122 protein-coding genes, 1 tRNA gene, 1 pseudogene and 1 CRISPR repeat array (2 of these 125 running past the window's edge) are annotated in these 108,798 nt (G+C 54.4%); of the genes and pseudogenes, 53 read left to right on the plus strand and 71 right to left on the minus strand.

From position 1 onward, the window contains the following. The 5 genes in view from E3E25_RS00310 to E3E25_RS00330 are tightly spaced (at most 50 nt apart) and all read left to right on the plus strand, a layout consistent with a single transcriptional unit that may run on beyond the window. A protein-coding gene (locus tag E3E25_RS00310; protein WP_206204595.1) for an endonuclease/exonuclease/phosphatase family protein crosses the window boundary here: on the plus strand, nucleotides 1-1,095 show its 3' portion. Its footprint begins 657 nt before the window's first position; only the last 1,095 of its 1,752 coding nucleotides appear in the window; its start codon lies off the left edge, out of view; its stop codon occupies nucleotides 1,093-1,095. A gap of 32 nt (nucleotides 1,096-1,127) precedes the next feature. Further along, nucleotides 1,128-1,667 (plus strand): RNA 2'-phosphotransferase, encoded by a 540-nt coding sequence (locus E3E25_RS00315; protein ID WP_167891379.1) that lies wholly within the window; start codon nucleotides 1,128-1,130, stop codon nucleotides 1,665-1,667. A gap of 50 nt (nucleotides 1,668-1,717) precedes the next feature. After that, the gene (locus tag E3E25_RS00320) at nucleotides 1,718-2,992 is read left to right on the plus strand and encodes a C69 family dipeptidase (protein ID WP_167891380.1); all 1,275 of its coding nucleotides are present in this window, start codon (nucleotides 1,718-1,720) and stop codon (nucleotides 2,990-2,992) included. Between the two features lie 2 nt (nucleotides 2,993-2,994). Next, entirely contained in the window at nucleotides 2,995-4,251 is a 1,257-nt protein-coding gene (locus tag E3E25_RS00325) for a glycoside hydrolase family 1 protein (RefSeq protein ID WP_167891381.1), read from the plus strand. Nucleotides 4,252-4,275: 24 nt separating this feature from the next. Then, on the plus strand, nucleotides 4,276-5,628 hold the full coding sequence (locus tag E3E25_RS00330; RefSeq protein WP_167891382.1) for an ATP-binding protein: 1,353 nt from the start codon (nucleotides 4,276-4,278) through the stop codon (nucleotides 5,626-5,628). Here the strand turns inward: E3E25_RS00330 and E3E25_RS00335 are convergent. From E3E25_RS00335 to E3E25_RS00380, 10 genes are all read right to left on the minus strand, one after another. Next, on the minus strand, nucleotides 5,615-6,922 hold the full coding sequence (locus tag E3E25_RS00335; protein ID WP_167891383.1) for a hypothetical protein: 1,308 nt from the start codon (nucleotides 6,920-6,922) through the stop codon (nucleotides 5,615-5,617). The genes E3E25_RS00330 and E3E25_RS00335 overlap by 14 nt on opposite strands. Continuing rightward, nucleotides 6,923-7,720, minus strand: coding sequence for a PIG-L deacetylase family protein (locus E3E25_RS00340; protein WP_167891384.1), 798 nt, complete (start codon nucleotides 7,718-7,720; stop codon nucleotides 6,923-6,925). It abuts the gene before it with no gap. Further along, nucleotides 7,717-9,051: an MFS transporter gene (locus E3E25_RS00345; RefSeq protein ID WP_167891385.1), complete on the minus strand. Its 1,335-nt coding sequence runs from the start codon at nucleotides 9,049-9,051 to the stop codon at nucleotides 7,717-7,719. Before E3E25_RS00345 ends, E3E25_RS00340 begins: the two co-directional genes overlap by 4 nt. Further along, the gene (locus tag E3E25_RS00350) at nucleotides 9,032-10,132 is read right to left on the minus strand and encodes a polysaccharide deacetylase family protein (RefSeq protein ID WP_167891386.1); all 1,101 of its coding nucleotides are present in this window, start codon (nucleotides 10,130-10,132) and stop codon (nucleotides 9,032-9,034) included. The genes E3E25_RS00345 and E3E25_RS00350 overlap by 20 nt, the downstream gene beginning before the upstream one ends. Nucleotide 10,133: 1 nt before the next feature. Continuing rightward, nucleotides 10,134-11,195 (minus strand): galactokinase, encoded by a 1,062-nt coding sequence (locus tag E3E25_RS00355; protein WP_167891387.1) that lies wholly within the window; start codon nucleotides 11,193-11,195, stop codon nucleotides 10,134-10,136. Between the two features lie 125 nt (nucleotides 11,196-11,320). Beyond that, on the minus strand, nucleotides 11,321-12,493 hold the full coding sequence (locus E3E25_RS00360; protein ID WP_240910734.1) for an ATP-binding protein: 1,173 nt from the start codon (nucleotides 12,491-12,493) through the stop codon (nucleotides 11,321-11,323). Nucleotides 12,494-12,678: 185 nt separating this feature from the next. Beyond that, on the minus strand, nucleotides 12,679-13,839 hold the full coding sequence (locus E3E25_RS00365) for an FAD-binding oxidoreductase (RefSeq protein ID WP_167891388.1): 1,161 nt from the start codon (nucleotides 13,837-13,839) through the stop codon (nucleotides 12,679-12,681). A gap of 1 nt (nucleotide 13,840) precedes the next feature. After that, nucleotides 13,841-15,331 (minus strand): FAD-dependent oxidoreductase, encoded by a 1,491-nt coding sequence (locus tag E3E25_RS00370; RefSeq protein WP_167891389.1) that lies wholly within the window; start codon nucleotides 15,329-15,331, stop codon nucleotides 13,841-13,843. A gap of 140 nt (nucleotides 15,332-15,471) precedes the next feature. After that, complete coding sequence (locus E3E25_RS00375) at nucleotides 15,472-17,088, minus strand: sodium/proline symporter (protein WP_167891390.1); 1,617 nt, start codon at nucleotides 17,086-17,088, stop codon at nucleotides 15,472-15,474. Beyond that, a complete protein-coding gene (locus tag E3E25_RS00380; RefSeq protein WP_167891391.1) occupies nucleotides 17,085-17,264 on the minus strand; it encodes a hypothetical protein in 180 nt (59 codons plus the stop codon). The genes E3E25_RS00375 and E3E25_RS00380 overlap by 4 nt, the downstream gene beginning before the upstream one ends. Nucleotides 17,265-17,444: 180 nt before the next feature. Between E3E25_RS00380 and E3E25_RS00385 the strand changes: the two genes are divergently transcribed. Beyond that, a complete protein-coding gene (locus E3E25_RS00385; RefSeq protein ID WP_167891392.1) occupies nucleotides 17,445-17,927 on the plus strand; it encodes a hypothetical protein in 483 nt (160 codons plus the stop codon). On the opposite strand, the gene E3E25_RS00390 is transcribed toward E3E25_RS00385, so the two are convergent. Continuing rightward, nucleotides 17,924-19,090 (minus strand): GTP-binding protein, encoded by a 1,167-nt coding sequence (locus E3E25_RS00390; protein ID WP_167891393.1) that lies wholly within the window; start codon nucleotides 19,088-19,090, stop codon nucleotides 17,924-17,926. The genes E3E25_RS00385 and E3E25_RS00390 overlap by 4 nt on opposite strands. 117 nt (nucleotides 19,091-19,207) lie before the next feature. Here E3E25_RS00390 and E3E25_RS00395 point away from each other — a divergent pair, with 117 nt between their 5' ends. The 8 genes from E3E25_RS00395 (at nucleotide 19,208) to E3E25_RS00430 (ending at nucleotide 24,550) form a co-directional block, all read left to right on the plus strand. Then, nucleotides 19,208-19,660 (plus strand): Lrp/AsnC family transcriptional regulator, encoded by a 453-nt coding sequence (locus E3E25_RS00395; protein ID WP_167892538.1) that lies wholly within the window; start codon nucleotides 19,208-19,210, stop codon nucleotides 19,658-19,660. Between the two features lie 73 nt (nucleotides 19,661-19,733). Continuing rightward, nucleotides 19,734-20,234, plus strand: coding sequence for a deglycase PfpI (gene pfpI, locus E3E25_RS00400; RefSeq protein ID WP_167891394.1), 501 nt, complete (start codon nucleotides 19,734-19,736; stop codon nucleotides 20,232-20,234). A 125-nt stretch (nucleotides 20,235-20,359) separates the two neighbouring features. Then, nucleotides 20,360-21,100: a hypothetical protein gene (locus E3E25_RS00405; protein ID WP_167891395.1), complete on the plus strand. Its 741-nt coding sequence runs from the start codon at nucleotides 20,360-20,362 to the stop codon at nucleotides 21,098-21,100. Between the two features lie 40 nt (nucleotides 21,101-21,140). After that, entirely contained in the window at nucleotides 21,141-21,572 is a 432-nt protein-coding gene (locus E3E25_RS00410) for a PspC domain-containing protein (RefSeq protein WP_206204624.1), read from the plus strand. A gap of 1 nt (nucleotide 21,573) precedes the next feature. Beyond that, a complete protein-coding gene (locus E3E25_RS00415; protein ID WP_167891397.1) occupies nucleotides 21,574-21,801 on the plus strand; it encodes a hypothetical protein in 228 nt (75 codons plus the stop codon). Beyond that, complete coding sequence (locus E3E25_RS00420; RefSeq protein WP_167891398.1) at nucleotides 21,802-22,725, plus strand: triphosphoribosyl-dephospho-CoA synthase; 924 nt, start codon at nucleotides 21,802-21,804, stop codon at nucleotides 22,723-22,725. 54 nt (nucleotides 22,726-22,779) lie between these two features. Further along, on the plus strand, nucleotides 22,780-23,388 hold the full coding sequence (locus E3E25_RS00425) for an IS607 family transposase (RefSeq protein WP_167892539.1): 609 nt from the start codon (nucleotides 22,780-22,782) through the stop codon (nucleotides 23,386-23,388). Then, nucleotides 23,369-24,550: an RNA-guided endonuclease TnpB family protein gene (locus E3E25_RS00430; protein WP_167891399.1), complete on the plus strand. Its 1,182-nt coding sequence runs from the start codon at nucleotides 23,369-23,371 to the stop codon at nucleotides 24,548-24,550. The genes E3E25_RS00425 and E3E25_RS00430 overlap by 20 nt, the downstream gene beginning before the upstream one ends. A 9-nt stretch (nucleotides 24,551-24,559) precedes the next feature. Here the strand turns inward: E3E25_RS00430 and E3E25_RS00435 are convergent, their stop codons facing one another. From E3E25_RS00435 to E3E25_RS00445, 3 genes are all read right to left on the minus strand, one after another. Continuing rightward, a complete protein-coding gene (locus E3E25_RS00435; protein WP_167892540.1) occupies nucleotides 24,560-24,841 on the minus strand; it encodes a family 4A encapsulin nanocompartment shell protein in 282 nt (93 codons plus the stop codon). A gap of 250 nt (nucleotides 24,842-25,091) precedes the next feature. After that, a complete protein-coding gene (snatA, locus tag E3E25_RS00440) occupies nucleotides 25,092-25,733 on the minus strand; it encodes a neutral amino acid NAAT transporter SnatA (RefSeq protein ID WP_167891400.1) in 642 nt (213 codons plus the stop codon). A 39-nt stretch (nucleotides 25,734-25,772) separates the two neighbouring features. After that, complete coding sequence (locus E3E25_RS00445; protein ID WP_167892542.1) at nucleotides 25,773-26,180, minus strand: OsmC family protein; 408 nt, start codon at nucleotides 26,178-26,180, stop codon at nucleotides 25,773-25,775. Between the two features lie 59 nt (nucleotides 26,181-26,239). On the opposite strand from E3E25_RS00445, the gene E3E25_RS00450 reads away from it, so the two are divergent. Beyond that, nucleotides 26,240-27,082, plus strand: a complete 843-nt coding sequence (locus E3E25_RS00450; protein ID WP_167891401.1) for a radical SAM protein — start codon at nucleotides 26,240-26,242, stop codon at nucleotides 27,080-27,082. Here E3E25_RS00450 and E3E25_RS00455 read toward each other — a convergent pair. Together E3E25_RS00455 and E3E25_RS00460 are read right to left on the minus strand one after the other, a co-directional pair. Next, complete coding sequence (locus E3E25_RS00455) at nucleotides 27,009-27,854, minus strand: gamma-glutamyl-gamma-aminobutyrate hydrolase family protein (RefSeq protein WP_167892541.1); 846 nt, start codon at nucleotides 27,852-27,854, stop codon at nucleotides 27,009-27,011. The two genes, E3E25_RS00450 and E3E25_RS00455, sit on opposite strands and share 74 nt — an antisense overlap. 68 nt (nucleotides 27,855-27,922) lie before the next feature. Next, a complete protein-coding gene (locus tag E3E25_RS00460) occupies nucleotides 27,923-29,179 on the minus strand; it encodes a PLP-dependent aminotransferase family protein (protein ID WP_167891402.1) in 1,257 nt (418 codons plus the stop codon). A 238-nt stretch (nucleotides 29,180-29,417) separates the two neighbouring features. Here E3E25_RS00460 and E3E25_RS00465 point away from each other — a divergent pair, with 238 nt between their 5' ends. Further along, complete coding sequence (locus tag E3E25_RS00465; protein WP_167892543.1) at nucleotides 29,418-30,386, plus strand: ribose 1,5-bisphosphate isomerase; 969 nt, start codon at nucleotides 29,418-29,420, stop codon at nucleotides 30,384-30,386. A gap of 57 nt (nucleotides 30,387-30,443) precedes the next feature. On the opposite strand, the gene E3E25_RS00470 is transcribed toward E3E25_RS00465, so the two are convergent. Next, nucleotides 30,444-31,142 carry a hypothetical protein gene (locus E3E25_RS00470; RefSeq protein WP_167891403.1) on the minus strand — a complete coding sequence of 233 codons (699 nt, stop codon included), beginning with the start codon at nucleotides 31,140-31,142 and terminating at the stop codon, nucleotides 30,444-30,446. 288 nt (nucleotides 31,143-31,430) lie between these two features. Between E3E25_RS00470 and E3E25_RS00475 the strand changes: the two genes are divergently transcribed. The 6 genes from E3E25_RS00475 (at nucleotide 31,431) to E3E25_RS00500 (ending at nucleotide 37,074) form a co-directional block, all read left to right on the plus strand. Then, entirely contained in the window at nucleotides 31,431-32,702 is a 1,272-nt protein-coding gene (locus E3E25_RS00475; protein WP_167892544.1) for a C/D box methylation guide ribonucleoprotein complex aNOP56 subunit, read from the plus strand. A gap of 5 nt (nucleotides 32,703-32,707) precedes the next feature. Further along, nucleotides 32,708-33,388: a fibrillarin-like rRNA/tRNA 2'-O-methyltransferase gene (locus E3E25_RS00480; protein WP_167891404.1), complete on the plus strand. Its 681-nt coding sequence runs from the start codon at nucleotides 32,708-32,710 to the stop codon at nucleotides 33,386-33,388. Between the two features lie 131 nt (nucleotides 33,389-33,519). Then, nucleotides 33,520-34,572 carry a hydroxymethylglutaryl-CoA synthase gene (locus E3E25_RS00485; RefSeq protein ID WP_167892545.1) on the plus strand — a complete coding sequence of 351 codons (1,053 nt, stop codon included), beginning with the start codon at nucleotides 33,520-33,522 and terminating at the stop codon, nucleotides 34,570-34,572. Between the two features lie 10 nt (nucleotides 34,573-34,582). Next, nucleotides 34,583-35,743, plus strand: coding sequence for a thiolase domain-containing protein (locus tag E3E25_RS00490; RefSeq protein ID WP_167891405.1), 1,161 nt, complete (start codon nucleotides 34,583-34,585; stop codon nucleotides 35,741-35,743). A gap of 1 nt (nucleotide 35,744) precedes the next feature. After that, nucleotides 35,745-36,149 carry a Zn-ribbon domain-containing OB-fold protein gene (locus tag E3E25_RS00495; protein ID WP_167891406.1) on the plus strand — a complete coding sequence of 135 codons (405 nt, stop codon included), beginning with the start codon at nucleotides 35,745-35,747 and terminating at the stop codon, nucleotides 36,147-36,149. 64 nt (nucleotides 36,150-36,213) lie between these two features. Beyond that, complete coding sequence (locus tag E3E25_RS00500; RefSeq protein ID WP_167891407.1) at nucleotides 36,214-37,074, plus strand: DMT family transporter; 861 nt, start codon at nucleotides 36,214-36,216, stop codon at nucleotides 37,072-37,074. Here E3E25_RS00500 and E3E25_RS00505 read toward each other — a convergent pair. Together E3E25_RS00505 and E3E25_RS00510 are read right to left on the minus strand one after the other, a co-directional pair. Continuing rightward, nucleotides 37,071-37,331, minus strand: coding sequence for a hypothetical protein (locus E3E25_RS00505; RefSeq protein WP_370456661.1), 261 nt, complete (start codon nucleotides 37,329-37,331; stop codon nucleotides 37,071-37,073). The genes E3E25_RS00500 and E3E25_RS00505 overlap by 4 nt on opposite strands. 43 nt (nucleotides 37,332-37,374) lie before the next feature. Beyond that, nucleotides 37,375-37,872: a GNAT family N-acetyltransferase gene (locus E3E25_RS00510; protein ID WP_167891409.1), complete on the minus strand. Its 498-nt coding sequence runs from the start codon at nucleotides 37,870-37,872 to the stop codon at nucleotides 37,375-37,377. Between the two features lie 70 nt (nucleotides 37,873-37,942). Between E3E25_RS00510 and E3E25_RS00515 the strand changes: the two genes are divergently transcribed. After that, nucleotides 37,943-38,485: a multiprotein bridging factor aMBF1 gene (locus tag E3E25_RS00515; protein ID WP_167891410.1), complete on the plus strand. Its 543-nt coding sequence runs from the start codon at nucleotides 37,943-37,945 to the stop codon at nucleotides 38,483-38,485. Between the two features lies 1 nt (nucleotide 38,486). Here E3E25_RS00515 and E3E25_RS00520 read toward each other — a convergent pair whose 3' ends face one another. After that, nucleotides 38,487-38,909 (minus strand): DUF356 domain-containing protein, encoded by a 423-nt coding sequence (locus tag E3E25_RS00520; RefSeq protein ID WP_167892546.1) that lies wholly within the window; start codon nucleotides 38,907-38,909, stop codon nucleotides 38,487-38,489. A gap of 143 nt (nucleotides 38,910-39,052) precedes the next feature. Here E3E25_RS00520 and E3E25_RS00525 point away from each other — a divergent pair, with 143 nt between their 5' ends. Together E3E25_RS00525 and E3E25_RS00530 are read left to right on the plus strand one after the other, a co-directional pair. Further along, complete coding sequence (locus tag E3E25_RS00525; RefSeq protein ID WP_048152114.1) at nucleotides 39,053-39,625, plus strand: TATA-box-binding protein; 573 nt, start codon at nucleotides 39,053-39,055, stop codon at nucleotides 39,623-39,625. Between the two features lie 7 nt (nucleotides 39,626-39,632). Further along, nucleotides 39,633-40,643: a histone deacetylase family protein gene (locus tag E3E25_RS00530; RefSeq protein ID WP_167891411.1), complete on the plus strand. Its 1,011-nt coding sequence runs from the start codon at nucleotides 39,633-39,635 to the stop codon at nucleotides 40,641-40,643. 164 nt (nucleotides 40,644-40,807) lie between these two features. Here the strand turns inward: E3E25_RS00530 and E3E25_RS00535 are convergent, their stop codons facing one another. The 4 genes from E3E25_RS00535 to E3E25_RS00550 all read right to left on the minus strand — a co-directional run bounded on the left by E3E25_RS00535 (nucleotide 40,808) and on the right by E3E25_RS00550 (nucleotide 46,345). Then, nucleotides 40,808-41,416, minus strand: coding sequence for an indolepyruvate oxidoreductase subunit beta (locus tag E3E25_RS00535; protein ID WP_167891412.1), 609 nt, complete (start codon nucleotides 41,414-41,416; stop codon nucleotides 40,808-40,810). Beyond that, nucleotides 41,413-43,353: an indolepyruvate ferredoxin oxidoreductase subunit alpha gene (iorA, locus tag E3E25_RS00540; protein ID WP_167891413.1), complete on the minus strand. Its 1,941-nt coding sequence runs from the start codon at nucleotides 43,351-43,353 to the stop codon at nucleotides 41,413-41,415. Before iorA ends, E3E25_RS00535 begins: the two co-directional genes overlap by 4 nt. An 11-nt stretch (nucleotides 43,354-43,364) precedes the next feature. Continuing rightward, the gene (locus E3E25_RS00545) at nucleotides 43,365-44,741 is read right to left on the minus strand and encodes a CoA-binding protein (RefSeq protein WP_167891414.1); all 1,377 of its coding nucleotides are present in this window, start codon (nucleotides 44,739-44,741) and stop codon (nucleotides 43,365-43,367) included. Nucleotides 44,742-44,878: 137 nt separating this feature from the next. After that, complete coding sequence (locus E3E25_RS00550) at nucleotides 44,879-46,345, minus strand: sodium/proline symporter (protein WP_167891415.1); 1,467 nt, start codon at nucleotides 46,343-46,345, stop codon at nucleotides 44,879-44,881. Nucleotides 46,346-46,599: 254 nt separating this feature from the next. On the opposite strand from E3E25_RS00550, the gene E3E25_RS00555 reads away from it, so the two are divergent. Both E3E25_RS00555 and E3E25_RS00560 read left to right on the plus strand, forming a co-directional pair. After that, entirely contained in the window at nucleotides 46,600-47,274 is a 675-nt protein-coding gene (locus E3E25_RS00555) for a metal-dependent hydrolase (RefSeq protein ID WP_167891416.1), read from the plus strand. 45 nt (nucleotides 47,275-47,319) lie between these two features. After that, the gene (locus E3E25_RS00560) at nucleotides 47,320-48,327 is read left to right on the plus strand and encodes a cell wall-binding repeat-containing protein (RefSeq protein ID WP_167891417.1); all 1,008 of its coding nucleotides are present in this window, start codon (nucleotides 47,320-47,322) and stop codon (nucleotides 48,325-48,327) included. Nucleotides 48,328-48,402: 75 nt separating this feature from the next. On the opposite strand, the gene E3E25_RS00565 is transcribed toward E3E25_RS00560, so the two are convergent. From E3E25_RS00565 to speE, 5 genes are all read right to left on the minus strand, one after another. Continuing rightward, on the minus strand, nucleotides 48,403-48,555 hold the full coding sequence (locus E3E25_RS00565) for a nucleotide-binding protein (RefSeq protein ID WP_370456628.1): 153 nt from the start codon (nucleotides 48,553-48,555) through the stop codon (nucleotides 48,403-48,405). 64 nt (nucleotides 48,556-48,619) lie between these two features. Further along, nucleotides 48,620-49,432 carry a hypothetical protein gene (locus E3E25_RS00570; protein ID WP_167892548.1) on the minus strand — a complete coding sequence of 271 codons (813 nt, stop codon included), beginning with the start codon at nucleotides 49,430-49,432 and terminating at the stop codon, nucleotides 48,620-48,622. Between the two features lie 40 nt (nucleotides 49,433-49,472). Next, on the minus strand, nucleotides 49,473-50,114 hold the full coding sequence (locus tag E3E25_RS00575) for a hypothetical protein (RefSeq protein ID WP_167891418.1): 642 nt from the start codon (nucleotides 50,112-50,114) through the stop codon (nucleotides 49,473-49,475). Beyond that, the gene (locus E3E25_RS00580) at nucleotides 50,114-50,830 is read right to left on the minus strand and encodes a creatininase family protein (RefSeq protein ID WP_167891419.1); all 717 of its coding nucleotides are present in this window, start codon (nucleotides 50,828-50,830) and stop codon (nucleotides 50,114-50,116) included. The genes E3E25_RS00575 and E3E25_RS00580 overlap by 1 nt, the downstream gene beginning before the upstream one ends. An 80-nt stretch (nucleotides 50,831-50,910) precedes the next feature. Next, nucleotides 50,911-51,759, minus strand: a complete 849-nt coding sequence (gene speE / locus E3E25_RS00585) for a polyamine aminopropyltransferase (RefSeq protein ID WP_167892549.1) — start codon at nucleotides 51,757-51,759, stop codon at nucleotides 50,911-50,913. A gap of 87 nt (nucleotides 51,760-51,846) precedes the next feature. Here speE and E3E25_RS00590 point away from each other — a divergent pair, with 87 nt between their 5' ends. Beyond that, nucleotides 51,847-52,353, plus strand: a complete 507-nt coding sequence (locus E3E25_RS00590) for a hypothetical protein (RefSeq protein ID WP_167891420.1) — start codon at nucleotides 51,847-51,849, stop codon at nucleotides 52,351-52,353. Here the strand turns inward: E3E25_RS00590 and E3E25_RS00595 are convergent. Then, nucleotides 52,347-52,820 (minus strand): pyruvoyl-dependent arginine decarboxylase, encoded by a 474-nt coding sequence (locus tag E3E25_RS00595; protein ID WP_167891421.1) that lies wholly within the window; start codon nucleotides 52,818-52,820, stop codon nucleotides 52,347-52,349. The genes E3E25_RS00590 and E3E25_RS00595 overlap by 7 nt on opposite strands. 167 nt (nucleotides 52,821-52,987) lie before the next feature. Beyond that, nucleotides 52,988-54,136 (minus strand): cation:proton antiporter, encoded by a 1,149-nt coding sequence (locus tag E3E25_RS00600; RefSeq protein ID WP_167891422.1) that lies wholly within the window; start codon nucleotides 54,134-54,136, stop codon nucleotides 52,988-52,990. A 61-nt stretch (nucleotides 54,137-54,197) separates the two neighbouring features. Here E3E25_RS00600 and E3E25_RS00605 point away from each other — a divergent pair, with 61 nt between their 5' ends. Then, nucleotides 54,198-54,602, plus strand: coding sequence for an ACT domain-containing protein (locus E3E25_RS00605; protein ID WP_167891423.1), 405 nt, complete (start codon nucleotides 54,198-54,200; stop codon nucleotides 54,600-54,602). Here the strand turns inward: E3E25_RS00605 and E3E25_RS00610 are convergent. The 8 genes from E3E25_RS00610 to E3E25_RS00645 are packed head-to-tail and all read right to left on the minus strand — an operon-like array spanning nucleotide 54,585 to nucleotide 58,372. Beyond that, nucleotides 54,585-56,084 (minus strand): proton-conducting transporter membrane subunit, encoded by a 1,500-nt coding sequence (locus tag E3E25_RS00610; RefSeq protein ID WP_167891424.1) that lies wholly within the window; start codon nucleotides 56,082-56,084, stop codon nucleotides 54,585-54,587. The two genes, E3E25_RS00605 and E3E25_RS00610, sit on opposite strands and share 18 nt — an antisense overlap. Beyond that, on the minus strand, nucleotides 56,081-56,371 hold the full coding sequence (locus E3E25_RS00615; protein ID WP_167891425.1) for a cation:proton antiporter subunit C: 291 nt from the start codon (nucleotides 56,369-56,371) through the stop codon (nucleotides 56,081-56,083). The genes E3E25_RS00610 and E3E25_RS00615 overlap by 4 nt, the downstream gene beginning before the upstream one ends. After that, complete coding sequence (locus E3E25_RS00620) at nucleotides 56,364-56,765, minus strand: Na(+)/H(+) antiporter subunit B (protein ID WP_055430176.1); 402 nt, start codon at nucleotides 56,763-56,765, stop codon at nucleotides 56,364-56,366. The genes E3E25_RS00615 and E3E25_RS00620 overlap by 8 nt, the downstream gene beginning before the upstream one ends. Continuing rightward, nucleotides 56,762-57,004 (minus strand): hypothetical protein, encoded by a 243-nt coding sequence (locus E3E25_RS00625; protein WP_167891426.1) that lies wholly within the window; start codon nucleotides 57,002-57,004, stop codon nucleotides 56,762-56,764. The genes E3E25_RS00620 and E3E25_RS00625 overlap by 4 nt, the downstream gene beginning before the upstream one ends. Next, on the minus strand, nucleotides 57,001-57,231 hold the full coding sequence (locus E3E25_RS00630; RefSeq protein WP_055430174.1) for a hydrogenase subunit MbhD domain-containing protein: 231 nt from the start codon (nucleotides 57,229-57,231) through the stop codon (nucleotides 57,001-57,003). The genes E3E25_RS00625 and E3E25_RS00630 overlap by 4 nt, the downstream gene beginning before the upstream one ends. Continuing rightward, a complete protein-coding gene (mnhG, locus tag E3E25_RS00635; RefSeq protein ID WP_167891427.1) occupies nucleotides 57,212-57,526 on the minus strand; it encodes a monovalent cation/H(+) antiporter subunit G in 315 nt (104 codons plus the stop codon). The genes E3E25_RS00630 and mnhG overlap by 20 nt, the downstream gene beginning before the upstream one ends. Continuing rightward, on the minus strand, nucleotides 57,519-57,791 hold the full coding sequence (locus E3E25_RS00640; RefSeq protein WP_167891428.1) for a monovalent cation/H+ antiporter complex subunit F: 273 nt from the start codon (nucleotides 57,789-57,791) through the stop codon (nucleotides 57,519-57,521). Before E3E25_RS00640 ends, mnhG begins: the two co-directional genes overlap by 8 nt. After that, a complete protein-coding gene (locus tag E3E25_RS00645; RefSeq protein WP_167891429.1) occupies nucleotides 57,767-58,372 on the minus strand; it encodes a monovalent cation/H+ antiporter subunit E in 606 nt (201 codons plus the stop codon). Before E3E25_RS00645 ends, E3E25_RS00640 begins: the two co-directional genes overlap by 25 nt. 192 nt (nucleotides 58,373-58,564) lie before the next feature. Here E3E25_RS00645 and gcvH point away from each other — a divergent pair, with 192 nt between their 5' ends. Further along, nucleotides 58,565-58,969, plus strand: coding sequence for a glycine cleavage system protein GcvH (gene gcvH, locus E3E25_RS00650; RefSeq protein WP_167892550.1), 405 nt, complete (start codon nucleotides 58,565-58,567; stop codon nucleotides 58,967-58,969). A 320-nt stretch (nucleotides 58,970-59,289) separates the two neighbouring features. Here gcvH and gltA read toward each other — a convergent pair whose 3' ends face one another. From gltA to E3E25_RS00670, 4 genes are all read right to left on the minus strand, one after another. Continuing rightward, nucleotides 59,290-60,735, minus strand: a complete 1,446-nt coding sequence (gene gltA / locus E3E25_RS00655) for an NADPH-dependent glutamate synthase (protein ID WP_167891430.1) — start codon at nucleotides 60,733-60,735, stop codon at nucleotides 59,290-59,292. Nucleotide 60,736: 1 nt separating this feature from the next. Then, nucleotides 60,737-61,612: a sulfide/dihydroorotate dehydrogenase-like FAD/NAD-binding protein gene (locus tag E3E25_RS00660; protein ID WP_167891431.1), complete on the minus strand. Its 876-nt coding sequence runs from the start codon at nucleotides 61,610-61,612 to the stop codon at nucleotides 60,737-60,739. A 170-nt stretch (nucleotides 61,613-61,782) separates the two neighbouring features. After that, on the minus strand, nucleotides 61,783-62,544 hold the full coding sequence (locus E3E25_RS00665) for a tRNA (adenine-N1)-methyltransferase (protein WP_167891432.1): 762 nt from the start codon (nucleotides 62,542-62,544) through the stop codon (nucleotides 61,783-61,785). Beyond that, nucleotides 62,525-63,163, minus strand: coding sequence for a DUF257 family protein (locus tag E3E25_RS00670; RefSeq protein WP_167892551.1), 639 nt, complete (start codon nucleotides 63,161-63,163; stop codon nucleotides 62,525-62,527). The genes E3E25_RS00665 and E3E25_RS00670 overlap by 20 nt, the downstream gene beginning before the upstream one ends. 58 nt (nucleotides 63,164-63,221) lie before the next feature. Between E3E25_RS00670 and E3E25_RS00675 the strand changes: the two genes are divergently transcribed. Continuing rightward, a complete protein-coding gene (locus E3E25_RS00675; RefSeq protein WP_167892552.1) occupies nucleotides 63,222-63,569 on the plus strand; it encodes a signal recognition particle protein Srp19 in 348 nt (115 codons plus the stop codon). On the opposite strand, the gene E3E25_RS00680 is transcribed toward E3E25_RS00675, so the two are convergent. Continuing rightward, complete coding sequence (locus E3E25_RS00680) at nucleotides 63,570-63,815, minus strand: Lrp/AsnC family transcriptional regulator (RefSeq protein ID WP_088865137.1); 246 nt, start codon at nucleotides 63,813-63,815, stop codon at nucleotides 63,570-63,572. A gap of 228 nt (nucleotides 63,816-64,043) precedes the next feature. Here E3E25_RS00680 and E3E25_RS00685 point away from each other — a divergent pair, with 228 nt between their 5' ends. The 5 genes from E3E25_RS00685 to E3E25_RS00705 all read left to right on the plus strand — a co-directional run bounded on the left by E3E25_RS00685 (nucleotide 64,044) and on the right by E3E25_RS00705 (nucleotide 70,446). Continuing rightward, a complete protein-coding gene (locus E3E25_RS00685; protein ID WP_167891433.1) occupies nucleotides 64,044-66,215 on the plus strand; it encodes an ABC transporter substrate-binding protein in 2,172 nt (723 codons plus the stop codon). A gap of 78 nt (nucleotides 66,216-66,293) precedes the next feature. Beyond that, nucleotides 66,294-67,295, plus strand: a complete 1,002-nt coding sequence (locus tag E3E25_RS00690; RefSeq protein WP_167891434.1) for an ABC transporter permease — start codon at nucleotides 66,294-66,296, stop codon at nucleotides 67,293-67,295. A 12-nt stretch (nucleotides 67,296-67,307) separates the two neighbouring features. Continuing rightward, on the plus strand, nucleotides 67,308-68,483 hold the full coding sequence (locus E3E25_RS00695) for an ABC transporter permease (protein WP_167891435.1): 1,176 nt from the start codon (nucleotides 67,308-67,310) through the stop codon (nucleotides 68,481-68,483). Then, entirely contained in the window at nucleotides 68,476-69,456 is a 981-nt protein-coding gene (locus tag E3E25_RS00700) for an ABC transporter ATP-binding protein (protein ID WP_167891436.1), read from the plus strand. The genes E3E25_RS00695 and E3E25_RS00700 overlap by 8 nt, the downstream gene beginning before the upstream one ends. Nucleotides 69,457-69,465: 9 nt before the next feature. Continuing rightward, nucleotides 69,466-70,446: an ABC transporter ATP-binding protein gene (locus tag E3E25_RS00705; RefSeq protein WP_167891437.1), complete on the plus strand. Its 981-nt coding sequence runs from the start codon at nucleotides 69,466-69,468 to the stop codon at nucleotides 70,444-70,446. On the opposite strand, the gene E3E25_RS00710 is transcribed toward E3E25_RS00705, so the two are convergent. Continuing rightward, complete coding sequence (locus E3E25_RS00710; protein WP_167891438.1) at nucleotides 70,431-71,015, minus strand: hypothetical protein; 585 nt, start codon at nucleotides 71,013-71,015, stop codon at nucleotides 70,431-70,433. The genes E3E25_RS00705 and E3E25_RS00710 overlap by 16 nt on opposite strands. A 71-nt stretch (nucleotides 71,016-71,086) precedes the next feature. Between E3E25_RS00710 and E3E25_RS00715 the strand changes: the two are divergent. Both E3E25_RS00715 and E3E25_RS00720 read left to right on the plus strand, forming a co-directional pair. Next, a pseudogene (locus E3E25_RS00715) lies at nucleotides 71,087-74,366 on the plus strand (DEAD/DEAH box helicase); the annotation flags it as partial. A gap of 155 nt (nucleotides 74,367-74,521) precedes the next feature. Beyond that, the gene (locus tag E3E25_RS00720; RefSeq protein WP_167891440.1) at nucleotides 74,522-75,079 is read left to right on the plus strand and encodes a dephospho-CoA kinase; all 558 of its coding nucleotides are present in this window, start codon (nucleotides 74,522-74,524) and stop codon (nucleotides 75,077-75,079) included. On the opposite strand, the gene E3E25_RS00725 is transcribed toward E3E25_RS00720, so the two are convergent. Continuing rightward, entirely contained in the window at nucleotides 75,065-75,874 is an 810-nt protein-coding gene (locus E3E25_RS00725) for a ZIP family metal transporter (protein ID WP_167891441.1), read from the minus strand. The two genes, E3E25_RS00720 and E3E25_RS00725, sit on opposite strands and share 15 nt — an antisense overlap. A gap of 71 nt (nucleotides 75,875-75,945) precedes the next feature. Between E3E25_RS00725 and E3E25_RS00730 the strand changes: the two genes are divergently transcribed. Beyond that, entirely contained in the window at nucleotides 75,946-76,359 is a 414-nt protein-coding gene (locus E3E25_RS00730) for an RNA-binding domain-containing protein (protein WP_167891442.1), read from the plus strand. A 466-nt stretch (nucleotides 76,360-76,825) separates the two neighbouring features. Next, nucleotides 76,826-77,538: direct repeats of the CRISPR family, unit length 30 nt; unit sequence GTTGCAATAAGACTCTAGGAGAATTGAAAG. Between the two features lie 89 nt (nucleotides 77,539-77,627). Here the strand turns inward: E3E25_RS00730 and E3E25_RS00735 are convergent. The 8 genes from E3E25_RS00735 to E3E25_RS00770 are packed head-to-tail and all read right to left on the minus strand — an operon-like array spanning nucleotide 77,628 to nucleotide 81,640. Next, the gene (locus E3E25_RS00735) at nucleotides 77,628-78,917 is read right to left on the minus strand and encodes an ABC transporter permease (RefSeq protein ID WP_167891443.1); all 1,290 of its coding nucleotides are present in this window, start codon (nucleotides 78,915-78,917) and stop codon (nucleotides 77,628-77,630) included. Further along, a complete protein-coding gene (locus E3E25_RS00740) occupies nucleotides 78,914-79,672 on the minus strand; it encodes an ABC transporter ATP-binding protein (protein WP_167891444.1) in 759 nt (252 codons plus the stop codon). Before E3E25_RS00740 ends, E3E25_RS00735 begins: the two co-directional genes overlap by 4 nt. Next, entirely contained in the window at nucleotides 79,659-80,021 is a 363-nt protein-coding gene (locus E3E25_RS00745) for a hypothetical protein (RefSeq protein WP_167891445.1), read from the minus strand. Before E3E25_RS00745 ends, E3E25_RS00740 begins: the two co-directional genes overlap by 14 nt. After that, entirely contained in the window at nucleotides 80,014-80,220 is a 207-nt protein-coding gene (locus E3E25_RS00750; RefSeq protein WP_167891446.1) for a helix-turn-helix transcriptional regulator, read from the minus strand. Before E3E25_RS00750 ends, E3E25_RS00745 begins: the two co-directional genes overlap by 8 nt. Before the next feature lie 4 nt (nucleotides 80,221-80,224). Continuing rightward, entirely contained in the window at nucleotides 80,225-80,521 is a 297-nt protein-coding gene (locus E3E25_RS00755; RefSeq protein ID WP_167891447.1) for a DUF2178 domain-containing protein, read from the minus strand. Then, nucleotides 80,522-80,890, minus strand: a complete 369-nt coding sequence (locus E3E25_RS00760) for a hypothetical protein (protein ID WP_167891448.1) — start codon at nucleotides 80,888-80,890, stop codon at nucleotides 80,522-80,524. Further along, nucleotides 80,891-81,259, minus strand: coding sequence for a DUF2178 domain-containing protein (locus tag E3E25_RS00765; protein WP_167891449.1), 369 nt, complete (start codon nucleotides 81,257-81,259; stop codon nucleotides 80,891-80,893). Continuing rightward, nucleotides 81,260-81,640: a DUF2178 domain-containing protein gene (locus E3E25_RS00770; RefSeq protein WP_167891450.1), complete on the minus strand. Its 381-nt coding sequence runs from the start codon at nucleotides 81,638-81,640 to the stop codon at nucleotides 81,260-81,262. It lies immediately after the preceding gene. Between the two features lie 100 nt (nucleotides 81,641-81,740). On the opposite strand from E3E25_RS00770, the gene E3E25_RS00775 reads away from it, so the two are divergent. Continuing rightward, nucleotides 81,741-81,828, plus strand: a tRNA-Leu gene (locus E3E25_RS00775). A gap of 981 nt (nucleotides 81,829-82,809) precedes the next feature. On the opposite strand, the gene E3E25_RS00780 is transcribed toward E3E25_RS00775, so the two are convergent. From E3E25_RS00780 to cgi121, 5 genes are all read right to left on the minus strand, one after another. After that, a complete protein-coding gene (locus tag E3E25_RS00780; RefSeq protein WP_240910736.1) occupies nucleotides 82,810-83,070 on the minus strand; it encodes a hypothetical protein in 261 nt (86 codons plus the stop codon). 57 nt (nucleotides 83,071-83,127) lie between these two features. Beyond that, nucleotides 83,128-84,333: an MFS transporter gene (locus E3E25_RS00785; RefSeq protein ID WP_167891451.1), complete on the minus strand. Its 1,206-nt coding sequence runs from the start codon at nucleotides 84,331-84,333 to the stop codon at nucleotides 83,128-83,130. A gap of 12 nt (nucleotides 84,334-84,345) precedes the next feature. Next, nucleotides 84,346-84,609 (minus strand): TMEM165/GDT1 family protein, encoded by a 264-nt coding sequence (locus E3E25_RS00790; protein ID WP_167891452.1) that lies wholly within the window; start codon nucleotides 84,607-84,609, stop codon nucleotides 84,346-84,348. Nucleotides 84,610-84,621: 12 nt separating this feature from the next. Continuing rightward, nucleotides 84,622-85,800: a pyridoxal phosphate-dependent aminotransferase gene (locus tag E3E25_RS00795; RefSeq protein ID WP_167892553.1), complete on the minus strand. Its 1,179-nt coding sequence runs from the start codon at nucleotides 85,798-85,800 to the stop codon at nucleotides 84,622-84,624. An 84-nt stretch (nucleotides 85,801-85,884) separates the two neighbouring features. Next, nucleotides 85,885-86,292 carry a KEOPS complex subunit Cgi121 gene (cgi121, locus tag E3E25_RS00800; RefSeq protein WP_167891453.1) on the minus strand — a complete coding sequence of 136 codons (408 nt, stop codon included), beginning with the start codon at nucleotides 86,290-86,292 and terminating at the stop codon, nucleotides 85,885-85,887. 209 nt (nucleotides 86,293-86,501) lie between these two features. On the opposite strand from cgi121, the gene E3E25_RS00805 reads away from it, so the two are divergent. The 4 genes from E3E25_RS00805 (at nucleotide 86,502) to E3E25_RS00820 (ending at nucleotide 89,122) form a co-directional block, all read left to right on the plus strand. Next, on the plus strand, nucleotides 86,502-86,693 hold the full coding sequence (locus tag E3E25_RS00805) for a ribbon-helix-helix domain-containing protein (protein ID WP_088180914.1): 192 nt from the start codon (nucleotides 86,502-86,504) through the stop codon (nucleotides 86,691-86,693). Nucleotides 86,694-86,758: 65 nt separating this feature from the next. Continuing rightward, a complete protein-coding gene (gene ftsZ / locus E3E25_RS00810) occupies nucleotides 86,759-88,003 on the plus strand; it encodes a cell division protein FtsZ (RefSeq protein ID WP_167891454.1) in 1,245 nt (414 codons plus the stop codon). A gap of 29 nt (nucleotides 88,004-88,032) precedes the next feature. Beyond that, on the plus strand, nucleotides 88,033-88,803 hold the full coding sequence (locus E3E25_RS00815) for a ParA family protein (protein WP_167891455.1): 771 nt from the start codon (nucleotides 88,033-88,035) through the stop codon (nucleotides 88,801-88,803). Next, on the plus strand, nucleotides 88,790-89,122 hold the full coding sequence (locus E3E25_RS00820) for a CopG family transcriptional regulator (protein WP_167891456.1): 333 nt from the start codon (nucleotides 88,790-88,792) through the stop codon (nucleotides 89,120-89,122). Before E3E25_RS00815 ends, E3E25_RS00820 begins: the two co-directional genes overlap by 14 nt. 107 nt (nucleotides 89,123-89,229) lie before the next feature. Here the strand turns inward: E3E25_RS00820 and E3E25_RS00825 are convergent, their stop codons facing one another. From E3E25_RS00825 to E3E25_RS00845, 5 genes are read right to left on the minus strand one after another with little or no spacing between them, the layout of a single operon-like run. Next, nucleotides 89,230-89,688 (minus strand): adenylyltransferase/cytidyltransferase family protein, encoded by a 459-nt coding sequence (locus E3E25_RS00825; RefSeq protein WP_167891457.1) that lies wholly within the window; start codon nucleotides 89,686-89,688, stop codon nucleotides 89,230-89,232. 1 nt (nucleotide 89,689) lies between these two features. Beyond that, nucleotides 89,690-90,208, minus strand: a complete 519-nt coding sequence (locus tag E3E25_RS00830; protein ID WP_167891458.1) for an RNA-binding protein — start codon at nucleotides 90,206-90,208, stop codon at nucleotides 89,690-89,692. 2 nt (nucleotides 90,209-90,210) lie between these two features. Then, complete coding sequence (gene pyrF, locus E3E25_RS00835) at nucleotides 90,211-90,843, minus strand: orotidine-5'-phosphate decarboxylase (RefSeq protein ID WP_167891459.1); 633 nt, start codon at nucleotides 90,841-90,843, stop codon at nucleotides 90,211-90,213. A gap of 4 nt (nucleotides 90,844-90,847) precedes the next feature. Further along, a complete protein-coding gene (locus E3E25_RS00840; protein WP_167891460.1) occupies nucleotides 90,848-91,450 on the minus strand; it encodes a DUF4443 domain-containing protein in 603 nt (200 codons plus the stop codon). Between the two features lie 51 nt (nucleotides 91,451-91,501). Further along, entirely contained in the window at nucleotides 91,502-92,650 is a 1,149-nt protein-coding gene (locus tag E3E25_RS00845) for an inositol-3-phosphate synthase (RefSeq protein WP_167891461.1), read from the minus strand. Nucleotides 92,651-92,897: 247 nt separating this feature from the next. On the opposite strand from E3E25_RS00845, the gene E3E25_RS00850 reads away from it, so the two are divergent. Genes E3E25_RS00850 through E3E25_RS00865 form a run of 4 tightly spaced genes read left to right on the plus strand, consistent with a single transcriptional unit; the run spans nucleotide 92,898 to nucleotide 97,445 of the window. Next, the gene (locus E3E25_RS00850) at nucleotides 92,898-94,532 is read left to right on the plus strand and encodes an extracellular solute-binding protein (RefSeq protein WP_167892554.1); all 1,635 of its coding nucleotides are present in this window, start codon (nucleotides 92,898-92,900) and stop codon (nucleotides 94,530-94,532) included. A gap of 9 nt (nucleotides 94,533-94,541) precedes the next feature. After that, nucleotides 94,542-95,480 (plus strand): carbohydrate ABC transporter permease, encoded by a 939-nt coding sequence (locus tag E3E25_RS00855; protein ID WP_167891462.1) that lies wholly within the window; start codon nucleotides 94,542-94,544, stop codon nucleotides 95,478-95,480. Next, complete coding sequence (locus E3E25_RS00860) at nucleotides 95,480-96,349, plus strand: carbohydrate ABC transporter permease (protein WP_167891463.1); 870 nt, start codon at nucleotides 95,480-95,482, stop codon at nucleotides 96,347-96,349. Before E3E25_RS00855 ends, E3E25_RS00860 begins: the two co-directional genes overlap by 1 nt. A gap of 10 nt (nucleotides 96,350-96,359) precedes the next feature. After that, nucleotides 96,360-97,445 carry an ABC transporter ATP-binding protein gene (locus E3E25_RS00865; RefSeq protein ID WP_167891464.1) on the plus strand — a complete coding sequence of 362 codons (1,086 nt, stop codon included), beginning with the start codon at nucleotides 96,360-96,362 and terminating at the stop codon, nucleotides 97,443-97,445. Nucleotides 97,446-97,447: 2 nt separating this feature from the next. Here the strand turns inward: E3E25_RS00865 and E3E25_RS00870 are convergent, their stop codons facing one another. After that, on the minus strand, nucleotides 97,448-98,731 hold the full coding sequence (locus E3E25_RS00870) for a bifunctional L-myo-inositol-1-phosphate cytidylyltransferase/CDP-L-myo-inositol myo-inositolphosphotransferase (protein ID WP_167891465.1): 1,284 nt from the start codon (nucleotides 98,729-98,731) through the stop codon (nucleotides 97,448-97,450). Nucleotides 98,732-98,816: 85 nt separating this feature from the next. Here E3E25_RS00870 and E3E25_RS00875 point away from each other — a divergent pair, with 85 nt between their 5' ends. Further along, nucleotides 98,817-99,491, plus strand: a complete 675-nt coding sequence (locus E3E25_RS00875) for a TIGR00289 family protein (protein WP_167891466.1) — start codon at nucleotides 98,817-98,819, stop codon at nucleotides 99,489-99,491. Between the two features lie 7 nt (nucleotides 99,492-99,498). Here E3E25_RS00875 and E3E25_RS00880 read toward each other — a convergent pair whose 3' ends face one another. Continuing rightward, on the minus strand, nucleotides 99,499-100,509 hold the full coding sequence (locus tag E3E25_RS00880; RefSeq protein ID WP_167891467.1) for a hypothetical protein: 1,011 nt from the start codon (nucleotides 100,507-100,509) through the stop codon (nucleotides 99,499-99,501). A 40-nt stretch (nucleotides 100,510-100,549) separates the two neighbouring features. Further along, on the minus strand, nucleotides 100,550-103,114 hold the full coding sequence (locus tag E3E25_RS00885; RefSeq protein ID WP_167891468.1) for a hypothetical protein: 2,565 nt from the start codon (nucleotides 103,112-103,114) through the stop codon (nucleotides 100,550-100,552). A gap of 177 nt (nucleotides 103,115-103,291) precedes the next feature. Between E3E25_RS00885 and E3E25_RS00890 the strand changes: the two genes are divergently transcribed. Further along, entirely contained in the window at nucleotides 103,292-104,053 is a 762-nt protein-coding gene (locus tag E3E25_RS00890) for an ABC transporter ATP-binding protein (RefSeq protein ID WP_167891469.1), read from the plus strand. A gap of 9 nt (nucleotides 104,054-104,062) precedes the next feature. Next, a complete protein-coding gene (locus E3E25_RS00895; protein ID WP_167891470.1) occupies nucleotides 104,063-105,526 on the plus strand; it encodes a hypothetical protein in 1,464 nt (487 codons plus the stop codon). Here the strand turns inward: E3E25_RS00895 and E3E25_RS00900 are convergent. From E3E25_RS00900 to E3E25_RS00915, 4 genes are all read right to left on the minus strand, one after another. Continuing rightward, complete coding sequence (locus tag E3E25_RS00900; RefSeq protein WP_167891471.1) at nucleotides 105,516-105,872, minus strand: Mth938-like domain-containing protein; 357 nt, start codon at nucleotides 105,870-105,872, stop codon at nucleotides 105,516-105,518. The genes E3E25_RS00895 and E3E25_RS00900 overlap by 11 nt on opposite strands. Next, a complete protein-coding gene (locus E3E25_RS00905) occupies nucleotides 105,862-106,545 on the minus strand; it encodes a nuclease-related domain-containing protein (protein WP_167891472.1) in 684 nt (227 codons plus the stop codon). The genes E3E25_RS00900 and E3E25_RS00905 overlap by 11 nt, the downstream gene beginning before the upstream one ends. Further along, entirely contained in the window at nucleotides 106,545-107,054 is a 510-nt protein-coding gene (locus E3E25_RS00910; protein WP_167891473.1) for an NUDIX hydrolase, read from the minus strand. The genes E3E25_RS00905 and E3E25_RS00910 overlap by 1 nt, the downstream gene beginning before the upstream one ends. A 75-nt stretch (nucleotides 107,055-107,129) precedes the next feature. After that, nucleotides 107,130-107,972 carry a carbohydrate kinase gene (locus E3E25_RS00915; protein ID WP_167891474.1) on the minus strand — a complete coding sequence of 281 codons (843 nt, stop codon included), beginning with the start codon at nucleotides 107,970-107,972 and terminating at the stop codon, nucleotides 107,130-107,132. Between the two features lie 123 nt (nucleotides 107,973-108,095). On the opposite strand from E3E25_RS00915, the gene E3E25_RS00920 reads away from it, so the two are divergent. Both E3E25_RS00920 and E3E25_RS00925 read left to right on the plus strand, forming a co-directional pair. Next, a complete protein-coding gene (locus E3E25_RS00920) occupies nucleotides 108,096-108,407 on the plus strand; it encodes a Gar1/Naf1 family protein (RefSeq protein WP_167891475.1) in 312 nt (103 codons plus the stop codon). Between the two features lie 6 nt (nucleotides 108,408-108,413). Beyond that, nucleotides 108,414-108,798, plus strand: partial view of a transcription initiation factor IIB gene (locus E3E25_RS00925; protein WP_088865095.1) — the start only. The gene runs 527 nt beyond the window's last position; 385 of the gene's 912 nt are visible here — the first part of the coding sequence; it begins with the start codon at nucleotides 108,414-108,416; its stop codon lies off the right edge, out of view.

The following is a 108,798-nucleotide window of genomic DNA, read 5'->3' on the forward strand; positions in this document are numbered from 1 at the left end:
ACAGCCGCGATGGCGCTCCTGATAATCGGCTCGGCGACTCTCTTCATCAAGCCTCTCTCGCTGGTGGGCCTGCCTATAGCCTTGGCCTCAGCCATCGCCCTCGTCGAGAGCGCGAAGGGAAGCCGGGGAGGCGTCGTCGGTGCATTTTACCTCTTCCTAACGGCAACACTCGCCCTCGGGGCCTACGTCGGCAGGGACATAGGTTTACCTTTCATGGAGGACAGGCTTGAGGCCCTTATCCTTGCTGCCTCGGTGGTTTATGCCCTCGGCGCCTACGGGAAGAGCGCCGAGGTGAGCCGTCCAAGCGTGAAGGAGATCATCGGCCCGCTCATTGGTCTCGTCCTGGCCTCGGTCATAGTACTGGCGCTCTTCCACGTCGGGCCAACCTACAGCGAGGGGAAAAGGGACGTCCTCCTCTGGACCTACAACGTCCACCAGGGGTTCGGGCCGTACGACGGAACGTTCAACGGCTACGAACTGGTGAACCTTCTCGCCGAGGGGAAGCCGGACGTATGGTTCGCCCAGGAGGTCGTTGGCGGAATGATAGGCAACGGCTACCAGGACGTCCCCCTCTTCATCTCCGCCCACCTCGGCTACGCCTACGAGTACAAGCCCGCCGTTGAGGGAACCTACGGAATAGCGGTCTTTTCCCACTGGCACATGAAGACAGAGGCCGAGCTGAACCTCCCGAGCGTGGGCCAGGCGAGACCGGCCCAGAAGGTCTCCATCGAGGAGCTGGGCATAACCGTGGTAAACGTCCACATGGGGCTCAGCGAGGAGGAGAGGGCGATGCAGGCGGGAGAACTGCTAAAGTTCGCTGAAGCTTCGCCAGTTGCCCAGATAATAGCCGGCGACACCAACGCCGAGCCGGACGAGAGGGCGATAGAGATACTCACCCGCGACTACCGCGACGCTTTCTCCGAGAGGCCGCCCTACACCTTCCTCTGGGAGCGCAACGGGGTGGTTGACAGGGAGAACATAGACTACATCCTGCTCAAAAAGGACTGGCCGGCTGAGGTGAAGGACTACGGCTGCCTCTGCGACGTCCTGGCGTCAGACCACAGGCCGGTGTGGGCGGTAATAGAACTGCCGTGAGGTTTTTTATTTTTCATTCCCAACTTTTCTCCATGCCGTCGAGGGTTAAGGTCAGCAAGCTAATGGCCTACATTCTGCGGCATTCTCCAGGGGAGTTCGGGCTGAAGCCGGACATGGAGGGCTTCGTCCCGCTTGACGATTTAGTCAGGGCGCTCCAGACGGTCTATCCAGGCGTTATGGAGGAGTTCGTAAGGGAGATTGTTGAGAATGATCCGAAGGGGCGCTACGAAATAAGGGGAGGCAAAATTCGCGCCCGCTACGGCCACAGCTTTGAGGTAACGCTCAACCACGAGGAGGACAGAGAAACAAAAATCCTCTATCACGGGACGCCGAGGAGGAACCTTGAGCGGATTCTGAGGGAAGGGCTCAAGCCTATGAAACGGCAGTTCGTCCATCTAACAACGAGCAAAATCGAGGCCCTGGAAACGGGCAGGAGGCACGGGAAGGATGTGGTTCTTCTGATAATTGACGCTGAGTGCCTGAGGAGAAAGGGTCTGAAAGTCTACAAGGCCGGGAGGAACGTTAGGATAGCCAAGCGCGTTCCGCCCGAGTGCATAATTCTTGGGGCGTGATGGAGGAAAGCCTATTATATCCAGCCGCCCAATGGTTTACGGGTGGAACCATGTGCGATATTCTCGTGGCCACTCCCGAGGCCACCAAGGAGGGAATAACTCTCTTCGCCAAGAACAGCGACCGCGAGCCGAACGAAGCTCAGATACTTGAGTTCATACCGAGGACCAAGCATAATGGGGAGAGTGTCCGGTTAACTTACGTTGACTTCCCGGGGGTCAAGGAAACTTATGCGGTAATCCTCTCCCGTCCCTGGTGGATGTGGGGGGCGGAGATGGGCGTGAACGAGTTCGAGCTGGCGATAGGCAACACCGCCGTCTTCACGAAGGTCAGGGTGCCTAAGAAGGGGATAACCGGGATGGACATGATACGCCTCGCCCTTGAGAGGACGAAGAACGCGAGGGAAGCTTTGGAGTTCATAACCGGCATCGTTGAGGATGGCTTACAGGGTGGGAACGGGAGCAAAAGCCACAGGCTCTACTACTTCAGCTCCTTCATAATAGCCGATCCCAAAGAGGCCTGGGTTCTTGAGACCGTCGGAAGGGACTGGGCGGCAAAGAAAATCGAGGGTGTTTACTCCATCTCCAACGCGCTGACGATTGAGAATGACTGGGACATGGCATCTGAGGGTGTTGAAAGGCTCGCGAGAAAGGGCTCCTTTAGCTTCGCGAAGCACTTCTCGGACCGCTTTTACACCCACTTCGCCAGGGGCAGGGAGCGGAGGGCCTTCACGCTGGCGAAACTAAAGGAGAGGGCGGGCAAGATAACGCTCGAGTACATGATGTCGGTTCTGCGCTTCCACTCCTTTGAACCTTACCGCCCGGAGAAGGGCTCGATGAGGGACATATGCATGCACTACGGTGGACTGACGAGGCCCTCTCAGACGGCTTCATCTCAAGTTTCCGAGCTTGGAAAGGGTATCCACTGGTTCACTGGCACCTCAAACCCCTGTCTGAGCATCTTCAAGCCGGTAAGCTTAGAGGGCGGCCTTCCGGACCTCGGAAAAACTCCGATAGACAAATACGACCCCGAGACCTACTGGTGGCGCTTCGAGGCCTTCCACAGGAAGTTTCTGACGAACTACCGGGGCTACATCGATGACTTCGCCCGCGAGAGGGATAGACTGCAGGCCGGGATAATAGAAAGGGCGCGGGAGATTGAGAAAACTCCCGAGGATATGAGAGCTCTGACGGAGTGGGCATTCCGAGAGGAGGCAAGGCTCCTCGAAAGGTGGGAGAAGCTGATAAAGCCCGGAAAGCTCCCCTTCCTCTTCGGGCGGAGCTGGAGAAAGGTTAACGAAGAGGCTGGACTTGGGCTGGAGGGTTGAAGATGCTCAGGTTCCCGGATGGATTTCTCTTCGGGACGGCAACTTCTTCCTACCAGATTGAGGGTGACAACGTCTGGAGCGACTGGTGGTACTGGGCCGAAAAGGGAAAGCTCCCGCCGGCAGGGAAGGCCTGCAACTCCTGGGAGCTTTACGAAAAGGACATCGGGCTGATGGCGGAGCTGGGCTATAAAGCCTATCGCTTTTCTATCGAATGGGGTCGCATTTTTCCAGAGGAGGGAAGGCCGAACGAGGAGGCGTTAATGCGCTACCAGGGGATAATCGACCTGCTCAGAGAGAACGGGATTACCCCGATGCTCACGCTCCACCACTTCACACTTCCAACTTGGTTCGCCCTCAGGGGAGGCTTTGAGAGGAAAGACAACCTTGAGCACTGGAGGAGCTACGTGGAGCTGATAGCCGACAACATAGAGGGCGTTGAGCTGGTGGCGACCTTCAACGAGCCGATGGTCTACGTCGTGGCCTCATACGTCGAGGGGATGTGGCCGCCCTTCAGAAAGAACCCTCTGAAGGCCGAGAAGGTCGCTGCAAACCTGATCAGGGCCCACGCCATCGCCTACGAGATTCTTCACGGCAAGTTCAGGGTCGGGATAGTGAAGAACCGCCCGCACTTCGTGCCGGCGAGCGATTCTGAGAGGGATAAAAAGGCGAGGGACGGGATAGACTACACCTTCAACCGTTCGCTCCTTGACGGAATCCTAACCGGGGGATTCAGGGGTTTCATGAGAACCTTCGACGTTCCGGCAAGCGGCCTCGACTGGCTCGGGATGAACTACTACAACATCATGAAAGTCAGGGCTTCGAGAAACCCGCTCAAACGCTTCGTCGTTGAAGACGCCAACGTGGGCAGGAAGACAGACATGGGCTGGAGCGTCTATCCGAAGGGCATCTACGAAGGATTAAAGGCCTTTTCAGAGTACGGCCTTCCGCTCTACGTCACCGAGAACGGAATAGCGACGCTCGACGACGAATGGCGCGTCGAGTTCATAGTCCAGCACCTCCAGTATGTCCACAAAGCCATTGAAGAGGGCATCGACGTGAGGGGCTACTTCTACTGGTCTTTGCTGGACAACTACGAGTGGGCCGAGGGCTTCAGGCCGCGGTTTGGACTCATAGAAGTCGACTACGATACCTTTGGGAGGAGGCCGAGGAAAAGCGCCCGCATCTACGGCGAAATCGCAAAGAACGGAGGAGTAAGCGACGGGCTGCTTGAGAAGTACGGCCTTTGGGAAAAACTTTAAATGCCTAATCGCAAATATATAACCATGATTATGCAAGAGTTCGTAAACCGCTCTGAGGAGTTGCGGAAGCTGGGGGAGTACCTGAAAAAACGCTCGCTCATCATAGTTTACGGTCGGAGAAGGGTAGGCAAGACGAGACTGATAATCGAGGCCCTGAAAGGCATTCCCCACGTGTACCACTTATGCAAAGAGGAAGAGCCCAGAGAAACGCTCGTCAGCCTCTCTAAAAAGCTCTACCGCGTTACGGGAGATATTAAATTCTTGGAGCACCCACCTTCTTCCTTCGATGAACTCTTTAATCTCCTGAGCGCTAGCGGAACAGTACTGGTTCTCGACGAGTTCCCGGTACTCGTAAAGAACTATCCCCGGATACTGGGTCTTCTTCAGGAGTACTGGGACTTCGGTGAGGGAGGGAGCATCATTCTGTGCGGTTCTAGTGTGTCAATGATGAAGAGACTCACGGACTACGGAAGTCCACTCCATGGCAGAAGAACCATGACAATTAAGGTTAAACCCCTGGAGTTCAGGCACATTGGAGGGTTCTTTCCGGGCTATTCTCCTGAGGAACTGGTTAGGGCATATGGCGTTCTTGACGGTATTCCTGAGTACCTGCTTCGCTTTGACCCCTCCTTATCGGTGGAGGAGAACGTGGTCCGGGAATTCTTCGGGAAGGGATACCTCTACGAAGAAGCTGAACTTCTCCTGCGCTATGAGCTCAGGGACCTGAGCACTTACAACACAATCCTTGAGGCGATAGCCTCTGGGTACACGTCCTTCAACGAGATCAGAACCAAAACTGGAATGGACGGCTCGAAACTTTCCCGTTATCTCTCTGTCCTTGGGGAGCTGGAGATAGTCAGGAAAGAATACCCGGTGCTTCCTGGGGTTTCCAGGAAGAGGAAGGGGGCGAGATACAGTCTATCGGACAACTACTTTGCCTTCTACTACTCCTTCGTCTATCCCTTCAAGGAGGAGATAGAGCTCGGCCTCCCCGATGTCCCTCTTGAGAACTTCAGGAAAAAGTTTAACCTATACCTGGGGAGGGTTTACGAGAAGGTGGCCCTTCAGCACATCATGCTCATCAACAGAAATGGAAAGCTCCCCTTCAGGTTCACCCGTATAGGGAGATGGTGGTGGAAGGGGGAAGAAGTCGACCTAGTAGCCTTGGACGAGAAAGAGAAAAAGGCCCTCCTTGTTGAGGTCAAGTGGAGGAAACTGAGCCCCCGAGAGGTCTGGGGAATAAGAAAAGACCTGGAGAGGAAAGCCGCCCTGATGGGACTTGACGGATGGGAGGTTCATACTGGCATAGTTGCCAGGGAGTTCGTGGAACGGCCGGCTCCCCTGCTCTGGGACATTCATGATATCACCGGTGAATAAATCCCTTTATCTCTTCCACATCACCCTCAGTGAACTGTGGCATCATGTCGAGGTGAGCCCTCATCAGCTCGGCCATGGCCCTCAGCCCAGCCTCGGCGTCGTGGACGACCGGGTCGAGGAGCACAGCTTTTATCACCTTCTCAACGTTTCCTTCTACCGCTGCCTCCGCCGATAACCGCTGTATCTCCGCCTGAACTCTGAGAGGGGCTAAAGCCTCCCGCGGGAGCTCGACGCGGAGCGGCTTCACTCCCTTCGGCGAGACCTCCGCCGGAACCTCTACTATCGTGCCTTCAGGCAGGTCAATATAACTCCTGTTGGGGACGTTTATGGCCTCCTGGAGCTTTTCTCTGCCCTCAAGTCCCTCAACGACGTTCATGGCAACGTCTGGGAACTTGACGAATCGGTTGAAGGCGAACCTGGGGACGAGACCGCGGAGGAACAGCCTCAAAAGTCTCCTTACCTCATCCCCCTCCTTCCTGGTTCTCTCTATCCATTTAAGCCCCTTTTTCTCCTCCGGAATTAACGGCCAGGCGAAGCTCAGGTACTCCCCTATGTGGTTGTCGTCCGGCGAGGGGAAGAGGCCGTACGTCCGGTAGAGAAGCTGGCTCAAAGGCTCGAAGTCCGGCCTTTTCTTTAAGGCTTCGTCAAGCTGTGGATATGCGTCCTCGCCGTTAATGCGGAGCTCCTTTATCCAGGTGAAGTGGTTCAGGCCGCCGGCGATGAGGCTTATCCCCCTCTCGTCGGCCTTCAGCAGGGGGGCCAGCATTTCCTTCCTCTCAAGGTAGCCCGTGCAGAGGCCGTAGACGTTTTTTAAGCTTGTATAGTTCAGAACCGCGTAGGTCACCCTTGGCTCCGGGTTGGAGTAAATGAAGACCCGTGCGTCTCTGTTAACGTCCTCTACCCTTCTCGCTATTTCCAGAACCAGCGGGACTACTCGTAGGGTATGGGCGAGTCCACCTAAACCACCGTTCTCCCCGAGAACCTGCCTGATGCCGTACCTATGGGGAATCTCGAAGTCCAGCCTCCAGCGTTCGTACCGCTCCTTCTCGACGGAGATGACCGCGTAGTCGACGCCGTAGTTTTCGAGTCCCTCGACGCTCTCAAGGGAAGTGACGGTGAAGCCTGCCTTGAAGGTCCTCTTTATCTTCTCCGCTAAGGCCGTTATTAACTTCCTCCGCTCGTCGTCAATCTCGATGAGGTATATCTCGGCGTTCTCCAGAACCTCGCTCGTGGCTATCGTGTAGAGGCCCAGAGGGGTGAATATGCTTCCGGCTCCGATGAAGGCTACCCTCATTCACAGCACCCCCGCAAGCGGGTTTGCGTGGAAGAGAACCGTGGGGAGAATCTTCAGCCCCTCGCCGTATTTGAAGCCCGCTATCTCCCCGTAGAACCTGGCTATGCTCTTCACGAAGACCTCCCACGAACTCCACTCGCTCCCGAACTGGCTCTTGTGGGCTTTCAAGGCCTTCAGCTTGAGCTTGAGGAAATCTCCTATGTCCTCAATGTAGTTTGGATTGTCCGTGTAGTAGAAGCCGAGTGACTTTACCTCCCAAGGCTCCCCCTCCCCGACGCTTGGAAGGGCGGAGAAGAAGGCCGCCTCCCCCGTTGAGAACCCCGCGTTCCTGTGGTCGGGATGGACATCGTAGGCCAGCCAGGGGTCGGGGGCGAGGACGAGGTGGGGCTTTTCCGAACGGATTATCCGCAGTATTTCATTCCTGAGGTTCTCGCTGTGGGGGAGCTTTGTATCAGGGTAATCGAGCCAGATGAGCTTTTTGACGCCTATTATCTCCGCCGCCTTCTCCTGCTCCTCTCTCCGGACTTCCTTCAGCTTCTCTGGCGGAATCTCCCTGCTTCCCGCCGAGCCGTCAGTCAGTGTGAGGTAGGTTATCTCCCTTCCCTCCCGCGAGAGCTTCGCCAGCGTTCCCCCAACGGCGAGCTCGCAGTCGTCAGGATGCGGCTGGACGCAGAGTATCCTTTCGACGCCCTCGAAGGGCCTTTCCACGTCGAAGCCCAGGGTTTCCTTCAAAAGCTCCCTGAACTCGCCGGGCGAAACCCCCCTGAGCTTAGCCCTGGCGAGGAGAAAAGGCTTCAAGCTACATCACCCCCCAAAAGTTCCCAGGTACGCTTCCTGAGTATCTCCCTGACCTCCTCCCGGTCCTTTGGATACTGATGCCTTATCCAGAACCACACGAGGGCGCAGAGCGTCCAGAAGAGCGAGCCTATTATGAGTGTGTACTCGTAGGCCTGGGCGTTGGTGTAGCCCGCTTTTCTGAGCGCCTCAATTAGGAACCCGCCGAAGAGCGGGCCGAGGGCCTTTCCGACGTTGTCTATGATGTTGAACACTCCAAAGACCGTCCCCCTGTCCTCGGGTAGGTTAACCTGGGAGATTATCGCCGTAACGTTCGGTCCCGCGAAGCTGACGAGCTGGAGGAAGAGTATCGAGTAGACCGTCAGTGCGAGCCAGCCCTTGAGGGAGAGTTCCGGTGGGAGCGGGTAGACTATGACCCCAATCGCCGCTATCATCCCGAGGAAGACTGCCATTCCCGTCACCAGCGCCCTGCCCCCGGGGCTTCTCCTCTCGAAGTAGTCTCCCACGTAGCCTCCGACGAGGGTTCCTACCACGGTTGCTATTCCGAGGATCAGCAGAACGAAGGTTGCGGTTTCCTTTGCCATCCCCCTCGTCACTATGAGGAACGAGACGAGCCAGTACATCAGGACGCCCCAGGGGACGGTCCCGGCCAGGCCCTGGAGGAATATGAGGAGGTTCGTCTTCGTCCTGAAGGACTTTCTAACGGCCTCCCAGCTCAGCCGGTAGGTGTACTCCACTCCCATCTCGATGAGCTTCCTGACCTCCTCCTCCCCGGCGCCCCTCTTGGGCTCCTCTGCTATAACGTAGAAGAGGGGCGCGAGAATGAAGTTTGGAACCGAGGCGAGGATGAAGGGGAGCCTCCAGCTCCCGATAAGGCCGGCCATTATCATGCCAAATAGGGTTCCGAAGCCGAAGGCGGTCTGTATGAAGGCGTAGCCCTTTCCGCGCTCCTCGCTTGGAAACATGTCCGCTATGAGGGAGTATCCTATCGGGATTATGGAGCCGACCCCAATCCCAGTGAAGAGCCTCATGAGGAGGAGCTCGTAGTAGCTGCTGACGAAGGCCGTCAGGAAGCAGGGTATCTCGCCGAGGAGAACGCCCACAACGAGGAGCTTCTTCCTCCCCTTGATGTCGGAGAGGAAACCCCAGACTATCGTTATTAGCGCGCTCGTTGCGACGAATATCGTCGAGACGAGCCCCATCTGGGTCTCGCTTATCCCGAACTCGGCCATTATCTGCTGGTAGTTTGGCGGTAAAAGGTTCTGGTCGGCCATCAGGAAGGCCGCCATCAGGACGAGAAGGAGTATGGAGAGCTTATTCCTTAGGTTTCCCATCTACACCCCTCCAGGCTTCATAGATTGCCCTAAACGCGTCGAGCCTCCTCTCGGGCAGGGGCTCCCATCCCCTTGCATCGCTGTTCTCTGCGAGGAATGCCTTTTCTCCCCTCAGATTCCGCGAAAGGAAGTTCAGCCTGGCGTTGCCGTCGTCGAGGCTCCATATTGCGAGGCTTTTGTCGGGAGTCCAGCTCGAAGTCCTCAGGTAGAGCCTCCTTCCGGAGTGGGGGAGCTCGCTCGGAAGCTTTACCTCCCTTCCCAGAGTATCAAAGACTTCGAGGAAAGAATCGGCGGTTATCAGGTAGTCCGCCAATGGACGGTAGCCGAGGAACTCTATGTCGGTGCCGTAGAGGATGATGTCGTCGAGGTTTTCCAGCCACTTCGCGGCCTTTCTAGGGTTCATCAGCGGGAACCTTCCGGCACCGAGCATGACAACGGTGTTCACGTTCACCCATACCGGTATCGCCTCGATCTCCTTAACCGCTTTGAGGGTCACCTTGCCCGGAAAGACTAGTTCCAGCGACTTTTTCAGCTCCCTCAGGCCGAGGAGGTAGTTGACGTACCTGTTGCCCTCGCCCCGCTGGGCTTTAATGAGGTGGGGATAGAGGGGCTTCACGGGCTTTATCGCCCTGTTGAGGTGGCTGGAGAGGATGAGGGCTTCTCCGTCAACGAAGACTTCGCTATAGCCGTTGTCCCGGAGTATAGCCGGCAGGATCGGGTCGTAGGCCAGCTCCGGCGGGAAGAAGAGCTTTGGAGAGACTTCGAGGAGGCTCTCCTTTACTTCCCTGTCCTTTACTACCTGGGCTTCAACCCTGTCGAGGCTCAAAAGCGGCAGTATCGCGTGGCTGTAGGCGGTCCCGGTTACCTCTACCAGCCCCGACTCGATTCCATCGCGTATGAGCATCAACACGTTCTTCGGAAGGAGTTCGAGCGTGAAACCTGTGATGTTGAGGGCGAAGGGGATCTCCCTTTTGAGGAGCGCCGAGAGGACCGGCACGTAGGCCTTCTCGATGACCTTTCCTATCTCCCCCTTCGGTATCTCAGCGTACTGCAGGTTGCCGTGGAGGAGGAGAGCGATCAACTCAGACCCTCCTCACGCTCACCCCGTCGCTCGGGCTGACGAGGTGGTAATCGGGCTCCCAGTTGAAGTGCCTGACGTACTCGTCGGTGACCCTCATGGCAATGTCCACCGCGAGCTCCTCGGGGACTATAGCCACAGCGGAGCCGCCGAAGCCGGCACCGGTCAGCTTGGCTCCATAGGCACCGAGTTCAGTTGCTTTTCTCACGAAGAAGTCCAGCTCCTCGCTTGAGACCTCGTAGTTCCTGGCCAAATCCCAGTGCGAGGCAGTCATCAGCTCGCCGAAGGTTCCAATATCGCCGTTCCGCAGTGCGTCCCTCGCCTCAAGGACGCGCCTGTTTTCCCTCACTATGTATCCAAAGAAGCGCCGGTAGAGCGAAGGAAGGCCCCTCAGGTCTTTCTCTTCGACTTCCTTGGATGTTCTCCTTCCCAAGAGCCTCAGCGTTTCCTCCGCGACTTTCCTTCTCTCGGCGTAGGCGGAGTCAGCCAGCTCCCTCTTAACTCCAGTGTAGAACACGAGAATCCCCACATCCTTTGGGAGCCTTATGTATTCGTGCCTTAGCGTGTCGGTGTCTAGGAATATGAGGTGGTCTCTTCTCCCGTGGACGACCGTGAACTGGTCGAGTATGCCGCAGGGGACGCCGACGAACTCGTTCTCCGCCTTCTGGGCGAGGAGGGCCATCTCTATTGGGGTGAGGTTTAGATTATAGGCCTCGTTGAGAAAGGCTAAAACGGCAATCTCAAGGCTCGCCGAGGAGCTCAGCCCGGAGCCTATTGGCAGGTCTCCGCCGAGGATTCCCTTCATCCCCCCGATGGCGTAGCCCTCTTCTCCCAGGGCCCAGAAGATTCCCCTGATGTAGTCCACCCAGTCGTTAGCTTTTCTGATTTCATCGAGGCTGAACTCCCTGACCTCTCGAAAAATTTGAGAGTACACCCTGACCCTCTCGTTCTTCTGGGCGTGCAGAACCGTGTAGAGGTCTATCGCCATCGGCATGACGTAGCCGAGCGCGTAGTCCGTGTGCTCGCCGATCAGGTTGACCCTTCCGGGAGAATCAACGCGGTACATGATTCCACCCAGAGGGGTTAGGCTTGAAAATATTTAAGGGTAGCGAGTCTCAGGCGTTCGTGTATTGTTTTAGCAGGTTGTAGATGTGCTGTGCCGCGTCGGTGTAGAATTTTTGGGTTTCGTCCCTAAAGCCCGTACAAAAACTCCGGCACGTTCCTTCCCTCAAGGACGAGGACGTCCCTCGGATAGCCTCTCCTGGACAGCCCTGACTTCACCTCAACCTTCATGCCGCCAGCAATGGCGTCTATCTCGTACCAGTCGGTTCTAAAGTAGAAGATCTCGCCGAATCTCCGGTAGAGGTGCTCCTGAACAACCCACTCGTAAAGAACCGCCCTACTTAGCTCCCTCCCGGTCCACTGGGCCACTGCCCTCGCCAGGAGGGGATCCCTGATTGCGAACTTCCTATCCTTTCTTGGGAGGATTCTTCCCCCAGCATCTATGAAGGGGATGGGGAGAAGGATGTGGAGTCCCTCGAAGAGCTCCAGGTATTCCCTAACGGTCGGGGCCGAGACGCCGGCTCTCTCCGCGAGCTTCCTGAGTGATACCGGATCTGGAGCCACATCCAGAATAGCGCCGATGACATCCCTCGCGGCGCTCGTGCTCTTTCCGAGTGCTCTAACATCTGCTTTTATAACCGACACGACCTCATTCGTTCTGAGCTTTCGATTGAGGTAGGCCAGGTAGCCACCGGTTTCAAGGTATCTCTCAAAGACTTCTTGGCCCTTCGAGGGAAAGAAATCCTCATGGAATAAGTTATAGTACCCTCGAAAGCTGAGCGGCATGACTTCAACGGTCTTCCCGTTGCCCTGCCTGCCCCCAAACGCCCCTATGTGCCTTTCTGCGGCTATGGTCACCGAGCCAGTAATCGTTATCACGTCCAATTTCAGCTTTCTCCTGTCAACCAGGTACTTAACGGCTCTCCACCAATCAGGCACGAGCGTAACCTCGTCCAGAAAGATGTAGGAGGTTTTTATCCCCTTGCGCTCCTTGATTTTGATGTATTCGTTCACAACCTCAACGATTTCCCTGTAGTTCTCCAAAACCCCGCAGTCGAAGTAGAATAGGGCATAGGGATTTTCTTCCCTCCTTAAGAGTTCTCTTATGAGAAGTTTCATCCCCATGGTTTTGCCGACCCTTCTCGGCCCAATGACGATGTTGAGGGAAAAAGGAACCAGAGATATTTTAGACGTCCACTTGGGCATAACCCTGTATTCAAGCTCTTCGAACTCTTCCCAGTCCGGGTCGGTCTCATGAAACCACCAGGGGTTTTGTTCCTCCATCATGCTCTCGGACATCATGTAAAATAGTACTTTACAAGTATTTATAAAGATTGCTAATCTAAAGTTTACATGTGCTCATAAACCATGGAAGGTCATTCTTGCATATGCCCCGAAAGCTATAGCTGGAAGAGCTCCATATAGGCCCCTCTAGAAGAAAAAAGAAGGGAGCTTTTCCTCTGGATGATGTGAGAAAAAGAAAAACTTCAGCCCATCTGAATCGCCGTCGTTCTCAGTTCTCCCCTTTCGAAGCGGTACGGGTCATACCACTCGACTGGGAGGTCCGTTCTTCCCTTCGTCACAAGGTCTGCCATCATTTCGGCAACCGCCGGGGCCATCATGAAGCCGTGCCCGCTGAAGCCGGCCGCTATGTAGTAGTCGTCCAGCTCCTCTATCCTTCCTATGGCGGCGTTGCTGTCCGGGGTTTTGGCGTAGTAGCCGGCCCAGGTTCTCAGTATGAGCAGCTCCCTCAGTGCCGGGATGATTTTGGTGAAGTAATAACTTACTTCGCGGAGGAACTCGTAGGTCGGGTTGAGGTCATAGGTTGGCCCCAGCTCGTAGCCGACGCCGCCAACGACACCGCCGTGGGCCGTCTGGGTGAGGTATGCGTGGCCGTACTTGAATGATATGACCATTGGGTTTATCGAGCCCTTCTTTATCGGTTGAGTGATGACAGCTTGGTGCTTGTAGGGCTCTATGGGTATCTGGGTCTTTATCCCGGCCATCGCGTTGATGAGCTTGGCCCATGCGTTGGTGGCGTTGATGACGGTGCCGGTCTTGATGATCCCCCTGTTCGTTTTCAGTCCCTTTATCTCGCCGTTCTCGATGATGAAGTCCTTGACCTCGGTGTACTCCACCAGTTTTGCCCCGAACTCCTCCGCGTGGAGGGCGAACTTCGCAGTCGAGTGGAACGGATCGGCTTTCCCGTCTGTCGGGTTCCAGGAGGCAGCTATGACCTCGCTGATGTCGAGGAGAGGGACTATCTCCTTCGCCTCCTCGGGTGTTATGAGCCTCGTCGGGACGCCGAAGCGGTTCTGTATCGCTATGTTGCGCTTGAACTCCTCGACCTCATCGTCGTCGTAGAGAAGGAAGAGGTAACCGGTCTGCTCGAAGGAGAAGCCGTATTCCTCGCTGTATTTCTTCCACAGCTCGACGGAGCGCTTCATAACCCTGACGTTCGCTTCATCGTTGAACTGCTGTCTTATGCCCGTTCCACAGCGGAAGGTGGAGCCGGAACCTATGAAGCGCTTCTCTATTACCGTGACCTCTTCCCCGCGTTTGGCTAATTCGTGAGCTATGGTGACTCCGATTATTCCTCCACCAATGATGACGATTTCACTCCTCTCGGGAAGTTCTTTGCTCGGCATTTCAATCCCTCCCCGCGGTGACCTTCATCTTAACGTTCTTAAGCGGAGGTCTCGCGACGGGTATGTCGAGCCTGTCCATCGGAGTTCCGGTTCTCTGGGAAACCACGACCGCGCCGTTGAAGAGACAGAATCTTCCCTGACAGAAGCCCATCGCGAGATGCGTTAAGCGCTTGATTATCTGCAGGTCCGTTATTCCGGCCCTGACCACGTCGTCCACCTTCCTCAGGGAGACGTCGCAGCCACATATCTGGACGTCCTCAAGGTTGAGGCTTCCGAAGTCTATGCTCTGAATCTGAACCGCTTCCGGTTCGTACTCATCCAGTTTCTCCGCGTAGATGCACGGCTCGGCGTCGAAGCCGAACTCCCGGAGGATGTATGCCCCGACGAGCCTGCCCTCAAGGTAGTTCGCGTAGTGGGGCTTTATGCTGACGGCGCTTCCTGCCACGTAGATTCCGTCGCGTATCCTGTGCTGTGAGTCGAGAACCGGGGTGTAGTAGCCGTGTTTGAAGATCAACTTTCCTCCTGCCTGGGTAGGCGGGTTGATGTCCGGTCTCCTTCCCTCGGCCATGATGACGGCATCAACCTCGTAGACGTTGCCGTTCGTGTCGATGAGCCTCTCGACCTTTTCGCCCCCTTCAACACGCTTGGGATTCGGGACGACGATGTATTCGATACCCCAGCGGTCGAGCTCTGCAGTTATCTCTCCCGGCTTGCTCCCGACGACGGCGACCTTCCTTCCCGGGGCAACCCCCCAGACGTTGAGAACCTCCAGGAGGTCGGAGCGCCTGAAGACGCCGGGCATGTCGTTGTTCTCGAAGAGGTGGATGTTGTCAACGGCCCCAACGGCCAGAACAACGCGCTTGGCCATTACCTCGATGAGCCGGTTTTCCCCGGTAACTATCGGCACGAGGAAGTACTCGCCCTTGTCGAATACACCCAGGGCTATGGTGCCCTTGAAAACTTTGACGTTCTCGTTGAACTTTCCTGTGAGCTCCCTAATGGCTTCCTGGGGGTTTTTCTGCCCAAACCCTTCCTGGGGAAGGCCCTTGAGCCACATGTCTCCCCCGAGCCAGCCCTTTTCCTCTATAAGCGCAACCGTAAGGTGCTCCTGAACCTCGAGAACGGTTCCGATTCCAGCCGGGCCGCCTCCGATGACGGCCACATCAACGACCAGCCTTTCAACGGGCTTGTCCTCGTCTATCTCCACGGTCTCCTGGAAGTCCCCGTAGTTCTGTCTCTCCAGCCTCATACCGTCCCTTACCTTCGTTTTGCGGGCGTTCACGTTCTTTACCCCATCAATTACCATCGGAACGGGGCCGAAGGTGAACGCTCCTCTCTTCCTTCCCTCGGTACTGCTGGTAAGCCAGTACACCCCATTGGCGAGGAGTGCGACGGTGATCTTTTCCCCCTCGTAGGCCTCGTAGGGCTTTCCTTCAAAATAGATCGTGACCTTCTTAGAACCGTCCTTCTCGGTCAGGTCGAGCGGTCTCATGCTCCCACCTCGAAAATTTTACAAAAGGCGTTCTTATCTATACACCGATGCTTATAAATGTTAGGTTGGCCAAAAACGGTTCAAAACCTTTGGTTTAAAGGCCGTGAGAACCGCTGACAAAAATAACAATAAAAAGGGGATCATGCGATTCCCTTGGCAAGGACGAACTCGGCGACGTTTTCGACCTGGCTCTTGGCCCTGGTCTCGGTGATGCTCTTCCTTCCAGTCTCAACGGGAACCTTCCTGAATATCTCCTCGTGGAGTCTGACAACGTCCTCGGGTGGCTTGGTGAGAAGGCTGACGATTATGATGACTATCAGTGTTACGAAGAAGTTGATGAAGAACACCGGTATGCCGTTGAACCAGCCGCCTATCGTTCCGAAGAAGCCCGGAGCGTCTGGGTTGAAAGCCCAGCCGTATATCTTTGCCTCGAAGATTACCTCGCTGATGAGACCGTAGGCCATTCCGACTATCGCTCCCTCTTTTGTTGCCCTCTTCCACCAGAGGCTGAGCACTAGTATCGGCCCAAAGCCGACGGCTAAGCCACCCCATGCTGTAGCAACCATCTGGTAGATGACCTTCGGGCCGCTTATGGCGAACCAGAGGCCAACGAGGGCGACACCGAAGACGACGAGCCTTGAGATGTTAACCATCTGCTTCTTGCCGACTTCCTTTCCGAGGACCTTGTGGTAGAAGTCCCTGGCTATGGCCGAGGAAGCAACCAAAAGCTGTGAGTCTGCTGTACTCATGACGGCTGAGATAATACCCGCTATGACGAAGCCCGCCAACCAGCCGGGCATCAGCTCAACGGCCATCGCTGGAATGACCTTCTCCGGGTCGCTGACGCTCAGAATTCCTGCCTGATACATGGCGAAGCCCAGGAATCCGACGAAGAACGCACCCCAGAGGACGAGTATCGTCCAGGTTCCGCTGATGAAGATACCCGGCCTTCTGAGCTTCCTCGGGTCCTCAACGCTCATGTAACGGGTGACGATGTGGGGCTGACCCAGGTAGCCGACTATCCATGAGGCGTAGCCTATGGCGAAGACTATCGCCGCTAAACCCGTTGCACCGCCGAAGGGATGCAGCTTCGCAGGGTCGGCGCTGGCTATTATCTGAGTGGCCTTCTCAAAACCGCCAACCCTTGAGAGGGCCAGGAAAGGAACTATCAGGAGGGTCAGCAGCATGAACATCGCCTGAACGACGTCGGTCCAGACGACGGCGAAGAATCCACCGGTGATAACGTAGGCCGTCAGGATGATGACGGTTATGAGGATTCCGGTGTTGTCGCTTATGCCGAAACCTTCGGCGAAGGTCTTTCCTCCGGCCGTGAACTGGGCTGCAACGTAGGCTGTCATGAAGATGACGATTATCAGTGCGCTCAGAATTCTTATCAGCTTGGTGTCGTCTTTCAGACGAGCCTCCAGGTAGTCGGGCACGGTTATGGCTCTGAATTTACCCGCGTAAATTCTCAGCCTCGGGCCAATGAGGACGTAATCGGCGAGGGTACCGAAGAGACAGCCGATTCCTGCCCAGAAGGCACCGAGACCGCTGGAAAAGGCCGCACCTGGATAACCGAGCATCAGCCATCCGGAGAAGTCGCTCGCCTTGTCGGAGAGGGTCGCAGCTAAAACGTGAACCCTCCTTCCGCCAACGAAGTACTGGTCCTCTGTTTTGGTGTACCTGTTGGCCCACCAGCCTATGTACGCCAGCAGTGCGAGATACACCAGAAAACCAAACAGTATCCCGCTGTTCATAGCTTACCCTCCTCCTTGAGAGTTGTCATGAGGTCTTCGTCGTATGCCAGAATCTCATCGTCCACGTAGTACTCCTTGCCGGTTATTCTGTCCCAGAAGCCGTACAGCAGCATTGTCAAAATACCCAAAAGTGTCGGTACCAAGAGCGTTGCCCAGGCTGAACCACTAAAGCCCATCTTGCTTCACCCCAATACACCGGTGCAAACTAAAGGACATCAGACCACATTATGGGCGTTTGAAAATATAAACATATTGGTTTAACAGTTCCCCATTGAGAACGGGATGTTGAGCCACTGTGACAAACAAAGAGTAACAGTTAATAGGCCATGGGGGCATGTAGATTCGGGGGCTGGAATATGAGGGTCAACGTCATGAGACCTATATTCAAACCCGAGGTGCCGGATACCGACTTCGTTCTGTATCCCTACCACATATTTCACTTGAGGCTCTTCTACAAGCGTCTAGGGAGAAGCGACAGGGTCTTTGACTACTTCGCCTACGTCGACCTGTACCGTCTCGGGGCGGAGAGGGGTGACGGCTTCATAGACCTCTACGAGTGGGACGTCGAGGAGAAGAAGGTTATGGAACCGCTCGTGGACTACGAGGAGGCAAAGATGAAGGCCTTCGAGAGCGCGATAATCTGGGGCAACTCAAGGGTTGTCTCGTGGTGGCTCCCGAGGATAGAGATAATCCGCGATGCCCGGGCATACAAGGTCTTCTGGATTTTTGATAGGAACGGAGAAAAGCTCATCATGGACAGCTTGGATGGCAAGGAGTTCAGCCTTGAGACAATCGTCGGGACGGACGGAAGGAAGTGCAGGGGGCCGTTCTGCCGCTAACGAGCGTGAATCTCCACTATATCCCCGTCCTCAAGCACGTGGTCGGCACCAACGCGCTGGCCCGGGAACTTGACGCTCCTGCCCCAGACTCTGGCATAGCGGAAGTTCTTGGCGAAGTCCTTGTGGATCCTCTCCGCCAGATCCATAACCGTTGAACCCTTCTTCAGCGGCACCGGTGGGTAGGCCGGCTCCTCCCCGGGGCTCTTAGTGAAGACGCGAATAATCCCTGCCAGCTCATAGAGCTCGTCCTTGAGCTTGTCCAGCTGTATCTTCCTCTTCGCCGAGACGGGGATTATCTTGAACCTGTCCCCGTAGGCTTCAACGAGCTTCTCGTAGTTCTCCCTGCTCCCGGGGGCGTCGCCCTTGTTGGCTATGATTATCGCCCTCCTCCAGACGAGGCTTTCATCCAAAGCGTCTGCGAAGTCCTCCAGCGTTACGGGCTCCTTAACCGTTATCTCCGCTGAGTGAATTCTTTCTTCCCTGAGCATCTTCATGACTTCGCTGATGTCCCCCTTGATGTTCTCCTGACCGTTGATGACGATTCCGCCCATTGCTGTCCTCTTTATCTCAACCCTCGGGCGGCGCTTGTTCAGCTTTATTCCAGCCCTCTCGAACTCCTTGAGAAGGGTTTCCATCTGCTTCACAGGGTCTTGGGAGAGGTCGACCACGATGGCTATCGCATCAGCGTTTCTTACGACGCTGAGGAGCTGGGGTCCCATTCCCTTTCCAAGGGCCGCCCCTTCAACGAGGCCCGGAACCTCAACGAGCTGTATCTGGACATCCTTGTGGTGCATCATGCCCGGTATCGGTTCAACCGTAGTGAATGCGTAGTCCGCCACGTCTATATCCACGTTGGTTAAAGCCTTCATGAGTGAGCTCTTTCCGACGTTGGGCAGGCCGGCAAGGACTATCTGTGCCGCGCCTTCCTTCCTCACCGACATCGACGGCCCGCCGCCGCCTTTTTTCATCTGACGCTGCTTCTCCAGCTCCTTCCTTAACTCAGCGAGCTTTCGCTTTATCTGGAGTCTGAGCTTTTCCGTCCCCTTGTGCTTTGGCACAGTGGCGTACATCTTTTCGAGGGCCCGAATCTTCTCTGGAATAGTCTTGGCGTTTCTGTACTCCTCCTCCGCCGCTAGGTATTCCGCTGTTACGTTGGTTGGCATCCCTGACCCTCCCAGAAGCTCTGAAGTAAGAGGCGAGCGGCGTTTTATAAACGCTGTGGTTCTGAAATCGGCAAGTTTATAAAATCTTCCGAAAATTTTTTACAGGCGGTGATGCTCATGCGAACGGGTTTGGACGACATAGACAGAAAGATCCTCGCCATCCTCCAAAAGAACAGCAGAACGCCCCTGAGGGAGATCTCCAAAGAGGTTAATCTCGCCGAGTCGACCGTTTACGAGAGGATTAAAAAACTTAAGGAGCGGGGCATAATAAAGAAGTTTACCGTCATACTGGATCCCGAGTCCCTCGGCTTCAAGATTCTGGCGTTTATACTGATAAAAGCGAAAGCGGGGGAGTACTCCCACGTGGCGAGTGAGCTCAAAAAGTATCCGGAGATCGTCGAGATTTTCGAGACCACTGGGGACCACGACATGCTCGTCAAAATAAGAACCAGGGGTAGCGAGGAGCTCAACGAGTTCCTCGATACGATAGGTGAAATCGAAGGCGTGGTTGCAACCCATACTATGGTCGTCCTGAAGGTTCACAAGGAAACTACGGAGCTTCCCCTCTGAACATTTTTGTCCAAAAAGTCTTATAAGTGTCCTTTTCTATTTTCCTCTAAGCGTTTGGACGGAGGTGTTTGAGATGAAGGTGCTGTTTCTTAGTGCCGATGGTTTTGAAGACTTAGAGCTTATCTACCCCCTTCACAGGCTCAAGGAGGAAAACCACGAGGTCTACGTGGCGAGCTTCCAGAGGGGCAAGATAACCGGCAAGCACGGCTACTCCGTCGAGGTTCAGCTGGCATTTGAGGAGGTTGACCCGGACGACTTCGACGCTCTCGTCCTCCCCGGTGGAAAGGCTCCGGAAATAGTCAGGCTCAACGAGAAGGCAGTTGAGATAACCAGGAGAATGTTTGAAGCTGGGAAGCCGGTGGCGAGCATCTGCCACGGGCCGCAGATACTCATCTCAGCCGGCGTGCTGAGGGGCAGGAAGGGAACGAGCACCGTAACCATCAGGGACGACGTAAGGAACGCGGGAGCAGAGTGGATAGACAAGGAGGTCGTCGTTGACGGCAACTGGGTAAGCTCAAGGCACCCCGGCGACCTCTACGCCTGGATGAGGGAGTTCGTCAAGCTTTTGAAGTGAGATGCTTCGTCATTTTTCCTTGTTTTCTCTCCTCTAACTCTCCTCGTACTTTCGGGCGTTACTGTCCCTGGGCATAACCCCTCGGGGGCGTAAAGTTTATACGGTGAATGATGAAATTTTCATCGGTGAGTATGATGCGCAGAATGGCGGGGCTTTTGGGTGCGGTCGTGGGTGTTGTCATGGTTCTGCTCCTCGTTGGTGTAGTTGTAACTGCCCTGGCCCTTCACGGCGACATCCATATCGAGGGGATAACTCCGAGAAAAGACGCCGGCCCTCTAAGGGAGCTCGGCCGCTTTGACGCCGGAGCTGTAATTGTTAAGAACGTGGTCGGGGAGGTTCGGCTGATTTCCTCTGACGTTAGCGGGGTTGTGGTTAAAAGCAACCTCCCTGTAAATGCAACCTACCAGAACGGCCTTCTGACCGTTTACTGCCTCGTTGAAAAGAAGAGAAGCGGGTTTGGGATTAGTACTCACAACCTCTGCGAGGATTACAAAAACGGAAGGATTATCATAGAGGTTGGGAATGGATTGAGCGACGTCTGGGTTCAGAACACAGTTGGGGACGTTTTTATAGGGGCAAATACCACGAGGATATTCATCGAGGACATCGTTGGGGACGTTGTGAGCAGCGCTCCAGCGGAATACATGGTTGACGATGTGGTCGGGGATGTCAGTATCCATGCCGGGGGAGATGTCACCATAAACGACGTCGTGGGCGACATCGGGATAAGGGTGCCCCCCAACTACACCGTCAGCCTCTCCCTGGACGACGTTCTTGGAAAGGTCGAGAAGGCTCACTCCGGCGAGGGAAGACCAATCATAATCAGAATTTCCAACGTTGTGGGCGACGTCTCCGTAGGGCAATGATTTTTAAAGCCCCCCAATCTTTTCTAACCCGGTGAGAGACATGGCTGAGAAGCTCGTGAGGTCAAAAACGGAGCGGATTTTTTTGGGCGTGCTCGGGGGCATAGCCCGGCATCTCAACGTTGACCCAACCCTTGTAAGGCTTATCTTTGTGGTTCTTCTGGTGTTCAACCCGGTTGCCATGACGCTGCTCTACTTCCTTGCGGCGCTCATAATACCCGAGGAGGGCGGAGAAACTGAGGAACCCCTCTCGGACAGGCTCGAAAACCTGGTAGATGAGACCGGGGAAAGGCTGGGGGAGGTCTTTTCCGGAAACGAAAACTCGAAGGCAATCGCCCTCCTGCTGATAGTACTGGGTGCAATACTGCTGGCCGGCCCCTTCATGCCGTTCCTCGTCCCTGCCGTGGACTTCAGGACGCTGCTGGCGGTGACCTTCCTCGTAATCGGCATAATCCTCCTCCTGAGGGGTGATTGAGATGCGAACCTTCGGCTGGATTCTGGTTTTTCTCGGCCTTCTCCTCCTTATGAGGGAGTTCCAGCCATCTTTCCTGGACTGGCTCAGGCCGTACGCGCCGTATATAAGGGACGCTTTCTGGGGCGTTACGCTCATAGCCTTTGGCCTCTACATGCTGACGAGAAGAGCCCTTAGAAGGGCCGTGTTAATTCTCTACCTCATATACCTGCTCCTGTACCTGGTGGTCTGAATGGAGCGGTGGAGAATAGTCCGAGCCTTCACCCTCGGTCCCCTCATCGAGGCGGCCGTTCCGAAGCCGGGCAACGTGAATCGCTTTAGGGACTTCGACGACCTCACCTTCTACCACTTCCTCTTCGCCGACACGGCCGTTACGGGGGTTTACTACGAGGCCGTGAAGACGGCGGAACTTCTGAGAAAGGGCATACTGGAACCAAAGGAAGCCGGTCTGGGCGAGCTGATAAAGCGTGCCGTTGGGGCATCGCGCGAGGCCCAGGACGCCAACCCCAACTTTGGCATCATCGCCCTATCGCTTCCCCTCATCATGGGGCTGGCAATGGGCCGCAACATGCTCGATGCGAGGAAAAAAGCGAAACTGCTGATAGAGGAATCAACCGTCAGGGACACGATGGAGCTCTACCGGGCGATAAGGATAGCCAACCCCAAGGGAATCCCGAGCGGGGTAAAGTACGATGTTTACAGTGACGATTCCTTCAGGGAGCTTTTCCAGGACGGGATAAACTTGGCTAGACTCGCCGAGATGAGCTGTGAAAGGGAACTCATCTTCTGCGAGTGGCTCGACGGATACGAGCTGAGTTACTCCACCTTCGGAAGGCTCTACGAGCTGATAAAGGAGCTCCCGCTGGAGGACGCCGTCGTGATGGCCTTCATCGAACTTTTGGCCAGGAACATCGACACGCTGATAGCCAGAAAGGCCGGCCTTGAGGAGGCGAAGCTCGTTCGGGAGAAGGCAAAAGCCCTTCTCGCAGGGGAGCTGAGCCTTGAGGAGTTCGATGCCTTCCTGCGCGAAAGGGGCGACCTGAGAAACCCTGGAAGCCTGGCGGACGTTATGGCCGTCTCTCTCAGCCTGCTCGTTCTCAGGGGATTAAGGATAGAATTGAGAAACGGGAGGGTCTGGGGGCTGTTTCATAAATGATAACAAGCGAAACTTTTAAATATTTTTGGCACTAATTTCTTTTGGGCGAGAAGGCTGAAGCTTTATCGTACTGGTGAAGTCGCCAAGAAACTTGGAGTTTCAAAGATGACGGTTCTGAGATGGATTAAATCAGGCAAGCTGAAAGCTCACAGAATTGGAAAAGAATACCGAGTTCCAGAGAGTGAAATTCTGAGAATTCTCGAAGGAAAACTTCCCGATAAAGTTGTCATTTACGCCAGAGTTTCAAGCAGAGACCAAAAAGAGGACTTGGAGAGACAGGTCGAATACCTCAAAAACTACTGTTCTTCAAAAGGATACCAAGTTGTGAAAATTCTCACTGACATTTCCTCCGGCCTGAACGAGAACAGAAAAGGCTTAAAACAACTCTTCAAATTGGTTGAGAGCGGAGAAGTTACCAGAGTCATCATAACTTACCGGGACAGGCTCACGAGATTCGGCTTCAAATACCTCGAACAATACTTCAACTCACACGGCGTGGAAATTGAAGTAATCTTCGATGACGATGAGAAGACGCCGGAAAAAGAACTCGTTGAGGACTTGCTGGCAATCGTAACTTCCTTCGCTGGAAAGCTTTATGGAATGCGTTCTCACAAGAAAAAACGCCTCGTCGAGGCGGTAAAGAATGCCCTCAGAAACGATTAAGCTAACAGCAAAATTCAAGCTGAAGGAAACTCCTGAAGGATTAGATGAGCTTTTCCAAACTTATCGTGAGATTGTGAACCTTCTCATAACTTACGCTTTTGAGAACAACGTTACCAGCTTTTACCGGCTGAAGAAGGAAACTTACAAGGGATTACGCAAAGAATACCACGAACTCCCAAGCCATTACCTTTACACGGCTTGCCAGATGGCCACTGCAATATTCAAGAGCTTTAGGAAGCGGAGAAAGAAGGGGAAAGCTGAGGGGAAGCCTATTTTTAAGAAGGAGGTCATAATGCTCGACGACCACTTATTCAAACTCGATTTAGAAAACAAAACCGTAAAACTCTCTACTCCAAACGGGAGAATTCAGCTGGAGTTTTATCCTGCCAAATACCACGAGAGGTTTAAGGATTGGGAGGTTGGGCAGGCTTGGCTTGTTAGAACGCCGAAAGGTGTTTTCCTCAACGCTGTCTTCTCAAAGGAAGTCGAGGTTGAAGAACCTAAAGCCTTTGTTGGAGTGGACTTGAACGAGAACAACGTAACCCTCTCCCTCCCAAACGGGAAATTCGTTCAAATTATCACTCATGAAAGGGAAATTAGGACGGGCTACTTTGTAAAGAGGCGGAAAATCCAGCAGAAAATTCGGAGTGGAAGAAAGAGGAAGGAACTCCTTGAAAAGTATGGGCGGAGGGAGAGGAACAGGCTTAACGACTTGTATCATAAACTTGCGAATAAAATCGTCGAGTTGGCGAAAAAATACGGTGGGATTGTCTTGGAGGATTTAACGGAAATCAGGGAGTCAATCAGGTATTCTGCTGAGATGAATGGTCGTTTGCACCGCTGGAGTTTTAGGAAGCTTCAGAGCATTATCGAATACAAGGCTAAATTGAAGGGCGTTAGGGTTGTTTTTGTGAATCCTGCTCACACTTCCTCCCTGTGCCCGATATGTGGGGAGAAATTAAGCCCGAATGGGCACAGGGTTTTGAAGTGCTCAAAGTGTGGGTTTGAAGCCGACCGTGATGTGGTCGGGAGTTGGAATATTCGCTTGAGGGCCCTGAAGATGTGGGGAGTCTCCGTTCCCCCCGAAAGCCCTCCAATGAAGACGGGAGGAGGGAAGGTTATCCGCTACGATTGGTTCGCACGTTCCAAAAGTAGCGGATAACCAGAACGGTTATAGGACGACCTTGAAGCGCTTTGCGCCTCCCAGGCCCAGACCGATGGCCTTGCTGTCAATGACGACGGCGTCACCATCGAGCTCTTCGACCACACGTATCTTGAGCCCGGAGAGCTCGAAAACCTCCTCATCTCCTCCGAACTCCTCGTTTATCTGCGCCATTATGAACTCGTAGGCCTCCTTTCCAAGAAGGACCACGTCGGGCTCGTATCCGTCGAGCTTGAGCTCGTTTGCCTTCTCCTCTGCGGTGCTCAGAACACGGATCAAATCCCCACGCATTTTCAACACCATTTAGAGAGTTGGTGGGGAAGTTTAAAAGGGTGATTGCTCAGAGGGCACTGCTGAATGCGGCCTCATAGGCTTCCACGGTTTCCTCGTCCCCTGTTATCATAAGAATCATGAGCAAATTCGTTCTCTTGACCTTCTGGGAGCCTCGCCCTTCAGGGCGGGAAAGGGGTTAAGCATAGAACGCCCATGGTGTTTAACTTTTTCGAGTTGTTAAAAATGATGGGGAAGGGGATTTGGTGGGTTAAATTCCAAACGCCCCCTTGATGCCGTTTATTATCATCTGCACCGCCATGGACGTCAGTATCAGACCCATCATCCTGGTCATGACCTTTATTCCCACCCTGCCGAGCTTCCTCTGTATCCTGTTGGAGGAGCAGAGAATCAGCCAGACGGTCAGGCCTATCGCGAGAATGCTCGCTATCACCGTCGCCTTTTCCGGAACGGAAGTGCTTTTGGCCATGTAGAGCATGACCGTGGTTATCGCACCCGGGCCCGAGATAAGGGGTATGGCGAGCGGGATTATGGCAACCTCCTCCAGCGTAACCACTTCCTCGCTGAACTCTTCGGTTTCCTCCTTGCTTATCTTGACCGTTGAGAGCCGGCCCGAGAGCATGTCCATTGCCATCTTGAAGAGCAAAATTCCTCCGGCTATCGCGAAGGCATCGACGCTCGAGCCGAAGAACTTGAATATCCACTCCCCTATGAGGGCGAAGACGACTAGGGTCACGATAACAGTGGTGGCGGTTTTTTGTGCTATCTCCCGTCTCTGGCCCCAGGAGAGGTCGTGGGTAACCCCGAGGAATACTGGAACCGCTCCGACCGGGTTCGTTATTGCGAACAGGCCGCCGTAGAGTATGACGAAGTGCTTGACCAGCCCTATCACGTCACCACCCGAAGGCGGGAAGAAGAGGAGGTTAAAAACCTAACCCCTGATTACCTCGAATGAATACGTAACTTCAGCGCCGCTTAGCTTCATGTGGGCCGAGGCCGAGCAGTACTTGTCCTGGCTCAGCTCTATCGCCCTCTTCGCCTTCTCCTCCTTCACGTCGCCGTATATCCTGTAGTGGAGGTGGACTTTCCTGTATATCTTCGGGTGCTCCTCCCTCCTCTCGCCTGAAATCTCGACTTCGAGACCTTCAATAGGCTCGCGCATCTTCTGGAGAATCATGACGACGTCATAGGTGGTGCAGCCGGCAACGCTCAGAAGGAGGAGCTTCATGGGGCTTATGCCGCCCTCCCCAAGTATGACGGAGCATTTGTCGCTTTCAATCCTGCCGATGAACTGGTAATCCTTGAACCACTCGACCTTTCCTTTTACGGGTTCGGTCATGAGCATCACCCCTCTCACCTCGGGCAAGGCCTTTAAAGGGGTTTCTGAAACTTAAGGTGATGTACATCAGGCCCTTCGACCCCTGGAAGGCTAAGCTCTGCACCTGTCCGTTCAAGTACACCCTCAATGTGTACACCGGCTGTGACCACGCGTGCGTTTACTGCTACATAACCTCCTACATCCCCAACGCCTTCCGCGTGAGAACGAAGGAGGGGCTTCTTCCAAAACTGGAGCGTGAGTTAAGGCGTTTTGACCGGCGCCACATAATAGCGCTCTCCTACTCCTCCGACCCGTATCCAACGATTGAGCGTGAGCTGGGCATAACCAGGAGCGTTCTCAAGCTCTTCAAACACTACGACGTCCGCTGTCTGATCCTCACAAAGTCAGACATCTTCGAGCGAGACCTGGATGTTCTTAGCGAGCTTAAGTGCGCCGTCGGGGTAACCGTCACGACGGTGGACGAGAGAAAGGCCAAGCTTCTGGAACCCAACGCGCCTTCACCCAAGGCCAGGATACGGGCCCTCAAAAAGGCCAAGGATGCGGGTATTCCAGTTTACGCGAGGATAGACCCCATAATCCCCTTCTATACCTGGGAGGACTTCGATGAAACGCTCGACGCTTTAAGCTTTGTGAGCCACATCACCGTTTCGACCCTCAAGCTCAGGCCCGACTCAAGGAAGAGAATGTTCGCCAAGTTTCCGGAGCTGATGGAAAGGCTGTGGCCCCTTTACGAGAAGGGTGAGAGGATAGGGGGCTATTACTACCTGCCTCGCGAGTTGAGATTTGAAATCCTGAGGGAGGCGGAGAGGAAGGTTCTGGGGAAAGGAATCACGTTCGGTTCGTGTCGTGAAGGTTACCGCTCGTTTCCGAGCTGTGATGGCTCTCATCTTGTTCCTTTGTGAGCTCCTCCCTGAGCTCGGCCTCTATCTCTATCTTCTCCATCTCAAGCTTGCCCCTGCGATACTCGGAGGCGGCTTTGACGAAGGCCTCGAAGACCCTGTCCATCTCGGGCAGGTACTCCGGCTGCCACTGAAGGCCAATTATGAAGCCCTCGGTTCCCTCGATGGCCTCTATCAGACCGTCCACGGCGTAGGCAACTGGCTTTATTCCCTCACCGACCCTCTTAACCGCTTGGTGATGGAAGCTGTTGACCCTGAGATAAACCTCGTTGGTTCCCTCTATGTCCAGCTCGTCCTTGAGTATCTCGTAGAGGGTGGAGCTTGTCTTTATCCTGACGCCGTGAACCCTCTGGGTAGGCCCTATCAGCTCGACGTCCCAATCGTGCTTTATGGCTTTTGGGATGTCGTTCAGGTCCTGATAGAGCGTTCCCCCGAGGGCCACGTTTATCACATGCATCCCGCGGGAGATTCCGAGTATCGGAACACCCATCTCCACGGCCATCTTCACGAGCCGTATCTCAAACTCGTCTCTGTCAACATCAACGTATTTTATCGCACCCGAGGGATCCTCTCCGTAGAAGTGGGGATGGACATCTGGCCCCTCGATGAGCAGTACTCCGTCCACGTGCTCAAGGACTTCCTCGGGGGAGGAGTTTATGTTGAAAACCGCCGGAACGCCCCCGGCAGCGGTGACCTTCTCAACGTGCCTGCGGTCGAGAAAAAGCCTGTTTTTGGATGGGTCAACCTGACCTATTATGCCTATCAATGGCCTCATAAGTACCACCACCTAGTGATGTGTCCACGTCAGAATAAAAAGCTTTGCGGGAAGAAAAAGAAGGGACGTCAGCCCTTAAGGGCCTTTATCTCTTCCTCTATAACCTCTGCTAGTCTCCTGACGCCTTCGCGTATGGTCTCCTCCGGGACGTAGGTGAAGTTGAGACGCATGGTATTCTTAACGTCACGGTTAGCAAAGAACGCCTCACCGGGTACGTATGCAACGCCCCTGCTTATGGCCTTCTCTGCCATGAGTTTTGTGTCTATGCCCTCAGGTAGGGTCACCCAGATGAACATTCCACCATCCGGTTTGGTCCACCTCACTCCTTCTGGCATGTACTCCTCTAGGGCCTCGAGCATGGCATCTCTGCGCGGTTTGTAGAACTCGATTATCTTGGGGATGTGCTCATCCAGGTGGCCGTCCTCGACGTACTTCCAGGCTATAACTTGGGCGAGGGTGTTAGCACAGAGGTCGACGGCCTGCTTGGCTATCTCTATCTTCCTGATGAAATGTGGGTGCGCCGCAATCCATCCGAGCCTGAATCCGGGCGCGAGTATCTTTGAGAACGTTCCGAGGTAGAGGACTCTACCCTCGTCGTCAAAGTGCTTGATAGGAGGTATTGGCTCGCCGGAGTAGCGGAGTTCACTGTAGGGCCCATCCTCCACGATAAGGAAGTCGTACTCCTTGGCCAGCTCTATGAGTCTCTTCCTCCTTTCGAGGCTCATAGTCACTCCAGCCGGGTTCTGGAATGTGGAAACGGTGTACACGAACTTTACTTTCTCGCCCCGTTTTCTCAGCTCTTCCAGCTTCTCTTCAAGGAGGTCAATCCTCATTCCATCATCATCCATTGGAATGGTAACGAACCTGGGGTCGTAGTATTTGAACGCGTTGAGCGCCGCCAGGTAGGTTGGCCCCTCGACGACGACGATGTCCCCCGGGTTTATGAAGGTTCTCCCGATTAAGTCCAGAGCCTGCTGGCTTCCTGCCACCATCATTATCTCCACTTTACTGGTCGGGATACCGTAGCGCTTCTCCATCCATTTCGCCAGCGCCAGCCGGAGGGGCGTGAATCCCTTCGTAGTGCCGTACTGAAGGGCCTTATCGGCATGGTGGGTTAGAACCTCGGCGGCTATCTTCTTGATGGTCTCAACGGGAAACGTCTCCGGAGCTGGAAGGCCGCCTGCAAGGGAGATGACATCCCCCGCCTCAACGAGCTTGAGGAGTTCCCTAATCTCCGACGCCTTCATACCCTTGGCCTTCTCCGAGAAGTAGGCCTCAAAATCCAGTGAGCCAGAACCCAGCTTGCGCATAAGTTTTTCCTCCACTTCCGTTCCCCCCATTAGATGCACACTTTTGATCATGTCACCAAATCTATACACTTAAGAGGTAGCGGCGATTGGTTATAAATCTTTCTGCAATGGTCGTTAGTGGCATTTACGTTTGTAAACTCAACAGCGAGAGTATTTTTAAGAACATCAAAGAACTGAAGGGAACATGGGTGAACACAAAATCCCTATAAACCCTCCCGTCATAACCTGAGTTTACCGAAGAGGGGTGATGGCAATGGCGGTAGTGAAGGAAGTGCTTGAGATAGCGGAGGAAATTAGGGACATGAGGATTAGGGGGGCTGGGAAAATAGCCCGCTCTGCGGCATATGCGCTCCAGCTTCAGGCCGAGAAGAGCAAAGCAGCGAACGTTGACGATTTCTGGAGCGAGATGAAGCAGGCGGCCAAGATACTCTACGAGACGAGGCCAACAGCTGTTTCCCTCCCCAACGCGCTCCGTTACGTCATGCACCGGGGAAAAGTTGCCTACGCCGGCGGTGCCGACTTTGACCAGCTGAAATTCATAGTCATAAACGCGGCCAAGGAGTTCATTCACAACTCCGAGAAGGCTATCGAAAGGATAGGCGAGATGGGGGCGAAGCGCATAGAGGATGGAGACGTTATAATGACCCACTGCCACAGCAAAGCGGCGATAAGCGTCATGAAGACCGCCTGGGAGCAGGGCAAGGACATAAAGGTCATCGTCACTGAGACGAGGCCCAAGTGGCAGGGCAAGCTCACTGCTAAGGAGCTTGCTTCCTATGGCATCCCGGTAATCTACGTCGTTGACAGCGCCGCGAGGCACTACATGAAGATGACGGACAAGGTGGTCATGGGTGCAGACAGCATAACGGTCAACGGCGCGGTCATAAACAAGATTGGAACTGCGTTGATAGCCCTCACCGCCAAGGAGCACAGGATATGGACGATGATAGCTGCCGAGACCTACAAGTTCCACCCCGAGACCATGCTCGGCCAGCTGGTGGAGATAGAGATGCGCGACCCGACGGAGGTCATTCCGGAGGAGGAGCTCAAGACCTGGCCGAAGAACATAGAGGTCTGGAATCCAGCGTTCGACGTTACCCCGCCGGAGTACGTGGACGTCATCATAACCGAGCGCGGCATAATCCCGCCGAGTGCCGCCATCGACATACTCAAGGAGGAGTTCGGCTGGGCCCTCAAGTACACTGAACCCTGGGAGGGCTGAGGCTTTTTTCCTTGTCTCTTTATTCTCCGTCCTTTCGATTGTGAAAAGTGAAATGCTTTAACCTCCTCCGCCCACTGCGGTGAATGCTTCCGCGTAGGCCTTCACGGTTTTCTCGTCGCCCATTATCATGAGAACTCTGACCAGGTTCATGTCCTTGACCTCGGAGAATTCGACGTAGAGGTACTGGTCGTTTTTAACAAATAGGGCCGAGTATAGGGGCTTCAGCGCCTCTGTCTCCAGGACAGTTACTTCCTCGCGCTTCTTGAAGCCAGCGGATTCTATGCTCCCTATCGTGGTCTTTAGAATGTCCTCTGGGATGCAACTGCAGGTTCCATTCACCCATGAAGTTACTGGAGGACATGATCCTGCAGAGGTCAGGTCAAGAGCCTTCCCGCAGAAGGGCATATCGGTTTTCTTCCATCTTCCTTCCCCGATGGGGACGACGAAGGTGGCAATCTTCACTTCTCCTGACGGAATCATTAGCTCTGTCCTGAGAGTGTATTCCTTGAGGCACTTCTCTCGGAGTGAATCCGTCGGATTCGGATTGTGATGGCAGAGGTACATGCCGTGGGAAGCCAGGGCACCCTTTTCTATCTGGACCCTGACCTCTCCGCGCTGGATGTGGCAGGGCGGGGCTATGCCAAGTTGGGTGGCCCACTCATCGATGACTGAGTAACCGCTTCCCCCGGTGATGGGCCAGGCTCCAAAGGACTCGCTGAAGCTTACCTTGGAGCCGTTCTCGGGATAGTAAGCCACGTTTATAACGTGCGGCGACTGAACGATGGGAAAATCCGCGGAAAACACACAGGTCTTTTGAGAAGGTTTATCATTCCCTCCATTGAATAATCCAACAAACACCAGTGAGAAAAACAAAAATAATAAGAAGACCATTAGGCCCAACCCTTTATTTGCCACTGATTATCCCCCCATTCTCGTTGACTGCCAGGGGTCTCCACGGAGGTTTACACAAAACAAATACACGCAAGGGTTTAAAACGCCTAACCCTTTTATACTTCGGAGACAAAAACTGAGAGGGTGATGATAATGAAAGCGTACCTTGCCGAGAACGTCAGGGGCATATACGCCTTTGACGAGAGCGGTAATCTCATTGATCAGAGGGTCTTCTCTGGAAGGCCGGAGGCAAGCCTCGACAGGCTTTTAAAGGGTGAGCCAAGCGACGAGCTGGTTTCTTTCCTCGACGAGCTTAAGGGGAGGGGCTACGACGAGTTCGTCCTTGAGGACTCGGAGCTGAGCAGAAACCTGAAGGAGCTTGGCTACAACGCTACCGCCGAGTTCCCCAACATAGCTGGGGAAAAGCTCCGCTCCAGTCCAGAGGAGTTTTTGGGAGAGAAGTGGTTCGACGAGTACTTCAGCGTCGGCGTTGCCCTGACTAGGCTCCGCATACAGGAGCAGAGCGGCGCGCGCGATAAGATGATAATCCAGGCCATTGAGTCCCTTGACGACATTGACAAGGTCATCAACCTTCTCGTTTCCCGTCTGAGGGAGTGGTACAGCCTGCACTTCCCTGAGCTTGATGAAATCCTTCCCAAGCACCAGCAGTACGTTGCCTTCGTCAAGGCAGTCGGCCCGAGGGAGAACGTCAGCGAGGAGAAGCTCAAGAGCCTCGGCTTCCCCGAGGGCAAGGTTGAAAAGATTATAAAGGCAGCGGAAGCCTCGATGGGTGCCCCGCTCGGAAAGTTCGACGCGGACATCATAATGAAGCTCGCGAGCGAGATAAGCGACCTCTACAAGCTCAGGGAGCAGATAGAGGACTACCTTGAGACGGCAATGGACGAGGTTGCACCTAACCTGAAAGCTTTGGTCGGTGCCAAGCTCGGCGCCAGGCTACTCAGCCTCGCCGGCGGACTCAGAGAGCTCGCAATGATGCCCGCCTCGACCATACAGGTACTCGGCGCCGAGAAGGCCCTCTTCAGGCATCTGAGGAGCGGTGCTAAACCTCCAAAGCACGGAGTCATCTTCCAGTATCCTGCCATAAACCGCTCACCGTGGTGGCAGAGGGGTAAGATAGCGAGGGCTTTGGCAGGAAAGCTAGCCATAGCGGCGCGTGTTGACTACTTCTCCGGCGAGTACATAGCCGAGGAGCTGAAGCAGGAGATAGAGCAGCGCATCCAGGAGATAAAGCAGAAGTATCCGAACCCACCCAAGAGGAAGGCCAAACCGGAAAAGAAGAAAAAGAAGAAGTTCAAGGGGAAGGAAAAGCGGGGCAAGGGCTTTGGTGGAAAGAAGAAGGAAAAGGCAGGAAGGGGCAAGAAGGGCGAGAAGGGTAAAAAGAGGAAGAAGGGCGGCAAGAGGTGAGGTAAATGAAGATTAAGAAGCACAAGTTCCCGGGCGTTTACGTCTTCGTTGATGAGGATGGTAGCGAGAAAATCGCGACGAAAAACCTTGTTCCAGGTCAGAAGGTCTACGGCGAGAGGCTGATCAAGTTCGAGGGCGAGGAGTACAGGGTCTGGAACCCGAGGCGCTCGAAGCTCGCCGCTGCGATACTCAACGGCCTCAAGAACTTCCCGATAAAGCCCGGCTCAAAGGTTCTCTACCTCGGAGTCGCGAGCGGTACCACCGCGAGCCACGTCAGCGACATTGTCGGCTGGGAGGGGAAGGTATTCGGCGTCGAGTTCTCGCCGAGGGTTCTGAGGGAGCTCGTTCCGCTTGTTGAAGAAAGGCGGAACATCGTGCCGATACTCGGCGACGCCACCAAGCCGGAGGGCTACCGCGCGCTCGTTCCTAAGGTTGACGTCATCTTCGAGGACGTCGCCCAGCCGACTCAGGCGAAGATACTCATAGACAACGCTAGAATCTACCTCAAGAGCGGCGGCTACGCCATGATAAGCGTCAAGAGCAGGAGCATCGACGTCACCAAAGAGCCCGAGCAGGTCTTCAGGGAGGTCGAGAAAGAGTTAGCCAGCTACTTTGAGGTCGTCGAGAGACTTTCGCTCGAACCATACGAGAAGGATCACGCGCTGTTTGTCGTGAGGAAACCATAAAGGCGTCTTTCGTTTTCCGTCCTTTTTTTATCGCTAATCGTCGAAAAAACCTTTTACTTTTACCGAAAGACTTTTATAACTCGCCCATGAACCTTAGCCGAAGTTACGTTCAACTTTTGTAGGTGATGCCCATGAAAAAGCTCCTGAAGCCGAGGCGCGAAGTCGGCATCGTCGGCTACGGTGCCTACGTCCCGATGTATAGAATCAAGGCCGAAGAGATAGGAAGGGTCTGGGGAGTTTCCAGCTTCCCCATTGAGGAGAAAGCCGTTCCCGGTCTCGACGAGGACGCGCTCACGATAGGAATTGAAGCGGCGAGAAACGCCCTCAGGAGAGCAGGAATAGACCCGAAGCTTATTCGCGCTGTCTGGTTCGGAAGCGAGAGCAAGCCCTACGCGGTCAAACCGACTGGGACAGTCATCGCTGAAGCAATCGGTGCAACTCCCGATGTAAGCACGGCTGACTTCGAGTTCGCCTGTAAGGCGGGAACCGAGGCTCTGCAAACCGCTATAGGCTTCGTCGGCTCGGAGATGGCCGACTACGCCATGGCCATTGGCGCTGATACAGCCCAGGGAAGGCCCGGCGACCACCTTGAGTTCACAGCCGGGGCGGGAGGAGCGGCCTTCATAGTCGGACCGAAAAGTTCTGAGACTCTCGCTTATTTCGAGGGAAGCTATTCATACGTCACCGATACGCCTGACTTCTGGAGGCGCCAGCACGAGCACTACCCGAGGCACGGTAACAGGTTCACCGGCGAGCCGGCCTACTTCCACCACATAGTCAACGCGGCCAACACCCTTATGGAGGAGCTCGGTTTAACGGTGGACGACTTCGACTACGCGGTCTTCCACCAGCCGAACGTCAAGTTCCCGCTCACCGTTGCCAAGATCCTCGGCATTCCGAAGGAGAAGGTTCTACCCGGCCTGCTTACCGGAATCATTGGGAACACCTACAGCGGTGCCACGATGGTCGGAGTTTCTGCCGTTCTCGACATAGCCAAGCCCGGCGACAGGATTCTGTGGGTTTCCTTCGGTTCCGGCGCTGGAAGCGACGCCTTCAGCGTTGTCGTTCAAGATGCAATAGAAGAGAAGCGCGAGCTGGCTCCGAAGACCATGGACTACGTGAACAGGAAGAGGTACATCGACTACGCCCTCTACGCGAAGGCAAGGAGGAAGTACATAGTGTGAGGTGGTCGAGATGAGGAAGGCAGTCATAATAGGTGCCGGTATGACCCCGGTTGGCGAGCACTGGAAGCTCGGATTGAGGGATCTGGCAGTTGAGGCGCTCCTCAACGCGATGGACGACGCTGGAATAGACAGGGTGGATTCGCTCTACGTCGGAAACATGGTTTCCGGTCCCTTCGTGGAGCAGGAGAACCTCGGTGCGCTCATAGCCGACTGGGCCGGGCTTGGAAACATCCCAGCCGTTAAAATCGAGGCCGCCTGTGCCAGCGGTGGTGCGGCTGTGCAGGAAGGAGTCAAGGCCGTACTCAGCGGGCTTGAGGATGTGGTTGCGGTAGTTGGAGTCGAGAAGATGACCGACGCCTGGCCGAGCGACGCCACCAGATACCTTGCCTACGCGGCGGATGCCGAGTGGGAGCTCTTCCACGGGGCGAGCTTTGTTGCCCTCAACGCGCTCGTGATGCGCTACTACATGAAGGCCTACGGCTACACCGAGGAGGATTTAGCTTTGTTCGCGGTCAACGCACACGCCAACGGTGCCAAGAACCCCTATGCGATGTTCAAGCGCCCGATTAAGGTTGAGACCGTCCTCAAGAGCCCCTACGTTGCCGACCCGCTCAAGCTCTTCGATGCCTCGCCGGTATGCGACGGTGCGGCATCGGTGATAATCACCACGCCCGAGAAAGCCAAGGAGCTCGGCGTTCCGAAGGAGAAGTGGGTCGAGGTTGCCGGAATGGGGCGCGCCATAGACACCATAAGCCTCGCCAGCAGGGAGGATTTACTCACCCTCAAGGCGGCAAAGGTCGCTGCCGAGAGGGCCTATAAGATGGCTGGCGTCGAGCCGAAGGACATCGACTTCTTCGAGGTTCACGACGCGTTCACCGTCATGGCCGCTTTAAGCCTCGAAGCCCTCGGCGCCGCCAAGAAGGGAGAAGGGGCCAAGCTGGCGAAGGAGGGACAGATAGCGATTGACGCAGACTACCCGATACAGACCATGGGAGGTCTCAAGGCTCGCGGTCATCCGGTCGGAGCCACCGGCGTTTACCAGACGGTTGAGGCGGTACTCCAGCTCCGCGGCGAGGCGCCGAGCCAGGTGCCGGATGCCGAGGTTGGGGTCACCCAGAACATAGGTGGAACCGGTTCGAACATAACGGTCAACGTTTTTAGGAGGGTCTGAAATGGCGCGCCCGATGCAGGTTTCCCGCTACTGGAGGCACTTCCGCGAGAAGTATCGCCTTATAGGTGGAAAGTGCGAGAACGGCCACGTGCACTTCCCGAAGAGGTCTGTTTGCCCTGTCTGCGGTTCAAGGAACGTCGAGGAAATCGAGCTGAGCGGAAGGGGGAAGGTCATCAGCTGGACGATAGTGAGGAACCCGCCGAGCGGCTTCGAGTATTACAAGCCCTTCCCGCTGGCTCTGGTTGAGCTTGAGGAGGGGCCAATAGTACTCGCCCAGCTGACCGACGTTGACCCAGAAGAGATAGACTTCGGCATGGAGGTCGAGGTCGTCACCAAGAAGATAAGGGAGTTCGAGGAGGACGGAATAATCCTCTACGGCTACAAGTTCAGGCCGGTTTTGAAGTGATTTCCTTCTTTTCCACTCCTCTCGAAGCGTTAGCCTTATAACTTGAACGTCTCTTTTCTCGATCATGAACGTAACACTCGGAGTGATACTGGCCATCTCGGCGGCCTTCGTCTGGGCCCTCGCCTCGGTTCTCTCGAAGGTCTCCATGAGGGACATCGATCCAATCTCGCTCAACGTCCTCAGGCTAATCCTGAGTGCTCTCTTCTACGTTCCTCTCGTCATCTACATTGGCTTCCCGCATCTTTCTCCGCTTCAGTGGGCAATCCTCATCGTTTCGGGCATCGTCGGCTTCACCTTAGCGGACTGGTTCTTCCTCGAGGGCATGAACCTCCTCGGCGTGTCCCGTGCGGCGATTCTCGTCACGTTTCACCCGATACTGACGATGTTCGTGGCCCACTACACTCTTGATAGACCCTTAACCTTTGGCCTCTTGGCCGGAGCGTTCTTCATCGTCCTCGCGGTCGTTGTAATAGCCTCAGAGGGCGGCTCAGATGGTGAAACAAGCTGGCGAGGTCTGGCTTATGTCTTCTCGGCCCAGCTCCTCTGGACCTTCGCGGTCATCGTCACCGATTGGCTCGTTAAAGGAGAAAGCGCCTTCGCGGTAATTGGTCTCAGAATAGGCTTCGGCGCCCTCGCCTCCCTTGTTTTTCTTCCGAGAATCCAGGGAGATGTTGAGAAGCTCGGTGCCAGGGGCTGGGGTCTGGTGTTCGTCATAACCCTCCTGGGGACAATACTCGGGCAATACTTCTTCGCTTTGGCCTTAAAGCTTGCGGGCTCGAGCATAGCCACGCCGGTGACCGAGTCGAGCCCGATAATGGCCTCGGTTATAGCGGTGCTCTTCCTAAAAGAGAGATTCACGGAAAAACTCGGCGTTGCCCTTGTCCTGACGAGCCTCGGGATCCTGATGATAGCGCTCTTCTCTTAGGCCTTCTCAATCTTCATCCTGTCCCCGTTCTCGAACTCCATCTCCAGTTTTCCGCGCTCGGCGTTGATCTTCACCCCATCGACGACCGCCTCTATTCTCCCGTTCTGCACCTCAACACCCAGCATCTCGGCTATTTTCTCAACGCTCTTCAGGGAGCCGTTAATGGTAGTTTCAATTCGTTCTCCCTCGCTCTCTATGACGACCTTCAGTTTGCCCTTACCTTCGCGTATGAAACTCTCTTCCTTCAAATTTTTCACCCTCTCAGGTTGAGGTGGTCTTATGCATGGCATCGACCATCCCTCAGCGGTTTTCTATATCTCCTTTTCGCAGGTCTTTCACCATGCGCACCCATATCCCGCTCTGGCCGACGCGCCTGAAGCCGTAGTCCTTGTAGAACCTTATAGCTTTCTCGTTCTTCTCCCCGACCCACAGCTCTATCCTATCGTTGTGCTTTCCCAGATACTCCAGGCACTTCTCCATGAGCCTGTGGCCTATTCCGTGTCCCTGGAAGCGCCTGTCTACCACGAACTCGTGGATAGCTCCGACCGTTCTTCCCTCGTACTTGCTGTACCAGTCGTTGTCGCAGACTATAAAGCCAGCAACCTCGTCGTCGACCTTCGCGATGAAAAAGCCGTCCTTAGCTTTGTCCCAGCACCACCTGAGGTAGCGCTTCGCGTAGCTCTCCCCTTCACCGCCGTACTCGCGCATTCCCTCGTAGCCCCGCATGTATATCTCAATGAGCCTCTCCAACGTTTCTTGGTCGAGTTTCTTCAGCTTCTCTATCCTTACCCTGCTCATCAATATAAGCTCATCGTGGGGTTTAAAAAGCCTGACTCCGAGCCTTAAGTGTGGCAAGAAGGTGGTTGAGATGGGGAAAGCCAAGCCTAGATACTGCGAGATATGCGGTGCTCCAATAAGGGGATCCGGCCACAAGATAAGGCTTGAGGGGGCTGAGGTTCTCGTCTGCGACCGGTGTTACGAGAAGTACGGTGGAAAGAAGCCCGGAACCTTCAGCATAATGCCCACCGGCAGGCAGCCGGTGAGAAGAACCTATCCACGGCCGGCCAGGCCGAGGCCCTCCTCCAAACCCAGACCCGAGAGGCCGCTGTATACAGAGGAGATAGTTGAGGATTACGCCGAGAGGGTTTACAGGGCCATACAGCGCTCCGGGAAGAGCTACGAGGAGCTGTCCCACGAGATCGGTCTCTCGATGAACGATTTGAGGGCAATAGCCCACGGCCACCGCGAGCCGACGATAAAGGAAGCCAAAAAGCTGGAGAAGTACTTCAAGATAACCCTCATCGAGCGCGCCGAGACCGAGATCGAGAAGAAGCCTTCAATACCCAGGGACTACGAACCGACGCTCGGTGACATAGCCAACATCAAGATCAAGAAGCGGAAGAAGAAGTGAGTCAGAGTTCATCCAGTTCTTCGTTCTTCATCTCTTTCTCCCTCTTCTTCCTCAGCTCCTCTGCCTTGGTTCTCTTCGGCGGGTGGAAGCCGCGGAGTTTCTCAAAGGTGCTCCAGAGGCGAATCAGCTCCTCCCAGACCTCGCTGTCGGGGGGTATCACGAGTATATGCGCCGGGGGGTGGATGTCCATGAGCCTGCCAATAGCCTTCGCCGGCGGTAGGTCTATCTGGGCGATCACATGCGCTCTGAAGCGCCTCCTCGGCTTCTCGCCGCTTATCTTCTCAAAGGCCCAGTCTGAGAGGGCGGGGGGAATGATCCTGGGGTCGCCGCGTATCTCCATGCCGCCGTAGCGCACCAGGTCGGCGAGGGCTATGCTAGCCTTCTGGAAGTTGTCGGTCCTTACTAAAACCATCGTGTTTCTCATAAGCATCACCGTGCTCTCCTTGTGCCGGCACCTTTTAAGCCTTCTCACTCCAAAGTTTCATCTTCGTCGAACCTAAACCTTTAAAAACTCAATCCGCCTCATTTATAAAGGGTTTTTAAACCCACCATCTGGAGGTGTAAGCCTTGGTCGACATGAGCAATGTAAAGCTCAGAATCGAAAACATCGTTGCTTCTGTGGATCTTTTTACGCAGCTGAACCTTGAGAAAGTCATAGAGATATGTCCCAACTCCAAGTACAACCCCGAAGAGTTCCCGGGAATAATATGCCGCTTTGAAGAGCCTAAAGTGGCGCTCCTTATATTCAGCTCCGGCAAGCTTGTCGTTACCGGCGCCAAGAGCGTCGAGGACATTGAGAGGGCTGTAAACAAGCTCATCCAGATGCTCAAGAAGATAGGCGCCAAGTTCGGCCGCGCGCCCCAGATAGACATCCAGAACATGGTCTTCAGCGGTGACATAGGCATGGAGTTCAACCTCGATGCCGTCGCTCTGAGCCTGCCGAACTGTGAGTATGAACCCGAGCAGTTCCCCGGCGTCATATACCGTGTAAAGGAGCCGAGGGCTGTGATACTGCTCTTCTCGTCCGGAAAGATAGTCTGCTCTGGAGCGAAGAGCGAACACGACGCCTGGGAGGCTGTAAGAAAGCTCCTCCGTGAGCTGGAGAAGTACGGCCTTATCGAGGAAGAGGAGGAGTGGTGAAACCCTCTTGCCCCTCAGAATCTTTTACTCCCCCATTTTCCGCGAGCATAAACCTGAAGGCTACCACCCCGAAAACCCCACCAGACTGGACTACGCGATAAGGGGCCTATCTGAAAACGGGCTGTGGAATGAGGAGAATGTTCTGGAACCGGTGCCAGCTTCGCCCTCTGACGTGCTTCTGATACACGATGGGGACTACGTAAACCGGATTAGGGAGCTTGCGGCTGGCTTTACGTACCTCGACCCGGACACCTACGTGTCCCCCGGCACGTGGGAGGCGGCTCTTACGGCCCTTGGTGCAGCAAGGGATGCCGTAAAGTTTGCGGTGAAGGAGAAAGGGCTGTATCTGGCCCTCGTTAGGCCTCCCGGACATCATGCTGGCAGGTCGGGAAGGGCATTCAACGCCTCAACCCTCGGTTTCTGCATCTTCAACAACGCCGCCTTTGCCGCTTACACCCTCAGGGAACTTGAGGGGAACGCCGTGGTGATAGATTTCGACGCCCACCACGGGAACGGGACGCAGGAGATATTCTGGAACGACCCCGCTGTGGTCCACATCGACCTCCACGAGCGCGACATCTATCCCTGGAGCGGCTACGAGTACGACGTTGGGGGAAAGGACGCTGAGGGGAGCAAGGTAAACGTTCCCATGCCCCATTACTCTGGTGATGATGACTATATCCTTGCATGGGAGGAAATCGTCCTGCCGATTCTGGGAGAAAGGGACCCCAGCGTTGTGGTGGTCTCGGCAGGCTTCGACGGCTTTCTTGGGGAGAGCCTGACAACTCTAAGGCTGACGGAGCGATTCTTCAGCTACGCCGGCTCAACTCTCTCGCGTTATTCGCTCGCGGTCATCTTCGAAGGCGGCTACAACATCGGACTGATGAAGGGACTTCCGGCGTTCATCAAGGGCTATCTGGATGGTAGAACGGAACGGAGTCCGATAAAGCCTGGCTACGAAACCCTCTCCACTGTTCAAAGGGTGATATCCGTCCACAGGAACTGGTGGGGGCTGTAGCTTACCGGGAGGTAAGTTGATTTACTTTGGTAAGAAGTTAAAAAAAGTGTTCTTGGAACTCACCCAAAATCAGCTGAAGCTCGCGAAGCCTATCAAGGGAGGGGTTGTTGATTTAGAGACAAAAACTGGATGGATAAACGAAATAAAAGGATTAAAACAGGGCTTTAAAGCCCCAGTATCTCCTTGGCGGCCTTAACCCCAAAGTCAAAGGCCTTCATGTTCATCTCCACGGCCTTCGGCGGAACGCTGAGCCTTATGACTTCCCTGACGTGTTCCTCGCCGAGGGGGAACTCCGGTATTTGAGTTAAAGCCCCTATCAGGACGGTGTTGGTTGTGATGACGTGGCCGGCCTTCATGGCGAGCTCTTCTGCGTTGAAGCCTATCCACTTTGCCTTCCACTCCTCCTCGAAGACTTTTCTAATCTCCTCAAGCTCCGGGTACCTGGCTTGCCCCATTGACACCTGAACCGGAACAATGGGCTTTGTGTTTATGACTGCTATTCCGCCCTGTTTGAGGTGGTTTATGTAGCGGAGAGCTTCAACCGGCTCGAAGCTGAGGATTACATCGCCTTTTCCCTCGGGAACCATTGAGCCGTAGACTTCTTCTCCAAAGCGGACGTAGGAAACAACGCTACCAAAGCGCTGGCTCATTCCGTGAACCTCTCCCATCCTCACCTTGTAGCCGGCATGAAGAGCCGCCCAGCCGAGTATGTTGGCGGCCGTAAGGACACCCTGGCCGCCCACACCGGAGATGACTATATTGTACTCCTTCATTCCTCTCCCTCCTCCACGGGCTTGAAGGCATCAAACGGACAGATCTGCGCACATCCACCGCAGCCCCAGCACATGCTGGGCTCTATCCTCGCCTGCTTCTTCTCCTCATCCCAGTAGATGGCCGGACATCCGTAGGCGTTGATACATATCTTACAACCGGTACAGGCCTCTTCGTCCACGTAGTATATAGGCCACTTCATTCCCCTCCGGCGCATCTGGCCTATCTTGTAGAGGGCACAGACCTGCCTTGACACGACGACGCTGACTCCCTCGACCTCAAGGGCCTTCTTCATGACCTCGTATGTCCTCTTTATGTCGTATGGATCAACAACCTCAACGAAGTCGGCTCCCATTGCTTTAGCAACGTCCTCTATCGGAATCCTCTTACCCATACCGTGGGGGGTCTGGCCAGTGCTCGGGTTGGGCTGATCGCCGGTCATGGCGGTAACGAGGTTGTCGAGAACCACTATTAGCACGTTGGAGCGGTTGTATATTGCGTTCGCCAGGGCAGGAAGTCCGGTGTGGAAGAACGTCGAGTCGCCTATCGTTGCCACGATAACCTTCTTCTCCTTCTTCCTCTGCTCCTCACTTATGGAGCCGTGCTGGGCTATCTCAAGGCCGTGGGCTATGCCTATTGAGCCGCCCATGGCGACGGTGGTGTCAACGGCTTTAAGCGGCGGGAGCAGGCCAAGGGTGTAACAGCCTATGTCGCTTGGGTATATTCCCCTCGCCCTGGTGGCCTTCTTTATGGCGTAGAAGCTGTTCCTGTGCGGGCAGGCAGGACAGAGGCTGGGCGGCCTCGGCGGGACGAGCTGAAGGGCCTTCTCGTATTTGGCATCGAGTTCCGCATAGTCCAGAGGTACATCAAGTCCGAGGAACTTGGCTATGGCCGTAACAGCTCTTCTCGTCGTCATCTCGTAAACCCTTGGGACAAGGTCTTTCCCGTGAATCGGGATTCTAAGGCCTTTGTCATAGGCCCAGGTTTTGACCTGCTCCTCAACTACTGGCTCAAGCTCCTCAACGATGAGAACCTTCTCAAGACCGTCAAGGAACTTCTCAAGCAGGCCGTAGGGGACCGGGAACGGTGTGCCAAGCTTGAGAACCTTGACGTTCTCAACTCCGAGCCAATGGAGGGCCTCCTTGACGTAGGCGTATGCCAATCCCGGAGCTATTATGCCGACCTTGGCTTTTTCATCGCCCTCTATCCAGTTGAAGGGGCACTCGTTGAGTTCCTCGCGGATCTTCTCTATCTTTTCCAGGATTATCGGGTGGAACTTTCTTGCGTTGGCAGGAACGTCAACGAACCTGTTCGGGTCTTTTTTGAACTTTCCAAACTTCCTCTTTCCTGCCTTTATTTCCTCTGGAAGCTCGCCAAGAACGACGTCACCGCGAGCGTGGGAGGTTCTGGTGGTGGTTCTCAAAATCACAAAGTGCTTGAACTTCTCGCTGAGCTCGAAGGCGTACTTCGTCATCTCCTTTGCTTCCTGAGGCGAGCTCGGCTCAAGAACCGGTACGTTGGCGAACTTCGCGTAAACCCTCGTGTCCTGCTCGTTCTGACTGCTCCACATGCTTGGGTCATCTGCCACCATTATGACGAATCCACCCTCGACGCCCATGCCTACCGAGCTGAGGAATGTATCGGCCGCAACGTTGAGGCCGACGTGCTTCATGGCCGTCATGGCACGAAGACCGCTCCATGCGGCCGCTAAAGCCGTCTCAAAGGCGACCTTCTCATTGGTCGAGTACTCCATGTAAACACCGGCCTTCTTTGCCACGACCGCCATAGTGTCGGTCAGTTCGGAACTTGGGGTTCCGGGATAGGCGGCGTAAACAGCTATGTTCGCCTCAAGTGCTCCCCTTGCTATCGCCTGGTTGCCGAGTAGGAGAACCTTTTCCCCCGGCTTGTCCCACAAAACCATGTCTGTAACCTTCGCCATCCAAAATCACCTCATTCCTCCTTCAAAACTCCCTTAGCCTTCGCAAACTCCACGAGGGCATAAGCCGCGGCGGCAACATCTTCGGGCCTCTCGTAGCTCGGAATGCCTGCCTTCTCGAGGACTTCCTTTGCGGGCTCGCTCACGTAGCCTGCCATGAACAGACCGAGAACCGGCTTGCCGTTGTTCACCTCTCTAACCGCCTTCACGACGCCCTCCGCGTGTTCGATCGGCGTCATGCCCGCGAAGGTCGGAACGACACAGATGCTTATGAGCATGTCAACGTTGGGGTCTTCGAGGAGAAGCTTTGCTGTCTTGTAGTAGTCTTCTCCGCGGGCACTCGCGATCATATCGACCGGGTTCTTGACTGCCGCCATCGGCGGAAGGAACGAGCGAAGTCCCTCGATGGTCTCCTCCTCGAGGTCGACCAGCTTCAATCCGCGCTTGTCTATCTCGTCCGCGGTGAGAACGCCCGGGCCACCTGCGTTGGTCATTATGGCGACGCGCTTGCCCTTGGGCAGCGGCTGGGTGAAAGCCCTCGCCATGCTGAGCATATCATCGATAGTGTCCGCAACGATTATTCCGCTCTGCTTGAAGGCCGCCTCGTATATCTTGTACGAGCCGGCGAGTGAACCTGTGTGGCTCGAAGCTGCTCTCGCTCCGCTCTCGCTCTTGCCTGCCTTGAGGACTATAACCGGCTTCTTCTTGGTGACGCGCTTGGCTATCTCCATGAAGGCCCTTCCGTTCTTCAGACCCTCGATGTAGAGCGCGATTGCCTTGTCCTCCTCTGTGTCTGCCAAATACTCCATGAACTCGGCGAAGTCAACATCAGCCATGTTGCCGATGCTGACGAACTTCGAGAAGCCTATCCCCTCCTTGACGGTCTTGTAGATGATTCCCGCTCCGAGGGCACCGCTCTGGCTTATGAATGCTATGTCTCCCTTCTTGGCGTCCATAACGAAGGTGGCGTTCATGGCGTTGTGTGTGTTCATTATGCCCACACAGTTCGGGCCGACTATGCGCATGCCGTATTTGTGGGCCATCTCAACGAGCTCCCTCTCTTCTTTCTTCCCTTCCTCGCCGACCTCGCCGAATCCGGCGGTGATGAGGATTATTCCCTTGACGCCCTTCTCGCCGCAGTCAATCATCGTTTGCTTCACGAAGCGCTTTGGAACGACGACAACGGCCAGGTCGACCTCGTCCGGGATGTCTTTCACGTTCTTGTAAGCCTTGACGCCCTGAACGACCTCGTCCTTGACGTTCACCGGATAAACCTTGCCATCCTTGTAATTCTTAAGGTTCTTGAAGACCTCGTAGCCAAGCTTGAGCGGGTCGTTGGATGCCCCAATAACCGCTATAGCCTTTGGCTTGAAGAAGTAATCAAACGTCACTTGTCGCTCACCGTTACGACATCGGTGGAATCGTATATAAGCTTTCCTAAAGAGGACAGAGAGGCAAATATGGGCATAGAGGGGAGAAAGTAAAGCCCTGATGGGCTAAAAAGGACATCAATGGATAAAAACAAAACTCAGGCGGTGGCGGCTGCCTCCTTGGGCTTCAGGGCGTAGGTCGCTATCACGGCAACAACCGCCGTCACGATGAAGGTCATGAGCCTCGCCGAGACAACCTTCTCAAGCCCCGAGCTGATCCAGAAGATGGTGAACAGCAGTCCCGTTACAATGGTCGGCGGGACGGCCCTTCCGTGGAACCTCTTCCAGAACAGCGTCATTATGACTATGACTGAGAAGGTGTCCCCTATCCCAGCCCATGTGTAGCCGACGATGGTGTAAATGAGTTTCGACGGCACAAGGTAGGCTGTAACGAGCGCTATGACACCCAGGGCGACGGTGGTAATTCTCGAAAGCCTGAGGCTTCTCTTAGGGTCGAAGTCGTCCTTGTAGACGAAGGGCTTGAGCAAGTTTTCCGAAAGTTCGGTGGCGGAGAGGATTAGGAGTGAATCAGCCGTCGAGAGCATGGCAGCTATTGCACCGGTTATGAATATCGCCGCGAGGAAGGGCGGGAACAGCTTCAGCATGACCGAGGGCATAACGGCCTCCTGATCCTCGAGGCCGGTCGGGCCGAAGATGGCTATTCCAATCCATCCTATGAGGAGAGCACCGATGTAGGCCAGAACCGTCCAGCTGACTCCGACGTTCCTGGCGAGTCTGGCGTTCTTCTCGTCCTTGATTGCCATGAACCTGATGCTGAGCTGGGGCATTCCACCGAGATATCCAAAGAACCAGGAGAACTCGGCTATGACGAAGACGAACGCCGCGCCGCCAACGAGGCCGCCAAGGATTGTAGAGTACTCGGGCCCGGACATCTCCAGGGCGCTGGAGACCGAGTGGGCGAAAACATCCGGATGGTTGGCGATGTAGACGAGACCGACTATTGGCGCTATGGTGAGGGTGAGTATCATGACTATCGCCTGGACGGTGTCGGTGTAGGCGACGCTCTTGAGGCCTCCTAGGACGGTATAGGGCAGGATTATCACCGCGGTTATCAGCATTCCGATCTTTGGATCAACGCCGAAGAGAGCGTTCAAAGTCTTTCCGCCGCCGAGGAACTGGGCACCGACGTAGAAGAAAAAGAAGAACACCACGGTAACGCTACCGAGGATCCTTATCCACTTCTCGGCGTCGGAGTGGCGCCTGGCGATGTAGTCGATGAATGTGGTAGCGTCGTACTTCTCGGCCTCCCTCCTGAGCCTTCCAGCGAAGACGGTCCACGCCACGATGATACCGGCCACACATCCAACCGCAACCCATATTGCTGAGAGGCCGGCGGCGTAGGCAAAACCGGGGAGTCCCAGGAGTGCCCACGCCGACTCACCGGTGGCGCGCTCTGAGAGAGCTGCTATCCATCCTGGAAGCTGCCTGCCAGCTATTGCGAAGTCCTTGCCGCTCTTTGCCTTTCTTCCCTGATAAACTCCGAACCCTATCAAAAACGAAAGGTACAGAACCAGAACGATCAGTATTTGAGTCTGGCCCTCCACTATGAATCACCGCTCATATTCAACATTGTTCATGTTTATAAACCTTGCCCTTTTTGTACAAAATTGCCTTTTTATGTCCAACATAGGTGCGTTTTGTTACATTGTACCTGGTTTACTACAGGAATTCTTGTACTCTATTGTCTTCGTAATTCGAACTATCGAGGGGTGGCCGTACCGCTTGGTGATGGCCGCTGAAGCCTTCAACCCGAAAGACTTAAGTTAGCTCAGGTTATTATATCCGTCGGGGTGATACCATGGTGAAGGTGAAGTTTCTGGGACATGCTGCCTTTCTGATAGAGGGAAGCAAGAGGATCCTGATAGACCCCTTCCTGACCGGCAATCCTGCCGCGGCCCTCAAGGCCGAAGAGGTTGATGCAGACCTGATACTCGTTACACATGCCCACGGCGATCACATCGGCGACGCCGCCGCGATAGCCAGGAGAACCGGGGCGAAGATAGTTGCCATGTACGACATAGCCAACTACCTCGTTGAGAGCGAGAGCGGCATAACGACCATCGGCATGAACTACGGCCCGACTGAAATAGACGGCGTTAAGATCGTCCAGGTTCCTGCCTGGCACTCCAGCAGCGACGGCAAGTACAGCATAGGAAATGCCAGCGGTTACATAGTCGAGCTCGACGGCGTTAAGATATACCACGCGGGCGACACCTTCGTGTTCAGGGACATGGAACTCTTCGCCGAGCTCTACGGGCCTATTGATCTGGCCCTGCTGCCGATAGGCGGTCACTTCACGATGGGCGTTAAAGAGGCTGCTAAAGCTGTGGAGCTTCTCAGGCCGAAGAAGGTTGTGCCGATGCACTACAACACCTGGCCGCCGATTTCAGCGGACCCCGAGGAGTTTAGGAGGCTGGTCGGGGACAAAGCAGAGGTCGTAATCCTTAAACCCGGTGAAAGCCTGGAGCTTTGAAAAACCTTTTAAGGAGCTTTCCCTACCCTTTTTTCAGGTGATGGAATGGTTAAAAGGGCCTTGACCTTGGCGCTCATCCTGCTCGTGTTTTCGTCTTTCCTCGTCCCCCTATCCTCCGCGCAGGGGGCGAAAGGGGAGAAGCCCAAGTACGATTTAATCATCGTTAGAAACGACGACATGATTGATTACATCGTCGCGCTCCCCTACGCCAAGATGCTCGACGTTCCTATTCTCCCGGTTAATCCGAAGGAGCTCGACCCGGGGACGATAGCTCAGCTCCAGAGCTACGCCCAGTTCGGATGGAACCACGTGCTCATAATCGGAGACTCTCAGGCCGTCAGCGACACCGTCCAGGACGAATTGCTCAACATGGGCTTCATAGTCGAGAGGATCGGCGGTGCGGTTCGAACGGAGACGGCGGCAAAGCTAGCGTTGCACTTTTACCCGAACGGGGCGAACATAGTGGTCGTTGCCAGTTCCAGCGACTATGGCTCAGCTTTGGCCGCCGCCAGGTGGGCGATGATATACGGCTACCCTCTTCTCCTCACCCAGGAGGACGCGCTCTCTGATTCGACGGCCAACGCGATAAAGAAGCTCAATCCCGAGCTCGTGGAGCTGATGGGTGCCGGCATGTCAAAGGACGTCCAGGCCAAGATAGAGGCCATGGGCTACCAGACCTACTGGGTCAAGGAGAACCTGGAGATAAGGCTTCCTGAGCAGCCCAAGGAGACCAACTGGGTGCTGATAATAGCCGCAGTAGTGCTTTCGCTGGCCGTTGCGATTCCGGTTTCACTCTACTACGCCAAGAAGAAGTGGTCCGCCAACAGGGTTCCAATAGAGGTACTCACCGAGAAGGAGCGCATAGTGGTCAAGGCCATCCTCGAGAAGGGCGGCGTTATCAAGCAGGAGGAACTGCCGGAGCTCACTGGTTATTCCAGGCCGACGATAAGTAGGATCATCCAGGAGCTTGAGAAGAAGCAGCTGGTGGAGAGGGAGAAGGTTGGGAAGACCTTCATCGTCAAGCTCACGAAGGAGATAATAATCCGGGATTAACGGTCGGCAAGCCCGAAACCGCTCATCACTTTTTCAGACCTGGCCGTTCTCCTCATCCCAATGAAAAAGAAAGGGTCACTTCTTGAAGAGATGGCCATGGGACTTGTTTACGTGCCTCGTGTAGTCCTTGGAGTTCCTGAAGAGCATTCCGCAACGCGGGCAGCGGTAGTAGCGGGTGCCGTCGCGGTCGTAGAATATAACCGCCCTCAGCTCCGCCACTGCCACCACCTCCGGCGTTAGGTGAGAAAAGCCCTTTTAAAATTTTACGGATGAGGAAAGCGGGAAAGGGAAATCAAACCCATATCCGGTTGCCCTTGACCTTCAGGTAGCCGAGCGTTTGAAGCTCCTTGAGGAAGTCCTCTATCGCTTCCTCATCGAAGTATATGTTGAGCCTCTCATTGGAGCTCTCAACGACTATCGGCTCCCGCTCCAGTAGGGCGTCTATGAGGTCGTTCTTCTTCCTGTGTTTCTCCGCCAACTCTAGGATTACGTCCGCCAGAACCGAGCGGGCTATGCCGTCGAACATGGCCTCCACAATGCTCTCCTCGGTTGCGTACTCCTCCGCTATCTCAAGAGCCGCTTCGAGGAGCTCCCTGTCGACCTCCATTACCTCGACGAAGTACCTTTTCTCCATCGTGTACTCGGTTATCATTCCTGTTTCAAAGCGCTTCTCAAGTTCTTCGAGATACTCCTCGATCTCGTCTATCGGAAAGCGGAGCTCCACCCTAAGGCCGTCGAGAACGGGTTTCTCTATGAGCACCAGCTTTCCATCCTCCTCAACTACGGCGCCGCTCTCCATCAGCGCCGTGAGCACGAGTAGCCTGCCCAGGTCGGACTCCTCGAACAGGCCATCGAGGGCTTTCCCCGCTCCAACTTCCCAGTCGGATATTATCTCCTCGAAGGCGAACTCAAGTTCGTCCAGACTCTCCTGAAGGGGTCCTATCCCCTCGGCCTTCTCCACAAGCTCGGCGTAGGTGCCCTTCACGACCACGTAGTGGGAAATCGCTGCCCTTACCTCTTCCCTAGTTTTGTTCATAATCCCCGCCCTGCTCAGCTCCCTCGAGAGGGCGTTCATATCGTCCTTGCTTAGAACCTCCAGCCTCAAACCTCTCACCGGAGGGAGAAGGGCGCCATCGGTTATAACCTTAGCCCTCGACCAGCGATGAGAGGAGCACTTTGATGGGCTTGTTGCTGACTACCCTTACGGTCTCCCGCACCTCCTCCTCAAGCTCCGGGCGGTAGGTGGCATAGAGGTACAGTGCGTAGGCCATGACCTTTGGGTCCCCTTCGTTGGTCCTCTCGATGGCCTCCGCTAGGATCGGGTTGTTCAGGAGGTCCTCGGCCATATCCTCTATCTTTCTCCTGTCGTTCTTTTCAATGGCTTCCCTCAGCGGTCTGTAGAAAAGGGATAAAACAAGTTTGGCATGTCTTTCTCTCTCTTCTAGCTCATCCATCGGCGTCTTCGGCTCCTCACGCTGGCTCAGGTAGTAGTACACCAGGGGAAGCGCCACAACGATGAGCACGACGAGGATATAGGGAAGCAGCGGGAAGCTGAAGCCGTAGGGGAGTCTATGGCTGATGGCCATCAAGGCGAGGAAGCCAAGAAGCACCCAAACGGCCATGAGGAGTAGATAGTAAACGGAGTTGTCTTTCCTCCGGAGGGCTTTGTACCTCGACGGGGCATCTATCTCCTCCAGATAGCGTAACCTCTCCTCTGCGAGTTCAACTTCGGCCTCAAGGCGCTTTATGCGTTTATCCAGTTCCGCGAGAACCTCTTCGCGCCCCATTATCCTTCACCCGCTATGAGACGGGCTATCTTCTCGCTCACAACGCTCAAAATCGCCTCGCCCTTCTCGGCCGTCGCAAGGGATGGGTCGTCGTTCACTCCGTCGGGGAACAGCTCCTTTCCGATGTCCTTCCGGATTATCCTCACTCTTGAGCTCCTCCTCTCCCCACGGGCGTTCTCCATCTTCACGAGTTCGGGCCTTACCGCGAGCATCACTGACGTCTCGTCCTGGCCAGCGTGACCCTGGCTGGAGCATATGCTCAGGATGTCCTCTCTGAAGTCTATCCACCAATTTATGAGCCAGATTTCGACCTCCGGGAACTCCTCCGAGACCTCTTCCGCTGCCAGAACCAGCGGCGAGTAGTTGCCGCCGTGCCCATTGAGGAGGACTATCCTCCGAAAGCCCTCGGCGGCGAACTCTCGCATTATCTCGCGTACGTAGGCCTTCAGGGCATCTGAAGCAACGTTTATCGTTCCGGGGTACACATCAAGAACGAAGGTGTGTCCGTACCACACCGGTGGGGCTATGAAAACATCAACCCCCAGTCCACGGAGTTTCTCTTCAACCCTCTTTCCTATCTCCAGCGGAGCAAAGACATCGGTTCCCAGGGGCAGGTGCCTTCCGTGGGCTTCAACGCTCCCTATGGGGAGTATGACTGTATCAACATGCTTTTTCAGTTCCTCGAACTCGGGCCAAGTGAGCTCCTCGATCCTCATGGTAATCCCCATGTGTAGTGGGGACGAAACCTCATAAGCCTTTTCTATGCGCTGGAGAAAATCGCAAAAAGAGACGAGGGTTAGACCCTCTCAAGGAGATCCCTGACGTATTTCGGCATCTGGAAGAGCGTCTCGTGCCTCTCCGGGTCGTAATAGTAAAGGTCGAGTTTCTCCGCTCTCTCCACGTCCACCTTGGTGAAGTCTATGTCGCCCTTAACGCCAACGAGGAAGCTCCAGGGCGAGGCGTAGCCAATTACCGGGAAGCTGAAGTAGTAAACGCGGTCAAAGACGTTCTTCATGGCCTTGTAGGCGTCGAGGAGCTCATTGGTGAAGAGGTAGACGCTCCCGGCCTGGGTGATGTAGAGTCCCTTATCGTTCAGCTTCTCATAGGCGTCGCGGTAGAACTCCTCAGAAAACAGTAGCTTTGCCGGGCCGACTGGGTCGGTGGAGTCAGCGATTATGACGTCAAAGCGCTCATCAGTCTCTTTCAGGTACTTCACGCCATCGCCGACCATTACTTCCGCCCTAGGGTCCTCGAAGGCCCCCCTCGCAACGTTCATGTATATCTTGGAGACCTCCACTACCAGCTCATCTATTTCGACCATCGTGGCTTTCTCAACGGTCTCGTGCCTCAGAACCTCCCTGAGGGTTCCGCCGTCGCCGCCCCCGATGATGAGAACTCTTCTCGGGTTGGGATGGGCCAGCATAACTGGATGAACCAGCGGTTCGTGGTAGCTCTCCTCACCGACCTCAACGAGCTGAACGGTTCCATCCAGAACAAGGAGCTTGCCAAATCCCTCCGTCTCGTAAAGTTCAAGCCTCTGATACTTTGTCTGTGTCTCAAACAGTCTCTCCTTGACCTTGAAGCCCACACCGTAACCACGAGGGTACCACTCTATGAATGCCCGCTCCTTCTCGTTGTATCCCATAACTCTCACCGCCCATAGATAGGAGGTTGGGTTTTAAAGCTTGGGGTTAATTCTTCACTGGAAAGACTTTTATACTGCAAGTTATAAATGATGACGATGGCCCAGAAGAGCGTTCATAAGGAACTGCTAAAGTTTCTTAAGGACTCTGTTCCGGAGATACTTGAGGGACTGCGCTACGGTGTCCCACACGTTGTGGGCGAGATAGGCTTCTCTGAGGATAGCCCGCACGTTGAGCTTTCTCTAATAACCTTCAACGGGAGCAGACGTCCGCTGGCATTTAACGACGGGGATTCTGCCAAGTTCATGTATCCTGTTGAGGATACCAACCCGTACATGGCTTTTCTGGAGATTATGAGCTTCTTCGAGAAGACGTTCGACGATTCACGCTTCAGGGTCGTCCTTAGAACCTCCCCCACGGAGTTCCTTAAGAGCATAGGACTTGAGATTCTGTGGACGAATGAGTATCTGCTCGATGGGACTGAGTTCGTTCAGGTCTGGGCGGTTTCTGGTGGGGTCAAATACAACATCCTGTTTGAACGGGGAGGGAGAGGATACTTCCTCAGGGATATAAAAAGAATAGAGGGCGCTCAGTAGGGGAACATCACCACGGCCGCTATGGCCGCTGCGGGCTTTTCCTTGACGGTAATGCTTGCGCTGGCAACTTTGAACTCGGCCAGCTTCCAGCCGCGCATGGCAAAGCCTTCCTCGACCATCTTTCTGACCATGTCCTCTGCCTCTTCCTTGGTGCAGTATCCGGCGTACTCGTAGATGAGGCCGCCCTCGTTGTTCTCGCTGATGCCTATTCCCAGGGCAGCGCTGATTGTCATTCCGGGCTCGTCACTCTCGATGTGTGCATAAACTGTCGGGAGGAGCATTCCTATCGGGACGTCGTGAACCTCTTCTATCCACTCGATGTGGGCCGGAATGACGCTGCTCAGCTTGACGAGGTTGACGTTTCCTATGCCGAGCTTGAGGAGTGCGTTGTCAAAGGCGTTGAGCTTAGTGCCACCCTCCGCGGAGGCGGCGCCTATAAATGCCCTCTTTGGGGTTGTCCAGCTCATCTCAGCTTCCTCCTTTCTTTTCTCACGAGTTAGACGATTATAGCTGAAAGCAACGGTTCGCTTACTCGCTAATTTGCGGGCGGCTTAAAAACGTTTCGCTACATCTAAAAGAAAGCCTGAGGGGTGGGTTTTGCCTCCAGAACGTCTTGTTGGGGGAGGCGTGGGGATTAGACGGCGCCGCTTAGCTTCTTCGCTTTGTAGTGGTTTACGACCCTCCCCAGTGTGGCCGAGGTGAAGATTCCCAGCACGCTCGCGAGAGAGGCCATGGCGTACATATGCTCGCTGAGAACTCCGGAGACAAAGCCAATCTCGCCGATCAGCAGGCCGAGGACGCCAAAGCTCGCTATTCCGGCTCCCCTGACGAGGCTGGTGGAGAGATCTGCCTTTCTCACGGCCAGAACCGACAGGGTTAGCCTTACCACGTATATCGCGGCGAAGAACTCTATGACCACGAAGGACAGTTCCGTCTCAAAGTTCAATCCACGCCAGGCGAAGAATATCGGGGCGAAGATTCCGTAGGTGACCCCGCTGACTATCGTGGTCAGCCTGTCGTACTGCTTGGTGCCAACGAGGTCGCTGTGCATCATTAAACCAGCGAGGAAGCCGCCTATGCTGAAGTGCATTCCTATCTCCTCGCTGATGAAGGCGAGCGATGTGGAGAACACCATGAACAGCCCGAAGACCGCTTCATCGCTCTTGAGTCTGCGGAGGAAGCGGATAATGCGGACCTTCTGCTTTATACCGAGGAGGTAGTTGATGTAGAGCAGGGTGCCTACGAAGGCGAGGTCCTTCAGTATGCTCGACAGTATAGGCCCGTAGTCGCCGGGGCTCTCGTGGAACCTTATGACCATGTAAACGATGAACAGCCCGAATATCTCGCTTATCACCGCGTAGGAGAGGGCCACGTGGAGGAAGTCGCTTCCGAAGAACCTCTTGAGGCGAAGCACTATTGGAGCCGAGGCTATTGAGAGTATCGCGGCCGAGATGACGTTGTCCGAGCCGACGGTCCAGCCGGTGAAGGGAAGCGTGACGAGGAACATAACAGCGTAGGTGGTGGCGTAGAGGGGGAGGGTCAGCCTTCCCGCGTAGTGCAGCTCCTCCGGCGTCACCTCAAGGCCGGCTGAAATCATCAGGAAGAACAGGCCCAGCTCGGCGAGCAACTCCATCTGGTCCCTGGGCATGTCGAGCAGGAGAGCGCTCAGTATCATTCCCGCCGTAATCTCGCCCAAGAATCCTGGGTAGCCGAACCTCTCGAAGGCCTCCGCCAGGAGCCTTGCAAAGGCTATGATTACGAAGACGTACCCGATGATTTCCATGGTTCCCGTATAGGCGGCGGATTTTAAAAATCCTTTTATTGTCCCGCGCGAATTGGCTATCATGAGGCACTACGAGATAGTCAGGATAAAGAGGGACGGGGCTGTTGAGATTCCGATGGAGTACGCCTACGAGCTGGGCCTTCTTGAGGGGGCCTACTTCCTCATTGAGGTGGACACGGACCTCAACGAAATCCATATGGAGAGGATAGCTCTCCCCGGGAAGAGGCTGGCGGAGGTTGAGCTTGTCGTTGAGGACAGGCCCGGTGTGCTGGCGAAGATAAGCGGCCTCTTCGGCAGGCACGGGGTGAACATACTCTTCAGCGAGTCAGAGGAGCTCTCCGCCATAAGCCTCGCCGGTATCGTCGCTGTCGTGGACATCAGTGGAGTGGAAAACCTTGAGGAGCTGAGAAAGGAGCTGGAGGCCCTGGCCGAGGTGAGGGAGGTTGTCCTAAAGCCCCTGGATTAGTGCTAATAGCAGAATGAAAGCGACCAGCACGGCCGTCAGGCGGTTCACCTCCTTTCCTACCTCGCCCCCTTCCGAGGGGAGGCTCTTCTCGAAGAATCCCGTCCTCCCGAGGAGCTGGTAGATGAGAAGGGCCAAAGGGAGGTAGATGACGTCCTTTGGGTCTAAGCCGAGGCCCAGGTAAATGCCCCCGGCGAGCGCGGTCAGGGCCAGCCCGAGAACCGGAAGCTTCCACGATGCCGGAACCTTCCCGCTTCCACCCTTAGCCAGGTGGGAGTTGAGCTTGGTGAAGGAGACCAATGTCCCTACGCTTCCCAGCGGTACCGCCAGCTTCCAGGGCCAGGTAAGGCCAGAGTAGATGAGCCCCTTTCCGTAGGCGCCGATGAGAGGGGAGACTCCGCCTATTGCTAGGCTGAGAACGATGACCGAGGCCGCCATCACAGCGTCCCCCCTGTATCCGAAGGTGCCGAGCTTTCTACCCTTACCCATGGAGCCGATGCTCAGGAAAAGGCCGCCCTTGAAAATCGAGTGTGCCATCGCGTAGTATGCAGCTCCGAGGAAGTTGAGGCTCGCTATTCCAAGGAGCACGTAGCCCATCTGGGAGACGGTGTGGTAGGCCAGCAGTCTCTTGGCGTCCCTCTGTAGAAGGGCCATCACTATGCCGAAGAAGATTGACGCCACCGCGACAACGAGCAGGGCAAACCTAAGGGTTTCTCCGGTGGGTAGTGTAGAGAGGAGCAGAATCATTCCATAGGCAGGTGCCTTGACCACGGCACCGCTCAGGACCGCGCTCACGGGAGTTTGTGCCTTTGAGTGCGCGTCGGGAAGCCAGCCGTGGAGGGGGAAGATTCCCGCCTTGAGAATAAGCGCCGAGAGGGCTATGCCGAGAGCCACTTGGAGCTCCCTGCTACCCCTGGCATTTTCGGCTATTAGCCCGACGTTCAGGTAGCCGGTTTCCATGTAGATAATCCCGACCGCGAAGACGAAGAGGTATGAAGCGAGGAGCGAGAGCATTAGGTACTTGAAGGCCGCCCTTTTGGCCCCTTTCTCCCCTGAGAACGCAACCAGTGCAAAGGCCGAAACCGAGGCTATCTCCATATAAATGTAAAAGTTGAAAAAGTCCCTCGCCAAAAATGCTCCCAGTAAGCCGGCGTGCATCAGGAGGAACAGGACGAGGGCCTTGGCCGTCTTTTTGTCCCTGAAATCGAAGTACGAGAGGGAATAGAGGGCAACGAGCGTGAAGAGTATGAGTTCGCCCACGATGAACGGGGCGTTTATTTCACCGATTCCAACCTCTATTCCCGCTGTTTTATTCCATCCGCCAACTATCTCGGACTTTCCAATCTCTGTCAGGAAAATCCCCGCCGGGAGAACCGCTCCAAGGATGAAAGAGGCCTTTATCAAGACCTTCCTCGCCCGCAGGGTGTCCAGGATGACGATTATGAACCCAAACAGGAGCGGAAAGGCCACCATCAGCGGGATCATGGGCCCTCCCCCCGCATGCGGATTATTATCGCCAGCGCGAGCGACGTTATGGCGACGTCGACGACGAGCGTCGTCAGCATCAGCGTCGCCGGGAGCGGGTCGACAGGATCCGTCGGCATTATCGGGACGTCCCTTCCCGGGGAGTATGCCAGGCCGATGAAGAAGAGCACTAGGCCAAGGGAGACCACGTTTATGGAGAGCACCAGCTTTATAGGCTCCCTCTTCGCCATCAGGCCGTATATCCCTACCAGCATTATGATAACTCCCGCCTGCTCCGGGCTAATCACTTTCGACCCACCTCAGCAGTATGTAGAAGACGAAGGTGAAGGCGGCACCGACCTCAAGGCCCACTATGACGTTGAAGGGGGGTATTATGCCGCCCTCCGTCGGCAGGAAATTAGCGTAAAAGCCCCCGAAGGCCACCCCGGCGATTCCAAGGAGCACGAGCATCGCTCCCGCGGAGCTCTCTATCAGGCTCGCCCAGTTGAACTTGAACCTCTTCCTGACCTTCTTGTAGCCGTGGGCGGTTATGAGGAGTATCACAGCCACCGCGAGAATCACCCCGCCCTGAAAGCCGCCCCCCGGGCTCAGATGGCCGTAGAGCATGAGATAAGCGGCGTATGTTACAAGGAACGGGCTTATCATCTTGGTGGTGCTCCTCACGACAACGCTCATCTTCATTTCTTCTTCCCCCCGAGGAGCAGGTAAAAGCCTATGACCGCGGTAAAGAGAAGGCTCGCCTCGCCAAGGCTGTCGTAGGCCCTCCAGCCAGCTAAGATGGCCGAGACAAGGTTGGGTATCCCGATCTCCCCCCAGTTGGCGACGTAGTATGCGTAGCTTCCGCCGTAGGAGGGAGAGTAGCCCAGGCCAAGCAGGAACGCCCCCAGGGCCAGGGTCAGGGGCAGAGCTATAGTCCTCACCGCGTCACCTCCTCTATCGTGAAGAGGAAGACGCCTATAACCACCGCACCGACGACTATCGCCGAGAGTGCTACATCCGGTGCCTTAAGCTCGAAGAGTGCCAAGACGAACAGCAGGCTGAGGAGAGAGTATTTAACGACCGCACTAACCAGGTTCTTCTCTTCAACGACTGCTATGGCCAGCAGTATCATCGCTATGAAGACCACGTCAAGGATTGTCCCAAGCATACATATCCACCACTACCTTAGGCTTCACACCGTATCTATAGGCCCCCCTCGCGATGGCATGGCTCACCATGGGGTTTATCATGGCGATGAGAAAGGCCAGTACCAAGAACTTGGCCCTGACCACTGCGGGGGCGTCCATTATCAGGATTAGAGCCAGGATTATGCTCATCGCTCCCCCTGTGTCACACTTAGTGGCCGCGTGGAGGCGAGTGTAAACGTCGGGGAAGCGGAGTATCCCCAGAGCCCCGAAGACCATGACGGCCTCTCCGAAGAGCATAAGGATTATCTCAATCATGTGAAGCCCTCCTCTCCATGTATTTCGCCAAGATAAGCCCGCCGACGGCGTTCACCATCAGCAGGACTATCGCGAGGTCTATCAGGTAGTACTCTTCTCTCATGACTGAAACGACAGCTATTATGACGACCACCTTCGTCGTTATCGTGTTCAGACCCACTATCCTGTCGGGCAGAGTCGGTCCCCTAACCACGCGGTAGGCTATCAGCATCGCCGTGAAGACGAGGACGTAGAAAGCGCTCACCAGAAGACCTTCTTGAGCCATTCCTCGATGTCCCCCTTTATCTTTTCTCCGGCCTTCTCGCGGTTGAGTGTCTCCAAATCTATCCAGTGGACGTAGAGGTAGGTCTCCCCGAGCTTTTTGTTTACGTCGAGCGTCAAAGTTCCGGGGGTCAGGGTAATTGAGTTGGCGAGTATCGTCACGCCCGTGTCCGAGTGGAGGTCGGTCTTTATCTTGACTATTCCGGGGTTGATATCCATGAAAATCACGTTCTTTGCCACCTTCAGATTGCTCTCCAACAGGCGAAAGGCCATTATCACGAGGTACTGCGGAAGGTATATGAATGCGAAGTAGAGGAGTTTCTCGACTATGTGGCCGCTCTTCCTTATGTCCTCGGTTAGGAGGTCGCGCATGAAGGCCGCTATTATCAGGGTAACGGCCGCACCCACGATCAAATCCCTCACTCTGAAGCTTCCCGATATGACCACCCAGAAGGCCATAAGGGCCACCCACGTTATGATAACCCTCTCCCATGGGGGGAGCTTCGAGGCCTCGAATTCCTCGTGGAGGACCCTCTCCCTGAGGCTCTCAAGCCTTTCCTTCAGGTAGAAGGGAACGCGGCTCATGTGGTAATTTAGGGCGAGGAGGGTTATAACGATTTTGCAGACGCAATGATATTGCCCGAAATTGTGAAATCCGTTCGGATAATGCCTGAAAAATCGGAGGTTTTTGCGTTGCTCTCTCGGGGCCCCATCGTGGAGGGTTCGTTATGGAAAGGTTTAAATCTCCGGCGGTTCTAGAGGAAAACGGTGATGCTCATGATTGAGGTTGGGGAATACAAGGTCAAGGAAGGTCTTTACTACACAAAGGACCACGAGTGGGTTCAGGTTCTTGATGATGGGACTGTTCTCGTCGGAATAAGCGACTACGCCCAGAAGGAGCTCGGCGACCTTGCCTACGTCGAGCTTCCTGAGGTCGGTAAAGAGGTCAGCAAGGGCGACGTTCTCTGCGAGCTGGAGAGCGTCAAGGCAGTCTCAGAAGTCTACGCTCCGGTGAGTGGCGAGGTCGTTGAGGTCAACGGGGAGCTTGAAGATTCTCCTGAGCTCATCAACGAGGATCCCTACGAGAACTGGATCGCCAAGCTCAAGCCGAGCAACCTCGATGAGGAGCTCAAGGAGCTCATGGACGCCAAAGCCTACGCCGAGTACTTGGAGAGCCTCTGAGCGTCTCCTCTCGCTTTTCCCTCTTATAATGGCAATTTTGGAAGAATAGGGGTTGAGCTCAGTTCTTGACCGTCATCATTTTTCCGCGCGGAGCGCGGTCTCAGATACCCTAGAGGTCTTCATCGCCCGCTTTTTCCTCTCATCAAAGGATGTTAAAAGCCTAGCGGCTCGGCCAGTATGCCCTTCATCATATTATCCCTCAGCCACTCTAGGGCTCGTCATCGCCTTAGAACTACTCCTCTTGGAACTTTGATAAATGTGCCGCAACTACTGGGGCAGAAGTTAACTACTGGGGTGGTAGTTGAAAAAAGAAGAGAGGCTCACGCGTTCTTGCTTTCCCTCTTCTTCGTGAGGTACTCGTGGATGGCCTTAGCCGCCAGCCTTCCGTCGCCCATGGCGAGGATAACCGTTGCCTCGCCCCTTATCGCGTCTCCACCGGCGAAGACGCCGGGGATGCTGGTCATCAGGTTCTCGTCAACGACTATCCTTCCGCGCTCAACCTTGAGACCGGGTGTGTTGACTATGAGCCTGTTCGGGTGTTTCCCGATGGCTATAATAACAGTGTCGGCCTCTATCGTCACGTACTCGCCGGTTCCGACGATCTTTCTCTTGCCCCTGCTGTCCCTCTCGTCCAGGGCCTTCATCTTCTCAAACTTGACGGCCTTCAGGTTGCCCTTGCCGTCCCCGATGAACTCGACAGGGTTGACGAAGAACTCGAACTTTATGCCCTCCTCTTTGGCGTGTTCGACCTCCTCCACCCTGGCGCTGACGTCCTCCGGACCGCGGCGGTAGGCGATAATGACCTCTGCACCGAAGCGCCTTGCGCTCCTGGCTGCGTCCATGGCCGTGTTTCCGGCTCCGATGACAACAACGCGCTTTCCGACCTTGACGGGGGTGTCGTATTCGGGGAACAGGTAGGCTTTCATTAGATTGACTCTCGTCAGGAACTCGTTGGCCGTGTAGATTCCGTTGAGGTTTATGCCGGGCGCGTTGATGAGCCTCGGTGTTCCTGCTCCTGAGCCGATGAAGACTGCGTCGTACTCCTCCAAGAGTTCTTCAATGGTGACGGTCCTTCCAACTATGTGGTCGGTGAGTATCTTGACTCCGAGCTTCTTGAGCTTGTCAATCTCGCTCTCGACGATGCTCTTGGGCAGCCTGAACTCTGGGATGCCGTACATGAGCACTCCACCGGCCTCGTGGAGGGCCTCGTAGATGGTAACGTCGTAGCCGAGCTTGGCGAGCTCGCCGGCGGCGGTGAGTCCGGCCGGGCCGGCACCGATGATGGCAACCTTCTGCCCCTTCTTCTCTATCTTTGGCACCATCTCAAAGAGGAGCTCCTCGTCTATGCCCTTCTCGCGGGCGTAGTCGGCAACGAAGCGCTCAAGCTTGCCGATGTTTATCTTGTCACCGACCTTGCCCATGACACAGTTCATCTCACACTGGTCCTCCTGCGGGCAGACCCTTCCCGTGGTGGCCGGGAGAGAGTTGCATGCCCATATGACGCTGAGGGCCTCTTTGACGGCCTTGTCCGGATCGTCGCGGTACTGGACGAGTTTGCTTATGAAGCCTGGAATGTCGATGTGAACCGGACATCCCTTGATACAGGGCGCGTAGTTGTAGGGGCACTGAAGGCAGCGCTCGGCCTCCTTAACGGCAAGCTCGAAGGTGTAACCAAGGTTAACCTCTACGAAGCTCTTTATCCTCTCCTCCGCCGGCCTCTCCGGCGTCGGAACGCGCTCCTTGATGATCTTCCTCTTGACGGCCATTTCATTCACCCCCCTGAGCGGCCTGCTGCATGAGTCTCATGTACTCCTGCATGGCCCTCTGCTCCATATCTGTGTAATAGCCGCTCCTAGCTATGAGCTCGTCCCAGTGAACCTTGTAGGCATCGAACTCTGGTCCGTCTATGCAGGCGAACTTAACCTCGCCGCCGACGGTGACACGGCAGGCACCGCACATGCCGGTTCCGTCCACCATTATGGGGTGGAGGTCAGCCTTCATTGGAACTCCAAACTCTTTGACGACCTCGAAAACGGCCTTCTGGTCCCCCGTGGGCCCGACCATGAAGACGAGATCCCACTCCTCCTTTTCGAGAAGCTCGCGCACCTTCTCCGTGAGCCTCTTTGTCACGTTCTTCATATTCTCGGGGAAGCTCTTGGTCATGTCTATCGGGACGGTCTCAAGGAGGTGCCTGCCAACAGCCCTCTCAAGCTCGTCTTTGAGGACCACCATTGGCTCGAAGGTCACGTGGAGTGTGGTTACCTTGTTACCAAGCTCCTGCCAGGCCTTTGCTATCGGGTAGACCTCAACTATTCCCGTGTAGGCACCGATTGCAAGTATCTTTCCGAACTTCTCCATCTCCGCGGGGTTCCCAAGAGGTCCGGCTATGTTGAGTATCTCGCCGCCCTCCTTCAGCTCCGCGGCCATCCTCGCAGTTGTTTTGCCTCTCGTGAAGACGATGAGAACTATCCAGCCCTCCTCGGGGTCCCACATGACTGGCGTGAGCGGGATCCTTTCGCCGTTCTTAAAAGCCCTGACGATGACGAACTGCCCGGGCTTAACCTTCTTGGCAACGTGCGGAGCATGAATCTTGTACCAGGTGTTTCTCATGGCAATCTCTTTTTTCTCAAGGATTTTATACACGATGAACACCTCCGTGCAGGTGGTCAAATTTGGACATCTAAAGGTTTGCAACCAAAAGTGTTTATAAAGATGTTGCTAACCTTTGGTTTAGCTGGGCGAATAGATTTCGGAATAAGCCCTTCCCCACGAGAAATTTTCAAAAAAGGACCATACATTCAGGAGTACAAGAATCAGAGCTTCCTGATAAACGTTATGTAGCCGGTGTGCGCCAGCATGGTCGTCTTTGGTCTCATACACTCCTTCTTGACCTCGTGCTCCCTGACGAGAACCTCAACGACCCTCGGTTTGTAGAAGTGCTCCCTGTACTCCTGAAACGCCTGGAAGAACCTGTGAACTTGGTTCATGCACGGCGTGTAGGCGACGAAGTAGCCACCCGGTTTCAGAACCTCGACCGCGTGGGGGAGAACGTTCTCCGGCTGGGGCAGGTCGAGAACTATGTGGTCCGCGCTTTCCTCGTCTATGCCGTCGTAGATGTTCTTGAGCTTTATCGTGACCCTGTCGGCGAAGCCAGCCATCTCGACGTTCCTCTGGGCTATACTTGCAAAATCTTCCCTGAGCTCGTAGCTGATGACCCTGCCCTGGGGGCCAACTATGTTAGCCAGAAATATTGTGAGGGCCCCGCTTCCAACGCCGGCCTCTATCACGGTGTTCCCCGGGGAAATACCCGCGTAGGCGATTATTATACCGGCGTCCTTGGGATGGACGATTTGAGGGCCGCGACGCATCTTCGCTATGATGTCGTTGACGTCCGGCTTCAGTATCCTGAACTCCTCGCCCTTGTGGCTGATGACGCTCTCCCCGTAGTCCTTCTCCACCAGCTCACCGAGGTTGATTATACCCAGGTCGGTGTGGAACTCGCCCTTCGAGACCGTCACAAGGTACCTCTTTCCCCTCCTGTCGACCAGAAGAACCCTATCCCCTTCCCGAATCAAAAATCTCACCGCCCTTCTTCACGATAAGCTCATCGTTGGATACGTGGAATACTATCGAGGCCATCTCCTCCAGCATTGCCAGATGGGCCTTGCTGAGCACATCAACGTTGAGGAAGTGTATCCCGACCCAGTCTTCCATAGGTATCGTACTTATCCCGGTTATTAGGGCTTTCATGGCCTCGTCCCCGCCGAAGTGGACGTAGTGGGAGAGCCCGAAGGTCACGAAGTACTCGGGCTTTTTCGGCGAGTGGGTCATCCTGTTAACGACCGTGTGGTAGTTTTTGAGGAAGCTGTGGGAGTCGTAGACGGGAACGACCTCCTCTATGACCTCTCCGTAACTGGCCGAGCCGGGTCCTATCTTGACGACCTTTATCTTCTTTATGAGTTCGATCACGTCGGAGTACTCTTTGCCGGAAATTCTGCGAATGTAGTTTCTGAACAGGAGATCACCGATACCGAAGAAATCTCCTATGACAACGTCCCCTCTCTCTATTAGAGCAGGTATGAGAAATCCCCATGAGAGCTCCTCAAGCGGATACGTCGGTCGATACTCTATGAGAACGGTATCGCCTCTCTCGGCCTTTCCGAAGAGGTACTTTTCGAGGACCGAGGTCTCCATAGGACTCACCAAAAGGGTTTTTAACGGCTCCTCTTTTAAACCTTGTTAGGTGGAAGGGATGAAACGGTTTGTAGTGTGGCCCAGCGAACTCGATGTCAGGTTAAGCAGGAGGTACGGCAGGGCCGTTGGAAAGGAATTCGCCGTTGACGGTCCAAAAATCGGGGAGATAGCGGACGCCGCAAGGGCACTGGGCATGAAGATCGTCGAGATGGACGAGTCAAAGCTCAATCCCCGTCTGGCGGGCCTGGACGAGGAGTACAGGCTCAGGGGGATGCTCCGCCTTGAGAGCAAACACTCCAAGGGGAAAAGCCTCAAAATGATAGGTCAGAAGATCAGGGAAATCAGGAAAATCCAGGCTAAAGCCAAGGGCAAGAAGAAGCACAAATCCAGGAAGAAAAAGAGGTGATCACTCCTCCTCTTCCATCTCCACGACTATGGCGGTAGTAGTGTCTATAACACCGTCGATGTTGTGTATGTCGTGGAGTATCTTTCTTGTGAGCTCACCGAGGTCCTTGGCCTCGATGTGAACTATCGCGTCGTAGGGTCCGGTGACGGCGTCCGCCCTCGTAACGCCGGGTATCTGCTTGAGGGCTTCTATAACACTTTCAACCTTCCCAATCTCTACAGTCAATAAAACATACGACCTAACCATTTTCCACCACCGCTGAAAGGCTTTACGCCTTTATTTAGCCTTCCATCTCATTTAAGCTTTTCGTAGTTTTTCGAGGAATCCCTGAGATGGCTTCACTCCATTTTCACTGGTCGGTAGCGTTCTGAGGTATTCATAATCCCTCACTGTGCTACCAATGGGTACATCGAAAGCTTTATTACGGAATCCGTTGTAGAAATCAACGCCCTTAATGTACAGGGGTGGTTATTAATGAAGGCAAAGGCTGCAATGGCCCTGCTGGTTGTCTTTTTAGTGGCTTTTTCTGTTGTTGCTAGCGGCTGCATTGGTGGAGGTAAGGGAGAGACCACTACCATCCCACAGAGCCCGACCACGACTTCTAGTGCTGGTGGACAGACCACCACTTCTCCAGCCGGAACTGGAACCTCAACAACACAGTCCCCCGCTCCCCCGGAGCTTAAGCCGGGAATAGCCGAGATGGACAACGTCTACGTCATAGTCACTGACAAAAGCGTTGTGATAGTCGGTCCGAAGGGCGCCAGCCCCACCGTGAACATCCCAAGTGGAAAGAAGGTCATAAGGGTTGAATACGAGGTTGACACTGCCAACACCCCGGACGTTAAGACTCTCATGGAACAGGGCCAGGGATTCGGTGCGATTGACCCGGCTTTCTTCCGCGACGAGCACGTGGATGCCCTCATCATTGCGGCAAGGCGCCAGACTGACCCAACCATAAGAACCGAGCTCTTCAAGGCCGTTTACATACTCGGAAATAAGCTGGTTCCCGAGGTTATCCTCGGTCAGAACAGGCAACTCCGCGTTTACTGGAACTGGGTCAAGGGACGCTACTACCACCCGACCCTTGCGGAGCGCTACGACCTCCTCAGCGAGGATCAGAACGCTCCCTCAGTCAAGATAGGTATCAAGGACTACAAGAACGATCCCGAGACCTACACCATCGCCACCTTCGGCTGGCCGGAGAGCTTTGACCCGGCGATGACCTACGAGACCTTTGGATGGGAGATATGGCACGAGATAGGTGATACCCTCGTTACCTACTGGAAGGAGAACACCGAGCAGGTCAGCCCCGATCTGGCCGTTGCCTGGGCCCACAACAAGGACGGTACTGAGTGGTACTTCCTAATCCGCGGTGGGGTAAAGGCCTACGACCCGTGGGACGACAAGACCTATCCGATCGACGCCACCGACGTGGCCTTCACGTTCCTCCGCGTTGAGAGGCTCGGCCACAGCGTCAGCTGGATGGTTGACGCCTTCATGGACGTCAACCACTCTTCAGCTCTCACCGAGGAGGAGTTCGACCAGTACCTCAAGGAGCACCCGCTCATAGCCGAGTTCAACGGCAAGAGCACAACCGTGAAGAGCCTCGACGAGCTCAAGCAGTTCTTCGGCTACAGCGGTGACACCGCGGGAGTCTTCAAGCTCGTCCTCCCGGCGCCATACGCCCCGGTCCTTGGAATACTCGCCGACCCGTTCCTCAGCGTCGTCCCAATGGAGTACCTTCTCGGTGACAAGTACCAGGAGGCCCTCCAGGCGAGCGACAACGGCCACGACCCGAGCGCCTGGTGGAACTACCTAAGCGAGGGCAAGAGTGACCCGACCCACCAGCTTATGCACAACAAGCCCGTCGGAACCGGACCATTCTACGTTGCGGACTACCAGAAGGACGCCTACATAGTCCTCGAGTACAACCCGCACTACTGGAACGCCACCGCCAACCCAGGCCACAGGAGGGTCATCTACATCATAAACAGCGACGCTATGGCGAGGATTAACATATTCAAGACCGGAACCGCGGACGTCGTTGCGATTCCGCCCGAGAAGATGGACACGGTTAAAGGCCTCGAGCTCAACGGATTCAAGTCAATCGTTCAGACGGACATCCTCCAGCCGATACTGACCTTCCTCGTCTTTAACACCCAGAGGGAACCCTTCAACGACCCGCTCGTCAGGGAGGCACTCGCCTACGCCGTTCCGTACGACCAGATATCCAAGATCGTGTACCAGGGACTGCTCGAAAGGAACTACGGTCCGATACCGAAGCCGTGGCCCGGCTACACCGAGGAGGGCATAACCCAGTACAAGTACAACCTCGCCAAGGCCCAGCAGCTTCTCCAGCAGGCCGGTGTTGACCCGTCCAAGTACAAGATCGAGCTCATCTACAACGAGGGCAACAGTGCCCGTGAGAAGATAATGACCCTCCTCCAGAACGTCTGGAGCCAGCTCGGCTTCCAGGTCACCGTCAACAGCTACAACTGGCCGACCTACCTCGACAAGACCGAGCACGGCGAGTACGACGTCTACGTCGTTGGATGGGTCCCGGACTACCTTGACTCCGACAACTGGGTTGGCCCATTCCTCTACGGTGCCACCGAGTTCAAGAGCCTGGAGGTAACCGTGAGCTGATTTCGAGCTTTCTTTTTTCTTCCTTGATTTTTAGAGTTGTCCCACAGAGGCATTCCAAAGAGTGCAGGGGGGATCGAATTGGCGAACCTGAGGAAGTTCCTTATAAGGAGGCTCCTCACCTTCGTACCAACCCTCATTGGAGTCACGCTCATAGTGTTTTTGATAGCGTACGTTATCCCCGCGGATGTTGCAAGGGCCTGGGCTGGGGGCGAGAAGGCGAGCCAGGCTTACATGGAGCAGATACGGAAGGAGTACCACCTCGACGAGCCCTGGTACGACCAGTACTGGTTTTTGATCAGCGGGCTTGCACGGAACAGTATAGTTGATCCGAGGACGTCGAACTACGTCTTTGACGACATAAGCGAGAGGTTCCCCATAACGTTTGAGCTGGCGTTGATGGCGTTCTTCTTCATATTGATAATAGGCATCCCGCTCGGTATAATCTCTGCCCTAAAGCGCAACACTTGGGTGGATACTGTTATAAGGTTCTTTGCCCTCACGGGTGTCTCGATGCCGGTTTTCTGGCTGGGTTATCTTCTCATCTACGTGTTCTTTGTTGAGGTGCACTGGATAACGCTGGCCGGCTTTCCAGCTCCCCCTGAGCATCAAATAACCCACATCCCAATGATAGATGCCCTGCTGACGGGCGACTTCGACACACTCAGCCAGCACATTCACCGGCTCTGGCTGCCCGGATTCACGCTTGGATTCATGGGCGCTGGTGTTCTGGCCAGGTTTGTTAGGAACAGCTTCCTTGAGGCAATAGGGAGCGATTACGTGGGCTTCCTAAAGGCCAAGGGTGTTCCGAAGAGGGGCATCTACCGCCACGCCCTCAAGAACGCGATGGTTCCCATAGTTACCGTCCTCGGCCTCCAGTTCGGCGGCCTCCTTGGGGGAACCCCCATCACCGAGACCGTCTTTGGCCTGCCCGGAATGGGCTCGTACGTCATAGAGTCCATCAGAAACCTCGACTTCCCGGCAGTTGTTGCGATAACCATGGTCTTCGCCCTGATATTCCTCATAACGAACCTCGTCGTGGACATACTCTACGCGCTGATAGACCCGAGGGTGAGGTACTAGTGAGGTGGTAAAATGGGGAGAGAAGAATACAAGAAGAACGTCCTCGATAGGCTCTCCGATGCCTTAGTTGAAGCCCTTGGTTCATTCATCAGTCTCTTCAGAAGGGACTGGAAAAGGAAGAACCGCTCCAAGATGGAAGAGTGGAAGCTCATGCTCTACGCCCTAAACCGCTCGCCCCCGGGACTTATAGGCTTCGTACTGGTGTTGATGTTTGTGTTCCTCGGCCTCTTCGGCCCCAGCTTAGCGCCCTGGAGTTATCGCTTCTTCCCGAGCAACTACAACTTTGAGACATACCTCGCTCCCCCGGGTTCAACTTACACCATGAACGTCACCGAACTCCAGGGGGATAACATAATCCAGTACACCGCCACGATACACTACGTCCTCGGTGGGGACCACTACGGCAGGGATCTCGTCAGTCTCATCCTCTACGGCGCTAGGGTGTCTTTCGTAATATCCATAATCGTTATCGCCTTGGGCGTTCCTTTGGGCATCATCCTGGGTTTGATAGCGGGCTACTATGGTGGCAAGGTGGACGAGCTTGTGATGCGCATCACGGACGTTTTCCTCGCCTTCCCGCCGCTCATACTGGCCATAGCTTTCTCCGCCGTGCTCCCCCAGAGGCTTCAGAACTTCATCTCTGCCCATGAGACCGTTCAGAGCTTTGTGCTGTGGCTCTTCGCGCTCGAACCCCAGGACGCTGGCAACCTCGGAAAGCTCCTCGCGGTCATACTGGCGATGATAATCGTCTGGTGGCCGGCCTACGCAAGGATCACGCGCGGTTCAACTCTCACCGAGAGGGAGAACCTCTACGTTGAGGCGGCAAGGGCTATAGGTCTGAGCTCAAGAACGATAATGTTCAAGCATATACTTCCCAACATCATAGGCCCGATACTCGTCTACATCACCCTCGACTTTGGTGGTGTCATCTTGATGGAGGCTGGCCTGAGCTTTCTCGGTCTGGGTGCAACGCCGCCCATAGCGGACTGGGGAAGGATAGTCTACGACGGCTCCCAGTACTTCCCGGAGAAGTGGTGGCTGGTCACGTTCTCGGGTTTCATGATCATGCTCGTTGCCCTCGGCTGGAACCTCCTCGGGGACACGATGAGGGACATCCTCGACCCGAAGACGAGGAGGAGCATAGAGTTCAAGGTCAAGAAGAGCGAGGAGGGTGAGAACAATGCCTGAGCCAATCCTTGAGGTTCGAGACCTGACTGTTCACTTTTACACCTACGCTGGAATAGTCAAGGCCATCGAAAGGGTTTCCTTCGACGTTTACCGCGGTGAGACCTTTGCCCTCGTCGGGGAAACCGGTTGCGGAAAGAGCGTCACCTCGAGGGCATTAACCCAGCTCATCGAGAGTCCGGGAAGAATCGTCGAGGGGAGCGTGATATACCATCGTGAGGATGGCTCTTCCGTGGACCTGCTGAAGCTTTCTCAGGAGGAGATACGGGATATCCGAGGTAAAGAAATCGCCTATATCTTCCAAGACCCGCATGCCTCACTTGATCCCCTCTACACCGTTGGCTATCAGATAGCCGAGGCGATGGTCGTTCACAACACCGTGAAGGACTGGAAGGAGGGCTTCAGAAGGGCAGTAGACATACTCCGGCGCGTCCTAATCCCGGACCCGGAGAGCAGGGTGAAGAACTATCCTCACGAGTTGAGCGGAGGAATGAAGCAGCGTGTTGTTATAGGAACCGGAGTGTCCAACAACCCAAAGATACTCATAGCAGACGAGCCAACCACAGCTCTGGACGTTACGGTTCAGGCCCAGATCCTCGACCTCATGAACAAGCTCAAGGAGGAGTACAACACCACGGTCATACTCATCACCCACAACATGGGCGTTGTCGCAGAGATGGCCGACCGCGTTGCCGTTATGTACGCGGGTAAGATAGTTGAGATAGGCACCGTCGACCAGATATTCAAGAACCCGCTTCACCCATACACGCAGGGGCTCCTGCGCGCGGTTCCAAATCCGATGGCAAAGATAGAGCGCCTTGAGACGATACCCGGAACGGTTCCGAACCTGATAGAACCTCCCAGCGGCTGTCGCTTCCACCCCAGGTGTCCGAAGGCCATGGGAGTCTGCAAGGAGAGGGTTCCCGAGCTGAAGGAGATGGAACCCGGCCACTTCGTGGCCTGCCACCTGTACTGAGGTGATAGCATGAGCGAACCGATACTTGAGGTTAAGAACCTCAAAAAGTACTTCCCAATTAGGGGACTCTTCAGAACGGAGGGCTACGTCAAGGCCGTTGATGACATTAGCTTCACGATAAACAGGGGTGAAACCTTCGGCCTCGTCGGTGAGAGCGGATGCGGAAAAACGACCACTGGGAGGACGATCCTTCGCCTCATAGAGCCCACCAGCGGTCAAATCATCTTTCAGGGGAAGGACGTCACAAAGCTCAAGGGGGAGGAGATGAAGTGGTTCAGGCGGAAGGCCCAGATAATGTTCCAGGACCCCTACTCATCCCTGAACCCCAGGCAGACGGTCTTTGAAATAATCATGGAACCGGTCAAGTTCCACGGCATAGAGGTTGACGACCCGGAGGAGTTTGTGGTAAAACTTCTGGAGAGCGTCGGCCTCAACGAGATGCACCTCTACCGCTATCCGCATGAGTTCAGCGGCGGTCAGAGGCAGAGAATAGCCCTCGCCAGACTGCTGGCCCTCAGGCCGGAGTTCATAGTCCTCGACGAGCCCACATCGGCCCTCGACGTTTCGGTTCAGGCCAACATCCTCAACACGATGAAGGACCTCCAGAGACAGTTTGGCTTCACCTACCTGTTTATCAGCCACGATCTCGGTGTAGTTAAGTACATGAGCCACAGGATGGGCGTTATGTACCTCGGGAAGCTCGTTGAGGTCGGGCCCGCTGAGGAGATATTCGAGAACCCACTCCACCCATACACTAAGTTCCTGCTGTCTGCCATACCTGTTCCAGACCCTGAGCTTGCCAGGGAACTCAAAGCCAAGCGCATGAAGGTTGAGGGAGAGCCGCCCAGTCCGATAAACCCGCCCGCTGGATGTCGCTTCCACCCGAGGTGTCCCTTCGCGAAGGCAGGCCTATGCGACAAGAAGGAGCCGCCCCTCATAGAGGTCGAGAGCGGTCACTACGTTGCCTGCTGGCTCTACGGCAAGGCGTGATCTTGCTCTCCCTTCTTTTCAGTTCTTAACCACGGTAGCGCCATTCCCGCGTTGGAGTCTATCCTGAACAGCTCCCTGTACACCGGGTCGCTGGCATTTCCACCCTCCACATCGAATTCGAGAAAGGCATAGCCCAGCGGTTTTATCGTTATCCCGCTCAGCTCGAGCGGAGTTTTTGCCCCGAGGACCTTCCTCATTATCGCCAGGGCCAGCAGGGCTTCCCTGTTCTTCTTGGCCAGCTCCTCGTCCCTGTCCACGTGCCGCTGATGTCCTGTGGGTATCCCTATGATCCTCCATATGTTCCAGCGCCTCATGTGTCTGGCTCTTTCGTTGAACCTCTCACCGCTGAGGTCGTAGAGGGTCACGAAGAGCGAGGTGAGGTATTCCACAACTGATTTATCCTCTAGAAGTGCCCCCATTGGCTTTTCCTCTACCATTACAAGGTCTTCGGCTTTCCTTATCAGTGTCGCCCGTCTCTCCGGTTTCTCCACCCTCAGCGAGAAGTAAGCATCCACACCGTACTTCCCGGTCCTTGTCTCGAAGAGCACGTAGGGAACCCTCAGCCTCATTTCCCTCCCCCGCGGAGTAGGTGGGATAAGCATATAAAACCGTCGGTGGAATATTTCCGGAGCTGAGGGTCATGAGGATCGAGGAACTCCCGGTTGACGAACGCGTGAAGAGGGTCATTATCGAGAGGGGCATAGAGGAGCTTTATCCGCCGCAGGCTGAAGCTTTGAAGAGCGGCGTCCTAGAGGGAAAAAACCTCGTTCTGGCTATCCCCACCGCGAGCGGGAAGACCCTCGTGAGCGAGATAGTTATGGTGGACAAGCTCCTTCGCGAGGGAGGAAAGGCCGTATATCTTGTTCCGCTCAAGGCTCTGGCTGAAGAGAAGTACCGGGAGTTCAAAGTATGGGAAGCCCTCGGTCTTCGCGTCGCGGCCACCACCGGTGACTACGACTCGACCGACGAGTGGCTCGGGAGGTACGACATAATCATCGCCACCTCCGAGAAGTTTGACTCCCTTTTGAGGCACGGCTCGAACTGGATAAGGGACGTCAAGCTTGTCGTTGCCGACGAGGTTCACCTCATAGGCTCCTACGACCGTGGTGCAACCCTTGAGATGATACTCAGCCACATGCTTGGAAAGGCCCAGATTTTAGCTTTAAGCGCCACCGTTGGAAACGCCGAGGAGCTGGCAGAGTGGCTCAACGCAGAGCTCGTCGTGAGCGACTGGCGGCCTGTTGAACTGAGGAAGGGCGTCTTTCACCTAGGGGAGCTCATCTGGGAGGATGGCAAAATAGAGCGCTACCCCGAGAACTGGGAGAGTCTGGCAATTGACGCGGTGAAGAGAGGCAAGCAGGCACTCGTCTTTGTGAACACTCGCCGCTCGGCCGAGAAGGAGGCCGTCTCCCTATCTTCAAAGATAGCAAAACTCCTGACCAAGCCTGAGACAAGGCAGCTGAGTGAGCTGATTGCCTCCATCGAGGACAACCCTACAACGGAGAAGCTCAAAAAGGCCATCAGGGGCGGTGTGGCCTTTCACCACGCCGGCCTGAGCAGGGCGGAGAGGACGATGATAGAGGACGCCTTCAGGGAGGGCTTGATTAAGGTGATAACCGCCACTCCAACGCTGTGCATGCATCCAGAAACCCCGGTAATCACAAAAAACGGCGTTAAAAAAGTAAGCGAGCTTGGAGGGGGGGATGAAGTTCTAACCCACAGCGGTCATTTTAAGAAAGTTATAACACCTCTAAGAAGACCCCACCAGGGTAAAATGCTCGTAATCAAAGCGATGGGAACCGTTCCGGTGAGGGTAACGCCAGAACACATGGTCTGGGTTGTTAAGAGAATCCGTCATAAGTCACACTATTCAGACGGCAGGCAGGTGATATGGTGGGAGTTTGAGGGGCCGGAGTGGATGACCGCTCAGGAGCTCAAGGAGCTCGTTGAGAGCAACAGGGACGAGAAGGTATCTTACATGCTCCTCCAACCGATCCCGGAGCCAAAGATTACAGTGGATAGGATTCCTCTGCAGAAACCAGTTTATATCTCAAACCAGTTCGGAAAAACGGATAAATTGCACTCCTCGGTACAGAGAACACCCAAATTCCTTCCTCTAAACTTCGAAACTGCCAGACTAGTAGGTCTTTGGATTGCTGAAGGCTCAACATCCAAAACGGGAGCTATAAACTTTGCCATTGGTTCCCATGAAAACGAGATTACAGAATTCCTTGCACAAACCATCAAAAAGTATTTCCCATACGCTAACGTCGTTGTGAGAGATCATGAACGGAATAGAAGAGTCGTCCGCTTCTGCAACAGGAGATTTGCCGAGTGGCTCAGAGAAAATATTGGACACAGAGCACATGAGAAGAGAATTCCCGATGTTCTTCTCTTTAACGAGAACCGGGAAGTCAGGCTTGGCCTGGTTAGGGGTCTTATAGAAGGGGACGGCTATATACGAAGAGACAACAGCAGGAGGGCCAACTACATAAGTTACACCACAGTTTCGCCTACCTTGGCCTATGGGCTTCAGCTCCTCCTTGGCTCTCTCGGCTACGTTTCATCTGTTTCGAGGAGTATAAGAGAGCCAGGAATAGGAAAGAACCGGAAACCAATCTATGAAGTCAAAATCAGCGGACGCTCGTACTATGAACTACTCGAAGAACTTGGTCTTGAGATTCCACAAAAGGGCAATAGAACCTACAACGTGAACACGATCTGGAACGGCTATCTTCTCTTCAAAGTTCGCTCCGTTGAGGAGGAATTCTACGATGGTGACGTCTATAATCTTGAGGTTGAAGACGACGAGAGTTACAGCGTTGGCTTCATAGTCCACAACTCGGCTGGTGTGAATTTACCCTCGTTCAGAGTAATAATCCGCGACACCAAGCGCTACGCCGGCTTCGGCTGGACTGACATCCCCGTCCTCGAAATCCAGCAGATGATGGGTCGCGCCGGAAGGCCGAAGTACGACAGGGTTGGCGAGGCCATCATCGTGGCGAGAACCGAAGACCCAAAGAGGCTGATGGAGAGGTACATCCACGGTAAGCCGGAAAAGCTGTTCTCGATGCTCGCCAACGAGCAGGCCTTCAGGAGTCAGGTTCTGGCTTTGATAACGAACTTCGGCGTTTCAAACTTCAGGGAGCTGATAAGCTTCCTTGAGAAGACCTTCTACTTCCACCAGAGGAAGGACACGAGCTCGATAGAGTACAAGGCGAAGGACATAGTCTACTTCCTTATCGAAAACGAGTTCGTGGACATGGACATGAACGACCGCTTCATAGCCCTTCCCTTCGGAAAGCGCACGTCTCAGCTCTACATCGACCCTCTGACGGCGAAGAAGTTCAAGGACGCCTTTCCGAAGCTTGAAAGAAACCCCAACCCCTTCGGAATCTTCCAGCTGATAGCCTCGACGCCAGACATGGCAACGTTGAACGCCCGGAGGAGGGAAATGGAGGACTACCTTGATTTGGCCTACGAGTTCGAGGATATGCTTTACATCAACATCCCATACTACGAGGACTACCGGTTCCAGACCTTCTTGGGCGAAGTAAAGACCGCGAAAATCCTCCTTGACTGGATAAACGAGGTTCCTGAGGTGAGGATATACGAGACCTACAGCATTGACCCCGGCGACTTATACCGGATTCTGGAGCTCGCGGACTGGCTGATGTACTCGCTCATTGAACTCTACAAGCTCTTTGAGCCTGAGAAAGATGTGCTGAGCTACCTGAGAGACCTGCACCTCAGGCTGAGGCATGGCGTGAGGGAAGAACTCCTCGAACTGGTTCGGCTGCCCAACATAGGGAGAAAGAGAGCCCGGGCATTGTACAACGCAGGCTTCAGGACTCAGGAGGATATAGTGCGCGCAAAGGTAAGGGACCTCCTGGAGGTTGAGGGCATTGGAATGAAGGTGGTTGAGGGACTGTTCAGGCACTTTGGAGTGGAGATGCCCAAAGGGGCTAAGAATGGCTCTAAGAAGTCACAAAAAGCCCGGAAGGGAACCCTCGATGACTTTCTCAAGTAAGGGTCAAACTTTTAAATCCAGCCCCTTTACTCTGGCGTGGGCACTATGATAATCATCGTGACTGGAATGCCAGGGTCTGGAAAGAGTAAAATCGTCAAGGAGTTCGAGAGGAGAGGCTTTCCGAGCGTTTCTATGGGGGACGTCGTGAGGGAGGAGACGGCAAAGCGCGGTCTGGAACTTACCAAGGAAAACGTTGCCAAGGTCAGCATACGGTTGAGGCAGGAGCTTGGCCAGAACGCGGTGGCAAAGCTTACCGTTGAGAAGGTCAAGGTTCTTCTGAAGGAGAGCCCTGTTGTAGTCATCGACGGAGTCCGCTCCCTCGATGAAGTTGGCACTTTTCGGAGTGCCTTTCCCGATGAGGAGATAGTGATAATCGCAGTCCACACACCTCCAAGGCTCCGCTTCGAGAGACTCAGAGCAAGGGGCAGACACGACGATCCGAGAACGTGGGAGGACTTCGAGGAGCGCGATTGGAAAGAGCTGAAATTCGGCATAGGGAACGTCATCGCAATGGCGGACTACATGGTGGTGAACGACTGTAGCAGGGAGGAGTACGGGGAGAGGGTGAGGGAGCTCGTTGACAGGATTCTATCCGAGCATTGAGTCGAGGAACAGCATCACGTAGAAGCCCAGGAAGAATCCCAGGGTTATCAGCGTGTCGCCCTTTTCTCCCCTGTATATCTCGGGTATCATCTCTTTGACCGTTACGTAGAGCATCGCCCCTCCTGCTAAACCGAGGCCGTAGGGCAAAAGCCAGGCAAAGAGGCTGAAGAAATACGCCCCAAGGAGTACCATCGCCATCTCGGCGAAGCCGCTCAGCACTCCCATCGCTATCGGCTGGAGGCGCTTCTTCTGTATCGTCGCGAGGGGCAGCGAGACGACCGTTCCCTCCGGAAAGTCCTGGATTCCGATGGCTATAGTGGTCACCAGACCGACCTCAAGGTTGTAGACGAGGGACGTCCCAACGGCGAGTCCCTCCGGTAGATTGTGGATTATCACCGCTATGACGAGAAGCCAGACCTTCCTCAGCTTGTCCTTCATGGATTTGGGTCCCTCGTAGCCTTTAACAAGGTGCTCGTGTGGGAGAAAGCGGTCTATGGCGTAGATGAGCAGTACCCCGAGTGCTATCCCGATTCCGGCAGGTGAAAAGGAGCCGGTGCTCTCTATCGCCGGCAGAATGAGGCTCGTGAAGGCCGCCACTATCATCACGCCTGCGGCGAAGCTGAGGGCAAAGTCAACGCCGCCCTCGGGGAGGCTCTTGGCGAATATCACCACCATAGCTCCGAGAGATGTCATGAGGGCGACGAAAAGTCCGGCATAGAAGGCAACCCACATGATTTCGCCGTTCGAGATGCTCAGTATCCACTCCGCAAGATTGGCCACGAAGTTCTCTAACACTATTAGGCCACCCTAACTACTTGGGCGGTTGGGTTTATAAGCCTTCCCGCGAGCTTCTTCTGGGTGAGAGGATGGAACTCTTCGAGGAAGTCGAGGTTGAGGCTTACGTTTACCCGACAGAGGACATCGAGAAGGTTAAGAAGGCGATGCTGAACCTTGTCCATGACCTGGAGTTCGAGGCGTTCGATAGGGGCGATTACGTCATTCTAACCGGTAAAACGAGAAGCAGGAAAGCGTTAAGCAGGCTCTACGAACTCTTCCGCGGCCAGGCAATACTCGACACAGCAAGGAGTTTTCTTGAGGAGGGCTACTTTGGCGAGGAGATCATCGTGAAGGTAAACAAGCAGGCGGCCTACGCTGGAGTTGTTAACTTCAACGAGGAATCCCCGCTGGGCCCGATAACGATAATCATAAGGACGAAAGACCCGCAGAGGTTGATGAAGTGGCTCGCACCGAGGACGAAGGATGGGGTGCCGATAGAGTAGCATCACGATGGGAGTCCTTAACTTTTGCTTTTGTCGCTTTTCAGATTTGTTCTGGACAATTGAAGCCTTAATTTTGCCAGGGAAATCGATTTTCGCTCTTTAGTTATTGTCACTTTTTGTTCCATTTTCTCGGATATTATGTAACGAAATTTTTTCGAAGTTTGGAATATGGCCGTGGTCTCGCCCCTTTCAGTCTAAACCCTATCAAAACTGTTTTTTCCTGGCTTTAGCTGGCTTACAGGCCATTTTTCGGGCTTTAAAGACCTTCTAAGTCCAGGGAAATCCCGTGAGCATCTGTGTTCATCAAGTTTTTTAGGCCCGGTAATCTTGGCTTGGGCTCCTTAAAGCGTTCCAGGGGTTCTGTTTTGGACGCCCCAATAGCTTCTTTTACGGCGGTTTCCAGAAAAGCTTAAATATTGGAAGTGGTTTAGGGCTTTATTGGGCAAATGGAGGGAAATTCCCGCCTGTTGCAATAAGACTCTAGGAGAATTGAAAGGGCGGTTGAGCGCGTAGGTCTCAGAAACCACCCGGAAAGTTGCAATAAGACTCTAGGAGAATTGAAAGCTCTGAAGCCATCTCGTAGCAGAGCATGAGCACGACAAGTTGCAATAAGACTCTAGGAGAATTGAAAGTTCTATATGACAGCCCCGCTGAAGCCATCTCGTAGCCGAGTTGCAATAAGACTCTAGGAGAATTGAAAGACCTTCATTTTTCACAACCTCCTTAAAGTTGTCCTCGTGTTGCAATAAGACTCTAGGAGAATTGAAAGCTGTACAACAAACTCATATGGGAGTGGTATGTGTGCGAGTTGCAATAAGACTCTAGGAGAATTGAAAGCAGCCTTGACCCCAGTTCCGGCGACAGCACGAGGTAGTGTTGCAATAAGACTCTAGGAGAATTGAAAGCATAATCGGACAGATCGGCAGGCTCAACCCCGGTGAGGTTGCAATAAGACTCTAGGAGAATTGAAAGGCATGTACTTCGAAGTGTCCTCCCCCGGCGGAGCCAAAGTTGCAATAAGACTCTAGGAGAATTGAAAGGAGATCGACACTTTTGACCACTTCTCGCCAGCTGACCTTTCAAGTTGCAATAAGACTCTAGGAGAATTGAAAGCTGGAAATGAAGGGCTACAAAAAGTAGGGCTCTACGGTTGCAATAAGACTCTAGGAGAATTTTGGGGGTTCTCATGCATTTAAGTCCGAGGGGGTGTGGGGGACGGAACGTCCCCCCGCAATAAGACTCCACGAGGATTAAAAAGATGAAAAACCTCACTCGGTTGCTTTTTTCTTCTTCCTTCTGCCCCAGCTGACCCCTGCCGTGAGGATTCTCTCCGTTGAGAACAGCCATGCCGTGGCGTAGAGTATGGCGACCGCCACCACAGTTAGGTAAGCCATGCTTATCGCTATCGGCGTGTAGCTGCTGAGGAGGACGTAGCGGTAGTCCACCACAGGATGTGTGAAGGGCACCGCCAGCAGGACGTACTTAACGAGGGCTGGAAGGTCGTTTATGTCGGTGTACATCAGCAGGAAGGCCGGAAATGCCAGGGGCAGGATAACCGCGCTGACCAGCGTTGTGGCGCTCTGGACGTCCTCTGCAAAGGTCGCCACTATCATGGCTAAGCTGAGGGCGATTATTATCGTCAGGAACACAACCAGGGCAAACATCAGCGCCCCCGTGGGGGTGACGACCAGACCCAGGTCTTCGAGGCTCACCCCGCTCGAACCCAGCCCAAAGGAGCTCATGTAGTAGCGCATGCCTATCATGTATGCTATAGCCGCTACCAGACCCATCATGGCCGTTCCGAATATCTTCGCCGCGACTATCTTCGTCCTCGCCACGGGGAGGGTGAGGAGCGTCTCCAGCGTCTTGTTCTCCTTCTCGCTCGCTATGGCTCCGGCCGCCATCTGGGAGGTTATCATGACCATCATGAAGACTATGAGCGGTATCGTGAAGGCCTGGGCCGCTATAACGCTTGAAACCGCGGTTGGAGACACGTTCACGACATTGTTGTTTATGACGGACTTGCTCTCGGTCCTTATCGGCTGTAGTATGGCGTCTGGATTGCCCGCGCCGAGGTTCTTCACCTTTATCCTGGCTATTTCGTCGCTGAGTATCCCGAGAACGGCGTTTATCCTGCCTTCGCTGACGCTCTCCTTTATGCCCGTGCTTATGCTCATGAAGATGCCGTATATCTCGACTGTGGCGGTCTCGTTGGCCTGGAGCTTGGCCGTGAAGTCTGGAGGAATGACCACGAGAACGTTCTGTTTCTGCTGGATGGCCTGTTGAATGGCCTCGTCAAGCGTCGTCGCGTTCACCACGGTTACCGTGACGTTAGGAGCAACCTCTAGGGCCTTTATCAGCAGGTTTCCGTAGGCTCCTTCGTCGAAGTTGACTATCGTGACCTGTGTCTCTCCCTGGGCCTGCTCCATGCCGATGTTCACGGCCTTTCCCATCACCGGAAGCAGTATCAGCGGGACGACCACGAGGCCAAAGACGAGCTTCTTGTCCCTGAAGAGGTTCCAGAGTTCTTTCTTGGCCATGACCCAGAAGTCGCTCAAGCTCCTTCACCCCCTATTGGCTCGCCGATGTTCACTCCGACAGCGCGCATGAAGACCTCCTCGAGGTTCTCTGCCTCGTACTTCTCCTTCAGTTCCTTTGGCGTTCCCACCTCTACTATCTGTCCCTCGTTTATCAGGGCGACCCGGTGGCAGAGGAACTCCACCTCAAGCATGTTGTGGCTTGAGAGCAGGAACGTAACCCCTTCAGTCCTTGAAAAGCGCCTTATCATCTGCCTTATGGCGTATGCGTTCACGATGTCAAGCCCACTGGCAGGTTCGTCCAGTATCGCGAGCTTGGGTTTTACCATCAGGGCCCTCGCTATGAGGAGCTTCCTCGTCATTCCCTTGGAGTATGTAGAAACCTTGTCGTCGAGCCTCTCGCCCAAACCGGAAAGCTTGACGCCGAGTTCGAGCATCTTTTTAGCTTTCCCCTCGTCCTTGGCGTACAGCTTCGCCATGAACTGAAGGTATTCGTAGCCGGTGAGGTTCTTGTACGCCCCAGCCTCCTCAGGCAGGTAGCTGATGATTTCCCTGACCCTGTCGGCCTCCTTCACCACGTCGTGGCCCGCTATTTTTGCCCTCCCCCCGGTCGGTTTGAGAAGGGTTGCGAGTATTTTCAGCGTCGTGCTCTTCCCGGCACCGTTGGGCCCTATTAGGCCAAATATTTCGCCCTCGTTGATGGAGAAGCTTATCCCCCTGAGGGCCTTCACCTTTCCGTAGTCCTTCTCCAGGTTCAGAACCTCAACCATTGCCATGCTTCCCACCCACCTTGTAAAGGAGCAGTCCAAGGGTGGCGAGCGCAACCCCAAAGAGAAAAACCACCCAGATTTCCGAGTATCCTCCGATGAATGCAGTTCCAAGTCCGATGGCGACTCCAAGCCAGCCGTTTAATTCGTGGTCGTTTTTAAAGCCGTGGTCGAGTCCCAGGAGCAGCGCCCCAACCATAACCAGCCCGAGCTCGATAAGGAGCAGGGGCGTGTTTACCCCCGTGCAGACCTCTCCGCTCGGCACTTTCATGCAAGCAAGTCTTTCAACCGGCGGCTTTGCCACGCCAAGCCCTATGCCGAGGAGATAAACCATCAGCCCGGCCAATTTCTTACTCATCCCCCTCACCATCGTAAAGGAATATATCCTCGATTTTAACGCCGAAAAAGCGCGCTATCTTGAAGGCCAGCCTCAGCGATGGGTCGTATTTACCCTTCTCAATCGCTATCACCGTCTGCCTCGTCACGCCTAAGGCCTTCGCCAGTTCCTCCTGGGTTAATCCTTTGGCTTCCCTTAGCTCTCGCAGGCGATTTTTCATGGGCTCACATCCTCCTGGCATAATAGGCTCTGAAGATCAGGTTGCCGAGGAATATGGTAGCGAATATCAGGACGGCGAGGTTGGTGCACCGTTCGTCCCTGAGAACCAGCCACGAGTAGTAGAGCGCCGCCACTGTAACGAGAAGGACGAGCTCCAGGGTTCTCGCCGCTGAGAGTTTGGCTATCTCGAAGGCCCTCTCGTCCGGGGGAACTCCAATGCTCATCATCGTCCGGGTCATGAAATGGCCCAGGAGTCCGCCTCCAATCAAGGCAACCAACGAGACCAAGATGAGTTCGTTCATTCACATCACCCGCTCATAATGGGCCTTCAGGAGTGCAGCGACCAGGACACCCGCTAACATCGGCAACAGGAGCCACTTCGAAAGCAGAACCACCGTTTCATAGTCGTGGCCAGCGAGCCAGATCAGTTCGTAGCCAAAAATGACGAAACCGAAGCCCATGCCTTGGTAAAAACTCTTCATGGTTATCAACTCGGTCCTTTCGTCCCTGACGGGTTCTACTTTTTTCTCGTAGGTCTTCGCAAGGACCCAAGTTCCGAGCCAGACGAGGGTGAAGAAGAACCAGCTTAGGTATGTGCTGGTTCGCGAGTAATAACTCATCAGGAAAATTGCCATGAAGAGAAAGACGAAGTGAATGACCCCAAACCTCATTCACATCACCCTCTCGTACCAGTACTGCGAGACCACAAGTGCTATCACGCCAAGTGTGAGCGGAATCAGCAGCTTTGTGGCGGTTTCTGTGTTCCCGTTTGAGTACTCCCAGAGGTACTCAGCGAAGAGGATTATGCTAATTACGGCAAATGCGTTTCTCGTACTTTTGGTGCTTATCATCTCGGTCCTCTCATCTTCTATTCTCCCCACCCTGGAGTTGTAGTACCGATTCAAGGCATAGACCATGAGAACACCCAGGAGTAAGATACTCACCGCCAGCGAGCCCTTTCCCGACTTGGTGGAGTATGCAAGACCGATGACAATCACGGCGATTAAACTAGCGAGCAGGCCCTCGTAGCTGAGCTTCACTCACATCACCCTCGCGTAATGGTGCTTCAGGTACAGTTTTAGGACCGAGGTCAGGACCATCAAACTAATGGCCAGGTAATAGGCGCTCCTCAGGCTTGGGTCGTTCTCGGAGAGAATGGAAAGCGCCACTACCGCAAAGGCTAAAGCCAACACCAGGGCCTGAAGGGTTCTCCGTGAGGCCATCTCCTCGATGCGGAGCGTTCTCTCGTCGCTGAATATTTCGCCGCGTTTTTTGAGCCAGTCCGCGTAGAGAAACGAGAGGGCTATCACCACAGCTAAAATCCCAAAAGCCATTGCCATGTTCCCCATCCACAGGGCAACTGCCAGTAAAGATGCAGTTGTCGCGGGGATTGCGTAGCCTATAATTCTCCATCTCTCCATGCTCCCACCATGTAAAGTTTCCTTTACGTAAAGCTTCCTTTACGTCCTTATAAGCCTTTCCCCTCAAAGTTTTTAAAGCAAAGGCAATAACTCAATCCGCGCGGGGGTTGCCGAGCCTGGCCAAAGGCGCGGGATTTAGGGTCCCGTCCCGTAGGGGTTCGCGGGTTCAAATCCCGTCCCCCGCACCATTACAAACTTTTGCTCCGCAAAAGTTTGATCAAAAGTGTGTGATTCTTCTCCCAACTGTGATTCTGAGAGCGTTTGCACTTTCCAACGGCTATTTTCTCAGGGAAATTCTCTTTAGGGGGTTATTAAACGGGGTTTCCTCTAAAAAGCGCTCCTTCGGAGCGCGCAAAAGTGTGAACCTAATGGTAACGGCTCTTAACTTTGAGGAATTTCACACATCCAAAGGTGCTATTGGAAAGCGCAAACACTCACCAAAAAGCTTCCTATCACAGGAATCACGAACTTTGATGAAACTTTGCACAGACAAAGTTTCTTTGGTCAAGCTTTGCGCAAGCAAAGGTTGCTGGGGGGCTACCACCCCCACACCCCCACTCAGCCCTTGCTTTGCAGGTTGAGGCAGGGCCTCAATACCTCGGGAAGCTTCGCTTCCCAAGGAACGCTGGCGGAAGATTAGGTGCTTTTCTAAGAATTGGCAAGTTCTGAAGTGGGTTTTCATTTACTCGCTCCTTTGTGAGTGTTTCACTCTCTAAAGGCGCCCTTCGGGCGCCGATAAAAATGTGAAACTGCTTGGAGGCTTGAGTTAAAAGTCAAACCCGCTTTTTGATTGTACTTGAGCATCGCACAACTGTTTTTCTGCCAGTTTAATGGAATGACCTTTTGATCAAACTTTGCGTTACAAAGTTTGTTTGCTGGGCAAAGTTTCATTAAAGTTCGTGATTCCTTTTAAAAAAGCGTGCTTTGGAGTGGATTTCTTTGAGGACTGCTTTTTTGGCAGAAATGGATTCACTCCAGAGAGACGTTTCAGAAGGGTTCAAGCGTTTTTAGCGCTCCGAAGGAGCGCAGGCATGGCAGAACCCACGTGGGGGTTTTAGCACGTTTGTGAATCCGGCCTTTAACGTCCCGTTTCTGGTTTAAATCTCTCTTGGAGCGGCTGGGGAAATGAATCACCTGTTTTGATGAAACTTTTCGCTAGAAAAGTTTCCTCACGGCATCTTGAGCTCGGTCCTCACTTCCTCGTCCATCAGGACGAAGAGGATCAGGGCAGACAGCAGGGTCAGCGTTATTGCCGGAATTGAAAGGCTAACCATCACCCAGAGGAGTCCAAAGAGAAGGTCGAGGAGGGCTATATAGGCCGCTAAATCCACGAGGATATCGTGCCCTCTCCAGACCCCGTGGGCGAAGAGCAGGTGCACGCTCCCAACGAGGATGTAGCCAAAAAACGTGTACTTTTCCCCAAAACTCATCACGGCTATACCGTAGAAGAAAACCCCGAGTAATGTAAAGAAAAAACGACGAAGGGCTTAGGCCGCATCGCCGAGCTCCTCCACTGGGAGCTTCATCCTCGAGACCGCTATAAGGGTCAGGATTCCTATGAGCGGCATGAGGGCCAGTTCTCCCAGGGCCAGGCCGGTGCTCTGTCTCGCGAGTACGTCCGTTATCGTTGGAGCTATGGCGTTGGCCGAGTTGGAGATGAGACCAAGGGCAAAGCTGGCCTTCGGAAAGATGTTCCTTGGATACGTGGCCGGGGCACTGGTCCAAAATGCTGGCCCGGTTCCCTGGAGAGCTCCAATGAGGATCACCGACGCGAGGGCAAGGGTGTAGTTGCCGGCGAGCATGGCCCTGCCGTAGATCAGCAGGCCGATAAAGGCAACCGCGTAGGAGAATATCATGACCTGCACGATGGCCTTGAAGAGGCCCCTAGCGTTCGGGTTCTTCTTGGATAGCATGTAGCCGACGTAGCCCATGCCTATGCTCCAGAGTGCCTTGGATATGTTGAGGCTCGTGCTGAGCGTTGCCACGTGTTCCTTCGTCCACCCGATTTCATAGCCGAGGGATGCGGAGAACCCTATGATGGTGAATATGACCCAGAGGGCCGGGAAGAATGTGAAGCCGAGCACCCAGGTGAAGGGCATCTTCCAGACGCTTGCCTTTTCGGTCCCCTCGGTCTTGTGGATTATCTCAAAGTCCTCAACGAAGAACCACCAGAGGGAGAGAACCGCGTACATTATGAGGACCGTGACCCAGAAACCGCCCTTCCACCCAAGAGCCTCGACGGCGTACTTGGCGCTCATGCTTCCAAACACACCGCCCCAGAAGATGCCAGAGAGGATTATACCCTTGGCGAAGGGTCTTTCAGCCACAAAGAAATGTGCTATCTGAGTGCTGAAGAGGGGCACGAGCGTGACGACGAAACCCTGGATGAACCTGAGGAAGACGACGACGTACCAGTTGGGGGCAAGTGGAATGAGCGCCTGCGCTATCGCCGCCCAGCTGAGCGCTATGGCAACGCTCTTCTTGAAGCTTCCCTCGTATATCCTGGTGTGGCCGAGAAGGAACGCTATGAACAAACCAAAGACGTACGCTATGTGCTGCCATTCGTACTCCGCGCTGCTTATCCCGAAGTGGGCGATTATATCCGGCTTTGCGACGGCCATCATGGTCAGGGTTCCGAAGCCGGCCGTCATGACCAACGTGTCAAGCAGGACTGAACTCCACCGTTTGTCCATGATTTATCCCTCCTAGAGCTTTCCGAATATCATGAGGATTCCAAAAACAATGAAAATTGCTCCGGCGAATTTGTGGACAATCTCAAGGGGCACCATGTCGCCGAGCTTGTCGCCGAGTAGCGCCCCGATGAGGTTAACCGCTGCAAGGCCAAGAATGGCCCCCATAAACGCTACCTTCCATCCGTATCTGGACGCGAAGGCCATAGTTGCCAGCTGGGTCTTGTCTCCGAGCTCGGCTAGAAAAATGGCGAAGAAGATGGCCAGAACGCCGTCCATCCCTTTCCCCCGCTAGAGCTTTGACAGTGCCTCGTTCATTCTCTGCATTGCCTCAATGAGCTGGCTCTTCTTGGTCGCGTAGCTTATCCTTATCCATCCCTCACCGGCCTTTCCAAAGGCCGTGCCCGGTATGACGACGACGCGCGCGTTCTCCAAGAGCCAGTCGGCGAAGTCTTCGCTGCTCATGTCGAGGCTTGGGTCTATCTTTGCCCAGATGTAGAACGCTCCTTTTGGCTTGAACGGGGTGATATAGGGCATCTTGTGAAGGTATTTGAGTACGAGCTTCCTCCTCTCCGCGTAGGTCTCGCGCATCTTTTCAACGGCCTCCCAACTACGCTTGTCGCGAAGGGCCGTGATTCCCGCTATCTGGATGAAAGAGGTAACGTTGCCTATGACGTAGGCGTGGAGCTTTATCATGTCCCTGATGACCTGTGTTGGCGCTATGGTAAAGCCGAGGCGCCAACCGGTCATTGCGAACGTCTTTGAGAAGCTGTTCGCCAGAATCGTGTTGTCGGGGGCGTACTTTATCATCGGGTAGTGCTTCGCTCCCTCGTAGAGGAAGTGTTCGTAGGGCTCATCGCTCAGGATGTAGAGGTTGTAATCCTCGGCTATGTCGGCTATGGCCTTAACGGTCTTCTTCTTGAGAATCGCTCCCGTTGGGTTGTTTGGGTAGTTGAGAACCAGCATCCTGGTGCGCTTGGTTATCGCCTCGACGAGTTCATCCGGGTCGACCTGAAACTCGTTCTCCTCCCTGAGGGGTATCCTGATGATGCCGGCCTCGGCTATCTTTGCGTCCTCAACATAGCAGACAAAGGCCGGGTCAGGGATTATAACATCATCGTCCTGTTCAAGGAGTGTCTGGAAGGCCAGATAGGTCGCCTCGTAAGCGCCGGCTGTCACGATTATATCGTTTGGAGAAACGTCAACCTTGTAGTGGGTCTTATAGTACTCCGCTATGGCCTCACGGAACTCCGGAATGCCCGCGTTGGGCGTGTAGTGAGTGTAACCTTCATCGATGGCTCTCTTGGCGGCCTCCTTGACGACATCGGGAGTATCGAAGTCAGGTTCACCTATGCCCAAGGAGATAACGTTCTCCATCTTCTTAGCCTTCTCAAAAAGTTCCCTGATTTTCGAGCGCTGAATGAGGTTTATTCTGCCAGCAAGGAAATACTTGCGCTTTTTATACTTCATGAGCATCACCTCAGGCACTTCGAAAATGAGGAAGGGATTTTATAAACCTATCCTCCGAGGGGTACAGAAATAGGCATAGGAAGCCTACAAAACTTCAACGAGTGCTGCTTTTTCAAAAAAAGTTTTCACTTTTTCCGCGTCACAACCGGTGGGCGGGAGCTCGTTCAGTCCAAATTCACGCAGGACCTCCAACGCCTTCTCGCGCGTTCCGAAGATCACCAGATAGTTCTCGCCGTTTTTTATGCCATTTTGGGCTATGGCGTCTTTTATCTGGAGTGTCCCTGCCAGGCGGATCAGCAGTTCTCCCCCAAGAGTCCTCGCGTGATTTGTCCCTCTCCCAAATGAGCGGAGTGCCAGTAGGGCCGCGAACGCCACAACCTCCCAGCATTCGGCGCTGACTATCTGAACGTCTCCCCTAAGCTTCGGAATAAGCTCTTCGGCATCCTTCACGTACACCTTTGTGACGTGAAGTTTTTCAGTTATTCCCATCATCGAGTTCCCCGAAATCGGGTGAAATATTCGACGTTAAAACCCTTTCTACTCCCCGATTTTTGCGGATCTGAATCATTTTTTGTATTATGAAATTTTTTTAAAAAATTTTTGAAATTGATAATATTATAATATTAACATCCAGCCGCAAAGTATTTAACTAATTAAATCACTAGTTATTTCAGCGGCTTACTGAACTGGGTGGTGCAGGGATGAGCAAAATGCGTATCATCAGTGTACAGCTCCCCCAGGGCCTGATTAACGCCATGGATCAGCTGGTCAAGAAGGGTGTCTATCCCAGCAGGAGCGAAATTATCAGGGAAGCCATTCGCGAGCTTTTAAAGAAGGAGCTCTATCAGCTGGAGACTGAGGAACGCTCAACGCCTGACTACATCCTGAAATAAGCCGCTAAAATCATGACTTTAAATCACTATCATCCGAAACCAGACGTATTGAGGGGGTTGGGGCGATGGTATTTAAACTCCTGGAACAAGCCGGAATAAAACTCGACTTGGACGACGAGCCCAGAACTGCGAAGTTTGATAGATTCTCCGACGAAAATCTTGAGGACCTGATACGGATCGTCATAGTAGGTGTCGGCGGTTCTGGAAACAACACCATAACCAGGCTCTATGAGCTTGGCGTTCAGGGCGCGGAGCTCATAGCCATGAACACCGATGCCCAGCATCTTGCCAGGACGAAGGCGCACAGGAAGCTTCTTCTCGGCAAGGAGATAACGCAGGGCAAGGGTTCCGGTGGGAACCCGGAGATAGGCTATCGCGCGGCAGAGGCGAGCGCCCACGAGATTGCCGAGACCATTGGTGACGCCGATCTTGTGTTCATAACCGCTGGTATGGGTAACGGCACCGGTACGGGCGCTGCTCCCGTTGTTGCCAAGGTCATAAAGGAGCGTGCCAGGCACAACGGCCGCTTTAGGGAGCCCCTTGTAGTAAGCGTTGTGACCTATCCGTTCAAGAACGAGGGTAAGATAAGGATTGAGAAGGCCAAAGCGGGAATAAAGGCCCTCATGTACTACTCCGACACTGTCATCATAATCGAAAACGACAAGCTCCTCAAGCTCGTTCCGAAGCTTCCCATCAATGCCGCCTTCCGCTTCGCCGATGAGATAATAGCCAGGATGGTCAAGGGCATCACCGAGACCATCAAACTACCTTCCATGGTCAACATCGACTTCGCCGATGTTTACAGCGTCATGCACAACGGAGGTGCCGCTCTGATAGGAATCGGTGAGAGCGACTCCAGCAACAGAGCGGTTGATGCCGTCAAGAACGCCCTTGAGAACAAGATGCTTGAGGTCGAGTACGGCAGCGGCGATAGGGCACTCGTCCACTTTACCGTTGGTCCAGACGTGAGCCTCGGCGAGATAAACGACGCTATGAACATCGTCTACGAGAAGCTCGGCGAGAAGAGCGAGATCAAGTGGGGTGCGAGGATAGACGAGGACATGGGCAAAGTCGTCCGTGCCATGGTCATCATGACCGGCGTTAAAAGCCCGCACATCCTGGGTGGAGAGCACGCCCTCCGCGTTAGCTCCTCCTTCAAGGAGAACATCATAACCCCCGAACCGGTTAAGCCTTTCAAGTCTGAGGACAACGGCTTCGACAAGATATTCACGACGATATCCAAGAAGGAGAAGAAGGAACTCCCTGCCTACGCCAAGAGGGTTCTCGAGGACTTCATCGACATCACCTGACTCTCTCTTTACCTTTGGCAGGTGATTCTATGGCAGTAGTTATCAGCATAGCCAATCAGAAGGGCGGGGTTGGGAAGACTACTCTGGCCATGAACCTTGGCCATGCTTTGGCCGGGATGGGTAAGAGGGTTCTTCTCGTTGACATAGACCCGCAGTTCAATCTGACCTTCGGATTGATAGGCATGGACGTCCTCCAGTACGGGGACAGCAACGTGGGAACGCTGATGACCCGGGAGAGCGACATCGAGGACACCATCCTTGAGGTGAGGGAGAACCTCCACCTAATTCCAAGCCACCTAAATCTTTCCGCCAGGGAGATAGAGATTATCAACGCCTACAACCGTGAAAGGCGTCTTGAGAAAGCTCTAACTCCAATACTGCCCGATTACGACTATGTTCTCATAGACAACCCGCCCAGCATGGGCATCTTCCTAGTCAACTCACTCACCGCTTCGGACTACGTTCTCATACCCCTTGAGCTGAGCTACTTCGGTGTCATAGGTATGCAGCTTATGTTCAACCTCATGCGCATGATCCGCGAGGAGACCAACGAGAACCTGAAGCTTCTCGGCCTCGTCCCCAACAAGTTCACCCGCCAGACGAAGGTCCCAAAGATGCGCCTCAAGGAGCTTAAGGCCACCTACCCCGATGCCCCAATACTGACGACGATTCCGAAGGCGATAGCCCTGGAGAAGGCCCAGAGCCAGGGGATGAGCATATTCGAATTCGACGGGGATGGTAGAGCCTCCAAGGCCCTTCTAAAACTTGCGAGAGAGGTGGTTGAAATTGTCGAAGGATAAAATCCCCAAGCTTTTTGACGGCTCCGTTAACGAGCTCACCAAGCCAAGGCCCAAAAAGGACCGGAAGGCCAAGTCCAAGGACATGAAGAAGGAGAAGAAGCAGAAGACACTCTACGTCAGCCTCGACATGAACAGGAAGCTCATTGAGCTCTACGGCGAGGAGGGCAGAAGGCAGAGCGTCATAGTTGAGGACGCGGTCAACCTCTACTACTACCTGAAGCTGGCATTGGGGGAGAAGAAGTTCGATGAGCTGATGAGTGCTGTGAAAAGGGAAGACCCTGAGTTCCTGCGGGAGTATATGGGAAGATTCAAACTCTGACGTTAATCCAGAGCGCTTAATCCAGGGATAAAATCAGCCCCTAAAATCACGTCCCAACTCCCTCTAATTTCGATAAAAATAAGCCCCTGGTGAAATCAGATCTAAAATCACTCGCAGTACGTTTCTATTATTCTCTGGATTATCTTGCTGGTCTTCGCCCGGTCGCTCTTGTAGAGGTAGGGTATCCTTATCACGTTGGCCTCTATCCCGTGCTTTCTCAGCTCCTCCTTGAGGCGCTCGCAGCTGAAGGCCTGGTCAGGCCCTATTGCAACGATGTCCGGGTTTATCCGCTTCACCAGCTCGTAGTCTATTCCTCCGGGGGAACCTATGTAAACCTCGTCCACGACTTTAAGAGCCCTCAGAAGTTCCGCCCTGTCCTCAGCGCTGTTCACTGGTTCCCGACGCTTCTGCCTTCTGACGGTCTCATCGTGGGCGACTATCACTATCAGCTCATCTCCCAGGGCCTTGGCTTGGGTAAGAAAGTGGATGTGGCCGACGTGAAGGAGGTCAAAAACCCCGCCGACGAGAACGCGGATTTTTCTCCTTCCCTCCTCGATCCCGCTCATCTCAGCCCACCGTGAGTTCCCATATTCTGTCCTTGGCGTGATGGATGTTCTTCACCGCCTTGCCCTTGGGCTTCTCCTTCATTGCCTTTCCGTCCATCAGGGCAATGCCTATGGCCAAAGGCCTTCCGTAGTCCTCCTCCACCACGAAGACGAAATCGCCCTCCTTTATGCCCTCATCAGCGTCGGTTATTCCCGCCGCCATGACGTCGGCTCCCTTGATTATGAACGGCACCGCGCCAGCATCGACCACGACGCGCCTCGGCCACTTTCTCAAATCCTCTTCGTTGGAGAGCTCGTAGAGCGCTATGACGAGGGGGAATATCAGTCCCTTCCTCCTTATGAAGAAAGGCCTGCCGTTAACTAGGAGTATCTCCGTCGTCCTATCAAACTCAGCAACTTCGACACGGTCCTTTTTGCTGAGCATCTTCCCCGCTATCTCCTCACCGAAAATTTTGCCCATTTCGCGGATTATCTCCTTGATCTCCTTCTTACTAAGCGGATGCTTGACCTTCAGCTCCATCCTTACACCCCCGCTATCTCCTCGTGAAGCCTCCTTGCGGCTTCCCTCGGATTTTCACTCGCGTATATCGAGCGCCCCACTATGATGTAGTCGGCACCGGCCTTTAAAACCTCTCTAGCTCTGCCCCCCTGGGCCCCAATCCCTGGGGTCAGGATTCTGATTTCCGGCTTCAGTTTCGAGCGTATGTACGAAACGCGCTCTGGTCTCGTGGCGGGTGCTATGACCCCAAAGGGCTCGAGCTCGTTGACCAGCTCGATCAGCCTATCAGTCACCGGCTGGATGAATTCCCTCGCCCCGGGATGGCTCATCTCCACGACGATTATGGTCTTCCCAAGTTCCATAACGGCCTCAACGCTGTCCTTCCCAACGAAACCGTGCGCTATTATGTAGTCCGCCCCGACCTCGAAAACTTTGCTCGCTATCAGCCTGTTGGTGTTTGGTATGTCCGCCAGTTTGAGGTCGGCTATTATAGGCAGCCCCGTAACCTGCTTGAGCTCGGTGATGATATTCAGTCCCGAGCCTATTATCAGCGGCCAGTTCACCTTCACTGCCCACAGGTAGTCCGCCGTGCATTCGGCTATCTCAAGTGCCCTCTCCCTCTCGTACACGTCGAGTGCGAGAATAAGCTTCCTCATGCCTTCACCTCACGAGGGACTTTATCTCCTCAGGTAGCTCATCGCCCTTGAGTGTCAGGGCGACGTGGTAGGCGCTCTTCATGGCGTCGTCCTCTTTCTCCGCCCAGGTTACCACGACGAGGTCGCCGTCCTCCAGCCTGAACGCTCCCTTAACCTTCTCGGCCAGTTCGGGCATCGTCTCGCTCAGTGGCCTTCCGTCCTCCGGAAAGACGGGTTCACCATCTCTCACGGCGAGAATCATGGCCCCTTTCGCGAAGAATCTTATGGCTTCATCCCGTAGCTCGATGCTCTTGAACTCCCCAGCATCTTTCACCGTTAGTGCGAAGGCGGGATATCCCTCAACCTCCCCGATACGGTGGACCTCGGAGAAATGCTTGGAAATTTCCTCTAGGAGCTCCATTCCCTTCTCGTTGAGCGAGTGTCCGCGCTGGGTGGAGCTTATGACCTCGAGGGCGGCAAGCTTCTTCAAAAGCGTTCTAACGCTTCCCTCTCCGAGATCAAGAACATCTGATATGGCCTTTCTCCCCGTCGGATTCTGAAGCATGAAAAGAACCGCAACTGCATCCTCGAAGGTGAACTCAGGATAGGCTCCCCTCTTCCAGCTCATCGGCTTCCCTCCGAGAAAAATAGGGCAAGGGGATTAAAAAGTTTTAGAGAATCAGAACCAACGCGGCTCCAGACCGGCCCAAATGCGCATCTTCTCGTGGGCGATGATGCGCGGTATGTTCGGCCTGTCCCTCGGTCCCGGGTTCTTCATGTAGAAGGCGTTGACCTCGTAGACGGTTCCGAAGGCCTTCTTCTCGACCGCTATCTTTCCGAGCCTTGCCAGATCAACGAGCAGGCCCGCTAAAGCTGGACTGTCGTTTATCCTGCCGGTAATGACCAGCTCATCGTGGGCACCGTTGAAGCTGACGTACTCGATGTGCATCGCTATGAACTTCTTGTCGCCGAGAGGCTCCAGGAATCCAGTGGGCTTGATGTAGTGCGGCGCGTCGTAGCCGAGGAGCTCCTTGACGACCGAGCTCTTGGTGAACTCCTTGCTCTTGTTCCTCTCCTTGTCGGTCAAAGCCAGGAAGTCGTTGTTTCCGCCGATGTTGAACTGGGCTATGTCAAGCACATACCTGTTCCTCTGGGCTAGGTGGCTGAGTATATCAGCTGTGAGCGGGGTTGCGCCGGTGGCCCCGTCGTCGCCGAAGATTACCATGTTGCTCTCCTTGGCAAGCTCGACAAATGCTGGATCGTTGGCTATAAGCGTTGGAATCGCGTTGACGAAGGCAGCCCCGCCAACCTCCTTGGCGTACTGGGCTATCGCGTAGGCGTAAACCTGGGTCGCCGTAAGTCTCTCCCTGTTGTCCTCGGCGATGGCCTTCTCAAGCTCCTCCCTGCTTCCGAAGGGGACAAAAGCTTCGGTGGTGCAGACGTTGATGAAGACCTCTGCCTTGAGCTCCTTCCACTCGTTAACGAGGTGCTCGACTGCTTCCTTGAGAGTCATCTCGTCCTCAAGGCCGGTAGCTTCGATCGGAAGGTTCCTGAGGCTCCTCAGGTGGATCCCCTTTCTGATTGTGATGCCCTTGAGGCTCTCCGGGGCCTCTGGGTCGTAGGCTTTGACGACCTCGTGGAGGTCCCTTCCAACCTTGCTTTTATCAACGTCGTAGGAACCGACTATCTCAATCTCCCTGATTTTGATCGGGAGCTCATCGGCTAGGGGGACGCCGTACGGCTCCATCTTTCCGGCCTTTATCTTCTCCAGACCGCTCGCGAAGATGCTGGCAACGTAGCCCTGTCCGAGTACAACAACCCTGACCATCTCCTCCACCTCCTTTGCTTGCGGTAAATTATTTTACAGCAGTTAAATAGTTTTTGGTTGAAAAACGGTTTTATGGATTTTTGAACATTCTCTCCGTACTTGTTTGTCTGAATACCGCTCACAGAGCCCAGTCCAAAAATTTTATAAATAACAAAATCTGAATAAAAGATGGAATCAGTTCGCTTTCTAAAATAAGCCCTCCGAGCCTTTTTGGGCTCGCTTTTGAAAACTTCGGAGGGTGATGGCCATGAGGGCCGCGGCGCTGTGGCTGATTGCACTGGTGATCTTAGGAGTAATCGCCAGCGGTTGCATAGGCGGCGAGGAAGCGAAGACTTCTCAGGCTGAGGTTCAGCTTACGGGAGACTTCACCAAGGACGTGGTGGAGATAGGAAAAATTCTGGAGCAGAACGGGGTTAAGGAGGTTAAGTTCTCGGCCTGGGGTTCCGGCGATCCGAACAGCGTAATGAGGGTTTACGGAATAGTTGAAGCCGCGAGGAGGATAAACAAAATCTGGGCCGACAACGGGATCAACGTCAAAATCGTGGTAACCGAGACCCACTACGTTGCCTCCTTCCAGGATGCCTACAAGGAGTACCTCAGCAAGCAGCCCCTAGGGCAGGCCGGGGACTTCTTCGTGAACAGCTACGCCTTCCTGCCGACGCTGGCGGACGAAGGCTACATACTCGACATGACTGACTACGCCAAAGCCTATCAGAGCGTTATCGACGACTTCTACCCGTCCCTGATTGAGGCCTCAAAGTACAACGGAAAACTCTACGGCCTTCCGCAGGACACCGAGGCAAGGCCGCTCTACATAAGGAATGACGTTGCTCAAAAGATAGGGTTCGACCTCAACGGTCTCGATGAGAAGGTTAAGAACGGCGAGTTCACCTGGAGTGACGTCTACTATTGGGCCAAGAAGGCCAAGGACGAAGGTGCCGTCGAGTGGGGCCTCATCCACAGGAAAGGCTCCGCTCACCCCGATCTGATACAGTTCATCTTCGCCTTCGGTGGAAAGCTCTACGACCCAAACACCGGAAAGCTCGTCGTTGACGTTCCTGCAGTCTACAAGTGGCTCTACGTTGAGTGGAAGTTCGCCCGCGATGGCCTTCTTCCGGAGGACATAATGAGCTGGGACTGGGCCAAGCAGATACACCCCACCATAGTCGAAGGCAGGACGCTCTTCGACATAGGCGGAACATGGTACTGGACCGAGTGGCAGACCAAGCAGTACTACGCCAAGGGCGGAACGCCGAGGGGCCTGAAGCCTGAAGAGGTCAAAGCATGGTTCTACTACACCCTCTTCCCTGCCGGAGAGAGGGGAGACAAGCCTGTAACCCTCAGCCAGCCCTTTGTCTGGATGATAAACTCCAAGGCGGGCCAGCTGAACCCGAAGTACGACGAGCTCAAAGACGTTTACCACAAGCTCGCCTTCCTGATGCTCATAAAGGCCAGCGACCCGGACATAAACGCCATACACAGCGTCATCTCTGCCCACCTGCCCGTGAGAAAGGAGGCGGCCAAGCTTATCAAGGACGAGAAGTGGCTCAACGACCTCAAAGCGCTCAACCTCGACCTTAGCGACGAGGTGAAGAGCAACATCAAAGACATAGTTGAAGCCACCGTCAACCCGATAAACGCCCAGTTCCTCGCTGATGTCAGCTACATGCTTGAATACACCCACCTCGCCCCGGCCCACCCGAAGTACCCGGCCCTAGCGGATATCTTCAAGGATGCAGTTGACAAGGTTCTAAGGGGCGAGATGACCCCTGAGGAGGCCGTCAACTACATCATACAGAAGGTCAACGCTGATCCGGAGCTCAAAGACAGCGTCGAGGTGCAGGGGGAGATACCAAAGGACTGGAAGTTTCCCCAGGGCTGAGGTGATTTCATGAGGAAGGGAAAGCTCAGGGACCTTTCCTTCTTTCTTTCTCCAATGGTTCTGATGGTGTTTCTGTTCTATTTGATTCCCTTAGTTATGACCGTCTACATAAGCATGACCAGGATGAGGAACTGGAACGTTGACAGGTACCTTACCGAGTTCGTCGGCCTCTACAACTACGAGAGGCTCTTCTACATGTTTCAGCACGACCCAACGTTTAAGGCCGTTATACTGACTACCGTTGTCTTCGTTGGAATAACGCTCATTATAAACGTTTTCGGTGGCCTTGCGCTGGCCCTTGCGACCTTCTTCATCGATGAGAAGCCAGCATCTTCGTACAGGCTCCTCTGGCTCCTTCCCAGGATGTCGCCGATAGCGGTTTACAGCCTTGTCTGGTACTACTTCTTCCACGGGAGTGAAATCGGAACGCTGAATTCAATCCTAATGAGCCTCGGCATCATCTCGGAGCCTATCCCCTGGGGCCAGGTAACGCCCTGGGGGGCGTGGAGCGTTATAATTTTCGTCAATGGCCTTGTTGGTGTGAGCTTTGGGATGATAGTCTTCACCTCGGCCCTGAATCAGATACCCAGAGAGCTCGTCATAGCCGCGAGGGTTGATGGCGCATCTTCCTGGCAGATATCGAGGCGGATTCTGATTCCTATGATTAAATGGCACCTCCTATATGTGCTCACATGGCAGTTCCTCAGCCTGCTGACGACCTATCCACACCTCTTCCTGCTCGTCCAGTGGGACCTCGTCAACAGGGACTATGGAACAACTTTGGCTCTCTACGTCTTCAACACGGCCTTCGGCAGGGGAGAGCAGGATCAGGGGCTGGCGGCTGCAGCAGCTGTCATACTCTCCATAATCGGAATCCTTGGTGGCTTCGTGACGCTCAAGGTCCTCAAGTTTGAAAAGATGATGAAAAAGCCCAGGGGGGACTTCTGATGAGGGACGTGGAAACGAGACCCAAGAGGTACGAACGGCTCATAATCCTCGCCCTTCTCCTTGCGAGCCTCCCGCTCATCCTGGGCTTTTCCCTGCTCGTCCTTTCGAGCCTCAGCACGGAAATGATCACCAACCTCGACCCCAGCTCCTTCCACCTGACGCTTGAGAACTGGATAAACCTCTTCCAGGGGAGGATAGCCACTACCGGTGGAATAAGGGTCAACATATGGCGCATAACCCTCAACACACTCATAGTGGCCCTCGGCGTTGCCGGCGTCGTTACCGGGATAAGCACCCTAGCCGGCTACTCCCTCTCAAGGATAGACTTCCGCGGAAGGAAGACCATGATGGTCCTCCTCCTCGTCCTCCACGCCTTCCCGGGCGTTGCCCTCATAGTAGGAGTTTACCTCCTCTACCGCCTCACGTTCCCCCAGAACTATGAGGTCGTCGGGCTCTACTCCTTCGCGTACGTCATACTGGCGAGGGCCGCATTAGAGATACCCATGTCGATCTGGCTCATGAAGGGCTTCTTTGACACCATCCCCTGGGAGTTCGAGTGGTCGGGAATTATAGACGGCGCCTCGCGGATAACCGTCTGGAGAAAGATAATGTTGCCCCTCATAAAGCCCGGAATTCTGGCGGTTGCCCTCTTCGCCTTCCTCGCCGGCTGGCAGGACATAATCTACGTGAGAACCTTCCTCGTCTATCCCACGCTCGCGACTTTCATAGAGGCCAACATAGAGGCAGAGTACTCCCACATGCCCCTGATAGCCGCCGCCGGAACGTTCTACCTCCTCCCCACGATAATATTCTTCATCACTGCCCAGCAGCTCCTCCTCCAGGGCTACTCGGGTGGAATAAAGGGCTGAGGTGGTTGAAGTGGTTAAGGTCACGCTGGAGGACATCACGAAGAGGTTCGGCGACTTTGAGGCCCTCAAGCGGGTAAGCCTTGAGATAGCCGACAAGGAGTTCATGGCGCTCCTCGGACCGAGTGGAAGTGGCAAGTCAACGCTCCTCTACACGATAGCAGGAATTTATCGGCCAACAAGCGGGAAGATATACTTCGACGGCAGGGACGTTACCGATGTTCCACCGAAGGACAGGAACGTCGGTCTGGTCTTTCAGAACTGGGCACTCTACCCCCACATGAAGGTCTTCGACAACATAGCCTTCCCTCTTGAGCTTAGAAAGGCACCGAAGGACGAGATAGCCAAAAAGGTCAGGGAAGTTGCGGAGATGCTCCGTATAGAGAACCTCCTCGAAAGATATCCCTGGCAACTTTCAGGTGGGCAGCAGCAGAGGGTTGCCATAGCGAGGGCCCTGGTCAAAGAGCCGGACGTCCTCCTGCTCGACGAGCCGCTGAGCAACCTCGACGCGCTCCTGAGGCTTGAGGTAAGGGCCGAGCTCAAGAGGCTCCAGAAGGAGCTTGGTATCACAGCTGTTTACGTCACCCACGACCAGGCCGAGGCCTTGGCAATGGCCGACAGGATAGCCGTGATAAGGGAAGGGGTGATACTCCAAGTCGGAAGCCCAGACGACGTCTATTACAGACCGAAGTACCGCTTCGTCGGCGGCTTTCTTGGAAGCCCGCCCATGAACTTCGTCGAGGCAGAGATTGAAGACGGCCAGCTGAATGTCTATGGAAGCAGGATTCCGGTTCCGGCCCAGTATCGGGGGCTGATTGAGAAACTCGGTGTCACGGAGGTTATTCTTGGCTTCAGGCCGCACGATGCGGAGGTCGTTAAGGAAAAAACTGAAGGACTCGCCGGAACGGTCTATTCCTTCGAGCCCCTTGGCAGGGAGCAGATAGTCACGGTCTCGGTCAACGGAGCCTTTGTCAAGGTTTTTGCCCCTGAGGGGGAGCACTTCAGCTTCGGCGAACCTGTAACGGTGAAACTCCGGGAGGAGAGGATAGTCCTCTTCGACAGGAAGACGGAGAAGGCCCTTGAGTTCCTTGAAGATTGAACTCAAACCTTTGCCCTTTTTACCAGCCACGCCGTCATAACCACCCGCAGGTGCGTGAGCACGGCGAGTAGGAGGAAGAGTGCCTTAATCGAAGCCCCGACCGGATACAGAAGGAAGAGCATGGTGGTGAAGATTCTCTCGTCCCTCTTGCCGGGGAGCTTTCTGAGGGCGGTAATCGAGCCGTAGGCGTCCTCACCGTAGGCGGCCTTGAACCTCTCGGTCGAGTAGCTCACCATCACCGAGCCGAGGAGTGCCAAGAGGGCGATTAGATACCAGAGAGACTCGGTAAGGGTCGAATAGGCCAGGAGGGCCAGAAACGTGCCGTCAACGTAGCGGTCGAGGATGGAGTCGATGTAGCCCCCGAACCTGCTCGTCATCATCTGGGCTCTCGCCAGCTCGCCGTCAACGCCGTCGAGGATTGAGCTAATCTGATACAGTATTCCCGCCAGCGGAAGGCTGACGAGCGTCAGAAAGGCCGAAATCACTCCGAGGGCAAATGTAATGAGGGTCATCTGGTTCGGGGTGACTTTCTCGGCGAGGAGGCAGCTTATCTCGGTTGAAACTTTCCTGTTGAGGTGCCTGCTGATGAACCCGTCGCCCGTTCCCTTCACCGCGGTCTTGACGAGCATCCTCTTGGCCATCTTAAGGTCAGAGGGCGTGTCAACATCAATCCAGGGGAGGCCGTCGAGGAAGGTAACTGGCAGTTCGGCCCTCTTAACAATCTCGCTTAAGGGGTAGTCTCCTCCTCTCTCCCTCTCCAGCGCATCTGTTATCTCGAATATTGTGTCATCGAGGACAAAGAAGCCCGTATCGACCGCGTCCCATCCCTCAAGCTTCTTCCCTATCTCCGTCACCCTGCCGTTTTCAACCTTGAGCTTCGTCGCCTCGCCCACGTCCGTCCATCTCGGTTTTCTATCGGCTATCAGGCCGCTTCCCCTAAGGGCTTCCCTGATGAATTCCTCACCGTAAACGTGGTCGCCCATCACCAGAACGAATCTTCCAGAGACGTGGTTTTTGACCAGGTGGAGGGAGTGCCCGTTGCCCTTTTCCGGCTCGGAGTTGATTACCAGCTCGGCGTTGAAGCCGTGCCTCTCCAAGAACTCACGGTAAAGTCCTGCATAGCGTTCGTTGGTGACTATCACGAACCTCTCAACGCCGTTTTGTCCGAGGAGGGTAAGCGTCCGGTACAGGATCTCCCTCCGGGCGACTTTCAGGAGCCCCTTGGGCCTCTTCCCCATCCTCGTCCCCAGGCCTGCCACCAGAATTACCGCCGTTTTTGGCACCATTGGCATCACCTTTTTAAAGCCCCCGCCGAGCCTCTCTCAAGTGATGGTTATCCGACCAATGATTTGAAGCTTTCGGGTGAGAGAGATGCGCGTTGCCGTGCTGTATTCGGGCGGGAAGGACTCTAACTACGCCCTCTACTGGGCGCTTAGGCAGGGATTTGAGGTCAGGTACCTCGTCTCGATGGTAAGCGAGAGCGACGAGAGCTACATGTACCACGTGCCGAACATCCACCTCACAGAGCTCCAGGCGAAGGCGATAGGAATTCCCCTCGTCAAGGGCTTCACCAGCGGCGAGAAGGAGAAGGAAGTTGAGGACATGAAGGCCGTCCTTGAGGGGCTTAAGATAGACGGCGTCGTTGCCGGTGCCCTGGCCAGTGAGTACCAGAAGAAGCGCGTTGACAGGGTAGCAAAGGAGCTTGGCATAGAGAGCTTTGCCCCGGCCTGGCACCGCGACCCAATCGAGTATATGCGCGAGATAATCGGCATCTTTGATGTTGTCATGGTCGGCACGGCCGCCTACGGCCTCGACGAGAGCTGGCTCGGAAGGAGGATTGACGAGAAAGCGTTGGAGGAACTTGTGAAGCTCCATGAGAAGTACAAAATTCACGTCGCCGGTGAGGGCGGTGAGTTCGAGACCTTTGTGAGAGATGCCCCCTTCTTCAGGGCGAGGATAGTCTTCGATGAGGTCGAGAAGAAGTGGAGCGAATGCAGCTATTCGGGCGTGCTTGAGGTGAGGAAGGCGCATTTGGAGCTAAAATGATGGGAAGTTACTCGAACTTCCCACTTTTGACGTAGGTTACGTAGAACTTGGTTCCCTCGGGGACGTTTTTGATGTCAACGCTTATCCCATCCGGTTCCCCATTCTGAGTGAAGTGCAAAGTTATCAGGCCTTCGTATACCATCGGCACCGCCAGGACATATGAGTTCCCATCTGGGTCATCCGAGGCCATGTTGAGGGCTAAACCGGTGAGAACCGGCGCAATCTCCATGCTGAAATAATATCCGGTCATCCCGTAGTGTTTCTCGCTCGTTCCGTAATCAAGATGGTAGTACTTTTCCACTCTGAGCTCTTGGGTTATTGAAATAACCTTCCCTCTCCAGACTTTTTCCTCTTTTAAGTCCTCAAAGGAGATGAATTCACCTTTTTCCGGGGAGTACTCCACTTCATAAATAACGGTCTCATGGGACAGCCCCAGATCAAATATCCCTGTGAGATAGTTGTAGAACTCTTTAACGTCCTCAACCTGTGGAACCTCTTCCCAGTTTCCAGCTCTCACGTGATACATCTTGTATCCGTTCTTAGTCGCTATTTCAAAACCGTGTTCTCCGCTGAAGGAATATGGGTCTTGGTACCATGCTCCACCGGACTCTATAATTCCAATTGAGCTTATCCAACTGGCATCTATGTACAACGCACTAACGTCGATGTAGTTCTTTTCCGAGATGTAGCTCTCATCTGGCACTGCGAGGAGAAAGACTTCAGAGTCGTTGGCATATGTTATCACAGCCGCATGGGGATACTCAATGTCTGGACTCACAATTACGTGCAAAACGTCGGCATGGAAGAGCATGGCGCCCGTTGGGACCGTTTCTTTGGGAGTTGTCTCCGAAGTTTCCGTTGAAGTAATCGATTGCACGGAACTTGAGGTTGCTACGGTCTCTTGCGGAGGATAAGAACCCTCGATTGAGCTATTCTCCAAGCCAGGCCCTATGTATCCGCGGGCCAATAACAATCCAGCTACAAGCAAAACTACCATTGCAAGTAGCATCTTTTTCATAGATACGTCACCACCCTTCTACAGGTAAAAAAAGAGAGCATCAGCTCTCAGATCCTATGTCGACCCAGAAATGCACCTCTGAGCAGCCACCGGAGACACCGCAGACATCAAAGGGCAGGCTGAGGCTTTTCTCCGGAACCGCTGAGTAGTGCTCCCAGTCGAGGTAGTCCTCGTCGAGGAGGATCGTTATCCCGACGGTCCCCATCGGGTCATCGTCGTTGCCCCACTTTCCCGAATCCTCCTCCCAGCCGGAGTATTCGATGTACAGGAAGGGCAAATCTGCCCTTTTCGCGCTGAGGAGCTCCTTCCTGAGGAATAGAATACCGCTTCCGCTCATCGTCCTGTACTCCAGCTTTTTAAGCGGAGAGCAGGATGAGGTGTCGTATACAACCTCACCGGCCTCTATGTTGGGATAGGAGTAAGAGTGGCCGTCAGGCACGGCTACACCTACATTGACGTAGTGGCCGTTGTAGAACTCCTCCGGAAGCTCGGCTTCACCTTGAGTAAACCCTGCGCAGGAGCGGGCGTAGATGTAGTACTCGTCATCTCCCCATTCAGTATCTTTCGTGAACTCCATTGAGTGGAGCGTGGTCTTCAACTCCGCGTAGCGGAGCGTCCTCGGCACTTCCACCGTGTAAACGAGATATGTAACGACGAGGTTGCCGTCCCCTGATGGAACCTCTATAAGAGCACCTTTCGCGAACTCTCCCGAGAGAGGATCGAGCGAATACGGTGCCATGCCGAGGAAGTCCGGCTCGGCTCCAACGAGCCACTCAAAGACCTCACCCCAAAGGTCGCTCGCGCTCTCGCCGCTCGTGAGTCTGTATCCCCAGGACATCCCCTTGTAGGCGTAATCCAGGGCCGTTGAAATCTCTCCCGTGGCAATACCTATACCGATGTCAGCCAAGAACCCAACCCCTGTGGTTACGTATGAGCCCGGCTCGTCCCTGTCCCATGCCATCGTGTTGAAGTATATCCTCCGGTACTTTTTGGCCTCCTCAACGGACATGGCGAAGATTGGATATCCATTGATGAAGGTGCCCTCAAGGCTGGTTGCATTTTCATCGTGATACAGCAGCCTGCTCCTGTCCTCCGCTTCAACCCAATGGGCAACTGGATAGCCGAAGGTGTAAACGGAGCTGTAGTTGAGAGGCCAGACCTTCCCCTCGGGCCACCATAGACCGTATGCCCATGACGTTAGCTGTATCTCTCCCTCGGCATAGTCGCCGTTCTCCTTTATGTAGACGTCCTCGACAACTATGACAAGATATTCCTCGACATCTTTCTCTATCCTCAAACCCTCGGTCGCGTTGAACCAGAGGTTTGCCCTTGCTGGGAAGCGGTACTTATAGGGGGGAAACGCGAACCAGCCCCGGAAGTACCTCCAAGGGATCAGGCTGAAGAGGTTCTCCAGGGTGACGTTGAGGACGTTGCCGTCCGCAAAGGCTTTCCCCTCGCGATAGACGTTTCCGGTTGAGTCCTTCAGGAGGTAGTGGTCGGCATAGATGTATGCAATCCAGTCGGCCTTTCCGTTGTCGGTGCTGTCGATGTAGAATAACACCGGTAATTTTCGTAGTTCCTCCTCACTCTCGAAGTAGAGGCTCAGGCTCAGGTCGTAGGAGTGGGCCTTTGCGTGGAGGCTGAACTTTCCTCCGGGCTCTCCGTAGTAGGAGGAGCTCATGTAATCTATCCATCCCCTCTCGTATTCGATGGTAAAGACACCGTTGCCTGGGTAGTGCACTATCTCGCCATCCCCCATCGGGACGGCCTTGGCTCTCATGTAGACCCTCCTTGGAAAAACATCCCTGAAGTTCTCGATGGTGAAGCTCACCGATGAACCCCTGACGTCCACGTTTCCGCTGGAGAGCTCAACCAGTCCGTTTTCACCCACCTCATAGAGGGTGAAGCCACCGCTGTAAAGATGCAGCTCCCACATCCTTCCGAACTCACTCCCCTCATCGAAGTATAGAACGGTCGGTTCGTAGGTTATCTTCCTGTTGTGGATTACGTCGTAAAAGACCTCCGCGTGGACGTAGGTTTCCGCCAGTTCTTCGTCCGCGAACTTTATTGTGAAGACGAAGTTTTTACCCGGGTCTCTGCTCGATGTCAATACGCTTATCCAGTCGATAACGTCCCTTTCTCCCGGCGAGAAGGCCATCGAGCTTATCGGCCCGGCGTAGCTGAAGTTGGCCTTAACCATCGTCACCGGCACTATTACTGGAGTCAGGCTCACGTTGAAGTCGAAGTTGAGCGAGAACCCAGGCCCTGTTCCGTTCCCGTTGGTCTCTCCGGCTTCACAGCCGAGGTCAGGGTCTTCACCTTCGCAGAGGATGTTTCCGTCCTCGTCGTAGCTTAGGCTTTCATTGGGTGGTGTTTCGGTTGGAGCTTCAGTGCCTGTATCTGTGGATGTTTGGGTCTCGGTTACAGTTTCGGTTGTTCCCGTCTCGGTTGTTGAGCTTTCCATCGTTGAGGTTGTCCCACCACCATCTTCCTCCGAATTTCCAGTCATCGTGCCCGTGGATGAGGGGGTGTTCCCGATACATCCGCCCACGAGCACCATGACACTCAATAATGTAAGGAGTAAGAGCTTAACGGTTTTTCTCATGAGTTTCCCTCCCGCTCCAAACCCGGGGCAGAAAAGGAAAGATAGCTCCAAACGGCTTGGACTTTACCCAATTATGTCCCCCATTTTATTTAAGAGTTTCTACGTCGACAAGTCACTCGACGATGGACTTAAGATAACTTTATTAATCCATGTCCTGTTATTACCATCGGTGGTGGAATGATAGAGGTCGAAGGCCTCGTCAAGAGGTTCGGTTCTAACGTGGCACTCAAAGGGATAACCTTCACGGTCAAAGACGGCGAAATTTACGGCCTCCTCGGCCCCAACGGGAGCGGAAAGAGCACGACGATGAAAATCCTGGCCGGAATAATTCCCCCAAGCGGAGGAAAGGCCATCGTCAACGGGATAGACGTTTCCAAGGACCCCCTCCGGGTGAAGAGGATAGCCGGCTACGTCCCGGAAACGCCGGTCCTCTACGAGAGCCTCACACCGGTTGAGTTCTTCAACTTCATCGGAAGCGTGAGGAGGATTCCGAAGGAGGAGCTCCAGGAGCGCGTGGAGACCTTTGTGAGGGCGTTCGGAATAGAAAAATACCTCGGCGAGATGATTGGTTCGCTCAGCTTTGGTACAAGGCAGAAAATCTCCCTTATATCCGCCATGCTCCACGACCCAAGGGTTCTCATCCTCGACGAGGCCATGAACGGTCTCGACCCCAAGAGCGCCCGAATCCTGCGGGAGCTCTTACTCCAGTTCAGGGAGGAGGGCAGGAGCATAGTCTTCTCCACCCACGTTCTGGCTCTGGCCGAGACTATATGCGACCGCGTTGGTGTCATATACAACGGTGAGATAATCGCCGAAGGAACTGTGGAGCAGCTCAAAAGCTTTGCACACGAGGAGAGCCTTGAAGATGTGTTCCTCAAGCTCACCGAGAGCCAGGAAGAGGTGGCCGGAATAGTTAGGGCGCTTAAAGATGCTCTTTAGGGTGGGAGCATGTTCGAGATAGTCAGAATCCTCTACAGGGAGCTTCACTACCGGCGTTTGAAGAGCAACCCCCAGATAGCGGCCGACCCGGAGAAGTTCAGGAAGCAGCTCAGGAACTCCGGGGACATGAAGAGGGGCATAGCACTCCAGTCCGTTGCCTTCCTCTTCTTCGGGATCATGATGGCTGGAGGTATCGCCGGAGCGGAGGACGAGACGAGGGCGTCCGTTATGTTCGCAACCTACGCGCTCCTGCCCTTCGTGATGGCCCTCTACACGACGACGGTAAACGCTTCCTACGCCGTCTCGATGGGAATCTTTGAGCCTCTCAAGCCTCTGCCGATAAGGACCGGCTCAAAGTATCTCAGCGTTCTCCTGGCGATAGACAACGTTCCTGCCGTTATAGCCCTCCTGCCGGCTGTCATTGCTATGGCCACAAAATACGGACTTCCTGGGGTACTCGGCCTTCTCTGGATCCTTACGGGGGCGTTCCTCGGCCACGTCCTTGGACTGATCGTTTTCACCTTCTTCGGTTCGGCGAGCGTGGGCGGCAGGTTCTCAAAGCTCAGAACCCTCGCCAGAACCGTTGGGGTTATACTCTTCATCAGCATGTTCTACGCCCTCAACTACCTTCAGAGCTACATCAACGAGCACTACGAGGAGATACTGCCCTTCTTTGCCAGGTACTCGATAGCCTATCCGTTCTCGGTTGCATCGATAGCCGATCCCCTCCACTCTCTCCTTCTGGTTCTTGGCTATCTCACCGTTCTAGTTCCGCTCTACCTGTTTATCCTTGGACGGCTCTGGGGAAGGCTTGAGGAGGGGGTGGAGGTTTCCCGCTCCAGAAACGTCCGCTTCAAGGCCGAAACCCACCATCCGGTTCTGGCCATTGCCCTCAAGGACCTGAGGATAGCCTTCAGGAAGAGCGCCCTCCTCGTGGGTTTGATTTTCCCCCTCTTCATAATCCTTCCGAGCGCTCTGAATCTCCTCACGGCCGGCTCGATCAGGGAATGGGCCGTTGCGTCGGTTCTGCTTATGATAGCCTGGATAACCTCGGTCGGGGTGGACACGGTCCTCAAGATAGACGGGAAGGAGTTTGAACTCCTGAGGAGCCTCCCGATAACGGTCGGCCAGTTCGTCAGGGGAAAGCTCCTCGTCATGAACGCGGTTCCGGTCACCGCGGGCGTTGGTCTGGTTCTGGCGGTTTCATACATCAACGTTAAAACGCTCGTCCTGCTCCCGGCAGCGCTTCTTCTGCCTCTCATGACGTCTTCGATAGCCTTGGCCTTCTTCTACAGGGGCGAGAAAGAGCTATCCGTGCCTGAGACGAACTTCGGGCATGTCCTGGTCCTTATGATGCTCAACGGAATCGCCCTAGGCATCGTGGCCGGCATCTGGTACTTCCTCGGCTATCCATACGCGTTGACCGTGATGGCTCTGGAGGTTCTCCTCGCTCAGGTGACCCTCAGCAGGTGATGTGGAATATTGCAAGGACTTTCCTTTTTCCCCAGAGTTCGTTGAAGAGCTCCACCGCTTCGTCAGTCGGCTTTTCGATGACCTCTTTGTTCGCCACCAGTTTCCTGCTCTCCGGCAAAAGTGACAGCCTTCCCCAGGCACCGGTTCCTACTATCAAAACATCGAACTCCTCCTTCAGGTACTCCCTCAGCTCATCCGGGTCGAGCCTATGGCTTGTCCCGTGCTTTTCCTTGCTGAGCCACTTTTTGCGCCTCTCGATTTCTCCGCTTGGATAGATCACGATGTCGTGGTCGTAAATCTTGCCGTCCGCTAGTATTTTCCCAAAGGTGAGATATTCAAGATGCATTTGTCCCTACCTCCATAACATGTCTGGAATATTTTATTAACAGGTCAGATAAACGAGCTATATCCTTATTTGAGAGTGTTCTAGGGAGAGCGCATAAATAAAACTTGATTTGAGAGGGGAAGAGGACTGGAATTGTTGATTTTCCTTCAAAAATTGTTGGTCCCGCAAATACCACTATAGGGGTAATAAAGTAATGTTCACCATACTTTCTTTCTAGGAACTTTGAGAGAATTGCAGCGTTCCTTTTAGCCAACCTGCTAAGACTTTTGATGGGCATTATTTCACCATACTTGGTTTTATAATACCACTTGTCACCTTCGGCATAGTAAATCCCTGAATACGTCTTAGTCTCCAGAGCAAAAATTCCTCTGTCACAAATTAACACATGATCGATGTTTGAATGCATGTTGGGTAAGATAAGATCGGAAAGAAGCACTCCAGTTAGACAGTTAATTTTTGAAAATTCCTCGATCACTAAGTATTCTCCTTCAAATCCTGTGGCCCATCGGTCAAATTTATTAGTGCAATACCTTGCAAAAATGATAGCAACAATAGTAACAAAAAGAAAAAACGGATGTACAAGAATGCTCAGACCCAAGGACACAGCCGCTAAGACAATTGACTTATTACGTAACTTTTTCCAATGGAGAGCATTCTCACCGGTATAAATCATTATCTCACCCCAAGTGCGTCCTTCAGAATCTTTGCGTGGTCGAAGGCCAGCGGCAGCTTTAGTGCCTCATCCATGGAGAAGACATGCACTTCTTTGGCGTCGTCCCCGGCCTTCAGTTTTCCGGTTCCAACCGCCAGAAAGGCCGTCGTCACGGTGTGACCCCTCGGGTCGCGGTTCGGGTCGGAGTAAACGCCGACGAGCTCGATGAGCCTCACGTCGAGACCGGTTTCCTCCTTCGCCTCCCTCTTGGCGGCATCTTCAACGGTCTCGCCGTACTCAACGAATCCCCCTGGCAGGGCGTAGTGGCCTTTGAACGGTTCGTGCTTCCGTTTTATGAGGACAACGCCGCCGTTGTAGAGGATGACGATGTCAACGGTAAGGCCTATGCACCTGTGCATCTCGACCCTGAGTTCCGGATGGGTTCTGGAGAGAAACTCTCTGAGCTCCTCCCGTACGGGGGTTATATCGTAGCCCTTCGGGGCTTTTACGAGCAGTACGTAGCGGTCCATAACACCACCTCAGGGAAGTCCCTTCTCATCATCTTCAGCATGCTGACGTTTCATCATCGGTGAGCATAGTTATCCCTATGGATTTATATCGTTAAGCCTCTCGACCGCCACCCTCATAGCCAGCTCGTTGACATCTTCCATCGAGAAGGAAAAGTCCCTGTGCTTTAGGAAAAGAGCGGTGAAGGCGTTTGCCTTTTTTAGGGCCTGAATGAAGGGGCACTGAGAGTAGAAGTAGCTGAAAGATGCTAGAAATACGTCGCCCGCTCCGGTGGATTCTTCAATATCCATCTGGATGGGCCTGTATCTGTATCCCCTGCTCTTGAGGTATGCGAACCCCGGCTCCGCGCCTTTGCTTATCAGGAGAACTTCAACATCACCGGGACTAAAGTTGGTAAGATATCGTGTTTCCGTGAGATCGGCATGAAGAACTCTCATCCCCCTGAGGAAGGACGCATCAATCTCTCGAAGCCTCACCGGGCCAACTTCTGGCGCCCTTATAAATCCCTGAACGTCGGCAACGAGAAAGTTCGACAGCTTCTTAAACTTGGTGGCACTTTCGGGGGGAATCTCCCCGGTAACCGGGTTCAGCATTACCATGTCGTAATCCCCACCCGGCACGTCCACTATTGGAGGGGCCCTTGAGAGGAGTCGGAGCTTTCTTCTGTTGGCGTCGATGTAGCGGAGCTCGTAGGAGGTACTCTCATTGGAGGGTATTATCCGGAGTTTTATACCAAGTTCCTTCAACTCATCGAGCCACTCGCCCGGAAAATCCTCACCCACGCTTGTCAGCACCTCAACGTCGCAGAAATTTGCTAGGGTTATCGCGGAGTAGTAGGCTCCTCCGCCGATCCTTTTTTCGAATCTCGAACCCCTTATTATTCTGTCGATGACCAGGTGCCCAGCGAGAAGGCATTTCATTTTAACCTACCTAATCTTTTGTTTTAGAGGGCACTTGAATAAAAACCTTTTGGAAATTTGGCGAAAAGTTTATAAAGGCAAAAGCGAAAAGCTTAAAAGGATATGTCCTTTTGGGGTGGGGCTATGAGACGCCTGGGCAAAGTTTCTCACTACGCGAAGCAGGGGTTCCTTATTCTGCGTACGGACTGGGTTCCTTCGCTCAACGACCCGGTGGTTGACAAAAAGCTCACCGTGGTCGGGGTAGTGAAGGATGTCTTCGGACCAGTTGGCAGACCGTACGTGGCCGTGAAGCCACGCATCAAGAATCCCGAGACTTACGTCGGGACTCTGCTCTACGTTGATACCAAGCGCAAGAAGTCGAGGCCGGGGAAGACCGGCAAGAGGCGCACGAAGGGCGGAAAGGCAAGACGCCCTGCCCCCAGAAAGAGGGGGTGAGAGCTTTTGGCTGATAAGAATGTTTGTCCGGTTTGTGGCTCCGATAAGTTGTTTTATGACCCGCGGAGGGGCGAAATTGTCTGTTCTGTCTGCGGTTACGTCGTTCAGCAGAACGTCATTGATGAGGGTCCCGAGTGGCGCGCATTCGATCCGGATCAGAGGGCAAAGCGCGCCAGAACCGGTGCGCCCATGACACTGATGATCCATGATAAGGGCCTCTCCACTGACATAGACTGGCGCGATAGGGATATACACGGCAACCAGATAACCGGAATGTACAGGACGAAGATGCGCCGCTTGAGGATGTGGCAGCGCAGAATGAGAATAAACGACGCCGCCGAGAGAAACCTCGCCTTCGCCCTCAGCGAGCTGGACAGAATGGCAGCCCAGA

Origin of the sequence: Thermococcus sp. MAR1 (genome assembly GCF_012027305.1) — an archaeon.
In the GTDB taxonomy this organism is placed as follows: Archaea; Methanobacteriota_B; Thermococci; order Thermococcales; family Thermococcaceae; genus Thermococcus.

Coding starts and splice junctions, on each gene's coding strand:
- E3E25_RS00730 (WP_167891442.1), top strand. CDS start 75,946: ATGGAACTCTTCGAGGAAGTCGAGGTTGAGGCTTACGTTTACCCGACA.
- E3E25_RS00850 (WP_167892554.1), top strand. CDS start 92,898: ATGAGGGCCGCGGCGCTGTGGCTGATTGCACTGGTGATCTTAGGAGTA.
- E3E25_RS00580 (WP_167891419.1), bottom strand. CDS start 50,830: ATGAGGATCGAGGAGCTCACTTGGCCCGAGTTCGAGGAACTGAAAAAG.
- E3E25_RS00375 (WP_167891390.1), bottom strand. CDS start 17,088: ATGAACAGCGGGATACTGTTTGGTTTTCTGGTGTATCTCGCACTGCTG.
- E3E25_RS00600 (WP_167891422.1), bottom strand. CDS start 54,136: ATGGAAATCATCGGGTACGTCTTCGTAATCATAGCCTTTGCAAGGCTC.
- E3E25_RS00370 (WP_167891389.1), bottom strand. CDS start 15,331: ATGAGACCGCTCGACCTGACCGAGAAGGACGGTTCTAAGAAGGTCACG.
- E3E25_RS00320 (WP_167891380.1), top strand. CDS start 1,718: ATGTGCGATATTCTCGTGGCCACTCCCGAGGCCACCAAGGAGGGAATA.
- E3E25_RS00630 (WP_055430174.1), bottom strand. CDS start 57,231: ATGCTTGGGACAATCCTTGACGTGGTCTTCATAGCGATGATACTGCTG.
- E3E25_RS00905 (WP_167891472.1), bottom strand. CDS start 106,545: ATGATTTATACCGGTGAGAATGCTCTCCATTGGAAAAAGTTACGTAAT.
- E3E25_RS00485 (WP_167892545.1), top strand. CDS start 33,520: ATGAAAAAGCTCCTGAAGCCGAGGCGCGAAGTCGGCATCGTCGGCTAC.
- E3E25_RS00640 (WP_167891428.1), bottom strand. CDS start 57,791: ATGGCTCAAGAAGGTCTTCTGGTGAGCGCTTTCTACGTCCTCGTCTTC.
- E3E25_RS00605 (WP_167891423.1), top strand. CDS start 54,198: ATGAGGCACTACGAGATAGTCAGGATAAAGAGGGACGGGGCTGTTGAG.
- E3E25_RS00325 (WP_167891381.1), top strand. CDS start 2,995: ATGCTCAGGTTCCCGGATGGATTTCTCTTCGGGACGGCAACTTCTTCC.
- E3E25_RS00855 (WP_167891462.1), top strand. CDS start 94,542: ATGAGGAAGGGAAAGCTCAGGGACCTTTCCTTCTTTCTTTCTCCAATG.
- gcvH (WP_167892550.1), top strand. CDS start 58,565: ATGATTGAGGTTGGGGAATACAAGGTCAAGGAAGGTCTTTACTACACA.
- E3E25_RS00475 (WP_167892544.1), top strand. CDS start 31,431: ATGAAAGCGTACCTTGCCGAGAACGTCAGGGGCATATACGCCTTTGAC.
- E3E25_RS00870 (WP_167891465.1), bottom strand. CDS start 98,731: ATGGTGCCAAAAACGGCGGTAATTCTGGTGGCAGGCCTGGGGACGAGG.
- E3E25_RS00705 (WP_167891437.1), top strand. CDS start 69,466: ATGAGCGAACCGATACTTGAGGTTAAGAACCTCAAAAAGTACTTCCCA.
- E3E25_RS00895 (WP_167891470.1), top strand. CDS start 104,063: ATGTTCGAGATAGTCAGAATCCTCTACAGGGAGCTTCACTACCGGCGT.
- E3E25_RS00670 (WP_167892551.1), bottom strand. CDS start 63,163: ATGGAGACCTCGGTCCTCGAAAAGTACCTCTTCGGAAAGGCCGAGAGA.
- E3E25_RS00720 (WP_167891440.1), top strand. CDS start 74,522: ATGATAATCATCGTGACTGGAATGCCAGGGTCTGGAAAGAGTAAAATC.
- E3E25_RS00645 (WP_167891429.1), bottom strand. CDS start 58,372: ATGAGCCGCGTTCCCTTCTACCTGAAGGAAAGGCTTGAGAGCCTCAGG.
- mnhG (WP_167891427.1), bottom strand. CDS start 57,526: ATGATTGAGATAATCCTTATGCTCTTCGGAGAGGCCGTCATGGTCTTC.
- E3E25_RS00620 (WP_055430176.1), bottom strand. CDS start 56,765: ATGAAGATGAGCGTTGTCGTGAGGAGCACCACCAAGATGATAAGCCCG.
- E3E25_RS00805 (WP_088180914.1), top strand. CDS start 86,502: ATGAGCAAAATGCGTATCATCAGTGTACAGCTCCCCCAGGGCCTGATT.
- E3E25_RS00745 (WP_167891445.1), bottom strand. CDS start 80,021: ATGAGTAAGAAATTGGCCGGGCTGATGGTTTATCTCCTCGGCATAGGG.
- E3E25_RS00490 (WP_167891405.1), top strand. CDS start 34,583: ATGAGGAAGGCAGTCATAATAGGTGCCGGTATGACCCCGGTTGGCGAG.
- E3E25_RS00795 (WP_167892553.1), bottom strand. CDS start 85,800: ATGAAGTATAAAAAGCGCAAGTATTTCCTTGCTGGCAGAATAAACCTC.
- E3E25_RS00770 (WP_167891450.1), bottom strand. CDS start 81,640: ATGGAGAGATGGAGAATTATAGGCTACGCAATCCCCGCGACAACTGCA.
- E3E25_RS00695 (WP_167891435.1), top strand. CDS start 67,308: ATGGGGAGAGAAGAATACAAGAAGAACGTCCTCGATAGGCTCTCCGAT.
- E3E25_RS00880 (WP_167891467.1), bottom strand. CDS start 100,509: ATGAAAAAGATGCTACTTGCAATGGTAGTTTTGCTTGTAGCTGGATTG.
- E3E25_RS00825 (WP_167891457.1), bottom strand. CDS start 89,688: ATGAGCGGGATCGAGGAGGGAAGGAGAAAAATCCGCGTTCTCGTCGGC.
- E3E25_RS00390 (WP_167891393.1), bottom strand. CDS start 19,090: ATGCCAACCAACGTAACAGCGGAATACCTAGCGGCGGAGGAGGAGTAC.
- E3E25_RS00575 (WP_167891418.1), bottom strand. CDS start 50,114: ATGGGGCGCGAAGAGGTTCTCGCGGAACTGGATAAACGCATAAAGCGC.
- E3E25_RS00680 (WP_088865137.1), bottom strand. CDS start 63,815: ATGGTTAGGTCGTATGTTTTATTGACTGTAGAGATTGGGAAGGTTGAA.
- E3E25_RS00495 (WP_167891406.1), top strand. CDS start 35,745: ATGGCGCGCCCGATGCAGGTTTCCCGCTACTGGAGGCACTTCCGCGAG.
- E3E25_RS00465 (WP_167892543.1), top strand. CDS start 29,418: ATGGCGGTAGTGAAGGAAGTGCTTGAGATAGCGGAGGAAATTAGGGAC.
- E3E25_RS00910 (WP_167891473.1), bottom strand. CDS start 107,054: ATGGACCGCTACGTACTGCTCGTAAAAGCCCCGAAGGGCTACGATATA.
- E3E25_RS00875 (WP_167891466.1), top strand. CDS start 98,817: ATGCGCGTTGCCGTGCTGTATTCGGGCGGGAAGGACTCTAACTACGCC.
- E3E25_RS00360 (WP_240910734.1), bottom strand. CDS start 12,493: ATGATGTCCGAGAGCATGATGGAGGAACAAAACCCCTGGTGGTTTCAT.
- E3E25_RS00380 (WP_167891391.1), bottom strand. CDS start 17,264: ATGGGCTTTAGTGGTTCAGCCTGGGCAACGCTCTTGGTACCGACACTT.
- E3E25_RS00675 (WP_167892552.1), top strand. CDS start 63,222: ATGAAACGGTTTGTAGTGTGGCCCAGCGAACTCGATGTCAGGTTAAGC.
- E3E25_RS00610 (WP_167891424.1), bottom strand. CDS start 56,084: ATGATCCCGCTGATGGTGGCCTTTCCGCTCCTGTTTGGGTTCATAATC.
- E3E25_RS00355 (WP_167891387.1), bottom strand. CDS start 11,195: ATGTACCGCGTTGATTCTCCCGGAAGGGTCAACCTGATCGGCGAGCAC.
- E3E25_RS00920 (WP_167891475.1), top strand. CDS start 108,096: ATGAGACGCCTGGGCAAAGTTTCTCACTACGCGAAGCAGGGGTTCCTT.
- pyrF (WP_167891459.1), bottom strand. CDS start 90,843: ATGAGGAAGCTTATTCTCGCACTCGACGTGTACGAGAGGGAGAGGGCA.
- E3E25_RS00410 (WP_206204624.1), top strand. CDS start 21,141: ATGGCTGAGAAGCTCGTGAGGTCAAAAACGGAGCGGATTTTTTTGGGC.
- E3E25_RS00535 (WP_167891412.1), bottom strand. CDS start 41,416: ATGAAGGAGTACAATATAGTCATCTCCGGTGTGGGCGGCCAGGGTGTC.
- E3E25_RS00840 (WP_167891460.1), bottom strand. CDS start 91,450: ATGAGCTGGAAGAGGGGAGCCTATCCTGAGTTCACCTTCGAGGATGCA.
- E3E25_RS00395 (WP_167892538.1), top strand. CDS start 19,208: ATGCGAACGGGTTTGGACGACATAGACAGAAAGATCCTCGCCATCCTC.
- E3E25_RS00760 (WP_167891448.1), bottom strand. CDS start 80,890: ATGAGGTTTGGGGTCATTCACTTCGTCTTTCTCTTCATGGCAATTTTC.
- E3E25_RS00345 (WP_167891385.1), bottom strand. CDS start 9,051: ATGGGAAACCTAAGGAATAAGCTCTCCATACTCCTTCTCGTCCTGATG.
- E3E25_RS00595 (WP_167891421.1), bottom strand. CDS start 52,820: ATGAGCTGGACAACCCCAAAGAGGGCATTTATAGGCGCCGCCTCCGCG.
- E3E25_RS00710 (WP_167891438.1), bottom strand. CDS start 71,015: ATGAGGCTGAGGGTTCCCTACGTGCTCTTCGAGACAAGGACCGGGAAG.
- E3E25_RS00415 (WP_167891397.1), top strand. CDS start 21,574: ATGCGAACCTTCGGCTGGATTCTGGTTTTTCTCGGCCTTCTCCTCCTT.
- E3E25_RS00455 (WP_167892541.1), bottom strand. CDS start 27,854: ATGAGGCCATTGATAGGCATAATAGGTCAGGTTGACCCATCCAAAAAC.
- E3E25_RS00915 (WP_167891474.1), bottom strand. CDS start 107,972: ATGAAATGCCTTCTCGCTGGGCACCTGGTCATCGACAGAATAATAAGG.
- E3E25_RS00700 (WP_167891436.1), top strand. CDS start 68,476: ATGCCTGAGCCAATCCTTGAGGTTCGAGACCTGACTGTTCACTTTTAC.
- E3E25_RS00590 (WP_167891420.1), top strand. CDS start 51,847: ATGATGACGATGGCCCAGAAGAGCGTTCATAAGGAACTGCTAAAGTTT.
- iorA (WP_167891413.1), bottom strand. CDS start 43,353: ATGGCGAAGGTTACAGACATGGTTTTGTGGGACAAGCCGGGGGAAAAG.
- E3E25_RS00420 (WP_167891398.1), top strand. CDS start 21,802: ATGGAGCGGTGGAGAATAGTCCGAGCCTTCACCCTCGGTCCCCTCATC.
- E3E25_RS00790 (WP_167891452.1), bottom strand. CDS start 84,609: ATGGACGGCGTTCTGGCCATCTTCTTCGCCATTTTTCTAGCCGAGCTC.
- E3E25_RS00335 (WP_167891383.1), bottom strand. CDS start 6,922: ATGAGGGTAGCCTTCATCGGAGCCGGAAGCATATTCACCCCTCTGGGC.
- E3E25_RS00510 (WP_167891409.1), bottom strand. CDS start 37,872: ATGAGCAGGGTAAGGATAGAGAAGCTGAAGAAACTCGACCAAGAAACG.
- E3E25_RS00445 (WP_167892542.1), bottom strand. CDS start 26,180: ATGACCGAACCCGTAAAAGGAAAGGTCGAGTGGTTCAAGGATTACCAG.
- E3E25_RS00515 (WP_167891410.1), top strand. CDS start 37,943: ATGGGGAAAGCCAAGCCTAGATACTGCGAGATATGCGGTGCTCCAATA.
- E3E25_RS00480 (WP_167891404.1), top strand. CDS start 32,708: ATGAAGATTAAGAAGCACAAGTTCCCGGGCGTTTACGTCTTCGTTGAT.
- E3E25_RS00860 (WP_167891463.1), top strand. CDS start 95,480: ATGAGGGACGTGGAAACGAGACCCAAGAGGTACGAACGGCTCATAATC.
- E3E25_RS00815 (WP_167891455.1), top strand. CDS start 88,033: ATGGCAGTAGTTATCAGCATAGCCAATCAGAAGGGCGGGGTTGGGAAG.
- E3E25_RS00830 (WP_167891458.1), bottom strand. CDS start 90,208: ATGGAGCTGAAGGTCAAGCATCCGCTTAGTAAGAAGGAGATCAAGGAG.
- E3E25_RS00560 (WP_167891417.1), top strand. CDS start 47,320: ATGGTTAAAAGGGCCTTGACCTTGGCGCTCATCCTGCTCGTGTTTTCG.
- E3E25_RS00430 (WP_167891399.1), top strand. CDS start 23,369: ATGCCCTCAGAAACGATTAAGCTAACAGCAAAATTCAAGCTGAAGGAA.
- E3E25_RS00555 (WP_167891416.1), top strand. CDS start 46,600: ATGGTGAAGGTGAAGTTTCTGGGACATGCTGCCTTTCTGATAGAGGGA.
- E3E25_RS00520 (WP_167892546.1), bottom strand. CDS start 38,909: ATGAGAAACACGATGGTTTTAGTAAGGACCGACAACTTCCAGAAGGCT.
- E3E25_RS00885 (WP_167891468.1), bottom strand. CDS start 103,114: ATGAGAAAAACCGTTAAGCTCTTACTCCTTACATTATTGAGTGTCATG.
- E3E25_RS00500 (WP_167891407.1), top strand. CDS start 36,214: ATGAACGTAACACTCGGAGTGATACTGGCCATCTCGGCGGCCTTCGTC.
- E3E25_RS00435 (WP_167892540.1), bottom strand. CDS start 24,841: ATGCGTGGGGATTTGATCCGTGTTCTGAGCACCGCAGAGGAGAAGGCA.
- E3E25_RS00890 (WP_167891469.1), top strand. CDS start 103,292: ATGATAGAGGTCGAAGGCCTCGTCAAGAGGTTCGGTTCTAACGTGGCA.
- gltA (WP_167891430.1), bottom strand. CDS start 60,735: ATGGCCGTCAAGAGGAAGATCATCAAGGAGCGCGTTCCGACGCCGGAG.
- E3E25_RS00845 (WP_167891461.1), bottom strand. CDS start 92,650: ATGGTCAGGGTTGTTGTACTCGGACAGGGCTACGTTGCCAGCATCTTC.
- E3E25_RS00685 (WP_167891433.1), top strand. CDS start 64,044: ATGAAGGCAAAGGCTGCAATGGCCCTGCTGGTTGTCTTTTTAGTGGCT.
- E3E25_RS00365 (WP_167891388.1), bottom strand. CDS start 13,839: ATGCCGAGCAAAGAACTTCCCGAGAGGAGTGAAATCGTCATCATTGGT.
- E3E25_RS00450 (WP_167891401.1), top strand. CDS start 26,240: ATGTACATCAGGCCCTTCGACCCCTGGAAGGCTAAGCTCTGCACCTGT.
- pfpI (WP_167891394.1), top strand. CDS start 19,734: ATGAAGGTGCTGTTTCTTAGTGCCGATGGTTTTGAAGACTTAGAGCTT.
- ftsZ (WP_167891454.1), top strand. CDS start 86,759: ATGGTATTTAAACTCCTGGAACAAGCCGGAATAAAACTCGACTTGGAC.
- E3E25_RS00900 (WP_167891471.1), bottom strand. CDS start 105,872: ATGCATCTTGAATATCTCACCTTTGGGAAAATACTAGCGGACGGCAAG.
- speE (WP_167892549.1), bottom strand. CDS start 51,759: ATGGGATACAACGAGAAGGAGCGGGCATTCATAGAGTGGTACCCTCGT.
- E3E25_RS00315 (WP_167891379.1), top strand. CDS start 1,128: ATGCCGTCGAGGGTTAAGGTCAGCAAGCTAATGGCCTACATTCTGCGG.
- E3E25_RS00330 (WP_167891382.1), top strand. CDS start 4,276: ATGATTATGCAAGAGTTCGTAAACCGCTCTGAGGAGTTGCGGAAGCTG.
- E3E25_RS00755 (WP_167891447.1), bottom strand. CDS start 80,521: ATGAACGAACTCATCTTGGTCTCGTTGGTTGCCTTGATTGGAGGCGGA.
- E3E25_RS00740 (WP_167891444.1), bottom strand. CDS start 79,672: ATGGCAATGGTTGAGGTTCTGAACCTGGAGAAGGACTACGGAAAGGTG.
- E3E25_RS00750 (WP_167891446.1), bottom strand. CDS start 80,220: ATGAAAAATCGCCTGCGAGAGCTAAGGGAAGCCAAAGGATTAACCCAG.
- E3E25_RS00785 (WP_167891451.1), bottom strand. CDS start 84,333: ATGGACAAACGGTGGAGTTCAGTCCTGCTTGACACGTTGGTCATGACG.
- cgi121 (WP_167891453.1), bottom strand. CDS start 86,292: ATGATGGGAATAACTGAAAAACTTCACGTCACAAAGGTGTACGTGAAG.
- E3E25_RS00780 (WP_240910736.1), bottom strand. CDS start 83,070: ATGAGTTTTGGGGAAAAGTACACGTTTTTTGGCTACATCCTCGTTGGG.
- E3E25_RS00385 (WP_167891392.1), top strand. CDS start 17,445: ATGAGGGTCAACGTCATGAGACCTATATTCAAACCCGAGGTGCCGGAT.